This window comes from Actinacidiphila glaucinigra (genome assembly GCF_900188405.1).
GTDB classification, from domain to species: domain Bacteria; phylum Actinomycetota; class Actinomycetes; order Streptomycetales; family Streptomycetaceae; genus Actinacidiphila; species Actinacidiphila glaucinigra.
In genome coordinates this window covers 344,426-439,626 of record NZ_FZOF01000008.1, presented here as the reverse complement: position 1 = coordinate 439,626, position 95,201 = coordinate 344,426, and the positions used below count along the sequence as shown (strand labels likewise).

The window sequence follows — 95,201 nt, the reverse complement described above, 5'->3', positions numbered from 1 at the left end:
CGGTCGGCTTCGGAGAGCTGCTGGACGCTGGCGATGAGGGTGGCGACCTCGGGGTCGGGGGTGGTGCCGGTGCCGTCCTCGACGTACAGGTGGATCCCGCAGGCCTCGGCCGCGGCCCGGCGTACCGCCTCCAACGGAAGTTCCAGGCCCCGTGACAGACCCTCCAGCGTGGACTGCTGCGGCATCCGGGCCACCCGCGCGGTCGTCGCCAGGTGATGCACCGTCGACCGCGGGACACCACCGCGCCGCGCCACCTCACCGTACGACCAGCCCCGCTGCTCCAGCCGGCGCTTGATCAGTTCCTGCAGTGCGTTCACCACGGGATGGATTCTTCCTGCTAGCACGTCGGTTGACCCGTCCGAGTGAGATCGAGTCTACAGCGGGCCCACCCACCCGACCCGGACCCACACCCCCCCACCTGCACCTTCACCCCGGTTCCGTGGGGCGGTTCCGGCACGGGGGCGAGTCCATCAAAACCGGGTCGCCCCGCACATGGACTTCCGCGGTTTTGCCCCCGCTCTTCCGGAGCGCGTGCGTCCGCGCGCGCGGGAGCGCGAGTGACGGCTCGGGACGGCGTGCCGGTGGCCCGCGGAAGCGCCCCCCGGGCCGTCACTGCCTCCGGCCCGGGGGGCATACGACCGCGCCCGGTCCGGGAGGGCCCTCGTGGGGCCGTCCGGACCGGGCGCGGATCGCCGACGGCAGGTCAGGCCTTCTTCGTCTCCTGGAAGATGGCGTCGATCTGGTCGATCAGGTCGAGCAGCTTCTGGCCGGTCGCCGGGTCGGTCGAGGCCTTGGCGGCGCTGCCCGCCTTCAGCGCGTCGTTGAAGAGCTGGTGCAGCTGCGGGTACTTCTCGAAGTGCGGGGCCTTGAAGTAGTCGCTCCACAGCACCGACAGGTGGTGCTTGACGAGCTCCGCGCGCTGCTCCTTGATGACGATGGCGCGGGCCCGGAAGTGCGGGTCCTCGTTGGCCTGGTACTTCTCCTGGACCGCCTTGACGGACTGCGCCTCGATGCGGGCCTGGGCCGGGTCGTAGACACCGCAGGGCAGGTCGCAGTGAGCGCTGACCTTGACCTTGGGCGCGAACAGGCGAGCGAGCATGACTGTCCTTCCTCGTGATCGTCTTTCCACCAGGGAGATTACTCCCCTGTCGAGTGGTTTTCTCGGGCGCCCCTTGGTGCTTAGGACAAAAGTCTGGTGTCACCCTGAGGCTGATGGAGGATGGAGAAGGAGGCCGAGCATGCGCGAGGCTTGGGCCGGGCAGAGGAGGAGCGTGCCGTACCAGCTGGTCGAGGTGACGGGTCCGTCGATGGTGCCGACGCTGCAGAACGGCGACTGGCTGCTGGTGCAGCACGTCAGGAGCGCCGCGGAGGTCCGCGAGGGTGACGTGGTGGTGCTGCGCCATCCGCTCCAGCAGGACCTGCTGATCGTCAAACGCGCCGTGGAGCGGCGCGAGGGCGGCTGGTGGGTGCTGGGCGACAACACCTTCGTGGAGAACGACAGCAGGGAGTTCGGCACCGTCCCGGACGAGCTGGTGCTCGCCCGGGGGCGGGGGCGCTTCCGGCCGCCGCGCGAGGTTCAGCGCTCGGTGGCGGGTGTGGCGGGCTGGCTGGCGTCCTGCGTCAGGCCGCTCAGGGCCGACCGCTCGTTCTCCAGGCGCTTGCGGGCGCGGTAGGCCGCGACGTTGGCGCGGGTCGCGCAGCGGTCCGAGCAGTAGCGGCGGGACCGGTTGGTCGAGGTGTCGATGTAGGCGTTGCGGCACGTGGTGGCCTGGCAGATGCCGAGCCGGTCCACGCCGAGGTCGGTGAGCTGGAAGGCCAGGCCCATGCAGGCGGTGGCGGCGTACGAGGCGGTCGCCGTGGCCGCGTGCTCCGCGAGGTGCATGTGCCAGTCGGGCCGGCCGCTGTCGTCGAGGTACTCGTGGCCGGAGACCTGGGGGCTGACCGGGAACTCCAGCAGCAGCGCGTTCAGCAGGTCGACGGCACGCACCTCGTCGTTCTCGGAGGCGGCCTCGAAGACGCCGCGCAGCCGGGTGCGGACGGTGCGCAGCCGCTGCACGTCGGCGTCGCCCGCGCGGGCCGCGGCCAGGCTGGACGGGCCGAACAGCTCGCGCACGGCGTCGACCGAGGTCAGATGGTCGATGCCGCGTTCGGGCTCCTCGCTGTTCACCAGGCGCACGGCGTAATCGGAGTAATAGGCGAGTTCCACTTGTAGTCCTTACGCGTGCGCTCTAAGGTCGGTAATGACTGCTCTTGGTTTAAGGGTATTACGACTGGAGGGGAACCGTATGTCCGACAGCACCGCGGCGGCGACCGACTGGCAGGCCTGGCAGGACAGCTGGGACCGGCAGCAGGAGTGGTACCTGCCGGACCGCGAGGAGCGGTTCCGGGTCATGCTCGACATGGTGGAGGCGCTGGCCGGCCCCGAGCCCCGCGTGCTGGACCTGGCCTGCGGCACCGGCAGCATCTCCGACCGGCTGCTGCGGCGCTTTCCGGGTGCCCGCTCGACCGGCGTCGACCTCGACCCGGCGCTGCTGACGATCGCCCGCGGCCACTTCGCCGGCGAGCGCAGGATCGAGTTCGTCACCGCCGACCTGCGCGACCCGCACTGGCAGCGCGCCCTGCCGTACGACACGTACGACGCCGTGCTCACCGCGACCGCCCTGCACTGGCTCAAGCCCGGGCCGCTGAAGGCCCTGTACGGGACGCTGGCCGGCCTGCTGAGCGACGGCGGGGTCTTCCTCAACGCCGACCACATGCCCGACGCCTCGACGCCCCGGCTCAACGCGGCCGTGCGCGAGCTGGACCGGGCCCGCCGCGAGCGGCAGCGGGCGGCGGGCGTGCCGGACTGGGAGCAGTGGTGGGCCACCGCCAAGGCCGACCCGGTGCTGGCCGGTCCCACCGAGGAACGGTTCGTGATCTACGGCTCCCACGCCGACGGCGACGAGCTGCCCCCGGCCTGGCACGCCGCGGCCCTGCGGGAGGCAGGCTTCGGGGAGGCGCGGGAGGTCTGGCGTTCGGTGTCGGATGCGATCGTCCTCGGGCTGAAGTGATCCGTACCCCGTTGCGGGGGAACGCGTGAGGGGCGGCGCCGACCGGCGCCGCCCCTCACGCACGCGCGTTCAGAGGACCTTGGAGAGGAAGGCCTTGGTGCGGTCGTGCTGCGGGTCGGTGAGCACGTCGCGCGGGTGGCCGGTCTCGACGACGACGCCGTCGTCCATGAAGACCAGGGCGTCGCCGACCTCGCGGGCGAAGCCCATCTCGTGGGTGACCACGATCATCGTCATGCCGTCCTCGGCGAGGCCCCGCATGACGTCCAGGACGTCGCCCACCAGCTCGGGGTCGAGCGCGGAGGTGGGCTCGTCGAAGAGCATCAGCTTGGGCTCCATCGCCAGCGCGCGGGCGATGGCCACCCGCTGCTGCTGGCCGCCGGAGAGCTGGGCGGGGTAGTGTCCGGCCTTGTCGCGCAGACCGACCCGGTCCAGCAGGGCCAGCGCCCGCTCGCGGGCCACGGCCTTGGCCTCCTTCTTCACGCGCACCGGGGCCTCGATCACGTTCTCGATCGCGGTCATGTGCGGGAAGAGGTTGAAGCGCTGGAAGACCATGCCGATGTCGCGGCGCTTGGCGGCGACCTCGCGGTCCTTGAGCTCGTAGAGCTTGTCGCCCTTCTGCCGGTAGCCGACCAGCTCGCCGTCGACCGAGAGCCGGCCGCCGCTGATCTTCTCCAGGTGGTTGATGCACCGCAGGAAGGTGGACTTGCCCGAGCCCGACGGGCCGATCAGGCAGAACACCTCACGCGGGGCGACCTCCAGGTCGATGCCCTTGAGGATGTGGGCCAGGCCGAAGTGCTTGTGCACCGCCTCGGCCTTGACCATCGGGTGGGCGCCGGTGCCCTTGCTGAAGTCGGTCATCGTGCCACCTCCGGGCGGCGGAAGGTGCCCAGGTTCTGCTTGATCCGCTGCCACGGGGTGGGCGGCAGGTTGCGGGTCGTCCCACGGGCGTAGCGGCGCTCAAGGTAGTACTGGCCGACCGAGAACACCGAGGTGAGGACCAGGTACCAGACCGCGGCGAGGAAGAGCATCTCCACGGTGGCACCGGTGGTGTTGCCGATGTCGGTGGTGGAGCGCAGCAGTTCGGCGTACTGGGCGGCCTGCGCGGCCAGCGACGAGGTCTTCAGCATGTTGATGAACTCGTTGCCGGTCGGCGGGACGATCACCCGCATCGCCTGCGGCAGCACCACGCGGCGCAGGTTCTGGCCCTGGGTCATGCCCAGCGCGTGCGACGCCTCGGTCTGTCCCTCGTCGACGGACTGGATGCCCGCGCGCACGATCTCGGACATGTAGGCGGCCTCGTTCAGACCCAGGCCGAGCAGCGCGGCCATGAAGGGGGTCATGAACTGGTTCATCTCGTCCTTGTAGAAGCCGAGATTGATGACCGGGAAGATCAGCGCCAGGTTGAACCAGATCAGCAGCTGGACGTAGACCGGGGTGCCGCGGAAGAACCAGATGTAGCCCCAGGCCACCGAGGAGGTCACGGGGTTCTTGGACAGCCGCATCACCGCGAGGACGATGCCCAGGCCCAGGCCCAGCGCCATCGACACGACGGTGATGACGACCGTGTTCCGCAGGCCCTTGAGGACCGTGGAGTCGAACAGGAAGTCCGGGATCGCCCCGTAGTTCACGTTCGCGTTGGCGAACGCGTTGACCAGCAGGCCGAGCACGGCGAGCACCAGGATCGCCGAGATCCAGCGACCATAGTGCCGGACGGGGATCGCCTTGATGGCCTCCGGGCGGGAGGCGGCGGCGGGCGGGGTCCCGGCCGGGGTGCCGGCCGGGACCTTGTCATTCGCTTCGGACATGGAGGAAGGCCTCTTGCTGTCGTGACTCAGGAGCCGCCGTTGATCTTGGCCTCGGTGACGGCGCCGTCGGTGACGCCCCACTTCTCCAGGACCTTGGTGTAGGTGCCGTCCTCGATGACGGCGGTCAGCGCGGCCTGCAGCGCGTCGCGCAGCTCGGTGTTGCTCTTGGCGACCGCGATGCCGTACGGGCCGGCCTCGACCTGCTCGCCGGCGAGCTCGAAGTCGTTGCCGCCGCCGGAGGTCTTCACCGCGTACGCGGCGACCGGGAAGTCGGAGACGTCGGCGACGACACCGCCGGCCTTCAGACGGGTCTGCGCCTCGGTGTCGGTGTCGAAGGGCTGGATCGACATCGGCTTGTCGCACTTCTGGGCCTTGAGCAGGTCCTGCGAGGTGGTGCCGCGCTGCACGGCGACCTTCTTGCCGCACAGGTCCGCCAGGGACTTGACGCCCTCCGGGTTGCCCTTCTTCACGATGATCGAGGAGCCCGCGGTGAAGTAGTCCACGAAGTCGACGCCCTCGCCGACCTTCTTGCCGGTGGAGGAGTCGACGCCCTCCTGGCGGTCCTTGGTGTCGCTCATCGCGGACATGACCATGTCGTAGCGCTTGGCGCGCAGACCGGTCAGCAGGGTGTCGAAGGTGCCGTTGTTGAACTCGACCTTCACACCGAGCTGCTTGGCCATGGCGTCGGCCAGGTCGGGGTCGATGCCGACGTTCTTGCCGTCCTTGACGAACTCCACCGGCGGGTACGCGATGTCCGAGCCGACCTTGAGCACGCCCGCCGACTGCACCGACTTCGGAAGCTTGGCGAACAGCGGAGCCTTGGACGCGTCGCTCGAAGCGGACGGGGAGCCGCCCTTCTCCGTCTGGTCGCCGCAGCCGGTGAGGGCGAGGGCACCGGCGACCGCGATCGCTGCGACCGCGGCGAAGCGGCTCGTCACGGTCGAGCGACGGGTGGTACGTGCGGTCATGCTGGTTCCTCCTGCGGGAGTCCTGGGAGCAGGCGATTTTCCGGGCACACGCGTTCGGGTGTCGCGTACGCGTGTGATCTCCGCATCTTGCCATCCGGACACGTCCTCATGGGGGTCCGGATGTGTCAAAATCGCATAACGGGCGATCCCCTGGCCCTCGCCAGGCCGGTACACCAAGGCCGGACCGTGGTGGGGCCGCGCTGCGAAGTTGCGTGCATCACTTTCCTTGTCCCGCTATTCGGACGACTTGTTGCGTTGTGCGCAGAAGTTCCCGATGTGCGAAGCCGTGGTGCGGCGAACAGACTCGTCAGCGGAAAGCGTCTTCCGGTACAACGGACCATCACCCCTCACCGGGGGCCCCTCGGCGTGCGTGCGGCGCGCCTGGCCTCCGTCGCGCCCGGGACCACTCGAGTCCGGGTGTGCGGAAGCCGAGCCCACCTACCCCCTGTTGTAGGGGGTAGTACCCTCATAGACAATTCGGACAAAGGGGTCAACAGTGGCAGCGGAGATTGTCAATCCTCGCACCGACAGCACCAGCAGCACCGACAGCACCGAACGCGCGGAGAGCACCGACGGCGACGGCCCGGATAGCCCCGTGGACCCGGTGTTCGCCCTCCACCGCGGCGGCAAGATGGAGGTGACCGCGACCGTCCCGGTCCGCAACGCCGACGACCTGTCGCTCGCCTACACGCCGGGTGTCGCCCGGGTGTGCACCGCCATCGCCGAGCAGCCCGAACTGGTCCACGACTACACGTGGAAGTCCCAGGTCGTGGCGGTCGTCACGGACGGCACGGCGGTGCTGGGCCTCGGTGACATCGGCCCTGAGGCGTCGCTGCCGGTGATGGAGGGCAAGGCGATCCTCTTCAAGCAGTTCGGCGGTGTGGACGCGGTCCCGATCGCGCTCGCCACCACCGACGTGGACGAGATCGTCGACACCGTCGTGCGCCTCGCCCCCTCCTTCGGCGGGGTGAACCTCGAGGACATCTCCGCCCCCCGCTGCTTCGAGATCGAGCGCAAGCTGCAGGAGCGCCTGGACATCCCGGTCTTCCACGACGACCAGCACGGCACGGCCGTCGTCACCCTCGCCGCGCTGCGCAACGCCACCCGGCTGACCGGCCGTGCGCTGGGCGAGCTGCGCGCGGTGATCTCCGGGGCCGGCGCCGCCGGCGTCGCCATCGCCAAGATCCTCGTCGAGGCCGGCATCGGCGACGTCGCCGTCACCGACCGCAAGGGCGTGGTGCACGCGGGCCGCGAGGACCTGAACGCCGCCAAGCGCGAGCTCGCGACGTACACCAACCGGGCCGGGCTCACCGGCACCCTGGAGGAGGCGCTCGCGGGCGCGGACGTCTTCATCGGCGTCTCCGGCGGCACCGTGCCGGAGGAGGCCGTCGCCACCATGGCGAAGGGCTGCTTCATCTTCGCGATGGCCAACCCCACCCCGGAGATCCACCCCGAGGTGGCGCACAAGTACGCGGCCGTCGTCGCCACCGGGCGCAGCGACTTCCCGAACCAGATCAACAACGTGCTCGCCTTTCCCGGGATCTTCTCGGGGGCGCTGCAGGTGCGGGCCTCCCGCATCACCGAGGGCATGAAGATCGCCGCCGCCGAGGCGCTGGCCGCGGTCGTGGACGGCGAGCTGTCCGCCGACTGTGTGATCCCCTCGCCGTTCGACGAGCGGGTCGCCCCCGCGGTCTCCGCCGCCGTGGCCGCGGCCGCCCGCGCCGAGGGCGTCGCGCGCCGCTGAGCGCCGCCGTACGCCCGCAGACCACGCCGTCGCGCGGCGCGGTGCCCGCGACCGGCGGGCACCGCGCCGCGCGGCGCGTGTCACATCCCCGCGCGGTTACGCCGGGGCACCGTACGGCGCTAGCGTCAAGGTCATGTTCGCTGCCTACGCCGCCCGAATCGACCGCGACCAGCCGCTGAACGGCCTTGAACTCGGGGAGCGCCCCGAGCCGCAGGCACGGCCCGGCTGGAGCACCGTCACCGTCAAGGCCGCCTCCCTGAACCACCACGACCTGTGGTCGCTGCGCGGGGTGGGGCTCGGCGAGGAGAGCCTGCCGATGATCCTCGGCTGCGACGCCGCCGGGATCGACGAGCACGGCAACGAGGTCGTCGTCTTTCCCGTCGTCGGCCTGAGCGGGCACGGGGTCGGCCCCGACGAGCCGCGCAGCATCCTCACCGAGAAGTACCAGGGCACCTTCGCCGAGAAGGTCTCCGTGCCCACCTGGAACCTGCTGCCCAAGCCGAAGGAGCTGTCCTTCGAGGAGGCCGCCTGCCTGCCCACCGCCTGGCTGACCGCCTACCGGATGCTCTTCACCAACGCGGGTGTGCGCCCCGGCGACTCCGTTCTCGTCCAGGGCGCCGGGGGCGGTGTCGCCACGGCCGCCATCGTGCTGGCCAAGGCCGCGGGCCTGCGGGTCTTCGCCACCAGCCGGGACGAGGCCAAGCGCAAGCGTGCCGAGGACCTCGGCGCCGACGCCGCCTTCGAGCCGGGTGCCCGGCTGCCGCAGCGCGTGGACGCGGTCATCGAGACCGTGGGCGCCGCGACCTGGTCCCACTCGGTCAAGTCACTGCGCCCCGGCGGCACGCTGGTGATCTCCGGGGCCACCTCGGGGCCGAACCCGAAGGCCGCCGAGCTGAACCGGATCTTCTTCCTGGAGCTGAAGGTCGTCGGTTCGACCATGGGCACCAAGGACGAGCTGGCGGACCTGCTGAGCTTCTGCGCGCTCACCGGGGTGCGGCCCGTCGTCGACACCGTGCTGCCGCTGGACCGCGCCCGCGAGGGCTTCGCCAAGATGGCGGACGGCGACCTGTTCGGGAAGGTCGTCCTGACCGTCTGAGGTCCGTGGCCGGGCCGGGGCGCCGCGCCCGGCCCGGCGCCGGTCGGATCGTCGAAGCCCGTCTTCAGGCGCGCCGGTGGCGCTCCCACGGCCAGGCACGCCAGCCCGGCGCCCCGCACACGATGACGCCCCGCACACGATGACGGCACAGACCCGGTCGTCCTCACGGGCAGATCGACATCGGCGCGCTCGGCCGCGAAGCGGGGCGGGCCGGGATTTGGGATCCCGCGGCCGGGGCGCCCGGACGGACGGCCGGGCCGCGGAGATCGACGGGACGGCCCTAGTTCCGGTCCTTGCGCCCGCCGCGCAGGACGACGCCGATGTGGGCCGCCGCCGTGGACAGATGGCGGCGCACCTCGCGCAGCTGCTCGGCGTCCACGCCGTTGTCGCGGGCGGCGTCGCGTACGTCGTCGCGGAAGCGGTCCAGCAGGCGTTCCAGGTCACGGGCCGGGTCCTCGGTCACGGCTGCGTCCTCCGCGCCCCACTCGGGCGTCTCCGCGGGTTCCGGCTTCACATACGGCGGCCAGGTGGACGTACGGCCGAACTGGCCCAGCTCCCGGGTGAGTTCCGCCAGCCCCTCGCGGACGCCGGTCTGCCAGTCGCCGCGCCTGACGTGGTCCTGGACCTCCTCGTGGACGCGGCGCGCGATGCGCTGCACCTCGTCCCGGGCGGCGTCCTGGGCCTCCCGCGCGGCACGCTTGGCGGTGCGGGCCTCCTCGCGGGCCTGCCGGATCTCCTCCTTCGAGCGGCGCATCTGCTCCTTCCAGTCCGCCGGGGAGGACTTGGGCTGGGTGCGCGAGGCCTGCTGGGCGGCCGCCCGGATCTCGCGCCGCAGGTCGCCCGCGGCGCCGCGCACGTCCTCGCGGATCTCGGCGGCGAGCGTGGAGACGGAGTCGCGGATCTCGTTCTCCAGGTCGGCGATCTCGTCGCTGCGGGAGGCGAGTTCGGCACGGCCCGCGTCGGTGATCGAGTACACCTTGCGGCCGCCCTCGGTGGAGTGGGTGACCAGGCCCTCCTTCTCCAGCTTGGCCAGCCGCGGGTAGACGGTGCCGGCGGAGGGGGCGTACAGGCCGTGGAAGCGCTCCTCCAGCAGCCGGATCACCTCGTAGCCGTGGCGGGGGGCCTCGTCCAGCAGCTTGAGCAGGTAGAGGCGGAGCCGGCCGTGGGCGAAGACGGGGGCCATCTCAGACCTCCTTCCGGAACGGGTCCGTGTCCGCGGGTCCGTGGTCCTGCTGCGGCGGGCGGCGCAGCAGCGCGATCGCGCCCGACACCGTGGTGGCCTTCAGCCGGGAGCCGCCGGACCCCATCCGGCCGGAGATCCGCTTGGCCCCCCACTGCCCGCTGACCCGCAGCTCGTCGAAGGCGCAGGAGACGTCACCGCTGGTGGTGTTGGCGTCCACCTCGGCGTCCCCGGGGTCCGGGATGCGGATCGCGATCTCCCCGGAGACGGAGGTCAGCCGGACGTCGGCCCCGCTGCGCGGGTCCAGGTCGAGCACCATGTTGCCGCTGACGGAGTCGGCCTTGACGGTGGCGCCGCTGCCCTCGACCACGGTCAGGTCGCCCGAGACGGTGTTGACCCGCAGGTCGCCGGAGACCGCCTGGGCCTCCACGTTCCCCGCCACCGTCTCGGCGGTCACCGGGCCGGCCTGGCCGACCAGGGTGATGTCGCCGTTGACGCCCCGCACGGCGGTGCGGTCGGAGATCCCGGAGACCACGGCGCTGGCGCCGACCACGCCGACCGACACGTTGGTGCGCTGCGGGACCGCGAGCGAGACGACGGCGTGCCGCCGCCAGCCCTTGCGGTCGAGCCACTTGAGCAGGCCCTTCCACGGCAGGTCCTCGTAGGTGACGGTGAGCGTGCCGCCCTCGTGCGAGACGATCAGCGGCGGGCCGTCGAGCTCGCTCACCTCCAGCCGGGCCGGGCCCTCGTCGACGCCGACCACGTTGACGGCGCCGTTGACGACGCGGACGTGCAGCGTGTCGACGTAACCGTCGAAGACCATCTTGTGCGGCTCGGTGACCGTCCACTCCCGTGAGCCGGGTGTTCCGCTCATTTCGCCCCTCCTTGGGGTCACCCGGGCGCCCCGGGGCAACGACGGCAACGCAACATATCGCGTCTCTCCTAGAGACACGATATATCGCGTGGATCGGAAGTCAAGGGAGCGCCGTGCGCGCCCCGGTGGCGGTTCGCTGCGGAACGCGGCCTCGGTACGGCCGGTTGTGCGGCGTACGGGTGAGGTCCCTCACGCGGGACGCGAAGTCGTGCGCGCCGTGACCGGCCGTACGGGGCCCCGGATGATGTGCTCGACCCCCATGCGCCCCCGCACCGCTCCGCCCGCCGCCGTCCTGCTCCTCACGGGCCTCGCCCTCGCCGCCTGCGGTACCCGCGCCGACGCCGGTGCGCCCGCCGCCGAGGTGAGCCCCGCGCCCGCCCGGGTGGGCGCCTGCACGGCCGGCACGACCGCCGTGCGCTTCGTGGCCGCCGCCGTCCACGCGACCGCGCGGCGGCCCGCGGTCGCCAGGGTGGAGGTCACCAACACCTCGGGCGCCCCCTGCACGCTGGCCGGCGCCACGCGCCTCACCGCGCGGGACGACCAGGGCAAGGCCGCCCCCGTCGAGACCGACAACTCCGCCGCAGCCGGCACCCGGGCCGTTGACCTCCGCCCCCGCGCCACGGCCGTCGCCGACGTCGGGTACACCGACCTCAACTTCGAGGGCACCGCCTCGGCGCGCGAGGTCTGCCCCGTCCAGGCCTCCCGCGTGGAGATCACGCTCCCCGGCGACGTGGCCCGGACCGTCGAGGTCACCGGGGCCGACGGGGCCCCGGCCGTCTTCAGCGTCTGCGGGGGGCGGGTGAGCTTCGGCGCCTTCGGCGCGTCCCGCGCCTGAGGCGGGCGGCCGGGTCGCGGAGGGATCCGCGGAGTGCGGTCACTCGTCCTCGTCCTCGTCGTCCAGGCGGGCCAGCCAGGTCGCCAGCCGCTCCACCGGGATCTCGAACTCCGGGTTGAGGTCGACGAACTCCCGAAGCCGCTCGGCGAGCCACTCGAAGGTGACCTCCTCCTCGCCGCGCCGGTTCGCCAGTTCCTCGATGCCGCGGTCGGTGAAGTACAAGGGGTGCTCCGGAACACTCGGTCGAGAACGTTTGACCCGGTCAGGATATGCACAGCGGCGAAGCTCTCGCGCTGCCGCCGGTCGGCGGGCTAGCCTGATCATTCGTCAACTCGCGGGGGGGCCCGGAACACGGGCCCCGGGGGATCGGGAGGATGTCATGGGGGATCGCGCACGACCCATCGAGCTGCCGGACGGGACGACCGTGTGGGCCCGCGTGTCCCGTCTGGAGGTCGAGGGCGGGGACTCCCGGATCGACGAGTGGGAGGACGTCTCGGTCTGGGACGACCTCACGGCCCGCGTCGAAGGGCTCGAGCCGCTCGTGCGTGGTGTGGCCGCCTCCGTGCGCCGGGCCGCGTCCGCGGCGGCGCCGGACGAGGTGAGCGTCGCCTTCGGCGTGGAGGTGTCCGCCAAGCCCGGCAAGGCCATCGCCCTGCTGGCCGACGGGGAGGCCAAGGCAAACCTGGCCATCACTCTGACCTGGCGGGACCGTCGCGCCGGCGGCCACGCGGACGGTGAAGACCCGGCCCGGTGATGCCGGGCTACGGGGTAGCGGTGGCGTCGGGGCCCGATGCGCGCGGCGAACTGCGGCAGCTGAGCCGTGAGGCGACGGTGGCGATCAGCGGCCCCCGCGGTACGGCGCACGGTGTGTGGGGCAGCGGCTTCCTGGTCGCCCCGGGATGGGTGCTCACGGCCGCCCACGTGCTGTTCGACCGGGAGGGGAGGCCACGGGGCACCGGGGACCTCGGCGTGGTGATCGCGGGCGGGCTGGTCGCCGGCCGGGCGGCCTACTGCCTGCCGCACCCGGCGGGACCGGTCCCGTTCTGGGAGGAGCGCTACGGTACCCGCCCCGACCTGGCTCTCGTCCACCTGCTGTCCGACCCCCTGCCGGACCATCCCTGCATCTGGCTCGGCGACCGTCCGGAACCGCTCTTCGACGACACGGCCATCTTCGGCTGTCAGGACGGCCCGGCCGGGGCGGTCGAGCTCATGGAGATGAAGTGCGAGCTCACCGCGCAGCAGGGCCCCCTGCTCACCCTGAGTTCCGGACCGGGGGTGGCGAAGGGGATGTCCGGTGGCCCGCTGATCGACATGGAGCGCGGGGAACTGGTGGGGGTGGTCAAGTCGCGCCACTCCACCGGTACGGGAGTGCTGGCGAACCACTTCTCCGCCCTGCGCGAGCTGTCCCCGGCACATCTGCTGCCCGGTGGCGAGGACCTCGGCCCGGAGCCGTACGCGGAGCTGATGCGACGGCACGACCGGTGGCACGCGGATCGTCAGCAGCCCTCCGGGCCCGCGCGCACGACCTGGGCGGACGTCCAGAAGAGGCTCCCCATCCACGCGGGGCGCTGGACCCCCGTCGACCGGACCAAGGCCCTGGGCCTGCTGGCGGCCCTGCCCGGCCCGCAGACCCCCGACATCGTCGGCCGGACCGTGGCCCGGGCGCTCGACATCCCGGAGCGCTCCTGGCAGCCGCGGCTGGTGGGATGGCGGGACGGCCACGGGGTCCTGTACGGGTACCCGGACCCTTACCGGGAGCTTCTGGTCTTCCTGCGTTACCTCATGATGGCCGCGCAAGAGGTGCGGTGCGGCGGCGAGCGGCCGACCGCGGAGGTCGAGCACCGCCTGGAGAGGCTCGAGCGCTGGGTCCTTGCGCGGGGCGAGGACCTTGCGCCGGAGCACCGCGCGGACCTCGCCCGGCTCGGTCCGGTCGCGGAACCCTTCGCGGCGGTGCCGCCGGCCGCGCGGACGTCGTCGGCCGGGACGGAAGGCGAGTCCGGTCCGCCCACCGTGCTCGTGGAGTTCGAGCCGCTCGCGTACGGCCACCGCGGTGACCTGTTCAACTGGGCCATCAGGCTCGGCTACGGGGAGGGCCGCTGGAGACAGGTCGCGGCCGACCACGAGCCGTACGGACTGGGCTTCGACGAGGCCGTCGAACAGGTCCGCGGAGTGCTCGGCCGGGCGCTGGAGGGCGCCGACGCGGCGGGCGGATCACCGGCCCGGCTCGAAGTGGCGGTGCCGGACGAGCGCCTCGGCACGGCGGCCCACCTGTGGGAGGACACCATGGGGCCCCCGGGCGCAGCCGTGCCCCGGGCGGTCGGCAGCGGACGCGAGGTCGTCGTGCGCGACGTGGGTCGGCGGGGCGACCCCGACCCGCAGTGGCAGGACAGGTGGCAGCGTCTCGTCAAAGCGCGACGCCTGAGGGGACTGCGGCTGCCGCCCGTGGGCGCGCGGACGACGCCGGGCGAGGTACGGGCCGCGCCGTACAACGCGGTGCCGGTGCTGTGCGGCGCGGTGGACCAGGGGGTGGGGCGCGACTCCGCCTCGGTGGCGCTCGACAGCGGTTTCCCGGTGGCCCTGTGGCGGGTCGACGGCCATCCGGACCTTTCGTGCGGTTCCCGCTGCGACGGCTTCCACTCCCGGATGTCGTCGCTGCTGGACGCCCCGGAGTGGCGGCACGAACACAGCTCCGTGCGGGACCTGCCCGAACGTCTGCGGCGGCTGCGGGCCGCCGTGGAGGACGACGACGACGGTGCGCGGTACCTCGGCAGCCTCGTCCTGCTCTATGACGATCCCGGCAACCCGTTGCCTCAACTCTTCGGCCCGTCAGTACACTTCCCCCTCCTGTCATGACGCGACCGGAAACCGTCGTGACCTTCCGTACGCGTGGGTACTGTCATAGCGTTCTGTACTGAGAAGGATGCTCCCGGCCGGCCCACACCTCCCGACCCTCTGCCGACGAACCGCCAGCGACGAGGAGTGTGACGTGAGTGAGTGGCTGATCTACCGAGGCGCGGGAGCCCCGCACGACGGGATCGCCGAGCTGCCGCCACCTCCTCCGTGGCGGGACTTCGACGGCGCGCCACTGGTGCCGCCTCCCGCCCCCCTGGACCCGGGGTCCGAACGCAGGCTGGGCGTGCTGCGCCGCCAGGCCCGCTACCACCGCCCCGGCACTCACGAGCGCGAGTTGGTCAACGCGGCCCTCTATCTGCGCCGCCCGCTGCTGGTCACCGGTGAGCCGGGGAGCGGAAAGAGCACCCTCGCGCATTCGGTCGCGTACGAACTCGGACTCGGCCGCGTCCTCGGCTGGCCCATCGTCAGCCGCAGCACGCTCCGGGACGGCCTCTACCAGTACGACGCCATCGGCCGGCTCCAGGACCTGCAGATCGAACGTTCCGCCGGGACCTCCGGTGCGGAGGACTCGGCAGGGGGCATCGGCCGCTACATCCGCCTCGGGGCCCTCGGCACGGCGCTCCTGCCGTCGTCCCGGCCGCGTGTCCTGCTCATCGACGAACTCGACAAGAGCGACATCGACCTCCCCAACGATCTGCTGAACGTCCTGGAGGAGGGTGAGTTCACCATCCCCGAACTGGAACGCATCGCCGACCGCGCCCCGGAGGTGGCGGTGCGTGACGACGACGGTCGCATCGTCACGGTGCGCCACGGGAAGATCCGCTGCAACGCCTTCCCCTTCATCGTCCTCACCAGTAACGGGGAACGCGACTTCCCGGCGCCGCTGATGCGCCGCTGCATCCACCTGCAGATCGGCGTACCCGACAAGGAGCGTCTCGCGGGCATGGTGCGGGCGCATTTCGGGGACGAGGCGGCGGAGCGGTACGACTCGGTGATCGACTCCTTCCTCGCCCGTTCGCCGGGCGACGTGCGCGCGGTCGACCAGTTGCTCAACGCGATCCACCTCACCCAGCAGGCCGGTTGGGTGGACGAGGACGAGACCCGCCAGCGGCTCACCGCGGAACTGCTGCGGCCGCTCGACCGGACGCGGTGACCTCAGGTGCCTTCCGGCACGCCGGAGGAGGTGACCGGCCGAGCCTTCGAGGAGCTCATCGGCCGGATGAGGGACGCCGGGGTCAGGCTGGACGCCGAAGGGATCGCCGACGCGCTGTGGCTGGCGCAGTGGGCCGGCCCTGAGGGCCGGGAAACCCGGGCCCCCACGGGCCGGTCGCGGTCGGACCGATGGGATCAGGACGTTTCTCCCGCACCCGCCGGAGGGGCCGGCGACCCGTACCCGCCCGGGGCGGACGCGGACCCGGCGGAGCCCTTCGCCGCCGGGAGGCACGAAGTCGATCTGCATCCACGCCGCGGTGGTGCGCAGTCGTCCTCGCCCCCCGTCGGTGACGCCGTGCGCACGGTGTCACTTCCTGCGGCCTCCGCCTTTCCCGGGCTGCTGCCGCTGGAGCGCAGCCTGCGGCCGATCCAGTCGTACCGCCCCCAGGTGGCAGCGGTCCGCACCGAACTCGACGAGCCGGCCACAGCCGATCTGACCGCCGAAGCGGGCGGCCTGGTGCTGCCCGTCCTGCGCGGGGTGCGCCGGCAGGAGGCCGAACTCCACCTGCTGATGGACGCCTCCGCCTCGATGGCCGTCTGGGAGCAGATGCTGCAGGAACTCCGGGAGGTCTGCGAAAGGGTCGGCGCCTTCAGGAATGTGACGATCCATTACCTCCGTCCGCGCGGGAACGGCGTCGCGATCTCCTCCGGCCCGGGAGCGCACGAGGCGCTGCGCCCTGTGGAGCAGCTCTTCGACCCCACGGGCCGCAACCTCGGTCTCGTCGTCAGCGACTGCGCCGGGCCGTTGTGGCAGAGCGGGGCCCTGCACCGGATGCTCCACCGCTGGGTGCGGACGGCCCCCGTCGCGGTCGTGCAGCCGCTGCCCCAGCGGCTGTGGGGGCGTACCCTCCTGCCGGCGGTGCCCGGTCTGCTCCGCCGGCCGCAGGGAGGGGGGCACCGTGCACCCCGATTCCATCCGCTGCGCCGGGTCCGGGGTCCCGTACCGTCCGACGCGCTGCCGGTCCCCGTGCTCTCCCCGGTGCCTGCCGCGCTCGACGTCTGGGGCCGGCTCTCGGCGGGCACCGCGGGCGTCACCTTGAACGGTGCCGCCGCGTGGGTGAGCGCCGAGCAGTCCGCCGTCGCCCCGCGCGCCCCCGGCTCCGAGGATCTCGGCCCGGAGGAACTCGTCCGGGTCTTCGACGAGTCCGCCTCGGCCCCCGCACGGCAACTCGCGCTCTATCTGTCCGCCACACCCCTGACGCTGCCGGTCATGCAGCTCGTCCAGCGCTCGATGCTCCCGCAGACCGGACCGCCGGAACTCGCGGAGATCCTTCTCAGCGGCCTGGTGCGGGTGGCCAAGGACAGCGAGGACGAGCCGGGGGCCGAGGGGCTGTGGTACGACTTCCTGCCCGGGGTGCGCGATCAACTGCTCGGCCGGCTCAGCGCCGGAGAGGCCGCACTGGTCCTCAAGCACTGCTCCCTGTACATCGAGCGGACCTTCGGCCGGAGCGCCCGCAACTTCCCGGCGGTCGCCGTCGCGTACCTCTCGGGCGCGGGCCGCGAGCCCGCGACGGGTCCCGACGCCGTTCCCGAGCCCTTCGCCCGGGTCTCGGAGCGGGTGCTGCGCCGGTTCGAGCCGACCTTCGTGCTCCCGGCCCCGTCCGGAGCCTCCCCGGAACCGGCCGCGGCGGTCGAACCGGATCCCGCGGCCGAAGGACTGGCCAGTCTGGAGCGGTACGAGCGAGAGGGGGCCAGCCGTGACCTGCTCGAAGCCGTCCGGCTGCTGCGGGCCGCCCGCGTGCCCGCCGACGTCCGCCTCGCGGACGCCCTGCTGTACGCGTGGCGGGAATGGCGCGACCCCGGTGCGCTGGACGAGGCGGAGCAGGCCGCACAGAACGCACTCACGGCGGCGACCACCGGTGCGGACGTCCCGGGCGGGACGGGGCCGGCCGCCACCGTGACACTGGTGTCCGTCCTCAAGGAGCGGGCGGCGGACCGGATCGCGAACGGGCAGCTGCACGCGGCCCTGGCCGATCTGCTGCGGGCGACGGACCAGTGCCGCACGGCCCTGCGGAACCCCGGGGCGGAGCCGGAACCGCTGCTGCGGTGCGCTCTGCTGCACGCGCAGGCACTGCGCACCCTGTACGTGATCGACGAACGGCTCGACGACCCGCTGGGGCAGGACGAGCGGGCCCTGCTGCTCACGGAGGCGGAGGACTGTCTCACCGCGCTCCTGCCGCGCTGGCCGCCGTCCGGGCTGCCGGCCGCGCTGCTGCTCGAACGCGGGCGGGTGCTGCTCGCCCGGGCCCGGGCGGCGGGTTCCCGTGGCGACGGCACGGAGCAGCAGGCCCTCGTGCTGCGGGCGGTGGCCGACCTGGAGGCGGGTGCCCGGCCCGCCGACCCCACGGACATCCCGCGGGGCGACCTCCCCGCGGCCCTGCTGGATCTCGCGGAGGCGCTGGCCCTGGAGACCGGTGGCCGCGGCTGGGACCGGGCCGCGGAGGCGCTGGAGGAGGCCCGCGACCTCGCGCACGACCTCGGGGACGGGCCTTTGGAGGCGGAGTGCCTGCGTCGTACCGCCGGGATCTGCCGTGCCCGCTACACGCAGTCCGCCGAACCGGGTCCGCTGCGCCGGGCCGACGACGCCCTGGCGCGGGCCGTGCCCCTGGTGCCGGTGGATTCGCCCGTCCACGCCGCACTGCTGGCGGAGCGGGGTGAGGTGCTGCTGGAACGCGCCGCCGGGACCGGGGAGACGGCACTGGTCACCGAGGCGGTGCACGTGCTGCGGGAGGCGGTCTCCGAGACGCCGCCGCACACGGCGGGAGCGGCCGCCCGTCGGCTCCACTTCGGCCGGGCGCTGCGCCTGCGGCACCAGCGGCAGGGCGGCCTCGCCGACCTGCACGAGGCGGCGTGGACCCTCGAACAGGCCGGACGCGCCGAAGATCCGTCGGTGTCCTCGCGCGCCGCGCTGGAACTCGGCGACGTGCGCGTGGCGTTGGGCAACCGCACCGGAGTGCGGGAGAACCTGGAGCAGGCCGCCGTGGCGTACCGGCGCGCGGCCGCCGACGCGGTGGCCGCCGGCAACCCCCTGCTCGCCGCCCAGGCGCAGCACCGGCGGGGCGAGGTGCTGGAGACCACCGCCGGGGTGGCCGCGGCACTGGAGGCGTACCGGGAGTCCTGGGAGCAGTGGCAGGCCGCCGGCGGCCCGGCCTCGCCCGAGGCCCTGCGCACCAGGAGCCGGATGCGGGTGCTGGAGACGCCGCCATGACCAGACAGGTGTTTCCCGGTACGGGAGTTCGGGCATGTCCGAGCAGCAGACACCGCGACGAGGGGAACGCCGTGCAGAGTCCTCCGACCAGCGTGCCGTCGAGCGAACGGCACAGCCGGGAAACACCACTCCCCGACTTCACGGCCGTCGACATCGGGTCGGTGCCGGACCGTTCGGGCCATCCCGTGCTCTCCTCCGTCGTCTCCGGGCTGCTGCAGCGGTGGCCGTCGGCGGACGAAGCCGTGGCGGACTTCGGGGACAGCGCGGCCACAGAACGCTTTTGAGGCAAGACCGCGGAGCGAACGCGTCACTTCCGGCCGAATGTGTTTGTCCGACGGCTTAGTTGTGTCATGCAAGGAAGAGGCAGGCGGTCGGGCACGGGCCCGGCGGCGTGGACACCGTCAGGGGGCGCCGTGGTCGGCACCGGCGGTCTCCCGGACGGGGACGGTGCCCCGCACCCGGCGCCCTGGCCGCTGCTGCTCCTGGACGTGGCCGCGTTACGGGACTCCGGTGTGGCACCGGTCCCGTTCCGGCAGTTCGTCCTGAAGATCCACAGCCGCTGCAATCTCGCCTGCACGTACTGCTACATCTACGAAGGGGCCGACAGCACCTGGCGGCTCCGCCCCGTACGGATGTCCGTACGGACCATGCGGGCCGCGGTGGCCAGGATCGCGGAACACGTCAGGGCCCACCCGATCGCGGAGATCAGGGTCGAGATGCACGGCGGAGAACCCTTGCTGGGCGGCCCCGGGCCACTGGTGGGTCTGGCCGACATGCTCCGTGCCGCCCTGCCCCGATCCTGCACCCCGCGCGTCGTCGTACAGACCAACGGGACCCTGCTCACCGGTGCCGTGCTCGACCGGCTCGGCGCCGCGGGCATCCGCGTCGGGCTGAGCCTGGACGGCGGCTCGCGGGAGTTCAACAGCCGCCGGGTCGACCACGCGGGCCGGCCGTCCTGGCCGGCGGCGGCCCGCGCGGCCCGGCTGCTCGCCGAGCGGCCCGAGGTCTACGCCGGCATCCTCACCACGATCGACGTGCAGAGCGACCCCGCGGGTCTGTACGCCTCGCTCCTGTCACTGCGCCCGCCGTCCCTCGATCTCCTGCTCCCGCACGCCAACTGGACCACACCGCCCCCGAAGGGCAGCGGCCCCGCGCCCTACGGCGAATGGCTGAGCACGGTGTTCGACCTGTGGTGGACGGCGGAGCGGCCCGGACCGCCCGTCCGCCTGTTCCACGAGATCATCGGGCTGCTGCTGGGGCGGCCGAGCACCACCGAATCCGTCGGCCTGTCGCCGATGGCCGCTCTGATCGTCGACACGGACGGCTCCATCGAACAGGTCGACTCGCTCAAGTCCGCCTACGAGGGTGCCGCCTCTACCGGCCTGGACGTCTTCGAGCACACCTTCGACGCCGCTCTCGACCACCCGGGCGTGGCGGCCCGCCAACTGGGACTGTCCGGCCTGTCCGGGCAGTGCCGCCGCTGCGCGCTGGTGGATGTCTGCGGGGGTGGGAACTACGCGCACAGATTCCGGATGGCCGACGGTTTTCTTAACCCGTCCGTGTACTGCGTCGATCTGGAGCAGCTCATACGGCACATCGCCCACCGGCTCGACGAGGCGCTGGGCGACCTCCGCAATGCCCCCGGTCGCTCCACCAACACGCCCTGAGCTGGGTATTTCTGAGGGTTCGGCAGATAGTCTAAGGTGCCCGATGTCAGCGCTCGCAACCGCGTCATGGAGGGAGACGGTCGAATGGCCGAGCAGTCCCGGACCACTGGCCCCGGCGAGCACTTCACCATCAGTTACGCGGGGTTCAACCGCCCCTGGGCGACCTGGATCTCACACCAACTGGTCGGTCTCGGTCACCAGACGACGCTGCTGCGGTGGGACCCCGGCCCCGACGCCCCGCTGGCCGGCGCGCTCGGCGACCTCCTGGACGCTCCCGGACGCGTACTGCTGCTCCTGGACAACTGGTACTTCCGGCTCGGCCCGCGCACGGACGAGGAGTGGACGGAGGCCCTGCGCGAGGTCGTCCCGCCGAACGTCGACCGGTTCGCCGCGGTAAGCGTCGCGACCCGCGCTCTGCCGACCACCGCCGCGGCCCTGCGTCCGGTCGACCTCCGCGACCTGGACGCCGTCGAGGCACGGCGGCTGATCCTGCGCCGCCTGGGCCTTCCCACCGCACCGCTCCCGGCGGGCAAGAACGATGCCAAGGCCCCCCGCTTCCCGCACGACCCGCCGGAGATCCGCAAGATCCCCCGGCGCAACGACCGCTTCACCGGCCGGGACCCGGTCCTCGAGCAGCTCTACGACCTGCTGACCGCCGGCGGCTCCGAGGGCGCGCGCTGCGCCCTGCACGGCATCTCCGGCGTCGGGAAGAGCCAGATCGCGGCGGAGTACGCGCACCGCTTCGGAAACGACTACGACGTCGTCTGGTGGATCAGCGCCAACTTCCGCGGGACGGCACGCGAGCAACTGGCCGAACTCGCCCCGCGGCTCAACCTCCCGGTGGGCCAGGAGATCGGCGACCGGATCCGCGCGGTCCACGAGGCCCTGCGGGTCGGCCGGCCCTTCGGCCGCTGGCTGATGGTCTTCGACAGCGCCGACTACATGGACCAGGTCGAGGACCTGCTCCCCGAGGGCACCGGCCACGTCCTGCTGACCACCCTCACCAGGGACTGGTCGGTCTCCGGCCGGGCCCAGGAGATCGAGGTCCTGCCGTTCCTCCGCGAGGAGAGCGTCGCCTACGCACGACGGCGCGCACCACGGCTGACGGCCACCGAGGCCGATCTGCTGGCCGAGGCCGTGCAGGACCTCCCGCTGCTGCTCGCGCAGACGGCCGCGTGGCTGGACACCAATGCCATGCCGGTCAAGGAGTACGTCGAACTCATCAGGCGCGGTGAACCGGGGCAGCTGGGCATCGGCATCGGCGCGGACTACCCGATGGGTTTCCAGACCAGCTGGTCGATAACGCTGAACACCCTCCGCGACCGCAGCCCGGCCGCCGCCGAACTGCTGAAGCTCCTGGCCTTCTTCTCCCCGGACCTCATCCCGGTCCGGCTGGTGCAGGCCGCCCGCCCCGGAGATCTGCCCGAGCACCTCGCCACCCTGGTCGCCGACCCGATCGGCTGGCACACCGCCCTGCGCCGGCTCTCCGAGGCCACCGCCGTACGGCTGGACTACCAGTCCGGTCCCGGTCAGGAAGCCGCGGTCGGGAACGCCCAGATGCACCGGCTGTACCACGGATTCCTTCGCAACGAACTACCCGATGAGGAACGAGACGTCATGTCGGTCACCGCGTGCAGTGTCCTGGTGAGCGCGGATCCCCGGCGGCCCTCGGACACCCGCGAATGGTCCCGCTACGCCGAGCTCATTCCCCATCTGAAGCCGGCCGGTGCCCTGGACAGCCCCGATCCGGCCGTGCAGGAACTCATCCTCAACTGCCTGGAGTACCTGAAACTGCGGGGCGAGTACACCACGGGCCTTGCCCTGTGCGAGCAGGCGCTGGCACGGTGGCGTACCCGTATGCCGGCCACACACCGCACCATGCTGTTCGGCGTCCACCAGCACGCCAACATGCTCCGGCGCTCGGGGCGCTACCGGGAGGCGGAGGCCGTCGGGCGGGCCGTCGTCGAGGTGCTGGCGGACCGTGAACCCGACGACACCGACCTCCTCAGGGCCAAGAACGGACTCGGCGGCAGCCTCATGGCGCTGGCCCGGCTGACCGAGGCCTACGAGCTGTACGACGACGTGTGGCGGCAGTACGGCGGGCGGCTGGGGGAGGAGGACCCGAGTACCATTCAGGCCCGGAGCAACCTGGGCATCACCCTGGGCCTCCTCGGGCGCTACGGCGAGGCCCTCAAGGTGCACGGTGAGAACCTCGCCGTACGGGAACGCCTCCTGCGGCCCGAGCACCACCAGACGCTGCAGTCGGGACTGTCCTACGCCTGGATGCTGCGGTTGCTGGGCCGGTACCCGGAGGCGGCTTCCCGCCAGGAGCTCAATGCCCGGATGCACCGCCAGGTCATGGAGGCGAACAACCCGGAGACGCTGCGCGCCGAGCACAACCTGGCGCTGTGCATGCGGCGCAACGGCGACCTCGTGCAGGCGGAGTCGCTGATGCGGAGCGTCGTGGCCAGGTCCGCCCAGGTGCAGGGCCCGCGCCATCCCGAGACGCTGATGCTCCAGGCCGACTTCGCCACCTTCACCAGGGAGCACGGCGACCTCGAACAGAGCCGCGAGATGTCGGTCTCGGTCGCCGAGCGCTACCGGACCCTGGTCGGGGCGGACCACCCCTACGCCGTCGGCACGCACGGCAACACGGGCCTGGTGCTGTGGGAGTACGGCGAGCGGGACGAGGCCCTGGCCATCGCCGAGAAGGCCCTGGTCGGAATGGTGGCGGCGGTCGGTGCGGAGCACCCGTGGGCACTCGGCTGCGCCCTCAACGCCGCGGGGGCACGCCACCTCGCGGGTGACGAGGAGGGCGCCCTGGAACTCAGCCGCGCAACGGCGGCCACTGCCGAACTCGTCATGGGCGAAGCCCATCCGCTCACGTTCTCGTGCAAGGCCGCACTCGCGGACGACCTCAGGGGTCTGCGCCGCAACGAGGAGGCCAACAAGCTGGAGCGCCAGACGCTGCAGCAGCTGTCGGAAACGCTCGGTGCCCAGCACCCGCACACCATGTCGGTACGCCGCCGCGAGCGCCCCTACTGGGACTTCGAACCCCAGCCCATCTGAGCCCGCGCAAACGGAGGGGCCCCGCACTCGGCGAGTGCGGGGCCCCTCCTCGTGGTGTCGCTCAGTGGTGCCTCAGAGCTCGAAGACCTCGTGCACCAGCTGCTCCTGCTCCTGCTGGTGCCGCTTGGCCGAACCGACCGCCGGCGACGAGGAGGACGGACGCGAGACACGACGCAGCCGGTCGGCGTTGTCGGGCGCGGCGCCGAGCACCAGGTCGAGGTGGTCGATCAGGTTGAGCGCGATGAACGGCCAGGCACCCTGGTTGGCCGGCTCGTCCTGGGCCCAGACGTACTTCTGGGCCTTGGTGAACGGGGCCAGGGCGGCCTGGATCTCCAGACCCGGCAGCGGGTAGAGACGCTCGATGCGGATGAGGGCGGTGTCGAAGGCGCCGCGCTTCTCGCGCTCGGCGACGAGGTCGTAGTAGACCTTGCCGGAGCAGAAGACGACCTTGCGGACGTCCTCGGGCCTGCCGGCTCCGGAGGCGAAGTGCGGGTCGTCGATGACCGGCTGGAACTGGCCGGAGGTGAACTCCTCCGTCCGCGAGGTCGCCGCCTTCAGGCGCAGCATCGACTTCGGGGTGAAGACGATGAGCGGCTTGTGGTGCGGGTTGTGGACCTGCCACCGCAGGAGGTGGAAGTAGTTCGCCGGGGTGGTCGGGACCGCGACCGTCATGTTGTTCTGCGCGCACAGCTGCAGGAAGCGCTCGATGCGGGCCGAGGAGTGGTCCGGGCCCTGGCCCTCGTAGCCGTGCGGCAGCAGCAGGGTGACGCCGGAGGTCTGGCCCCACTTCTGCTCGGCCGAGCTGATGAACTCGTCGACGACGGTCTGGGCGCCGTTGACGAAGTCGCCGAACTGGGCCTCCCAGGCGACCAGCGCGTCGGGGCGGGCCAGCGAGTAGCCGTACTCGAAGCCCATCGCCGCGTACTCGCTGAGCAGCGAGTCGTAGACGTTGTAGCGCGCCTGGTCCTCGGACAGGTACAGCAGCGGGGTGTAGTCCTCGCCGGTCTCCCGGTCGACCAGGACGGCGTGCCGCTGGCCGAAGGTGCCGCGGCGGGAGTCCTGGCCGGCGAGGCGGACCGGGGTGCCCTCCATCAGCAGGGAGCCGATGGCGAGGGTCTCGCCCATGGCCCAGTCGATGGTGTCGTCCTCGACCATGGCCGCGCGGCGCTGCAGCTGCGGCATCAGACGCGGGTGGACGGTGATCCGCTCCGGGATGTTGACCTGCGAGGCGGCGATCCGCTTCACGGTCTCCTGGCTGATCGCGGTGCCCACCGGGACGGGGAACTCGGGCCCGGCGGCCGCGGTCTCCTCCTGCTGCGGGGCGGCCGGCGCGGTCGCCTCGCGGACCTCGGTGAAGACCTTCTCCAGCTGGCCCTGGTAGTCCTGCAGGACCTGCTCGGCCTCTTCCAGGGTGATGTCGCCGCGACCGATGAGGGACTCGGTGTAGAGCTTGCGCACCGAGCGCTTCTTGTCGATCAGGTCGTACATCAGCGGCTGGGTGAAGGACGGGTTGTCGGCCTCGTTGTGACCGCGGCGGCGGTAGCAGATGAGGTCGATGACGACGTCCTTGTTGAACGCCTGGCGGAACTCGAAGGCGAGCCGCGCGACGCGGACCACGGCCTCCGGGTCGTCGCCGTTCACGTGGAAGATCGGCGCCTCGATCATGCGCGCGACGTCGGTGCTGTACATCGACGAGCGGGAGGACTCCGGGGCGGCGGTGAAGCCGACCTGGTTGTTGATCACCACGTGCACGGTGCCGCCGGTGCGGTAGCCGCGCAGCTGCGACATGTTCAGCGTCTCCGCCACGACGCCCTGGCCGGCGAAGGCCGCGTCGCCGTGGAGCACGACCGGCATGACGGTGAAGTCCGTGCCGCCCTTGCCGATGACGTCCTGCTTGGCGCGGGCGATGCCCTCGACGATCGGGTCGACCGCCTCCAGATGCGAGGGGTTGGCGGCCAGCGAGACGGTGATCTGCTCGCCGTCCAGGCCGGTGAAGGTGCCCTGGGCGCCCAGGTGGTACTTCACGTCGCCGGAGCCGTGCATCGACTTCGGGTCGAGGTTGCCCTCGAACTCCCGGAAGATCTGCGCGTACGACTTGCCGACGATGTTGGCGAGCACGTTGAGGCGGCCGCGGTGGGCCATGCCGATGACGACCTCGTCCAGACGCGACTCGGCGGCGGCGTCGATGACGGCGTCGAGCAGCGGGATGACGGACTCGCCGCCCTCCAGCGAGAAGCGCTTCTGGCCGACGTACTTGGTCTGCAGGAAGGTCTCGAAGGCCTCGGCGGCGTTCAGCCGGCGCAGGATGCGCAGCTGCTCGTCGCGCTCGGGCTTGGTGTGCGAGCGCTCGACGCGGTCCTGGATCCACTTGCGCTGCAGCGGGTCCTGGATGTGCATGAACTCGATGCCGACGGTGCGGCAGTACGAGTCGCGCAGCACACCGAGGATGTCGCGCAGCTTCATCAGCGACTTGGCGGCGAAGCCGCCGACCGCGAAGTCGCGCTCCAGGTCCCACAGGGTGAGCCCGTGCTCGGTGATGTCCAGGTCGGGGTGCTTGCGCTGCTTGTACTCCAGCGGGTCGGTGTCGGCCATGACGTGGCCGCGGACCCGGTAGGAGTGGATCAGCTCGAAGACGCGGGCGGCCTTGGTGACGTCGTCGTCGTGGCTGGCGTCGATGTCCTTGAGCCAGCGGACCGGCTCGTAGGGGATGCGCAGCGCCTTGAAGATGTCGTCGAAGAAGTTGTTCTCGCCCAGCAGGAGCTGGTTCATGATGCGCAGGAACTCGCCGGACGCGGCACCCTGGATGACCCGGTGGTCGTAGGTGCTGGTCAGCGTCATGACCTTGGAGATGCCCAGCTTGTTCAGGGTGTCCTGGGAGGTGCCCTGGAACTCGGCGGGGTAGTCCATCGAGCCGACGCCGAGGATCACCGACTGGCCGGGCATCAGGCGCGGCACCGAGTGGACGGTGCCGATGCCGCCGGGGTTGGTCAGCGAGACGGTCACACCGGAGAAGTCGTCCATCGTCAGCTTGCCGACGCGGGCGCGGCGGACGATGTCCTCGTAGGCCTGCCAGAACTCGAAGAAGTTGAGGGTCTCGGCCTTCTTGATGGCCGCGACGACCAGCTGGCGGTCGCCGTTGGGCTTGACCAGGTCGATGGCGAGGCCGAGGTTGACGTGGTCGGGCTTGACCAGCGTCGGCTTGCCGTCCTTCTCCGCGAACGACCAGTTCATCGCGGGCATGATCTTCAGTGCCTGCACCATGGCGTAGCCGATGATGTGGGTGAAGGAGACCTTGCCGCCGCGGGCGCGCTTGAGGTGGTTGTTGATGACGATGCGGTTGTCGAACAGCAGCTTCACCGGGATGGCACGCACGGACGTGGCCGTGGGCAGCTCCAGCGAGGCGTTCATGTTCTTCGCCACGGCCGCGGACGGACCGCGCAGCGTCACGTACTCCGGACCCTTGGGCGCCTCGGTCGCCGGGGCGGCCTTCGCGGCCGGCTGCGGCTGCGCCGGGGTGGGCTTCTCGGCGACGGGCTTCGCCGGGGCCGGAGCCGGAGCCGGAGCGGCGGGCGCGACCGGCGCGGGGGCCGGGGCCTGGGCGGCCGGGGCCGGCGCGGCGGCGGGCGTCACGGGCGGTGCGACCGGTGCTGCGGCAACGGGTGCGGCCGGAGCGGCCGGCGGCGCTGCGGGGGCCGGCTGAGGCTGGCCCGAGGCGACTGCGGAACCCGTATCCGCTCCCGGCTTGTAATCGGCGAAGAAGTCCCACCAGGCTCGGTCGACCGAGTTCGGGTCCTGGAGGTACTGCTGGTAGATCTCATCGACAAGCCACTCGTTAGGCCCGAATCCCGCGGCAGGGCCCTGGCCCTGCCCATCGGTTTCGGTCGGGACGCTCGAGCTACTGGGGTGTGGCGACACGGCGGCAACCGCCCTCTTCCGCTTCACAAGGTGATGGACAGCGGAAATAAAGGCTACGCCTACCTGAGCGTTTCCTGCAGGCGGGGAGCCCAGTCGTCGCCTAAGTCACATCGGAAAGGCGGTTTCGGGGCGGAGTTTGGCGGGAATGGGGTGCTGAATCGACTGGTCCGGTTGCCTCTGGCAACGTCTGCCCAGGCAGGAGCGTCAAGCCGGCGCCGTGGTGGACCCCGGGAGGGTGACGCGGATCCGGCAGCCGCGGGGGGACTCGGCCACCGCGATGCGTCCGCCGTGGAGGTCCACCGCCCAGCGCGCGATCGCCAGTCCCAGCCCCGTCCCGCCGTCGCCCGGTCCCGCGGTGCCGCGGTTGAACCGCTCGAAGACGCGGGTGCGCTCGGACTCCGGTATGCCCGGGCCCTCGTCGAGCACCTCCAGGTCGAGACTGCCGGGGCCGCCGCCGCGCCGCGCGCGGACGGTGACCCGGCCGCTGGGCGGGCTGTGCTTGACGGCGTTGTCGATCAGGTTGGCGACCACCTGGTGCAGCCGCTCGGCGTCCGCGTACGCGGTCAGCTCCGGCGGTGAGACGTCCAGGTGGAGGTGGACGTCCTTGCGCGCCCGCCGGCCCGGCGCCTGGCCGTCCTGCAGTCCGAGGCCGGCCGTCTTGATCACGGCCGACAGGTAGGGCCAGACCTCGAAGCGCTTGGCGTCCAGCGGCACGATGCCGTTGTCCAGGCGGGAGAGGTCCAGCAGGTGGGCGACGAGCAGGCTCAGCCGCTCCGCCTGCTGCAGCGCGGTGCGCATGGTCTCCGTGTCGGCCTCGGAGACCCCGTCGACCACGTTCTCCAGGACCGCGCGCAGCGCCGCGATCGGGGTGCGCAGCTCATGTGAGACGTTCGCCACCAGCTCCTTGCGGTGCCGGTCGACGGCCTCCAGGTCGGCGGCCATCCGGTTGAAGGTCTCGGCCAGTTCGCCGACCTCGTCGCGGCGCACCGCGGTGACCCGCCGGCTGTAGTCGCCGCGCGCCATGGTGCTGGCGACCGAGGTCATCTCGCGCAGGGGCGCGGTCAGCCCGTGCGCCACCAGCTGCGAGATCAGCAGCGAGGCGATGATCGAGAAGATGGTGATGATCCGGATCTCGGTCGCGGAGTGCATCGCCACGAAGACCAGGCCGGTGGTGATCAGCACCGAGGCGAGCACCAGGTACTGCAGTGCCGCCTTGATCGACCGGAAGGGGTCGTACGGCCTCAGCGCGGCCCACACGCGTTCCCGCAGCTTCGGCGGGCGCGGCGCGCTGTAGGGGCTCACGGCGTGGGCGTCTCGAGCGCGTAGCCGACGCCGTGCACGGTACGGATGCGTTCCGCGCCGATCTTCCGCCGCAGCGCCTTGACGTGGCTGTCGACGGTGCGGGTGCCGGAGGCGTCCGCCCAGTCCCACACCTCGGCGAGCAGCTGCTCCCGGGAGAGCACCGCGCGCGGCTGCTGGGCCAGGCAGACCAGCAGGTCGAACTCGGTCGGGGTGAGGTGCACGTCGGCGCCCCGGACCCGGACCCGGCGCTGGGCGTTGTCGATCTCCAGGTCGCCGAGCTGCATGTTGGCGCCGCGCGGGTCGCGGGCGGCGATGGTGGCGCGCTCCACGCGGCGCAGCAGCACGTGCACCCGGGCCACCAGCTCGCGCAGCGAGAAGGGCTTGGTCATGTAGTCGTCGGCGCCCACGCCGAGCCCGACGAGCATGTCGGTCTCGTCGTCGCGGGCGGTCAGCATCAGCACCGGGACGGGGCGCGAGGCCTGCACGCGACGGCAGACCTCCAGGCCGTCGTACCCGGGGAGCATGACGTCGAGGACGAGGAGGTCGGGCTGCCAGGAGGCCGCGGTCTCCACGGCGGCGGGGCCGTCGCCCGCGGTGCGGACCTGGAAGCCCTCGGCCCGCAGGCGTACCGCGATGGCGTCGGCGATCGTCGCGTCGTCCTCGACCACCAGCACGCGGCGCTGCGCACCGGGGGTGGCCGCCACCGCTGCGGCGTCGAGCGTCGTCGGCTGTGTGCTGTCCATGTGGGGTCCCCCATGGTCGTTTGCGTTGCGCTGCAGCGTACGGGGCGGGACGACGCCGCGGCTATGCGGGTTTGATTGCCAGGTGCACGACATCCGGAACGCCCCGATTCACCGGGATCTCGATGGTCCGGACCTGCGTGAACTGCGCCGACCCCAGTGCGTCGTCGAACGCGGCGGACGGCTGCGCCGACCATACCGCCAGTACGCCACCGGGTTCGAGCCGCTCCCGGCAGGCCGCGAGACCCGCCGGACCGTACAGACCCCCGTTGCCCTCGGTGACCGTCCAGTCCGGGCCGTTGTCGATGTCCAGGCAAAGTGCGTCGTACGTCACGTCCGCGTTCCGGACGTAAGCCACCAGATCGCCCTCGACCACGCTGACCCGCGGATCCTCCAGCGCCCCTTCCGAGAAGGCCCCCAGCGGGCCCGCGCGGTGCCAGTCGACCACCGCCCGCTCCCGCTCGGCCACCGCGATCCGCGCCCAGCGCGGCTCGCCCGCCGCCCGCGCCAGGGAGAAGCCCACCCCGAGCCCGCCGATCAGCACCGACAGACCGGTCCGGTCCGCCGGGAGCGCGGCCAGGGCCGCGTCGACCAGCAGGCGCTCGGAGCGGCCGTCGGAGGTGTCCATCAGGAAGGTGCCGTTGGCGATGATCTCGTAGCGTCCGCCGCTGCGCCGCAACGCGATCTCGCCGTAGGGCCCGTCACGCCGGTCGAGGGTCACGGGCCGTTCGTCGTCCTCGTCGTACATGCCCACACAGCGTAATGACGCGGTCGCCCGGGCTGTACCGGTTATCGGACCCCGTCCGCGGCCGGGCCCCGGACCGCCACCAGGGCCGCGCCGGCGGCGAACAGCAGGACGGCGGTGGCCCAGGCGGCCGGCTGGGCACCCGGCTGCATCGACCAGGCCCACACCGCGGCGGCCCCGCCCGGGGTGCGGGGCGCCGCCAGGTAGGCGGTGCCGCCGTAGACCACCGGCGGCAGCCAGCTGAGCCGGGCGCCGAACAGCGCGGCGCCGGCCGCGGCGAGCCCGGTGAAGCCGAGCACGCCGCGGACCAGCGTCGGGGCGCCGAAGTGCGCCGGGTCGCCGGGCACCGCGGTGCCCAGCCAGAGCGCGGCGAGCCCGGTGAGGGCGAGCAGGTGCGCGCCACGCCACCGCCACCACGGCAGCGGCGCGGAGCGGTCCAGTTCGCCGGAGCGGCTGTGCAGCGAGAGCCCGGTGACCGCGGCGGCGAGCACCGGGACCAGGACGACCACGGGCACCTGGGCGCCGGAGTCGAAGAGCGGCCGGTCGACCAGCCGGTCCGCGCCCCAGCGGGAGACGGCGAGGAGGACGGCCAGCGCGGCGGCGGTGCCGGGCAGACCGCGCGAGCGCAGGTAAAGGGGTACGAGCGAGGGCGTCATGGCCGTGCCTCCTCGGCGGGTGGGGTTGGTGATCACGGCGCCGGGACACCACTGGTGTCGCAGCCCCGCGCCGCGACCAGGTAGCGGCCGAGCCAGGCGCGGCGCTCGGCCGGTGCCAGCGCGCGCAGGCGACGTGCCGCCGACTCCGCGTGCCGCTCCTCGGCCGCGGTGTCCGCGAACAGCGGGCGGCCGAGGTCCAGCCACTCCTGGACGGCGTACTCGGCGGGGTATCCGGCCGGGTTTGAAGAGCCCTCGCAGCCGAACGGCATGGTGACCGCGAACACGAAGTCCCGGTAGAGCATCTCCGGATCGCCCAGGCGGCCGCGGAAGACCCCGCCGTACAGCTCGAACCGGACCTCGCCGGGCGGTATGACACCACCGGTGCCGCCCTCGCGGTAGCGGACGGGAGCCCCCGGCGCACCCGCCAGCCGGGAGTCGATCCGCGTCACCACCGCCCGCACGGCGGGCAGCGCGCCGGCGTGGTCGGCGCGGACGCACACCGCGGGCGTGCCCCGGTCGCAGACCAGCGCGGTGGCGGAGGAATCGGAGCGCAGCAGGCCGTCGCCGGTGCCGTACAGCACGGACCCGGCGGCGACCGCCGCCAGGAGCGGCAGGACGGCGAGGGCCCTGCGTCGCGCATGGCCCGCCAGCAGGGCGGCGGCGGCGAGTCCGGCCGTCCAGACCACGCAGAGGACCCCGGCCCACCACACGGGGACGTCGCCGAACCCGCCCCAGGCCTTGTTCGCGGGGCTCAGCCATGCCGTGCCCGGTCCGGTGTACCCCGAGACGCCGACGCCCAGCAGGACGTACCCGGCGACGCCGACCAGAGGTGGCGAGAAGCGCCAGGGCACGGCCCGCCCCGCCGCGAAGCCGAGCGCCCCCAGGGAGCCGAGCGCCACCGCGTCCACCACCGGCAGGTGCCAGGCGGGGTGCCCGTAGGACGGGTACGGCAACAGCACCCCCAGGCATACGGCGGTCGCCGCCAGGTAGCCCAGCACCGGCCAGGCCATCGACGGCAGGGCCGCCGTCAGCGCCCTGCGCAGCGGCGACCGCGCGGCGGAGGCGAGCAGGTCGCCGGTGCCGCGCCGGCCCTCGCGGCCGCCCTGCCAGCAGCCCGCGGTGAGGGCGAGCGGACCGCCGAGGATCAGGCCCGCCCCACGGAGCGTCGCCTGGGTCGTCGCCCAGGTGTCGAACAGGAAGTACCGCCTGGCCAGCACGGCGACGATCACGCTCACGGCCAGCACGGCGCCCACCCACACCCCGGCCCCGCGCAGCAGCTCGGTGCGGTGGACCCGGGGGGCGGCGGGAGGTGCCGGCGGTGCGGTGGCCAGGGTGCCCGCGGCGCTCATACGGCGGCCTCCGGCGAGGCGGCGCGTGCGGAGCGGTGGCGGCGCAGCGCCGCCGTGTAGCCGCGTTCGGTCGGGCTGTCCCCGGCCGCGTCGTCGTCACCGGCGGCGGCCAGTTCCCCCGAGGTGCCGCAGAAGGCGACGCGCCCCTCGTCGAGGAGGGTCACCTCGGTGCAGGCGGTGGCGACGTCCTCGACGAGATGGGTGGAGACCAGGACGGTCGACGTGGTGCCCAGCTCCCTGAGCAGGGCGCGGAACTCCACCCGCTGCTCCGGGTCGAGGCCGGCCGTCGGCTCGTCGAGCAGCAGCAGCTCCGGGTCGTTGACGATCGCCTGGGCGATCCCGACCCGGCGCACCATGCCTCCGGACAGCGTCCTGATCCGCGCGTCGGCGCGCCCGGTGAGGCCGACCCGTTCCATCGCGCGCTCGACGGCTTCCGGCACCGCGGCCTTGGGCACCTCCTTCAGCCAGGCCATGTACGCCACGAACTCGCGCACCGTGAAACCGGGATAGTGGCCGAACTCCTGCGGCAGGTAGCCCAGGCGCCGCCGCACCGAGGTGCGCCCCGCGGGGACCGCCGGATCGACGCCCAGCAGCTCCAGCCGTCCGGACCGGTACGGCGCCACGGTGGCCAGCACCCGGATCAGCGAGGTCTTCCCCGCGCCGTTTGGGCCGAGCAGCCCGTGGACGCCGCGCCCGATGCGCAGGTCGAGGGCGTCCAGGGCGGTGGTCCTTCGGTGCCGCACGGTCAGGCCGTCCACATGGACGGTGGTCTCGGTGGTCACGGGCGCTCCAGGTGGTCGAAGGCGGTACGGCGCAGGATCAGCAGGCAGGCGCAGGCCGCGGCCGCCGCGGCCCAGGCGGGCTGAGCCGCGGGAGAGAGCAGCAGGGGCACGGCGACGGCGGGAAGCCCGCACAGGGCGACGGCCAGCAGCCAGGCGGCCGTGACGGCGACGGCGGCCCGATGGCACCCGGTCCAGCTGCCGAGCGCCAGGGTGGCCCCGGTCAGCACGAGCCCCGGCAGCAGCCAGGCCACGGCCGCGCCGGCTCCCGCGAGGACGCCGCCGGCGGCGCTCAGCAGCGGCACGCACACCGCCAGGACGAGCCCGGTGCGCGTCAGCAGCAGCCGCAGCCCGCCGGACGGCGTCGACGCGGCCAGTTCGTGGGCCGGGTCCCCGTACCTGCCGTAGGCGAGCGCCACACCCACCGGCGGCAGCACCGGGGCGAGCGCCAGCAGCCAGGGGCGTCCCTCCGGCGCCCCGCCGAGCCGGGACAGGGCCACGGCGACGGCGAGCGTCAGCAGTACGGATCCGACCCAGGCGGGCCGCAGCACGCGCGCGGACTGCAGGGCCGCCCGCCAGGGAAGGGTCCGCCCGGCCCGCGGGCCGGCCGCGGCCGCCTCCAGCACGGCCTCGCGGACGCCGGCCAGGAGGGGGCCGGCGCCGCCCGTCCTGACCAGCGCGGAGATCCGGATGGCGCAGGCCGTGCAGGAATCCAGGTGCGTGTCCACCGACCACGCGGCGGAGTCGGCGAGCGTGCCGTCGGCGTAGGCGGCGGCCGTGTCGTCCGGCACGTGCCGGACGGTCCGCTCGGCCCGCCGGGGTGCGGGGGTGGGTCGGCGGTTCAGCATGCGGCTCCTCCAGCGGGGCCGAGGGCGACGAGGGCGGCGCGCAGTTCGCGACGCGCCCGCGAGGCCCGGGTCTTGACGGTTCCCTCGGGTATCCCGAGCAGGTGTGCGGTCTCCCGCGTGGTGAGGCCGTCGACCACGGTGGCCCGCAGCACGGCCCGCAGTTCGGGGGAGATCCGGTCGAGCGCGGCGCCTACGTCGCCGTACTCCAGCCCGGCGAGGACGTCCTCCTCGGCCGAGGGGGCGGTGCCGGGTGCCCGCGCGGCGAGCAGGTCGCGGCTGCCGGCCCGCGCGGCGGCGCGACGGGCGTCCGCCAGCCGCCGGACGGCGATCACCCACAGCCAGCCGCCGACCGCGCCGCCGCCGTGGCCGTCCGCCGAGCGCCAGGCCGTGACGAAGGTGTCCTGGAGAACCTCGCGGACGGTCTCGGGGTCCGAGCAGCGCCGGGTGAGCCGGGCGTGCAGCCACCCGGAATGGCGGTCGTACAGATCCGCGAGGGCCTGGGAGTCGCCCCGGGCGACCGCGCGCAGAAGCGCGTCGTCCCCGGGGGGCTCGTGGCTCATGGGTCGGAAGAGTCTCACACCCCTCTATCGCCGCCGCTGCCGCGCGCGGTTCTCGGGAAGGGGCGGCAAGGACGTCCGGCGGTGCCCGCGCGGGGCCCGGGAAGGGTGCTCAGCGGCCGATCGCTCAGAGCGAACACGACCTGGGGAACACCAGGGGCATCAGATGCATTGAGTCTGCATAGCTCAACTTGATTGCTTAGGGAGAGATAATGGCTCAGTCGTCTTCGTCGGCGTTCGCGCCGCTCACCCTGCCCGTGCTGCCCCTCGACGACGAGGTGGTCCTGCCCGGCATGGTCGTGCCGGTGGACCTGACCGACGCCGAGGCGCGCGCCGCGGTCGAGGCGGCGCAGGCCGCCCAGCGGTCCGGGCAGCCCGGACTCGGCAACAAGCCGCGGGTGCTGCTCGTTCCCCGGGTGGACGGGGACTACGCGGGCGTGGGCACGCTGGGCACCGTCGAGCAGGTGGGACGTCTGTCGGACGGCGATCCCGGTGCCGTCATCCGCGGTGTGAGCCGCGTGCGCATCGGCGCCGGCACGACCGGTCCCGGCCGCGCCCTGTGGGTGGAGGGCACCGAGCTCTCCGAGCCCGCACCCGCCGAGGCTCCCGGCACCGTCGCGGAGCTCATGAAGGAGTACAAGGCCCTCGCCACCAGCTGGCTGCGCAAGCGCGGCGCCTGGCAGGTCGTGGACCGCGTCCAGCAGATCGAGGAGGTCTCGCAGCTGGCGGACAACGCCGGCTACTCGGGCTTCCTCACCACCAGCCAGCGCATCGAGCTGCTGGAGACCGTCGACCCGGTCGCCCGGCTGCGGCTGGCCACGCAGTGGCTGCGGGACCACCTGGCCGAGCAGGACGTCGCGGAGACCATCCGCAAGGACGTCCAGGAGGGCATGGAGAAGCAGCAGCGCGAGTTCCTGCTCCGGCAGCAGCTGCAGGCCGTCCGCAAGGAGCTGGCCGAGCTGAACGGCGACCCGGAGGACGAGGCGGACGACTACCGTTCCCGCGTCGAGGCCGCCGACCTGCCCGAGAAGGTGCGCGAGGCCGCCCTGAAGGAGGTCGAGAAGCTGGAGCGGTCCAGCGACGCGTCCCCCGAGGGCAGCTGGATCCGCACCTGGCTGGACACCGTCCTGGAGCTGCCGTGGAACACCACGACCGAGGATGCCTACGACATCCCCGGCGCGCGGGCGGTGCTGGACGCCGACCACGCGGGCCTGGAGGACGTGAAGGAACGCATCACCGAGTACCTGGCCGTGCGCAAGCGCCGCACCGACCGGGGTCTCGGCGTCGTCGGCGGCCGCCGCGGCGGCGCGGTGCTGGCCCTGGTGGGTCCGCCCGGCGTCGGCAAGACCTCGCTCGGCGAGTCCGTGGCCCGCGCGATGGGGCGGAAGTTCGTGCGCGTCGCGCTCGGCGGCGTCCGCGACGAGGCGGAGATCCGGGGCCACCGGCGCACCTACGTCGGCGCGCTGCCCGGCCGGCTGGTGCGTGCCATCAAGGAGGCCGGGTCGATGAACCCGGTGGTCCTGCTGGACGAGATCGACAAGGTGGGCTCCGACTACCGCGGCGACCCGGCCGCGGCCCTGCTGGAGGTCCTGGACCCGGCCCAGAACCACACCTTCCGGGACCACTACCTGGAGGTCGAACTGGACCTGAGCGACGTGGTGTTCCTCGCCACCGCCAACGTCCTGGAGGCCATCCCCGAGCCGCTGCTGGACCGCATGGAGCTGGTGCGGCTGGACGGCTACACCGAGGACGAGAAGGTCGTCATCGCGCGTGACCACCTGCTGCCGCGCCAGCGCGAGCTGGCCGGGCTCGGCGAGGACGAGGTCACCGTCGACGACGCGGCCCTGCGCAAGCTGGCCGGGGAGTACACCCGCGAGGCGGGCGTGCGCACCCTGGAGCGGTCGATCGCCCGCATCCTGCGGAAGGTCGCGGCCAGGCACGAGCTCGGCGAGCGCGAGCTGCCGTTCACGGTGACCCCGGAGGACCTGCGGGAGCTCATCGGGCGGCCGCACCACGTGCCGGAGTCGGCGCAGGACCCGCAGGAGCGGCGCACGGCGGTGCCGGGCGTGTCCACGGGCCTGGCGGTGACCGGCGCGGGCGGCGACGTCCTCTACATCGAGGCGTCGCTGGCCGACCCGGAGACCGGCGGCAGCGGGCTGCAGCTCACCGGGCAGCTGGGCGACGTGATGAAGGAGTCCGCGCAGATCGCGCTCTCCTTCCTGCGCTCGCACGGCGCCGAACTGGAGCTGCCGGTCGGCGATCTGAAGGAGCGCGGCGTCCACATCCACGTCCCCGCGGGCGCGGTCCCGAAGGACGGCCCGAGCGCGGGCGTCACCATGACCACCGCGCTGGCCTCGCTCCTGTCGGGGCGCCGGGTCCGCACCGACGTGGCGATGACCGGCGAGGTGTCGCTGACCGGGCGGGTGCTGCCGATCGGCGGCGTCAAGCAGAAGCTGCTGGCGGCGCACCGGGCCGGGATCACCACCGTGGTCATCCCCAAGCGGAACGAGGCGGACCTGGACGACGTCCCCGCCGAGGTCCTGGAGAAGCTGGAGGTCCACGCGGTCTCGGACGTCCGGCACGTGCTGAAGCTCGCCCTGGAGCCCGCCGTCACCGGCGCGGACTCCGGCCTGGAGGACGGCCCCGCGCCGTCGGCGGCGGAGCCCTCGGTCGCGGCCTGAACGAGGCCCTGACCGGGTGAACGGAGAGCGGCCCCTCCCATGGCCTGAGGAGGGGCCGCTCTCCGTGCGTGCGGCCGTCGGCGGGACACCAGATGTGGAAGTGCCCCTGGTCACGTGGTTGGTCCGCGCCTGCGAAATACTGGGGGCGCTGCGCACAGGGCGGCCGGAGACGAGACGTTTTCACGACGGAAGGCGGGTGACCAGGTGGCCGGAACCGCCGGCTCCCCCAGGGAGGCGGATCCCGTGATGGAGGCGCTCGAACGCGAGCTCACCGTCCTGTTGCGGCGTGCCCGCGCCTCCTCCGGCGAGATGGCCCGCGAGGTCCATCCCGACCTGGAGCCCGCCGCGTACGGGATCCTCGCCCGGCTCGCCGAGACCGGACCCGAGCGGGCCACCGTGCTCGCCGGCTACTTCGGTGTCGGCAAGGCCACGATGAGCCGTCAACTGCGCGCCCTGGAGGACCTCGGGCTCGTCCGGCGCGAACCGGACCCCGCCGACGGACGGGCCTTCCTGGTGCAGCTGACCACGGAGGGCGCCGAGCGCTTCTCGCGGGTCCGGCAGGCGCGCCGGGCCCGCTACGTCAACCGGCTCAGCGGCTGGGACCGCGACGAACTGCGCGAACTGGCCCGGCTGCTGGGCCAGCTGAACTCCTCGCAGGAGCAGGAGGGCGCGTAACCCGCGCGGCCCTCCGCCCTCCGCCGGCGTGCGGGCCCGCCGCCGTCACCACTGCGCCAGCACCGCGGTCGCGTCGTCGCGCACCTTGCCGCGCGGGAAGCGGGTGCCGTCCGGGTCCGCGGACTCCGCAGCGCGCACGCGCCGCAGGAGTTCCCCGGGGCCGGCCTTGCGCAGCAGCGTGAACGCGCCCTGCCAGTCCTGCTCGTGGAAGACCTCGACCAGACGGGCGGCGCCGTCCGTCAGGGCCGCGACCGCGCGGACCCGCGAGCGCGGGTGGGTACCCGTGACGGCGCGGTCCGCGACCGCGGGGTCGGCCGCCGCGGTGAAGAAGCCGCCCTCGGCGTTGCGCAGGGCCTCCACCGCCCGTCCGTACTCCGCGGCGGCCTCGGCGCGGGCGGCCGTGCCGCGCGGCAGGGCCCGCACCGCGGCGCGCAGCGCGGTCACCGGACCGGGCAGCCGGTCCAGCCGGTCGTCGCGCACGGCACCGACCTGACCTGCGGTGTCCTCGATGAGCAACACCGAGTCGGATAGCACCAGATGCTCCACGGTGTCCGCATTCCACCGGACCGCCACCACGGTCGCCTGCGGGGTGCGGCGGTGATAAAGGTCACAGGTGTCGCGGTGCGCGTCGGCGGTGCGCAGGACGGCTTCCGCGAGACACTGCGCCAGGCTCGGGGCCGCGGGCGAAACGGACAGTTCGATCATGGATCCGCCCAGGTGGGCGACGTACCAGGGGACGTCGTGACGGCAGCCGGTGGGGCCGTCGGGAGGGGTCACGCCGTCCAGCAGGACCAGTGAACCGCCGCCGCCTGACGCGGGCATGGCCACCGCCACGAAGTCCTCGTTGGGGCGCCCGGGGCTGCCGGGCTCGGTCGCCGTCTCGATGCGCATGCGGTCAGTCTGCAGCAGCCGCCGGGGGGAGCTGTTCGAAGTCCGGGGACGCCCGCCGGGGGTCACCGGTGGGCGAAGGCGCGCATCCTGCCAGGGCGGCGGCCGCGATGCCAGTTCCGGTGCCGCTCGGCCGGAAGGCGCGCGCGTAACGATCCAGCCGGGGAGTTGAACGTCAACTTGTCGGTGCGATTCACTCGTTCGGGTGTCGAGGCGGGGGACGCACATCTGCATTCCGGGTCGGCCTGAGAAGGTCGGCACGATGCCGGGATGAGGCCAGACGTTGCCGTGCTCGGTGCCCGGCCGATGTGTCGTCATCTCGGGACCAGTGGATCAGGCGAGACGGGATAGCGAGCACCGGTGCGAACACGACGTAACCCGCGGACCAAGCGCGTACGGCAGAGACTGCTGGGCGCCCTGCTGATCTGCGCCGTCACGGTCCTGGCCGCCTCCGCTCCTGGCGTTGCCACGGGCGTGCGCGATCTGGCCGAGGCGCAACGACTGGTCGGCATGGCGCGACTCGGGACCCAGGCGGTCTCGCTGTCCCACGCCCTGGCCGACGAACGCGACGGCATGGCCGTCTTCGTGGCCGGCGGCCGCTCCACCGAGGGCGGCGACGGCGTCTCCGAGACCCAGCGGGTACGGGTCGACCGCCAGGCCAAGGAGGTGCTGGCGGCGGCGGCCGACGCCGACACCGACGACGCCCCCGCCTTCGCCGACGCGACCGCCGAGGTTGTCCGGCAGCTCGGGGAACTCGCCGCCGTCCGGCAGAAGACGCTCTCCGGCCCCGGCTCCGCCGAGGCCGCCGTGGCGGCCTACGACCCGGCGATCCGGGCACTGCGCGGGATCGGCTCCGCCGTCGCCCGCTCGCTGCCCGCGCGTGGCGCCTCCGCCGACACCACCGCGCTGCCCGAACTCGCCCGCGCCGTCGACCAGGCCTCCGTCCAGCGCGGCCTGCTGGTGGGCGCGCTCACCGCCGACGGCGGGCAGTCCGGCCTGGTCGGCGCCGCGCAGACCGCCGCGGTCAGCGAGCGGTCCGCACTCGCCGACTTCCGCGGCGGGGCCTCGCAGGCCGCCGTCGAGCAGTACGACCAGACGGTCACCGGCTCCGACGTCAACGAGGCCGACAAGCGGCTCGAGAAGCTGCTGAACAGCTCCTCGCTGTCCGCCGCCGACCGTGAGCACAAGCCGGAAGCGGTCCAGGCGGCGCTCTCCGCACGCGTCGACATGATGCGCGGTGTCGAGTCCTCGCTCGCCGCGGCCGCCGCCGACCGGCTCGCCGCCTTGCGCGACGACGACGTGACGGCCCTCGAACTCCACATCGCCCTCGCCTCGGTGTGCTTCCTGCTCGTCCTGGGCGTCGGTGTCTCCACGGCCCGCTCCATCACCCGCCCGGCCGCCGCCCTGAACCGCTTCGCCCGCGGGGACGTCCCCGCCGACGAGCAGGTCAGGATCGTCGGCTCCGACGAGTTCGCGGCGACGGCACGGGCCGTCAACGCGCTCCGCGCCGAGGTGAACGGGCTGCGCGGGCGCGTCGCCGCTCAGGACGCCGAGCACACCAAGCTCCAGGGCGTACGGGACGCCCTCGCCGCGGAACGCGATCTGCTGCACGGCCGGCAGGACGCGCTCACCACGCGCCTGGGCTCCCTGCAGGACAACGTCCACGGCACCTACGTCAGCCTGACGCTGCGCACCCTCGGTCTGGTCGAGCGCCAGCTCACGCTGATCGAGCGGCTGGAGGAACTGGTCCACGACCCGGAGGAGCTCTCCCAGCTGTTCAAGCTGGACCACCTGGCCACCCGCATGCGCCGCAACAGCGAGAACCTGCTGCTGCTCGCCGGCACCGAGCACGGCCACGCGCACCCCAAGCCCGTCCCGCTGGTCGACGTGGCGCGCGCCGCGGTCTCCGAGATCGACAAGTACGAGCGGGTCCGCATCCACCAACTGCCCGCGGGACGCATCGCGGGGTTCGCCACCGACGACCTCAGCCACCTGATCGCCGAGCTCCTGGAGAACGCGGCCGCCTTCTCCCCGCCGGAGACCGAGGTGCAGCTGTCCGGTTGGATGCTGGAGAGCGGCGAGCTGATGCTCTCGGTCGAGGACGAGGGCATCGGCATCCCGGCGGCCCGGCTGGACGAACTCAACGCGCTGCTGACGCAGACCGATCCCGCGGAGCACACCTCCGTCGCCGAGGCCACCGGGATCGGCGTGTACGTCGTCGCCCGGCTCGCCGCCCGGCACGGCATCCGCGTGCAGCTCCGCGACGCCAAGCGCGGCGGCACCACCGCCGTGGTGGTCGTCCCCACGGCGCTCACCGCGCCCGCGGAGGACCCGGACGGCCCGCAGACCCCCGTGGAGGCGGCCGTCGCGGGAGAGCCGTGGCAGCCGCGCAAGGCGTTGCGGCGGGCCCGCGAGGAGCGGGCCGGGGAGCCGGAGCGCACGGCACCGGCGGCCGTGGAGCCGGCGACGGAACCGGCCGGCACCGCGCCCGGCGACGTACCCGGTGAAGCGTCCGACGAGGCGTCCCGGCCCGGGGGCGACGCCATTGAGCACGCCCGCGCCGACCGGCCCGCTTCCGCCGCGACCCCGGATACGGAGTCCGCGCCGGCACCGGTCGCGGCGTCCGGGGCGCCGGCTCAGGCCCAGGCGCCGGCTCCGGCCGCCGGGGAGACGCCGGACGGCGGGGGGCTCACCGCCAAGGGGCTTCCGCAGCGGGTGCCGCGGTCCACGGGGCTGTCGGGCGAACCGCAGGTCCGGGGGAGGGCCCGCCAGGGGGGCGGGGTGGACCCGGAGGAGCTGCGGCGCAAGCTCGGCGGCTTCGCCCAGGGCCTGCGCGAGGGCCGGGCGGAGGCCCACGCCGAGACGCAGGAGATCCGGCGCGGCCTGCCCGCGCCGAGGAAGGCCGCGGACGCGGCCGCAGCGGAAGGCAGTTCGGGGGGACACCAACAAGTCGAAGCCGAAGGCGTCGAGGAGGCACGCGGTTGATGTCGGCCGGTACGGACACCCAGAGTGAACGGGGCCTGAGCCACGAGGCACGTAACCTCCAGTGGCTGCTGAGCAATTTCGTGGAGGACGTGCCCGGGGTCCGCTCCGTGGCCGTCGTGTCCTCGGACGGACTGCTGCTGCTGACCTCGGAGCCCGAGGACGAGGCCGAGGCCGGGACGGCGGACGAGGGCGCGGCGGACGGTGCGGCCGGACGGCCGCCCCGGGGCCCGGCGGGCACCTCCGCCGACCTCGCCACGGTGGTCTCCGGCATCGCCTCGCTGACCGACGGCGCCGCGCGCCTGATGGACGGCGGCGGCGTGCGCCAGACGGGCGTGTCGATGGAGAACGGCAGCGTGTTCGTCATGACGGTCGGGGACGGTTCGCTGCTCGGTGTCCACGCGGACGCCGAGTGCGACATGAGCGTGGTGGCCTATCACATGGCCCTGTTCGTGGGCCGGGCCGGCCATGTGCTCACCCCCGCGCTCCGCACGGAGCTGCGCCAGGCGATCGAGGAGGGCAGCTGATGCGCCGTCCGGTGATTCCCGCGGCCCAGGCGGCCGCCGCCCTCCCGGTACGGGGTGCCGGGCGCAGGGCCGCCCGCGTACGGCCGTACGCGCTGACCGGTGGCCGTACGACCTTCGGCCACGTGCTGCTGGTGGAGACCTTCGTCGCGACGATCGACGCCTCCGCCGAGCGCCGTGAGCTGACCTCGGGCGGCTGGGCCGAGCGCGTCATGCCGGAGATGCGGGCCATCGTGGAACTGTGCCGCCGGATGCGCTCGGTGGCGGAGATCTCGGCGCTGCTGCGCATGCCGCTCGGTGTGGTCCGGGTGCTGCTCAGCGACCTGGCCGATCAGGGAAGGATCCGCGTGTACGGGACCGGGCACGGGCCCGGCGCCCCGGATCGCGCGCTGCTGGAGAGGGTGCTCGGTGGACTTCGCAGGCTCTGACATGTCGTCCCTCGCGGAAGAAGACGGCCTGCAGGAGTGGCAACTGGACGTGAGCCACGCCCCCACCTCGACCAAGATCGTGGTCGCGGGCGGATTCGGCGTGGGCAAGACCACTTTCGTCGGCGCGGTCTCGGAGATCACCCCGCTCACCACCGAGGCGGTGATGACCCGGGCCAGCGAGGACATCGACGACCTGGGTTCCACCCCGGACAAGACCACCACCACGGTGGCGATGGACTTCGGCCGCATCACGCTCGACCGGGAACTGGTGCTCTACCTGTTCGGCACCCCCGGCCAGCAGCGCTTCTGGTTCATGTGGGACGACCTGGTGCGCGGCGCGATCGGCGCGGTCGTCCTCGCCGACACCCGCCGGCTGGCCGACGCCTTCCCGGCGCTGGACTACTTCGAGAGCAGCGGTCTGCCCTACGCCGTGGCGGTCAACCACTTCGAGGGCACCACGGCCTACGAGGAGATCGACGTCCGCGAGGCGCTCGCCGTGCCGGACGAGGTACCGGTGGCGATATGCGACGCCCGCGACCGCCAGTCGGTGATCCAGGTGCTGCTGGCCCTGGTCAAGCAGGCCCTCGTCGCACAGCCGGACTAGGGCGACACGGCCGACACGGCCGAGCACTCCTCCGGGGGAGTCGTGGGGACGCCCGCCGGACGCACTCAAGCCGCACCGCACGAGAGAGCATGCCGCCTTGCGCAAGATACTGATCGTGGGAGCCGGCCAGTCCGGGCTCCAACTGGCCCTGGGCCTGCAGGCCCAGGGGTACGAGGTCACCGTCATGTCCAACCGCACGGCGGACGAGATACGCCAGGGGCGTGTCATGTCCACCCAGTGCATGTTCGGCACGGCGCTGGCGCACGAGCGCGACCTCGGCGTCGACTTCTGGGAGGACCAGACCCCCCGGATCGAGGGCCTGGGCGTCTCCGTCGCCGCCCCCGACGGATCGAGGCCCATCGACTGGGTGGGACGGCTCGACGCGTACGCGCAGTCCGTCGACCAGCGGGTGAAGATGGCCGGCTGGCTGGAGACCTTCGTCGAGCGCGGCGGCAAGCTGGTCGTCCACGGCGTGACCGTCGGGGACCTGGACTACTTCGCCCGCGCCTACGACCTGGTGATGGTCGCGGCGGGCAAGGGCGAACTGGTCTCCCTGTTCGGCCGGGACGCGGGGCGTTCCCCGTACGACAGCCCGCAGCGAGCGCTGGCCGTCGCCTATGTGCACGGCCTCGCCCCGCGCCCGGAGCACCCCGACCTCCACGCGGTGCGGCTCAACATGGTGCCCGGCGCCGGCGAACTGATCGTGATCCCGGCGTTCACCACCTCGGGCCCCTGCGACATCCTCTTCTGGGAGGGGCTGCCGGGCGGCCCGCTCGACGTCTTCGACGGTGTGAAGGACCCGCGGGAACACCTGCGCATCACCCTTGAGCTGATGGAGCGTCACATCCCCTGGGAGTACGACCGCGCCCGCGAGGTCGAGCTGACGGACGCCGGCGGCACCCTGGCCGGGCGTTTCGCGCCGGTGGTCCGGCACCCCGTCGCGGAACTGCCCTCCGGCGGGCTGGTGCTGGGCGTCGCCGACGTCGTCGTGGCCAACGACCCGATCACCGGCCAGGGTTCCAACAGCGCCTCCAAGTGCGCTGCCGCCTATCTCGACGCCATCGTCGAGCAGGGCGACAAGCCCTTCGACCGGGACTGGATGGAGTCCGCCTTCGCCCGCTTCTGGGCCACCGCCGAGCCGGTGACCAAGTGGACCAACGCCCTGCTCGGCCCGCCGCCGGAGCACGTCCTCGGCCTGATCGGCGCCGCCGGGCAGCTGCCGGCCGTGGCGAACCGCTTCGCCAACGGCTTCGACGACCCGTCGGACTACGAGTCGTACTTCTACGACCCCGAGGCGGCGGGCGCCTACCTGGCCTCGGTCGCCGGAGCCTGACCGCTCCGCGGCGCCGGCGGTGCACACCGCCGGCGCCGCGACGCCGGACGGCCTGCCGGTCTCAGCCCCGCAGCCGCGTCCGCTGCATCGACGCGAGCCTCAGCACCACGCCGATGCACAGCGCCCCCGCCAGAACCCAGAGCGCGGCGCCCGCCGTCTCCGTCGCCGCCGGGTCCCCGGTGGCGGTGGGGGAGGCCAGGAGCTGGGCCGCCACGAAGAGCAGCCACCACGAGGTCAGCAGCACGCTGGTGCGCCGCGGACGTCCGGGCGGCGAGCTGGCCGCCCATATGTCGTTGATGATCCGCTTGGGCAGGACGAAGCCGGCCAGCGGTATCAGCCACGCGCCCGTGGTCCAGCCGCGCCGCATCCGGTGTCCACCGGGCGCCAGCGCCTCGGCGTTCACCCGCATCTGCCACAGCCAGCGCAGGAAGACCACCCCGGTGAGCACGAAGGCGACATGGCTCAGACCGGTCAGGGTGACGACCTGGTCCTTCCGCACGAGCGCGGCGTCCGAGCCGGCGGCGGCGCGGTCGAGCAGCAGCCGGTCGGCGAGGAGCGCGGCGTTCACCAGCACGCACACCCCGAGCGCGGCCACGACGACGACGGTCGTCGCCCTCGGGACGAAGACCGGCTCGCCCCGGGGCGGACGTGCGGGCGGGGAGATGATGACGGCGTCGTCGTGGGTCACGGCGCCGCAACCTACCGCCGCCCCCGCTCTCCGGTCCACCGCTGCCCGCGTCCCGCCGCCCGCGCAGCGGCTCCGGTACGCGCGCCCCGGGTGCTCGCGGTCCCGCCCTGGCGGGGTCCGCGGGGCTGTGAAACGCTCGTCGTACGGGACATCCGTCCGGCTTCCGCACACGGATCCCGCACGTGTGGGTCCGGCCGTCCGCCGCGCAAGGCCCCCGGCCCGGGCTCCCGTACGGGAGAGGGAACGGCCATGACGACGACCGAGCACGACCGCGACGGCCACCTGGACCCCACCCTGTACCGCACCCCGGCGGACGCGGTCGCCGCGCCACCGGAGAGTCTCGCCTACGTCGCCGGGTTCGACCCGGCGGGCGAGCGCCCGGACGCGCTGTTCACCGTCGTCACCGACCCGCAGTCCCCGGCCTACGGCCGGGTGGCCGCCCGGGTCGAGCTGCCCGACCGGGGCAACGAACTGCACCACTTCGGCTGGAACGCCTGTTCGAGCGCGCTGGCCCACCCCGGTCACCACCACGCCGCGCGGCGCTACCTCATCGTCCCGGGACTGCGTTCCTCCCGGCTGCACGTCCTCGACACCGTCCCCGATCCGGCCCACCCGCGCCTGGTCAAGGTGGTCGAGGCCGGGGAACTGGCCGCCAGGGCCGGCTACTCGCGGCCGCACACCCTCCACTGCGGCCCCGACGGGGTCTTCCTGTCCTGCCTGGGCGGCGCGGACGGCGCGGACGGGCCCGGCGGTGTCGCGCTGCTGGACCACGAGACCTTCGACGTGCTGCGCGCCTGGGAGACCGAGCGTGGACCGCAGCGGCTCGCCTACGACGTCTGGTGGCACCTGCGGCAGAACATCGCCGTGACCAGCGAGTGGGGCAGCCCCTCGATGATCGAGGACGGGCTCGTCCCCGAACTGCTGCTGGACCGCCGCTACGGGCACGCGGTGCACTTCTGGGACCTCGAGAGCGGACGGCACCTGCAGCGCGTCGACCTGGGGGACGAGAACCAGATGGTGCTGGAGCTGCGCCCCTCCCACGACCCCGAGGCGACCTGGGGGTTCGTGAACACCGTCGTCGACGTCGAGGACCTGTCGGCCTCGGTGTGGCTGTGGACCCGGGAGAACGGGGAGTTCACGGTCCGCAAGGTGATCACCCTGCCCGCCGAGCCCGCCCGAGCGGAGGACCTGCCCCCGGCGCTGCGGCCGTTCGGCGCCGTACCGCCGCTGATCACCGACATCGACCTGTCGGTGGACGACCGGTGGCTGTACGTGTCCGCGTGGGGGACCGGCGACCTCCTCCAGTACGACGTGAGCGACCCCCTCCGGCCGAGGCGGACCGCGGCCGTGCGACTGGGCGGCATCGCCGGCCGGCAGACGCATCCCGCGGAGCCGGACGTCCCGCTGAGCGGCGGATCGCAGATGGTCGAACTCAGCCGCGACGGACGGCGCGTGTACGTGACGAACTCCCTGTACGCCGCGTGGGACGAGCAGTTCTACCCCGAGGGCATCGACCCGTGGATGGTGAAGCTCGACGCCGACACCTCGGGCGGCGGGCTCGGCGTCGACGGCGGCTTCTTCCCGCACGGATCCGACTTCGGGGGACTGCGGGTGCACCAGACCCGCCTGGAGGGCGGCGACGCCTCCTCGGACTCGTACTGCTACCGCCGCTGACCGCCGGGTGGACCGGGTGGGCGGTGCCGCCGGTGGGTGGGCGCGGGTACGTCTCGCGCCCTTCGGGCGCACAGCGGCGGGCTGCGGATGGGGAGGGCGGCGGCGCCCTTCTCGTCGCGGTGCGGGTGGGTTCGTGGTGGGGGTTCGGGCTCCTGAGCGGGGCCGGTTGCCCGTACGGTTGCGGTCTCGTCGCCGTCCGCGGGTGCAGATGGCCGGTTGCGACGCGCACCGTTCGTGGGTGGCGCGCCCGCCGTAACCTGCGTCTGCGGGTGCTTCCCCGACAGCGGGCCCTGTTCCGCCGAACATGTCGGCGAAAGCGAGCCCGATGTCTTCTGACCGCTCGACAGCACCCCGAATCAGCCGCAGTCGCCGGTCACGGCGGGCGCGCCCACCGCCCACCGGAGGCGGGGAAGCGGCCGTCTGCACCCGCGGACGGCAACGAGACCCAAGGCACCGAAAAAGCGGCCCGCTCCGGAGCCCGAACCCCCACCACGAGCCGACCCGCACACCGCTGCGAAGGCTCCGCCCCCACCCTCTCGTCCGCAGCCCGCCGCTGTGCGCCCGCAGGGCACGAGACGGCGGGACGGTCAACCCACCCACCCGCCGGGGCCGTCACCCGGCGACGTCGACGACGACCTTGCCCCGGCCCTCGCCGCGCTCGACCACGCCGTGCGCCTCGGCGGCCGTGGACAGGGTGAAGCGGCGCGGGTCGACCAGCGGCCGCAGGGCCCCGGCCTCGGCGAGGGCGGCCGCCTCGCGCAGGATCGCGCCGTGGTGCTCGCGCCCGCGGCCGGTGAGCATCGGCAGCAGCGTGAAGACCCCGGAGTAGCCCGCCCCGCGGAAGGACAGCGGTGCGAGGCTGTGGGTGCCCCAGCCGAGGGCGCTCACCACGTGCCCGGTGTAGGTGCGCACCGCGGTGAAGGAGGCGTCGAGGGTCTCCCCGCCGACGGTGTCGAAGACGACGTCGAAGCCCTCGCCGCCGGTGTGCTCGGCGACATAGGCGTCGACCGGGGTGGTGGTGCGGTCGATGGGGGTCGCCCCGAGACCGGCGATGGTCTGCAGGCTCCGCGGCGAGCCGGTGGCGAAGACCTCCGCGCCCCGGGCCCGGGCGAGCTGCACGGCGACATGGCCGATGCCGCCGGCGCCGCCGTGGACGAGCACCTTCTGCCCCTCGCGCACGCCCGCCCGGTCCACCAGGCCCTCCCAGGCTGTGATGAAGACCAGCGGCAGCGCCGCCGTCTGACGCATCGTCAGTGCGTCGGGTTTGCGGGCCAGCAGCCGGGCGTCCACGGCCGCGTACTCGGCCAGCGACCCCTGCAGGTCGCCGACCCCGCCGGTCAGGCCGAAGACCTCGTCCCCGGGTGCGAGGCCGGTGACGTCCGCCCCGGTCTCCTCGACCACCCCGGCCAGGTCCAGGCCGAGTACGGCGGGCGGCCGGGTCCGGGCGTGGGCCGCCTTCCCGGCGCTGATCTTGGTGTCCAGGGGGTTCACCCCGGAGGCGGCGATCCGGACCAGCACCTGTCCGGGGCCGGGCACGGGGGTGCGGATCGCGCCGAGGACGAGGGGGCTGCCGAACTCCTCCAGCAGGACGGCGCGCATCGTGGTGTCCACCGGGGGGCGGGAGGGGGTCATGGGGTGTCCTTTCGAACAGACAGGTCTGTTTGATTCAGGTCGAAGGAACGCCCTCGTCCCCGTGGTGCGGACGAGGGCGGGGCCGGGATCAGACGGTGGGCGGGCAGGCCCGCTCGACCACGGCGCGTGCCGCCGCCTTGGCGGCGGCCGGCATCGCCGGATCCTGTTCGAGCTTGCCCGCGGCCAGCGTGCCGTCCACGAGCAGGGTCAGTTGCAGCGCGAGTCCGTCGGGGTCCGCGGCGCCGGCCGCCTCGGCCAGCCCGCGCACCCACGCCCGTACGGCCCGCTTGTGCGCCACGGTCACCTCGTGCGGCAGGCTGCCCGGCTCGCTCTCCGCGGCGGCGTTGATGAACGGGCAGCCGTGGAAGCCGTGGCGCTCGTACGAGGCCGAGACCGCGTCGAACAGGCCGACCAGCTGCTCGCGGGGATCGTCCCCCGCCGCCAGCGCGGCGGCGCGCAGCCTGCCCCGCCAGGAGTCGTCGATCCTGCGCAGGTAGGCGGCGGCCAGCTCGTCCTTGGAGGGGAAGTGCACGTACAGGGTGGACTTGGCCACGCCCGACTCGGCGATGATCCGGTCGACGCCCACCCCGCGCAGGCCGTGGGCGGCGAACAGCGCCTCGGCCGTGGTCAGTATGCGCTCGCGCGCCGGGGGACGCTTCGCCGTCGTGGGCATGGTGCTCACCGTGATCCTCGCCGGGGCCCGGCGGGCCCCTCACGGCAAAACTAACAGACAGGTCTGTCCGATGAGGGCGAGACCCCGGTCACACCGGGGCCGGCTCCCGCACGCGCGGGGCGCCGAGGGCTTCAGGAGCGCGAGGCGGTGCCCAGCGGGGTCGGGTCGTGGGCCGACTTGGGGGCGACGGGGGAGACGTAGTGCTTCATCGACGGGTCGTCGGAGTCCGGCCGGACGGCGCCGAGGACCGGGTTGGCCGCGATCGGGGAGATCTTGACGACGCCGCCCGGGCGCGGCGCCTGGATGACCATGCCGTTGCCGATGTACATCGCCACGTGGGTCGCGCCGGGGAAGTAGACCACCAGATCGCCGGGGCGCAGCAGGTTCAGCGGGATGTGCGGCAGCTGCTTCCACTGCTCCTGGCTGGTGCGCGGGATGGTGGTGCCCGCGTGCTCCCAGGCCTGCGAGGTCAGGCCCGAGCAGTCGTACGCCTTCGGGCCCTCGGCGCCCCACACGTAGGGCTTGCCGAGCTGGGCGTAGGCGAAGCTCAGCGCCCTGTTGCCGGCCTTCGACGGCGTGAGCGCCACGCTGCCGAGCTTGCCCGAGCGCAGGAAGGCCGCCTGCGCCTGGTCGATGCCCTGCTGCTCCAGCTTCTGGAGGTCCTCGATCTGGGTGCCGGTCAGGCCGGCGAGGATCCGCTCGACGTCGGCGAGCTGCCGCTCGATTTCCTCCTTGGCCTCGAGCTGCTGCTCCTCCAGCTGCTCCGAGCCGTCCAGCGCGTGCTGCTGGGCCCGGTTGAGCGCGGCGATCCGCTTCTCGCCGTTCTCCAGCTGGGCGACGAGCTCGGCCTGGCTGCCCGCGGCGCGGTCGAGCATGTGCCCCTGGGTGAAGGCGTCCTGCGGGTTGTTGCTGAGCAGCAGGTTGAGGTACGGGGAGACGCCGCCGGACTTGTACTGCTCCCGGGCCAGCTGCCCGGCCAGGGCGCGGGCGTCGCTGAGCGCGGTGCGCTCCTCGGCGAGCTGGTGGTCGAGGCGGTCGGCCTTGCTCTGGTTCTCCTCGAGTTCGGCCTTGGCCTGGTCGTAGGTCTCGGTGGCCTGTTCGGCCTTGAGGTAGAGGTCCTGCAACTGCTCCAGCAGCACGACGAGCGTGCGGTTGTCCGGCACCGGGTCGTCGGGAGCGGCGTAGGCCTGGGCGGGGATCCCGAGCGCCGCGGCGGCCAGCAGCGTCCCGCAGACGAGTGCCCTGCGCACCCACTCCTTGGGTCGGTGTGCTGCTGACATCCCGTCACCTCCGCCTGTTCCACCGATACGTGCGGGTAGATCCTTACATGATCGGGTCGGCTATGACAGGGGGCCGGGCCGGAACGGGCGGCTCCGCCGGTCGCGGAGCCACCCGTTCGTCCGGCGTCATCCGAAATAGGTGTCGAAGTTCCGCTGGAATTCCCAGTTGCCGAACTTGTCCCAGTTCACCGACCAGGCCATCAGGCCGCGCAGCGAGGGCCAGGTGCCGTGGGTGGCGTAGCCGCCGCAGTTGACCTTCCTGGTGAGGCAGTCCAGCGCCTTGTTCACCTCGGCCGGGGTGGTCCAGCCGTTGCCGGCGTTGCTGCCGGCGGGCAGGCCGATGGCGACCTGGGAGGGGGAGAGCGGCGCGAACACCCGGGAGGTGTTGCCCGCGACCGGGAAGCCGGTCAGCAGCATGTCGGTCATGGCGATGTGGAAGTCGGCGCCGCCCATCTGGTGGTACTGGTTGTCCAGTCCCATGATCGGCCCGGAGTTGTAGTCCTGGACGTGGAGGAGCGTCAGGTCCGCGCGCAGGGCGTGGATCACCGGGAGGTACGCGCCGGCCCGCGGGTCCTGGGCGCCGTTCGGGCCCGGGCCGTAGAACTGGTACCCGAGCTGGACGAAGAAGGTCTCGGGGGCCATGGTCAGCACGAAGCCGCCGCCGTACTTGGCCTTGAGGGTCTTCAGCGCGGAGATCAGGTTGACCACGACCGGGGTGGTCGGGTTCCGGAAGTCGGTGTCACCGGCGTTGAGCGAGAGCGAGTGGCCCTCGAAGTCGATGTCCAGGCCGTCCAGTCCCCAGGTGTCGGTGATCCTGCTGACGGAGGCGACGAAGGCGTCGCGGGCGGCGGTGGTGGTCAGCTGGACCTGGCCGTTCTGGCCGCCGATGGAGATCAGCACCTTCTTGCCCTGCGCCTGCTTCGCCCTGATCGCGGCCTTGAACTCCGCGTCGGACTCCACGTTGGGGCACTCGGCGACCGGGCAGCGGTCGAAGCGGATGTCGCCGGAGGTGGTGGAGGTGGGTTCGCCGAAGGCGAGGTCGATGTAGTCCCAGCTCGCCGGGACGTCGGCCATGCGGACGTAGCCGGAGCCGTTGGCGAAGCTGGAGTGCAGGTAGCCGACCAGGGCGTGGGAGGACGGCGCCGGATCGGTCGGCGTCGGGGTCGGCGTCGGCGTCGGATCGGTCGGTGTCGGGTCGGTGGGGGTCGGGCTGGGTGTGGGGCCGCCGGGGCCGGTCAGCGACAGGTCGTCGGCGTAGTACGTGGGCTGCGCGTACCAGCCGTGGACGTAGACCGTCGCGCTGGTCTGGTTCGGGCCGGTGGTGAAGCTCACGTTGAGCTGCTGGTAGGCGCCGCCGGTGCCCGGGGTCCAGGTGCTGGTGCCGCCGTCCACGCCGATGTAGACGTAACTCCCCTTGACCTGCGCCGAGAAGGTGTACGCCGTGTCGGGGGCGACGCCGACGGTCTGCTTGCACTGCGCGGTCCCGGTGCCGCCCGGGCTGCCGGCGAGGGCGTGACTGCCGCTCTTCGCCTGCCCGGTCACCACCTGCGTGGTGCCCGGGTCGCAGCTCCAGCCGGACAGGTTGCCCGACTCGAAGCCTCCGTTGGCCAGGAACTCACCGGCGTGCGCCGTGGGGGCGAGGGCGACCAGCCCGCCGAGGACGGCGGTGCAGGCGAGGGTCGCCGTCGCGGCGACGAGGTGTCTCATGGGGGCCGCTCCTTCGGGGACAGGAAGAAGTGCGCATGACAAGTCGCAGCAAACAGGTCTGGACCAATTCTGTCAATGGTCCGGACCATCCCCGTGGCCGGTCACCCGGATCGCCCGCCCGTGGGGGGCGGTCGCGCGGGCGACCGCCCCGGCGGCTCACGCCCGCGGCTTCGACCAGGGCCAGCGCGGCTTCTCTGGCCGGTTCCCCTCCGGGTCGTAGACGAAGACCCAGCGCGTACGGCGCTGCGCACGCGCGCCGGGACTGGGCTCGCGATGATAGACGTGCACGACGGGGGGTGCGCCGTCCTCCTGCGGCACCGGTACCTCGTACACCTTCGGGGGCTGCCCGGTGATGCCGGTCAGCACCCCCAGCACGCGGCCGTCCAGCGGCCCTCCGACGAATTCCGTGTCCTCATGCCTCACGGGCTCAGGGTAGGCCCAACGGAGGGGGCCACGTTCAGGAAACGGCAGGTGGGAGCAGATGTGCGATCCCCTGGGCCAGCGGGGTCACCCGGCGGGCCAGGTCCCCGGCGGGGCTGCCGGGGCTCTCCCGCTCCAGTGCGGCCAGCGCGACCTCGGCGGTCTCCTGGTCGGTGGTGGAGCTGACCAGCAGCAGCGCGACGAAGTGGTCCACCAGCCACCTGCGCAGCTCCTGGGCGGGGGGCCGCTTGCCCTCGTCCAGCCAGGTCAGCGAAACGGCCTCGACGCTGGCGATCCAGGAGCGGACCATCATCGCCAGCCGCGGCCCGGGGTGCGGGGCCCCCAGGTGCATCAGGATCTGCTCGGCCGCGCTGCGCCGGACGCCGTCCACGATGGCGTCGGTCCGGCTGGTCTCGGCCACGCTGCCGCCGCGCAGCAGCGCGGAGTACGCCGCGTCGTGCTCGTCCACGAAGGCGAGGTAGCGGTCCAGCGCGTTGGACAGGCGCTGGGTCATCTCGCCCTCCGCGGGCTCGACGAAGCAGGCCCGCAGCTCCTCGGCGGCGTTGCGCATGGCGGCCTCGTACAGCTGCTGCTTCCCGCCGGGGAAGTAGCGGTAGACCAGGGGGCGGGAGACCCCGGCGGCCGCGGCCACGTCGTCGACCGAGACGTCCTCGGGCCTGCGGTGCCCGAAGAGGTCCACCGCGGCGGCGAGCAGCTGGGTACGGCGCTGCTCGACGCTCAGCCGGCGGTAGGCGGGAGCGGCGGGCGCCGGCGTCGAACGGCCGTTCATGGACGCCAGCGTATCCGCCCGCGCGACGGGCTACCCGAGAAGCCCCGAGGTGCGCCACATGCGCCGTACGCCCGGACCCTCGAACATGCCGATCTCGTCCAGGAAGTCCATCAGCTTCCGTGCGGCCTGCCGCATCACGTCCCGGCGGTGCGGACTGGTGCGGGCCAGCTCGGCGGCGTACCGGGGGTCCAGTCCCACCGAGGCGTAGACCCGCGGGCTGATCAGCGACCGGGCGATCACCCGGGCGGCCTCGGCGGAGGAGACCCGGGTGAAGGCGATCTCCCAGCGCGGCGCCGAACTCATCTGGCGGCGCAGCTCCTCACGGGCGTACCGGATGTGCCGGGCCTCCTCGACCACGTGGATGCGCGTGACGCCGCGGGTCAGCGGCTGCACGCGCTCGTCCGGGAAGGTCAGCCGCTGCATCCAGTCGAGGATCTCCTCGGCGAGCAGGGTGCCGGTGAAGGAGCCGGGGGTGGTGGAGACCGTCTTCAGCACCCGGCCGAGGTTGTGGTCCAGCCGCGACGGCTTGTACACGGGCGTGCCGAGCCGGGTCACCAGCCGCGCGAACATCTTCGAGTGACGGCACTCGTCGGCGATCTCGGTCAGCGCGTAGCGGACGTGTCCGCTGGTGGGGTCCAGGTCGTAGGAGTGCCGCAGCAGCAGCTGCATGAGGATGATCTCGAACCAGATGCCGATCGAGGCGAGCGACGCCGACTCGTGCCGGCTCAGTTCGATCCGCTGCTCCTCGGACATGTGCTTCCACAGCGGGGTGTCGTACAGGGAGCACAACTCGGGCGGCCAGAACCACTTGCCGTCCTCGAACGGGGCCTTCCAGTCCAGCTCGGTGTCGGGGTCGAAGGAGTGTTTCGCGGAGGCGTCGAGCAGCCGCTCCGCCACTTTCTCACGCGTTGCAAGAGGGGTGCCAGCGGTCATGCTCTTATGAGACTGTGTGTCAGCAAGCCCGTCAAGAGTCGAGGAGACGCCAATGCCGTCGCAGGACAACCTGTGGGAGATCCCGGCCTCCGGGGCCGCGCGCTTCTCCTGGGAGTACGACGACGGGCGCGACCGGCTGCTCGCCCTCTACCAGAAGGGCAAGGACAAGCAGTGGGACGCGGTCACCCGCATCGACTGGGACATCGAGGTCGACCCGTACGACCCGCTCGGCGTGCCGGACCAGAACATGACCGTCTACGGCACGCCGTACTGGGACAAGATGTCCGAGCGGAACAAGCGCGAGATGCGCCGCGCCTACGCCTCGTGGCAGTTCAGCCAGTTCCTCCACGGGGAGCAGGGCGCCATGGTCTGCGCCGCCCGCATCGTGGAGTCGGCGCCCGACCTCGACGCCAAGTTCTACTCCGCGACCCAGACGATGGACGAGGCCCGGCACGCCGAGATCTACTCCCGCTTCCTGCGCGAGAAGGTCGGTATGACCTACCCGATCAACGACTCGCTGCAGGCACTGCTCGGCGACACCCTGCGCGACTCCCGCTGGGACATGCCCTACCTGGGCATGCAGGTGCTCATCGAGGGCCTGGCGCTGGCCGCCTTCGGCATGCTCCGCGACACCACCGACAAGCCGCTGCCCAAGCAGATCCTCGCCTACGTCATGCAGGACGAGGCCCGGCACGTCGCCTTCGGGCGGATGGCGCTGCGCGACCACTACAAGCAGCTGTCCGACGCCGAACTGCGCGAGCGAGAGGAGTTCGTCATCGAGGGCTGCTACCTCATGCGCGACCGGCTGCGCGGCGCCGAGGTGCTGGAGGACTTCGGCATCCCGCGGCAGGAGGCCGAGGAGCTGAGCGAGCGCTCGGAGTACCTGCAGCTCTTCCGCAAGCTGCTGTTCAGCCGCATCGTGCCGTGCGTGAAGGACATCGGGCTGTGGGGCGAGCGGCTGCAGCGCGCCTACGTCGACATGGGCGTCCTGGAGATGGGCGACTCCGACCTGGACCTGCTGATGGCCCAGGACGAGGAGATCGCCGAGAAGCTCGACGCCGAGCGCTTCGCCGAGGAGGAGACCGCGCGGGCCGCCGAGGTCGAGGAGGCCATCGCCCTGGGCGCCCAGGACTGACCGGGGCGGGGCACCGGGTCAGTGCGCCAGCACCGCGCGCATCACGGCGCGGGCGACCGGGGCCGCCTTGCCGCCGCCGCTGATGTCGGCACGGTCCGCGGCGGCGTCCTCCACGACGACGGCGACGGCGACCTCCGCGGGGGCCCCGCGGCTCTGCTTCGCCCAGGAGATGAACCAGGCGAACGGGTTCCCGCGGTTGTCCTCGCCGTGCTGCGCCGTGCCCGTCTTGCCGCCCACCAGCGCGCCGGGGAGCGCGGCGTTGCGGCCCGTGCCGTGCCGCACCACGGCGACCATCATGTCCTGCATCGCGAACGCCACGGCCGCGTCCATGACCTGCCGGTAGGCCCGTTGCCCGGTGACCTCCAGCGGAAGCCCGGCGCCGTCGGTGGTCCGGTCCACCAGGTGCGGGTACATCAGCGTGCCGTCGTTGGCCACGGCCGCGGCGACCATCGCCATCTGCAGCGGGGTGGCCCGGGTGTCGTACTGGCCGATGGACGACAGCGCCAGCTGCGCCCGGTCCATGCGGCGGTCGAAGACGCTCACCGCGGGGTGCGAGGGCACCCCGATGGAGGGGTCGTTGAAGCCGAAGGCCTCGGCCGTCTCGCGCATCGCCCGCAGGCCCACGTCGTCGCCGAGCTTGCCGAAGACGGTGTTGCAGGAGACGACGTACGCGTACCGCAGCGGCGCGTCCTCGCAGCCCGCGGACGCCGACTCGTTGCCCAGCGCCGTCGTGGAACCCGGCAGGGGGTAGGGGTCCGGGGAGTCGGTGGGCCTGTCGACGTCGGTGACCACCCCGGAGACCAGCGCCGCGACCGCGGTCACCGTCTTGAAGGTCGAACCCGGCGGATACGTCTGGCGCAGCGCCCGGTTGAGCATCGGCTGGTCCTCGGCCGTGACGAGCCTGCGCCAGGCGCCGAGCGCCTGCGGGCCGGTGCCGGCGATCGTCCCCGGGTCGTAGGAGGGCGTGCTGACCAGCGCCAGGATCCGGCCGGTCGCCGGGTCGAGGGCGGCGACCGCGCCCTTCTTGCCGCCCAGCGCCTTGTACGCGGCCTTCTGCACGGCCGGGTCGATGGTGGTGCGGACGTGGCCGGGGCGTTGCGGCTGCCTGCTGACCGCGTTCCACAGCGGGAGCGCGGACAGACCGGGGGAGGAGCCGGAGAGGATGTCGTCCTCGGCGGCCTCCAGCAGGGCCGTGCCGTACGTCTGGGAGGAGAAGCCGGTCACCGGGGCGTAGAGCGGGCCGTCGGCGTAGGTGCGGACCCAGTCCAGCTGGGCGCCGGTGGACCGGGAACCGGTCACGGGCCGGCTGCCGACGAGGATGTCGCCGCGGGGCTGCCCGTAACGCTCGATCGGCACCCGCCGGTTGGCGGGATTCGCGTCGTACGCGGGGGCCCGCACGACCTGGATCCGGAGGGCGTTCACCAGCAGGGCGACCAGGAGCAGCAGGCACAGCGCCGCGGCCCGGCGGGCGTACGGGATCACGCGGCGTCCGTCCCGCCGGCGGCGGTCCGGCCGGCGTCGGTCCGGCCGGCGTCCGGACCGGGCAGCGGACGGCGTGCGGTGTCGCTGAGCAGGATCAGCAGGGCGACGATCACCCAGTTGGTGACGACCGACGAACCGCCCTGCGCCAGGAACGGCATCGCCATCCCGGTCAGCGGGATCAGGTCCGTCACCCCGCCGGCGATCACGAAGACCTGCAGCGCGACGATCGAGGCCAGCCCCACGGCCAGCAGCCTGCCGAACGGCTCGCGGATCGCCAGCCCCGCCCGGTAGCCCCGGGCCACCAGCAGCCCGTACAGCAGGAACAGCGCGGTCAGCCCCGTCAGTCCCAGCTCCTCGCCCGCCGTGGCCAGGATGAAGTCGGACTTGGCCGCGAAGCCGATCAGGATCGAGTGCCCCTCGCCCAGGCCGGTGCCCAGCAGGCCCCCGGCGGAGAACGCGAACAGCGACTGCGCCAGCTGGCCCGGCCCCAGGCCCGCCTCGATGCTGGCGAAGGGGTGCAGCCAGTCCGCCACCCGGGAGTGCACATGCGGTTCGAGCGTGCCGACGAGGAAGGCGCCGGCCGCCGACAGCACCAGCCCGATCGCGATCCAGCCGGTGCGGCCGGAGGCGACGTAGAGCAGGATCACGAAGAGGCCGAAGAACAGCAGCGAGGTCCCCAGGTCGCGTTCCACGACCAGCACGCCGAGGCTGATCGTCCAGACCGCCAGCACCGGGCCGAGCACCCGGCCGGTCGGCAGCTGCAGCCGGTGGAACCGCCAGACCCGCCGTCCGGCGTACGCGAGCGCGGCGCGGTTGTCCGCGAGGTACGCCGCGAAGAACACCGCCAGCAGCACCTTCGCGAACTCGCCGGGCTGCAGGGACAGGCCCGCGACCCGGATCCAGATCCTCGCGCCGTTCACGGCGGGGAAGCAGCTCGGCGCGATCATCAGCACCAGGGCCGCCACGACACCGAGGTACGCGTACCGGGCCAGGGTGCGGTAGTCGCGCAGCAGCAGGACGACCGCGGTGAACAGGGCCACGCCCAGCCCCGACCAGATCAGCTGCGCCGGGGCGGCGGCGTCGGGGGTCTCCAGGTCGAGGCGGTAGATCAGGACCAGGCCGAGGCCGTTGAGCAGCACCCCGATCGGCAGCAGCAGCGGGTCGGCGTACGGGGCGCGCAGGCGCACCGCGAGATGGGCCGCCAGCGCCAGGCCGCCGAGCGCCGCGCCGTAGCCGGCCGCGCCCCGCGGCACGGCGCCGTCGTGCGCCAGGCCGACCGCGCAGTAGCCGTACACCGGGATCAGCACCGCGCCGACCAGCAGTGCCAGCTCGACGCCCCGGCGGCGGGGCAGCCGGACGGCGGGCACGGCGAGGGCCGGCGGCGAGGTCCCGGGGGCGGGGGCGGTCATGGGACGCAACGTAGCAAGACATCCAGGACAAATCGCTCATATTCCTCAAGGGTGGCGCTGTCACAGGGGGCCACTAGCGTGGCCGCCATGACCTTCAAGGCACCGCAGTCCCTGTCCGAGCTGCCGTACGCGCAGGCGCTGGAGCCCTTCGACGGGTCCGGGCTCGGCGTCGAGGAGCGCTACGACACCGTCCACTTCGACGGGCTCACCCTCGACGAACAGGACGCCGGCGGCGCCGTCTTCCTCGAGTGCGCGATCACCGACACCGTCCTGGAGGGCGGCAGCCTGCGCCGGGCGCGCTTCAACGAGGTCTGGCTGCAGGGCGACCGCTTCGTCGGCGCCTCGGCCGCCGAGACGAACTGGATGGACGTCACCGCCGACTCCTGCGTGCTCGCCGGGGTCGAGGCCTTCGGCGCGGTGCTGCGGCGGGTGGTCTTCCGGCGCTGCAAGTTCGACTCCGTCAACCTGCGCGCCGCCCGGCTCCACGAGGTCGTCTTCGAGGACTGCGTGCTGCGCGACGTCGACCTCGGCGGCGCCCGTCTGCAGGACGTCTCCTTCCCCGGCACCGCCCTGGAGCGCCTGCGCCTCGGCCGCGCCGAGCTCGACGCCGCCGACCTGCGCGGCGCCACCCGCCTCGACCTCGCCGACGGCCACGACTCACTGCGCGGCGCCGTCATCGGCAGCGCCCAGCTGCTCGACCTGGCCCCGGCCCTCGCCGCCGCGCTGGGCATCGTCGTCCGGGACGGCGAGGAAGAGCGCCCGCGCCGTCCCCGGCGGCGCTGACCGGCCCGCGGCCGGCCCGCGGCCGAAAAGGTGCGGCGCGGGCCCGGCCGGCGCCGCAGAATCACAGGCATGGGAAAGACGTACGAACGCATCGACGGGCGCCTGCGCGCCTTCATCGAGGACCAGAAGGTCTTCTTCACCGCCACAGCGCCCCTGTCCGGCGACGGGCACGTCAACGTGTCACCCAAGGGCCTCGACGGTTCCTTCGCCCTCCTCGACGACCACACCTTCGCCTACGCCGACCTCGGGGGCAGCGGCGCCGAGACCATCGCCCACCTGCGGGAGAACGGCCGCATCACCCTGATGTGGTGCGCCTTCACCGGGCCGCCCACCATCGTGCGGGTGCACGGGCGGGGCGAGCCCGTCTTCCGCGACGACCCGCGCTGGGACGAGCTCCTGCCGCACTTCTCCGACGACATCCGCAAGCGGACCGACCTGCGCGCCGTCATCGTCGTCACCGCCGAACGCATCAGCGACAGCTGCGGGTTCGCCGTCCCCACCATGGACTTCCGGGAGGAACGGCCGCTGCACACCCGGCGCTTCGCCCGGGAGACCGAGGAGTCCTTCAGCGACTACTGCGAGGGCAAGCCGTACGTCGCGACCAGCCTCGACGGGCTGCCGGGGCTGCCGCTCCCGCTGCCGCCCCGCACCTCCTGAGGGGCGCGCCCGCACCAACCCGGTTCCGGGGAGCGCGATTTGGGACGACAGAGTCTCAAAAGCACCCTTGCGGCGACAAGATCCCTCTGTCGTACTTGTACGGCCGTGTGTCCGGAACCGAGAGGTGGTCCCCCCATGCCCGTACGGTCCGCGCGCGGTCGCCACCGCAGACCCCAGCCGCCGAGCCGGCTCTCACCGGTGTCCGTCGCCGTCACCGCCGCCTCCGGCGCGGGGCTCGCGCTGCCCTTCATCGCCGCCTCGGGCGCGGGCGCGGCCACGGCCGGCACCTGGGACAAGGTCGCCGCGTGCGAGAGCAGCGGCAAGTGGCACATCAACACCGGCAACGGCTACTACGGGGGGCTGCAGTTCGCCCAGTCGACGTGGAAGGCGTACGGCGGCACGAAGTTCGCCGCCCGGGCCGACCTGGCGACGAAGACCGAGCAGATAGCGACAGCCGAACGCGTGCTGGACGGGCAGGGCCCCGGGGCGTGGCCCGTGTGCTCGCAGCGCGCCGGGCTCACCCGGGGCGGGCAGGAGGCGCAGGACCAGCCGCAGCGTGAAGCGGCCACCCCGGCGAAGAAGACCGGGAAGAACGCCGGGAAGAGCGCCGGGCAGAACGCCGAACGGAAGCAGAGGGAGAAGCAGAAGCCGGAGACGGACCGCCGCCCCGCGGCGCCGGGCGGGTCCTACACGGTCGTCAGCGGGGACACCCTCTCCGGGATCGCCGACGAGCAGGACGTCCACGGCGGCTGGCAGCGGCTCTACGCCGTGAACCGCCCGGTCGTCGGAGCCGACCCCGACCTCATCCTCCCCGGGCAGGAACTGTCCGTGCCCGGCGCGAAGCCCGCGAAGGACGCCAGGCCCTCGAAGACCTCGAAGACCTCAAAGCCGTCCAAGCCGTCCAAGCCGTCCAAGACCTCGAAGCCCTCCAAGAGCCCGAAGTCCGCGGAGCGGCGCGCCGAACCCGCCTCCGCCACCCGGGCGTTCGTGGCGCCGGTCAGCGGAGGGCTCGGCACCCCGTACCACCGCAGCGGATCGCACTGGGCCAGCGGCTACCACACCGGCCAGGACTTCACCGTGGCCACCGGTACCTCCGTCAAGGCGGTCGCCGAGGGCACCGTCGTCGAGGCCGGCTGGGGCGGCGCCTACGGCTACCAGGTGGTGATCCGGCACCACGACGGCATGTACACCCAGTACGGCCACCTGTCCTCGCTGACGGTGCGCGCCGGCCAGTCCGTGGCCGCGGGCCGCCAGATCGGCCGCTCGGGTTCCACGGGCAACACCACCGGCCCGCACCTGCACTTCGAGGTGCGCACCGGCGAGGGGTACGGCTCCGACGTCGATCCGGTCGCCTACCTGCGGCGGCACGGCGTGCGGCTCTAGCCGGCGGCGGGCCCGGGCCGTCGCGGCCCACGCGCCACCGGCGGACCGCACGGGCCGCACGGAGTCCGGCTAGTGCTCGCGCTCGACGAGGTCCTTGAAGCGTTCGAGGTCGTCACGGACCGTGCGCTCGATCGCGCTGACCTGGGCGAAGCCCTTGGGGCCGCCAAAGGCGTCACGGATCTCGGCGGGGTCGTACTCCATGCGGACCTGGACGCGGCTGTGCTGCTCGTCGATCGGGAGGACCGAGCACGTCCCGGTGATCTCGGCGCCGCCGCTGGTGCGCCAGGTCATCTCCCGGGTGTCGCTGCGGGCCTTGGTGCGGTCGGAGAACTCCGCGTCGAGCGAGTCGCCGCCGGTCCCCGACACGCCGAGCCGGGCCCTGCCGTCCCCGGCGGCGCTCGCCTCCCGGACGCCCCCGACGAACTGCGGGTAGTCCTCCAGCCGGTGCAGGTGCCGCCACGCCACCTCGGTCGGAACGTTCAGGTCGATCTGCTCTTCGAGTCTGCTCATGAGCTGCCACCTGCCTTCCTCCCTCCAGCGTGCCTCCTGCCCCCGGCTCACGCCACGCTGACCTCCGGGACGTCAGGGACCTCCGGGACCTCGGTGACCGCTTCCGTCACGGCGACGCGGCCGCCGAGGCGGGGGGCGGTGCGCAGGCCGGCGTCGCCCTGGGTGAGGAGGCGGACGGCGGCCCAGGGGAGGTTCACGCCGGTGAAGGCGGTCTGGAAGATCCCCGCGGAGGGGCGGGGGTTGGCCTCCAGGAGGACGGGCTCGCCGTTGCGGTGGCGCAGCTGCACATTGGAGAGGTACGCGAGGCTGAAGTGCCCCACGAGGCGGCTGGCGATCTCCGTGATCCCGGGGTCGTCCAGGAGCAGCCGGTAGCGGCCCTCCTTGGCCCGGGGGATCGCGGCGAGGAGCCGCCCGCCCGGCGCGGACAGGCAGTCGACGCTGATCTCGGGGCCCTCCAGATAGGGCATGACGATCATGCGGGGAACGTGCTCACCCTCGTCCGCGGCCCGCTTCATCGCCTGGGCGACCGCGTCGACCGAGGCCATCGGCCTGGCGGGGGCGAGCAGGTCGCGGATGCCCATCGGCCGGTCCTCCAGGATGCGGAAGCCGAAGGCCGAGTACTCGCCGGCGGGTTTGATGCACAGGGTCTCGCCGGTCGCCGCGAGCTCGTCCACCGCGGCCCGCAGGCCGTCGGCGTCCCGCACCACCCGCCACGGCGGCACCGGGATGCCGGCGGTGAGCGCCTCCTCGTACGTACGGCTCTTGCTGGTCAGGATCTCGACCGAGGCGAGCGGCGAGCACATCAGCCGGGTGCCCTCGGCGGCGAACGCGTCGGCCCGTCCGGCCAGCGCGGTCAGCCGGCGCGGCGGCACGAGGACGTCGATCCCGTGCCGGCGGCAGAAGTCGAGGGCGAAGTCGGCGTAGGCGTCGTCGCCGACGTGACGGGGCTCCACCTCGGCCACGTCGCACGCGGCCAGGGCGGGGGCCGAGGGGTCGACGTTGGTCCCGTGGATACGGACGTCCACGGAGTCGGGGTTGCCGCGCAGCATCCGCATCACCTGGGTGGTGGCCACCCCCGCGCTGCTGAGCCATATTCGGAGGGCCAACGGACGCTCCCCTCATGCATGGGGCGCGGCAGGAAGGCATGCGGAAGCGCACGTTTTCCGGCCGTCCGGGATCTTGTGTGAGGCGGATCATATCCGTGTTCGATGACGCCGGTGTTTCACGTCCGCGGAGCGCAGCGGAAGAGCGGTCGACCCGCCGTCACTCGTCCGTCCCCCGGGAACGGGCGGGACGGCCGCGGCGGGCCAAGGCTGGGAGGCGACAGCAGTCCCTCCGGCCGGAAGAGAGAGCAGCATGGCTGGGCCTTCCTCCCCCGCTCCGCTGAACCGACGTCACATAGCGCGCGCGGGCGCGCTCGTCGCGGCGCTCGCCTCGACGGCGCTCGCCGCCGGTCCCGCCCTCGCGGCCGCGGTCGCCGACGGCGCCGCCGGCGGGGCCCGGCCGACCGTCGTGCTGGTGCACGGCGCCTTCGCCGACGCGTCGAGCTGGAACCCGGTGGTCGAGCGCCTGGAGAACGCCGGCTACAAGGTCGTCGCCCCCGCCAACCCGCTGCGCGGGCTGGTCGGCGACTCCGCCTACACGGCCAGTGTGCTGAAGAGCATCGACGGCCCGATCGTGCTCGCGGGCCACTCCTACGGCGGCGCGGTGATCAGTGGCGCCGCGGCGGGCAACCCGAACGTCAGGGCGCTGGTCTACGTCTCGGCGTTCATGCCGGACGCGGGGGAGAGCCTGGGCGGGCTCGCGTCCCGGTTCGCGCCGAGCGACCTCGACTCGGCGCAGCGTCCCGTGCCGTACCGGGACGGGACGGGCAGCGGCACCGACATCTACATCCGGGACTCCGTCTTCCGCAAGGTCTTCGCCGCGGACCTGCCCGCGGCCGCGACCCGGCTGATGGCCGCCGAGCAACGGCCGATCGCGACGCGGGCGTTCACCGACAAGGCACCCGGCGCGGCCTGGCGGACCATCCCCTCGTGGGCGCTGGTCGCCACCCGCGACCACGCCATCAACCCGGCACTGGAACGCTTCGGGGCGAAGCGCGCGGGCTCGCACACCGTCGAGGTCGACTCCTCGCACGTCGCGATGCTCTCCCACCCCGACGCCGTCGTCCGGATGATCCGCGAGGCCGCCGACAGCACGGCGTCCGGTTCCGCGGAACGCCCCGCGCTCGCCGACACCGGCCCCCGGGACCGGGTCCTCACCAGCGTGGGCGGCTTCGCGAGCGTCGCCCTCGTGGCCGGCGCGGTCCTCGTGGCGGTCGTGCGCCGCTACCGCCGCTGAACCCCGGCGCGGTGAGGGTCACCGCCCCCACCGCGCCGGGCCCCGAAGCACTCCCCGGCGCCGGCTCACGGACCGGTGGGGATGCCGACCGAAGGCGAGCGCCTACGGCCTCCGTCATCGCGGTCGCCGAGCGGCCCGCGCCGCATCCGCCGTCGCGTGCCACCTCCGGTCGCCGGCGCCGGCGCCGGCGCCGGACCGGTCCGCCGGAAGGCGGTGACGGCGTTCGGCCACGCGCCTCGTCGCGGAGGGGAGCACGGGCCCCGGCGCCGGCTGCCGGGAACGGCGGCTCGCACATGGCCGCGGGGCCTCAGCCCAGCCGTACGGCGACGGCCGCGCGGTGGCCGTCCCCGACGGCGACATCCGATAGCGTCCAGCCCTCGGGGCCCGCGGCCGGGTCGGGGCCGGAGCCCACGTAGTCCTCGGACGGGTCCCTGGACAGGCCCGTCCCCAGGCCCTTCAGGTACGCCTCCTTGCGCGCCCACGTCCGCGCGAAGGCCTCCCGGCGCTCCACCGGCGGCAGCATCCCGAGCTCGTCCACCTCCGCCGGGTGCAGCGAACGCCACACGCCGTCCACGGCCTCCTGGCCGGGCAGCGCCTCCACGTCCACCCCCACCGGGCTCGCGGCGAAGGCCAGCAGCGTCAGCTCCCGGGAGTGCGAGAGCGAGAAGTGCGGGCTGCCGCTCTCCACCGCGGGGCGGCCGTGGGGGCCGCCGCAGGACGGGCAGGTCTCCCGGGTCAGCGGCACCGCGCCGGGCCGGGTCCCCAGATACGCCGCCAGCAGCAGGCGCAGCGCCACGTGCGCGGTGACATAGCTGGTGCGGTCGCGGTCGAAGTGGAAGGCGGAGGCCCGCTCGCGCTCCTCCCGGTCCAGCAGTCCGGGCGCCAGATGGACGGCGGCGGCCGCGTTCGCCGCCGTGTCCACCAGGCACAGCCGCGGCGGATCGCCGGGCCCCGGCGGGGTGAGCCGCCGGGCAGCCGCCGCCACGGTGAACCGCTCCGGGACCAGCGTCACGGCCGGGCCGCCGGCACCGTGGACGCGGCCGGGACGATCGCGAACGCCTCGACCTCCAGCAGCAGTTCGGGCCGGAAGAGCGCCGCCACCTGCACCGCAGAACTGGCCGGGGGCCGCTCGGTGTCGACGTACGCGTCGCGCGCCTCGCGGACCGCGGGCAGGAAGGCGACGTCGGTGACGAAGAAGGTCAGCTTGACCACGTCGCTCCAGCCCGCCCCGGCGGCCGCCAGGCAGCGGTCGAGGTTGGCGAAGACCTGGCGCGCCTGCGCCGCCGGGTCGTCCGCTCCGACCAGCTCGCCCCGCTCGTCCACCGCGATCTGGCCCGACACCGCGACGAACCGGCCCTCGCCCCACACGACGTGGCTGTAGCCGGTGCCCGCGAGGACACCCTCCGGAGCGGCGACGTGGGTGAGGTGCGTCATGCGTTCCCCCTTGATGATCGACACCGCTCCATGCTCTCCCACGGGGTCGATCCGGCGCCACAGCGGACGTCATGACCGGTGTCATTGGCCAGGGATTCTCTGGGCATAAATCGTCATATGGGCGGAGACAGGAGGTTCCCCTCATGAGTCATGCCGAAACCTACGATCTGACCTTCCCCGTCTCCGGCGACACCGTCGTCGTCAAGCGCACCGAGCGCAAGGGTGCCGGGGGGCACCCGGTGTACAGCGACGACACGGGCATCGTCCAGGCCGAGATCAGCGACCGGGGAGAAGTCCGCATGCTCGCGACGGGCGGGCACCAGCGCCACGACGTCCCCTCGCGGGCGACGCCGCACTGAGCCTCCCGCCCCCTCCGGCGTCCCGGAACCGGCCCTGCCCCGGCGCCGGACGCCTGCGGCCCCCCGGTCCCCGGTCGCCGTACGTGACCGCGCGGACCGGGCCCGTCGCCGGCGCCCGGCCCGACGTCGCCACCCGGGTTCCCGGCTAGTCGATTTGAATATCCAACTCACTGGGCTACCGTGGGTCGGGAACACCGGACCCGCATCCCCAGGGGGCGTCATGCCCGGCTCGATCACGGACACGGAAACCGCGGACGCCACCGGCACCCCGCGACCCGCGGACGACGGCACCGTCCGCATCGACCGCTCCTGGTGGTCGTGGAACGGGGCGCAGGGAGGTCATGTCGCCGCCCTCGCGCTGGCGGCCATGCGCGACGACCTGGCCGCGCGGACGGGGGAGCGCCTCCCGGTCCGCACCCTCGGCGCGCACTTCCTGGCCCCCGTCGACGAGCGCCCGCTCCGCCTCGCGGTGACCACCCTGCGCGAGGGCCGCCGTTCGTCGGTGTCCTCGGTCACCGCGCTGCAGGACGACTCCGCGGCCCTCACCGGCGCCGCCGTGTTCGGGCGGAGCGAGCCCGGCCCCGGCCACGCGGGTACGCCCGCGCCCGTCGTCCCCGGTCCCGAGGCCTGTCCGCCGCTCACCCTGCCGCGCTCGCTGGCGGCGTTCGCCGCCCACCTGGAGATCCGCCCGGCCGACGACGCACGCCCCCTGGCCGGCGGTGCGCGGGCCGAACTCACCGCCTGGATGCGCTTCGCCGACGGCCGGCCGCTGGACCCGCAGGCGCTGGTCGTCCTCGCCGACGCCCTGCCGCCCGCGCTGTTCGCCGTGTGGACCGAGCCCCGCCCGGTACCGACGGCCGAACTGACCGTGCACTTCACCGACGTCCTGGACGCCGCGCCCGCCGAGGGCTGGGCCCTCGTCCGCAGCCGCACCGAGCACGCGGGCGGCGGCTGGGCCGTCGAGGACAGCGCCCTGTGGACCGAGGACGGACGGCTGCTCGCCCTGGCCCGGCAGGCGCGCGCCGTACGCGACTTCCGCCCCGGCCACCAGGGCTGACCGCCCGTCCGGCCCGTCCGTGCCCGTTCGTGCCCGTCCCCACACGGACGGCGGCGGCGCCGGACCCCCCTCCCGGTCCCGGGGAGGGGCGTCCGGCGCCGCCGGCCGGCCGAGGCGCGGTGCGGGGTCAGCCGATCTCGGCCCCGTACACCTCGAGCGCGTCCGTCACCGGCTGGAAGAACGTCTCCCCGCCGCCGGTGCAGTCACCGCTGCCGCCCGAGGTCAGGCCGAGGGCGGTGGCGCCGGAGAAGAGGGCGCCGCCGCTGTCGCCGGGCTCGGCGCAGACGTCGGTCTGGATCAGTCCGGAGACCGAGCCCTCCTGGTAGTTGACGGTCGCGTCGAGCCCGGTGACCGTGCCGTCGTGCACCTGCGTGGTGCTGCCGCTGCGCTGCACGGCCTGGCCGACGGCCGGGGTCGCCGCCGAGGTGATCTCCTGCGCCGAGCCGTTGTACAGGTCGACCGCGCTCGGGTGGTCGACATCGCTGCCGGTGTACTTGACCAGCGCGTAGTCGTGGCCGGGGAACGTCGCGGCCTCGACGGAGCCGATCTCCCGGCCGCCGGAGCTGTCCGACCAGCTCTTGATGTCCACGCCGCAGTGGCCGGCGGTGAGGAAGTACGGCTGCCCGTCCTTGACGACGTTGAAGCCCAGCGAACAGCGGGCGCCGGAGCCGAAGATGGCGTCACCGCCGGCGATGAAGGGCTTGAACTCGCCCTTCGACTTCTGAACGCGGGCCGTACCGGCGCCGAGGCCGTCCACCGCCTCGTCCAGCCGGTCCATCCCGGCCGCCGACACCGTCCGGTCGGCCGTCACGACCACCTGGTTGGTCCGCGGGTCGACCGACCAGGCGGTGCCGGGAATGCGGGCCTGAAGCCCCAGGGTCCTTGTGGCGGCGCGCAGTTCGGCCATGGTGTGGGCGACCGTCCTCGGCACGGCGCCCGCCGCGCGGACGGTGTCGGCGGCCTCGGCGCCGAGCACGTTGACGACGAGCCGGTCGCTCCCGGCGTCGTAGTACGACCCCGCGGTGTCCTCGGCGTCCAGTTCCGAGGTGAGGTGCGCGGCCAGCGTCACCGCGGCCGCGGGCGTGAGGCTCCGGGGGGCGGGTGCCGGGCCCGGCGCGGCGTTGGCGTGCGGCAGCACGATCAGTGCCGCCAGCACGGCCGTCGCGCCGCCGCCCGCGAGTACGGCCTTCCGCCCGGATATTCGACGATGCTTCAAGTCCTGTACCTCCGTGTGGGGGGATGGGTCGGCTCAACTGCCGCCGACCCGGAGGAATTTGCGGTCCCAGGCGCCACATCCCGAAAAGAATGCGTGTCCACGCCAAGCAACGCCGTCGAGTATTCCGAGGCCGTTTGGTGAGCGGCAAGGCGGCATTCCGGTCTCCACAGCCGTCTCACAAGACATCCCGATTCCTCGGATGGAACCTTTCATTCCGCTCCGTGGAAGGGCTCCCGCCGCGCTGCGCGACGGGCCGGGCACATCGGGTGAGGACTACACCTGTCCGGTAACCGCCCCCGGGAACACCGGCGGGCGCCCCCGTGAGGGCGCCCGCCGGGTCGTCGGAACCGGTCCGCTACGTCCCCGGCGGTACGGCGGGGATCGCCTCCTGCGGCGTACGCGTCGTCGACTGCGTCCCGGCGGCGGTGGCGGCCGGGTTGAGGTCCCGGTGGACCACGCGGGCGACCGCCTCGATCGTGGCGACCCCGGCGTTCATGGTCCGGTTGTCGTGGGTCAGCACCGTGAGGGAGTAGTCGTGCCCCGAGCCGGTGAACGCGCCGAGGCTGTGCACCCGCCAGCCGTGGGTGGCGCGCGGCAGCCAGCCGTTCTTCACGTGGACCGTCACGCCCCGCGGGGCGCCCGCGGGCGTGCCCCAGCGCTGCGCGGTGACCACCTTGTTCATCAACTTCAGGATGTATGCCCGGGAGTTGTCGCTCAGCACCGAGTTCTTCGCCGTCACCAGGTCGAGCAGCCGCTGCTCGTCCTTGGCCGTGATCTGCGTCAGCCCCCAGTAGCCGTTGCTCCCCGGCACGGTGCGGGTCATCCCCGCGGCCTTCAGGAAGCCCTTCACCTTGGCCACCCCCAGCTGCCGCCAGAGCTGCGTGGTCGCGGCGTTGTCCGACTTGGTGATCATCGCCGTGGCCAGCTTGACCTCACGCGCGGTCAGATAGCGGTTGTGCTTCTTGTTGTCCCACAGCAGGGTGGCCAGCACCGTCACCTTCACGGTGCTCGCCGAGTCGAACCGCTGGTCCGCGCGGAGCGTGCACACCGTCTTCGTCCTGCGGTCCCGCAGCGACAGGGCCACCGTCGCCGTCCTCCCGCGCAGCGCGCCGGTGATGTCCGCGCTCAGCTTCGCCGCCAGCCCCGCCTTGCCCGAGGTGCACACCACCGCCGGTGCCGCCGCCGCGGCGCTCCCCGCACCCGTCCCCACGACGGCGGTCGGCACGACCGTGCCCACCACGACCGCGGCCGCCGCAGCTCTCCCGGCGCGCCGCGCCGTCCGTCCCCGTTCCATGGCCCCTCCCCGTCCTCCCCGTCGGCCCGTCGCCGGGCCCTCGCACACGTTGACTCGCGCTCGCGTGCGAATGGTTGTACGGGGACGGGGCCGTTCCCCCAATGGAGCGGGTTCAGCGGACGCCGCGCGTGCGGAACTGGATGCTGATCCGCGGCCCCACGGCGCGAGTGCTCTTGGGGATCGCGTGCTCCCACGTCCGCTGGCAGGAGCCGCCCATCACCACGAGGTCGCCGTGTCCCAGCGGCAGCCGCATCGAGGCCGCGCCCCCGCCGCGGGGCCGCAGCGCCAGGTCGCGCGGGTCGCCGACGGACAGGATCGCCACCATCGTGTCCTGGGTCGCCGACCGCCCCGTCCGGTCACCGTGCCAGGCGACGCTGTCCCGGCCGTCCCGGTAGAAGCAGAGCCCCGCCGTGACGAAGGGCTCGCCGAGCTCGTCGGCGTAGTGGGCGTCGAGGGCGGCGCGGGCCTCGTCGAGGACGGGGTGCGGCAGCGGATCGCCCTCCCCGTAGAAGGACAGCAGCCGGGGCACGTCGACCTCCCGCTCGTACATCCGGCGGCGTTCCGCCCGCCACGGCACCGAGCCCGCCAGCTCCCCGAACAGGGCGTCCGCCCCCCGCAGCCACCCGGGCAGCAGGTCGAGCCACGCCCCGCTGCCGAGCCCGGTCCGCCGGAGGCCGTCCAGCGGACCGAGCAGCAACTCGTCGGTCTGGTCGAAGAGCGATCCCTGGAGCGGTGCGGTCATGGCTCCAGGGTAACCCCTCAATCGAACAAGTGAGCTATTCCGGCTGTTCTCCGAACGCAGCCGGGTCGAGCCCGGCCAGCCGCTCGGGATCGGCCAGGATGTCCAGCTCGACGACGAGGCCGTCCACGATCGTGAAGCCCAGGACCGACACCACCCGGCCCTCCGCCACGGCGACCACCCCCGGCGCCCCGTTGACCAGTGCCGGCCGCGCCTGCAGGGCCGCGTGCCGGAAGGTGAGCGCCTGGCTCGCGACCGTCCGTGCGCCGCGCACCTCCCGGGTCGCCCCGGGAAAGGCGGCGCCGGTGTCCGCGCGCAGTACGACGTCCGGGTGCAGCACCGCCACCAGGGCCTCGAAGTCGCCCGCGTGCGAGGCCGCCAGGAAGGCCCTGACGACCTGCCGCTGACGGCCCAGGTCGGCGTCCGGCACCGGAGTCGCCCCCTGCACCCGGCGCCGCGCCCGGCTGGCCAGCTGCCGCGTCGCCGTCGGCGTCCGCCCCACCATCGGGGCGATGTCCTCGAAGGGCACCGCGAACATGTCGTGCAGCACGAAGGCGAGCCGCTCGGCGGGCGACAGCGTCTCCAGCACGACCAGCAGCGCCAGCCCCACCGAGTCCGCCAGCAGCGCCGCCTGCTCCGGGTCCCCGGCCGCGTCCGGCGGGCTCACCACCGGGTCGGGCACCCGTACGTCGTCCAGCGGCGACTCGCCCCGGGAGGTGCGCGAGCGCAGCATGTCCAGGCACACCCGGCCCACCACGGTCGTCAGCCAGCCGCCCAGGTTCTCGATCCCGTCCGCCCTGGCCCGGTTCAGCCGCAGCCACGCCTCCTGCACGGCGTCGTCCGCCTCGGTCAGCGACCCGAGCATGCGGTACGCCACCGCCCGCAGGTGCGCGCGGTTGTCCTCGAACCGCTCCGCCAGGAACTCCTCGTCGTCCATCGGTCCCTCGGTCCCATTCCCTCGTCGCGTTCCCTCGGCGCACTGACGAACCGGACGCGTCCAATGTGACAGAGGGGTGCGACAGGGCGGGGGCTGCGACGAGGGGGCGGTGCCGCGTCGGCCGCCGGATCACCAGCCGGCGAACAGGCGCCCCCGGTGCGAGGCGCGCCGCGCGCTGTTGAGCAGCGCCTGGATCTGGCTCCCCGCCTGGTCCGCGGCCTCCAGCCGGGACGGGAAGGGCAGCCGGGCGTCGGTGTGGCCGTTCCCGTACTCCACGCGCAGCGTGATCCCGTACCGGTCGACGGCCACGGGCAGGACCCGCCGCGCGCCGGGGGCGGGGGCGGGCCGTACCAGCCGCAGGAGCAGCGGTACCAGTTCCGCGTGGTCGTCCACCAGGTGCGTCAGCATCCCCGCCTCGGCCGTCGCCAGCGGGTCGGCCTCCGCCGTCGTCAGCTCCGCCAGGCCGACGGAGGCGGTGCCCTCGGCCGTCTCCAGCGTCGCGTGCACGAACTGCACGCACTGGCTGTCCGGGGCGTCCGACCGGTACGGCGCGGCCGTCCAGCCCGTGACGGTCACGCGGGCCCGCACCCGGTCCCGTACCGGGGTGGGGGCGACATCGGTGAACTCCAGCGAGATCGGCGTGCCCTCGGGGCCGAAGGCTGTCTCCAGGGGGTGCAGGTGGACGTGGCCGGCGAGCGCCTGTGCGGTCAGCCGGGTCACCTCCGTGCGTTCGCGGTCGGTGACCACGGTCATGGAGTGGGCCGAGGCGAGGACGGACCGGATGCGTTCGGCGTGCGTCGGCCGGGCGGGAGCGAGGGGGGCGGTGGTCTTGCTGCGCATCCGGATCTCCGCGGAGGTGTCAAGTTAGGTTTGCCTAACCTAACCACATGTGCCCGGGCGCCGCCATCCCCGTGAGGGCTACCGCCCCGCCCCGTACTCCTCGGGGCAGGGCGGAAGCACGTCGAGGAACTCCTCCGTGGTGAGGATGGCGTGCGCGTAGACCGGCGCGTTCACCTCGAAGGTCGCCTCCATCTCCGCCGGGCTGAAGGCGGCGATCGCGTCCCGCACCAGGGTCACGTGGTAGCCGAGCTCCTGGCCGAAGCGTGCCGTGGTGTCGACGCAGGTGTTGGCGCGCATCCCGATCAGCACGATGCGCGACACCCGGTGCTGCTTCAGCTGGAAGTCCAGGTCCGTGTTGGCGAAACCGCTCGACGACCAGTGCTCGTGCACCCGGATCTCGCCGTCGACCGGCTGGAAGTCGGGATGGAACTCGCCGCCCCAGGAGTCCCGCGCGAAGATCTGGCCCTTGACGCTCGCCTCCTGCGCGGGGGAGAGGTGCTCCCAGTCCTGGTAGTCCCCGGGTGCGGTGCGGCGGTGCGCGACGAAGAACGTCCGTATACCGCGGGCCCGGGTGGCCGCGAGCACCTGCCGCATGTGATCGAGCAGCCCCACCTGCTCGGCCACCGTTTTCGCGCGTGGCCAGAGTTTCCCGCCCTCGGACAGGAAGTCGTTGTACGGGTCGACCAGCAAGAGGCCGGTGTTGGCGCTGGAATATCCCACTGCTTCCATGTACCGATTCTCGGCCCGGACCCGAAGGGGCACCTGCGCAGCAGGTCAGAGCCGGTGTCGGTGGTCAAGCCACGAAAGGACGGGACATGACCCGCGGCGTGCGCCGGTGTTCCCTGGCGGGGAGAGTTCCCCCCACAGCCGAAACGCCCGTGAAACACCGAGCCGTTCCGGAATCCCGTGGCCGGTTCACTCCTCCCGGCAGGGGCGCACATAATGGGAAGGGAGGGCGCACGGGAATCCACCTCAATTCCCGATGCCCTACGTCTGGGGAGAGTGCCGTGAGTTCCATACCTCCTCCGCCCGATCACCCCGCCGGCCCTCCGTCCGGGCCGCTGTCCGGCCGGCCGTCGGGAGAGCACCCGCCGGTGACCCCGGGGCCCCCGCCCCCACCGGCGGCGCCACCCCCCGGCCCACCGCCACCGCCCGGACCACCCGGTCCCCCGGGCCCGCCGAGCGGCGCGGGGCGCGGCGGCGAGCCAGGAGAACCCGGCCGCCACCGCGGACCCCCCGCCCCGTGGTGGCGGGCCCGCCGCACCCTCGTCACCGCGGGCACCGCGATGGTCGTGGCGGTCGCGGTGATCTTCGCCTTCTCGTTCCTCGGCGGCACCAAGGGCGGCGGCGAGATCTTCCTCCAGAACGCCTCCGCCGCCGGCCCCGACCCCTTCACCCCCTCCACGGCGGGCGAGCCGGGAACCGCGGTCACCCCGACCATCACCCCCAACGAGTCCTCGGCCCCCGGCGGAACCCTCAAGGTCAGTGGAGCCCACCCGGGGCTCTACAGCGGCAAGCAGAACAAGGCCGCCTGCGACGTCGAGAGGCAGATCGCGTACCTCACCGGCGACCCGGCCCGCAGCAAGGCCTTCGCCGAGACCCTCAAGGTCGAGCAGCAGGACCTCCCCGCGCATCTGCGCGCGCTGACGCCCGTTCAGCTGAACTGGGACACCCGTGTCACCAGCCACGGCTTCAAGGACGGCAAGGTCACCGACTACCAGGCGATTCTCCAGGCCGGCACCCCCGTCATGGTCGACAACCGCGGCGTGCCGGTGGTCCGCTGCGCCTGCGGCAACCCGATGAGCGCGCCCGACGCCGCCAACGGCACGCCGACGTACAGCGGCCGGCAGTGGGAGACCTTCCGCGCGGCGGGCCTGGTGGCGGTCGTCCCGTCCGACAAGCCGATGAAGACGCTGACGCTCTACGACCAGGACAGCAAGCGCTGGTTCGAGCGCCCCAGCGGCAAGGTCGGGGGCAAGCGCGACCACAAGGTCGAACCCCCCAGGGGCGGGCCCTCCGACTCCTCGGTGCCGGTCCTGCCGTCGCCCTCCACCGGCTCGCAGCTGGAACCGCCGGGGACGACGATGCCGCCGCCGAGCGAGGAGAGGAAGCAGGAGGAGCAGCCGAAGGAGGAGCCCAAGTCGCCCGGCACGCAGGAGCAGTCGCCGGAGAAGGGCACGGAGGAGTCCCCGAAGAGCGAGGAGCCGAAGAGCGAGGAGCCGAACAAGGAGGAATCGCCGAAGCAGGAGGAGCCGAAGTCCCCGGGCACGCAGGAGGAGTCCCCGAAGCAGGAGCAGCCGAAGTCCCCGGAGCAGCCGGAAAAGCCGGAACAGCCGAAGACGCCCGAGCAGCCGAAGCCCCCGGAGCAGCCCGAGAAGCCCCCCTCCGAGCCCCCGCAGCAGGAGCCCGTACAGCCCGAACAGCCGCCAGCCCAGCCCAAGTCCTCCGGCGGCGGCACGGGCGACCAGCCCCGGCAGCAGCCTCCCGCCCTGCCCAAATCCCCCGTCGAACCGGCCCCCAGGTCCAGCTGACGCCCCGGCCCGCACCGGCCCCGCCCCCACCCGGGGACGGGGCCGCTGTCGGACCCGCCTGCGACGATCCCCGCATGCTGTACGACACCGTGCCGGCCGAGGCCCGCAGGAACGACGCGCTCGACGACGTACGATCCGCCACCCTCGACCGCGCCCGCTGGCTCCTCGACCTCCTCGACCGCGGCCGAGCGGAGTACCGGCTCGCCTTCGGTTCCCACAGGGGGGAGTACCGGCGCCTGGAGGAGCTGCACGCGGGGATCCGGACCGAGATCGACGAGGGACTCGCCACCCGGTCCGGCGGCGAACTGCGCGCCGCCGCCCTGTCCCTGCTGCTGGTCGCCCGTCCCGACGGCTCCGGCGTGTGGCACTACCGCGACCGGGTCGCGTCCCTCATATCCCACCAGCGCGGATGGACGCCCGACGAGGTCGCGGTCATGCTGCTGCGCGTCGGCGAGTACCGCGCGGGCCACTGGCTCGCGGAAGCCCTCGGCGCGGTGCTCGACGCCGTCGACCGGCTCGACACCGACGGTCGCCGTGCGGTCACCCCCCACCTGCGCCAGGCGTACCGAAGGCTCATGGCCGCGGAAGTCGGCGCGGACGTGCGCGGACGGCTCGGCCGGCGCCTGCGCGCACTGCTGCCGGACGACGCCGCCGCCGGCATGCCGGACGAGCTGATCCCCGGGGACGCCCCGTGGGCCACCGCGCTGCGCGAGCACGCCGACACCGCGCCCACGCCCGAACTGGCGGAACTCGTCCGGCACCTGGCGAGCCCGTCGGGGCCGCGCCCGTCACAGCGCTGGCGACGGACCTGCCTGGCCCTGAGCGAGGCGGCATCGGCGCGCGGCACGACGGCGGAGATGCTGCGGGCACTCGCCGAGGACCCACCGCTGTGCAGCAGGACGGACGGGGCGCCCGCCCCCTGGCACGGAGACGGCTTCCACCTCCACTACGTCGTCGGGCAGAACGACGGCGACCTCGCGCGCGGCGTCGTCTGGGCCGCCGCGCTCACCGCCGGCCCGGCCACGGCCGGCCACCTCACCGCCCTCGCCCTGCGCACCGGCGGACCCGGATCCGACGTGATCGATGACCTCAAGCTCGCGGGCGCGGCGATCAACGCGCTCGCCGCGATCGACGATCCCGCCGCGCTGGAAGACCTGTGGCGGCTGCAGACGAAGCTCAAGCACCGGGCGCTCCTCAAACAGCTCGCCACCGCCCTGGCGACGGCCGCCGCACGGCAGGGCATCACCCCGGGACAGCTGATCGAGCGCAGCGTGCCCGGGCACGGCCTGGCCCCGGACGGCAGCCTCGTCCGCGAACTGGCCGGCCACCGCGCCCGGGTGGCGATCGAGGACGCCGTCACCGTACGGCTCACCTTCACCGGCCCGGACGGACGGACGTCCCGTACGGCCCCCGCCGCGGTCAAGGCACGGTGCGCGGACGAACTCGACGAGCTCAAGCTCCTGGCCAAGCAGGTGCGGGCCACGCTGTCGGGGGAGCGGGCCCGCCTCGAAGCGCTCATGTCGGCCGGGCGCACCTGGAGGTACGAGGAATGGCGCCGCCACTACCGCGACCACCCCGTGACCGGCGTCCTCACCCGGGGCCTGATCTGGGAGGCACGCGACGCCGAGGGCTACTGGCACGCCGTGGCACCCCTGAGCGAGCCAGTGGGCGAGCCCTCGCAGATGCGGCTGTGGCACCCGGTCCACGCCTCGCCGGACGCCATCGCGACCTGGCGCGCCCACGTGGTCGCCGCCGGGCTGCGGCAGCCGTTCAAGCAGGCGTTCCGGGAGATCTACCTGCCGACCCCGGCGGAGGAGGAGACCGGCGTCTACTCCAACCGCTTCGCCGCGCACATCGTGGACTACCCCCGGTTGTACGCGCTGTTCAAGGAGCGCGGCTGGCAGGCCGACTTCCTCGGGAACCACTATGGCGGCCACGACGGCCTGGCCCGCGGCGAGTTCGGCGACGGCGGGTGGCGCGCGTGCCTCCACCACGAGCCGGCCGGCTTCGACGCCGGCTACGCCCCGGACCACGCCGCGACCGACCAGGTCAGGTTCGAACGCCGCGACGGCCGGCGCTGGCGCGAGACCCCGCTGGCCGAAGTGCCGCCCCTGGTCTTCAGCGAGGCGATGCGCGACGTAGACCTCTTCGTGGGCGTCACCTCGATCGCGGCCGACCCGACGTGGACCGACCGGGGGGAGGACCGGTACGACGCGTACTGGCGGGCCGCGTCCTTCGGGGAGCTGACCGCGAACGCGGAGATCCGCCGCGAGGCCCTGCAGCGCATCGTGCCGCGCCTGAGGATCGCGGACCGCTGCACCCTGGAGGGCCGCTACCTGACGGTCCGCGGGGACCTCACGACGTACCGGATCCACCTGGGCTCCGCGAACGTGCTGATGGCACCGGACGACGCCTACCTCTGCATCGTCCCCGCCCGGCGCAAGGCCGACGACCGAGGGGTCTTCCTGCCCTTCGAGGACGACCGGCTGGCGCTGATCCTGTCCAAGGCGGCACTGCTGGCCGCGGATTCCCGGATCACCGACCCGACGATCCTCCGCCAGATCGAGCGGGCCGCCCGATGACCACGGTGACGTTCCAGGACGAGACGGCCGGGGGCAAACCCCTCACGGCCCTGGAGGTCAGCGGCCTCCCGGACCGCATGACCGCCCGCGACCTCCTCCACCTCCGCGTCCGCGAAGAGGTGACGCGCCACAACGCGGACCCCGCCAACACGCCCCTCGACCGGCCCACGGAAGCCGCCCGCGCGGAACGCGCCTTCCTGTCGAACGCCTTCTTCGTCCTGACCCCCACCCACCAGGTCACCGAGCTGGACGACGTCATCGACCTCACGACAACCCCGACCCTGACCTTCCTCCGCCTCGTCCCGCTGGCCGGAGGCTGACCCCGGCCGCCGGCAAGGGACGCGGCAGGCGGGCGGGGATGTTCAACGGTCAACCCCCCACAGGCGGGCGTCCAAGCCCCGGAGGGGTCCCGGTCGCGGTGGGCCAGAAGGGGTAATAAGCTCACAAAGTGAGGCCGCACCGGAGCCTGGAACCGTTGCACGGAGGCGTTCGCACCTCGCACACCCTGCGTACCGCGTACGCCCTGATCGGCGCGCTGGCAATGCTGTGCTGGCTGGCACTGCCCGCCGCGGACGCCCGTGCCGACGACCCGATCGTGCTGTCGCGGACCGGCCAGATCACCGACAGGGTGGACGCGCTCGGTGACCGCAAGGGCGCCGTCGCGACGGCGCTGAAGGACCTCGACGACGCGCACCGCGTCCAGCTCTACGTCGCCTACGTACGTGACTTCTCCGGCCGCACCGCCCAGAACTGGGCCGACGCGACCGCCGAGCGCAACGGCCTCGGCCTGAACGACGTACTGCTGGCCGTCGCCACGCACGACCGGCAGTACGCGTACTCCGTGGACCAGGACTCGCCGCTGACCGACGCCCAGTTGCGGGACGTCGCGCAGACCGCGGTCGAACCGGCGCTGCGGCAGAACGACTGGGCGGGGGCGGCCATCGGCGCGGCGGACGGCATCGGCGCGGTCCTCGCGGGCGTGCCCGTGCCCACTCCGGCGATCACCCCGGGCGAGGCCGACCCGGGTGGGGCCGGCGGCTTCGGGGTCACGGGTGGTGAACTCGTCCTGCCGGTCGTGGTGCTCGGAGCCCTGCTCGCCTTCGCCTGGTACATGTATGCCCGGCGCAGGCAGCGCCCCGGAACCCCTACCACCCGGGGAGGGGGAGGCTGGGGCGGGCAGGCCGAGCAGGCCGTGCCCCTGCCCGAACTCGACCGCCGGGCCAGGGAACTGCTCGTCCAGACGGACGACGCGGTGCGCACCAGCAGCGAGGAACTCGGATTCGCCACCGCGCAGTTCGGTGAAGAGGCGGCCGCGCCCTTCGGGGAGGCGCTCAGGTACGCGGAGTCGGAACTCACGGCGGCCTTCAGGCTCCGGCAGCAGCTCGACGACGCGATCCCGGAGGACGACGCGGCCAAGCGCCGCATGCTGGACGAGATCATCGCACGCTGTACCGAGGCCAATCGCCGGCTCGACGCGGAGGCCGAGGGCTTCGACCGGCTGCGCGCGCTGGAACAGAACGCGCCCCAGGCGCTGGAGCACGCCGAGGCGGAGCTGCGGGACATCACCGGTCGGACCGACACCGCGCAGGCCACGCTCACCGCGCTCGGCACGCGGTACGCGCCCACCGCGGTCCAGGCCGTCACGGGCCACGTCGAGCAGGCCAGGGACCGGCTCGTGTTCGCCGCGACCCACGTCGGCCGGGCTCGCGAGGCCGTCGCGGCGGGCGCGGGCGGCACGGCCGCGGTCCATCTGCGGGCCGCCGAGGGCGCCATCGACCAGGCGGGCACGTTCGTGGACGCCGTCGGCCGGCTGGCGAAGGAGCTCGCGGAGGCGGCGGGCAAGCTGCCCGGCGTGCTGACGGAGACCGAGACCGACCTCGCGGAGGCGCGGGGCGTGCTCGCCGGCACCCCCGAGGGCATCTCCACCGCCGACCTGCGCGGCCGGATCGCGCGCGCCGAGACGGTCGTCAGCGAGGCGAGGACGCAGATCGCCGCGGGACCGTACGACCCGATCGAGGTGCTGCGCCGCGTGGAGGAGGCCGACGCGGCCCTCGACGGCGCCCTCACAGGGGCGCGCGCGGACGAGGTGAGCAACCAGAAGGCCCGCGTACTGCTCGACCAGGCCCTGCTCACGGCGCGCAGTGCGGTGGGCGCGGCTTCGGACTTCGTCACGACGCACCGGGCGGCGGTGGGCAGCGAGGCCAGGACGCGTCTGGCCGAGGCACAGCGCCACCTGGAACTGGCGCAGGGCTCCGCGGATCCCGCAGCGGCGCTCACGGCAGCGCAGCGGGCGGATGCGCTGGCCAGGGCGGCGCAGCAGCTGGCCGAGGGTGATGTGCGCGGGTACGGCGGTCCGTACGGCGATGCCATGGGGGGCCGCCGCGGAGGTGGCGGCATGGGCGGTGCGGTGCTCGGCGGCATCCTGCTCGGGGAGATCTTCGGCGGTATGGGCCGCGGGGCCGGCGGGGGCGTGTTCGGCGGGGGACGGGGCGGTGGCTTCGGCGGGGGGTTCGGCGGGGGGTTCGGCGGGGGCGGCCCCGGCAGCTTCGGCGGCGGGGGGACACGGGGGCGGAGGGGCGGTGGCGGCAGATTCTGAGCGGCAACTCGGGGAAGCGAGAGCGAGAGGTTGGCCCCATGACCAAGCAGACGATCCTCGGCCGCGTCGCGCAGCTGGCGAAGGCGAACATCAATGCGCTGCTGGACCAGGCGGAGGACCCGCAGAAGATGCTCGACCAGCTGATCCGCGACTACGGCAACAACATCAGCGAGGCCGAGCAGGCGGTCGCCACCACCATCGGCAATCTGCGCCTCTTGGAGCAGGACCATGAGGAGGACGTGGAGGCGGCCGGCGAGTGGGGCACGAAGGCGCTGGCCGCCAGCAGGAAGGCGGACGAGCTGCGGGCCGCGGGTTCGGGGACCGAGGCGGACGCGTTCGACCGCCTCGCCAAGGTGGCGCTGCAGCGGCAGTTGCAGGCGGGGCGCGAGGCGAAGGACGCCGAGCCGACGATCGCGACGCAGCGGGAGGTCGTCGGAAAGCTGAAGACCGGCCTCGACCAGATGAAGGTCAAGCTGACGGAGCTCAACGCGAAGCGCGACCAGTTGGTGGCCCGCGCCAAGACGGCCCAGGCGCAGAGCCAGATGCTGGACGCGGCGGAGAACATCAATGTGCTGGACCCGACGAGCGAGTTGAGCCGCTTCGAGGAGATAGTCCGCCGGGAGGAGGCGAGGGCACTGGGCAAGCAGGAGCTCGCCGACTCGTCACTGGACGCACAGTTCGAGCGGTTGGACAGCATGGGCGACGCGGCCGAGATCGAAGCAAGGCTGGCCGCCCTGAAGGCCCACGCCTGACCAGCGGCCCCACGGCAGCCCCCGCAGACGGTGACAGCGGGGTGCGGCGCTGGCGGTGGGTTGCCAGCCGCTCGGAAACACGAGGCCCGCCGGGCATGCGGGCTTCAGCACTGGCCCGACCCGCGACAGGATTCGAACCCGCGCACACGGCTCCGGAGGCCCCTTCCGCCCCAGGCGTGTGCGCAGGTCACAGGCTCACGGCCAATAGGTGGGCGATTGCTCGTCCACAGGTAGTCCACGAACCCGTGGTCGCGATCGCCTGGGACTCCTCATCCCGCGCGGTAGTGGCGCAGGCGCTGATCTGAGGGTCTGGTTGCTAGCCCTCATCGTCATCGATGTCAGCGGCGGGAAGGATGGCAGACAGCTCCCCAGGCAGCTCAAGCTTGTAACGTGCTGCAATGACACCGAGTTGAATCCCGAAGATGGCTCGTAGTTCGCCAAGCGCAGCGCCGAATGTGGCGCTCTGTGCGCGGCCTCGTACATGCCCTGAGTGGTTGTTGCCGACTGTGTCCAGGAACCGCCGGCATGCGGCACGCATGGCCTTGAGGTGCTCGGAAAGTTCAGCGCCGGTGTCAGGCTCCATCAAGATCTGAGTCAACATCTCTCGGATCTGCAGGACCGAAGCTACACAATGACCAGGATCATCGACCGCGGATGTGATCGCGCGAGGCATGGTCAGAACCCTGCGGTCCTCCAGGTACACGACGACCCTCTCGGCAAGGGCACGCTGAGGAGTTGGCAGGTCCCAGTCCACCCCACCGAAGGGCGTGCTGAAACCTTTGACCCGGCGCATGATCTCCAGAACCTTCACCCTCGGCATCCTAGGCAGGTTGGCGAGCGGCTGTGACCCACAAGGCCGTATTGCCTGAACGGCCGTGCACGGTTTCCGAGGCTTCTGGCAGGCAGAGGTGCGTGTTTGCGGCCGTCATCAGCGTGCACGGTAGTGGCTGCAGTTCCCATGCTTCGTGGCGGCAGGCGGTGAAGCGCTATCTCAGATAGCGGCTGACACACCAGACCTGACTGGACCACCTCGGACGCCAGAAGGCGCGGCTCAGGACCTGTCTTCGTGTGAGGATCTCGGCGAGACAGTCAAGCTAATGACCTCTGGGGGGCGCATGCAGTGGACAGCGATAGTGGCGACGGCTGTGGGTACGGTGCTTGGCGTGCTGAGTACCCTCGTTGTCGACCAACTCCGGTGGCGTCGCGAGACGTCCGAACGGGAACGTGATGCGCTACGAATCTCGTTCATGGAATACCTGGCAGCCCTCGCCCGGGCTCGGGATGCCTTCTCCCGGGCTGAACCGTCTCAGGAACGTATCGGCAAGGGGCACCTAGCGATTGGTGAGCATGGCGTATACGCCGCGCAGCAACAACTGGAGTTGGTGGCCCGACGGCCGATTATCGATTTGGCCGGCCAGGCCACTCTCACGGTGCTTGACTTCCATGACGTTGTGGTCGCCGGTCAGAACGCAGACTCTGTGGAGTACCTGCAGGCATGGCGGGCGGCTCGTGAGGCCCGGCATGCGTTGATACAGGAGATGCGAACGGCTCTGCGGCGATCCTGAGGCGAAAGGTCAGGAGTGAAGGGGTTTGACCCACAACCGTTTCGTCCCGAGCAATGCGGGCGCCCGTGTCACCTGGGGGAACTCTCTGTGACCTGCGAGAACTGTTCGTGAGCGTCTGTGGTCACGCCAGGGCTAGGGCGTCGGGCCAGGGCTACGTTCCACGGTGGAGCTCCGCTGCCGCACGATGCCCGTAGAGTCGGCTCGCTGTGCCGACCTGTGGTGCTCGATGGAGACCTTGAGCTCGGCGGGCGTCGGCCAGGGCGCCCGGCGGTGGATCATGCGGTGGCAGTTCGCGCAGATGAGAGCGAGGTCGCTGAGTTTGGTCCGGCCTTCGCCGGCCTCGTGAAGGGGCACGACGTGATGGCACTCGACGTACCCGGCACCTCGCTCGCCGTAGACCTCCTCGAAGTCGAATCCGCATGCCTCGCAGGCGAGACTTCCGCCCTTCCGCAGAACAGAGTCGATCTTCTTCTTGCGCAGGCCCTTGTTCCGCTCGCGTGCCAGGTGCCGGCGCATGAGCAGGCGCCCTTCGGCGGCGCTGAAGTCGTCGTCGAGCTCCTCGCCGCCCGCCAGGTCGAGGCCCTGAAATTCGCCTGACGTAATGCCCTCCCGGATGAGCCTTGCGGCCTCGGCCATCTCGTCCGGGCGGCCCAGGAACTCGTTGAGGACCTCGGCGTCGAGGCTGCCGCCGTTGGTGGGCTTGCCGCGGTACTCGGGGTGCCGGGTGGCGATGTCGAAGGTCTTGCGGGCCACGCCGTTGGGGTTGCGGAACTTCTCGTTGCGGTCGGCCTCGGCGTGGATCGGCAGCAGCTGCAGGAGCGCGGACAGCTCGATGACCTGGCTGGCCTGCGCGTCCAGGCCCCTCCACTCGTTCTTCATGACGAGATCGCAGGCCAGGATGATCTCATCGCGGGCCCAGTCAGGGTTCTTGACGGCCTTGACGTGAAAGCCCAGGCGCTTCAGCCAGGCCGCTGCGTGATCCTTCCCGCCGCTGAACTCGCTGGGAGCCAGCGCCCGCTCCTGATCCCACTTGTGTGCCACCCCGGCTATCGCCTTGGAGTCGTACTCCCGGCCCTCGTGCACCAGGACATACGCACGGGCCTCACCAAAGCCGTACTTCGACAGGAACGCCTCGCGTCCCAACTCATCGTGCTCTGCAACCGTCTTGAGCACGGACTCCCGAGTGATCACTCCTCTACGCATGAGCGAAGAGTACGGCGAGGAACTGACAGGCCGGATGCCAGCTGCCGTGACCGAGGAGGCGCTGGGGGGCGACCACTGCCTTGTAAGTTCGGGCCTGGCATCGTGCGGCCTGCCGAAAGGCGCCTACGGTGGCGGCCTACTGTTGCTCTACGGCCGCCACATCTCGTGGCTGACTGTCGGCGTTGATGTCATCTGCTGATGTCAGTCACGAGGGCCCCAACGATTCGAACGCGCCTGCGAGGCGCTCCCGACGACCGCGGCCCTCGCCACGGTACCGCGAGGCATCTCGGTCGGCCTGCGGTGTAGGGCTGCACTGCCGTGCACGCGGACCGAACGTTGAGCGAACCGTAGCGAACCGCGAGAGTGCGACATGCAACAGTTTGGTGACTTTCCGTGATCCTTCGTGTCGTTCTGTTCCCATCGGTCAGTGAGATGGCCCACACTCGTCCCACCGGGTGAATCGGGGGGACCGCCGTGTCCGTGATGTGTGACGGGGGGTTATTGACATACGTATCGGGCGCGGGCAGAGGCCTAAGGGTCGTCCACTGGCGGACGACGAGCAGGTCACCCACTATGGGAAGAAGGAACCACCGTTGCGCTGCTGCGAGGGGTCGTGTCGGTTCCGACATTTCCCGAGGCAGGGAGAGGACGGGATGTCGATCGTCGTCGGTCTCGTCAAGGTTGAAGATCTTGGGCCGGTCATTGATCAGCCCAGCAGTGGCGCGCGATACTCGACAGTAGGGAAGCTACGGGAGCAGGGCTTCACGGTCCGGCACACCCCCAGCCAAAAGAACCCAGATCACGCCACGGTCTCAGTCAAAGGTGATTGGACGGCCGAACGGGGGCATGCATTCAACCTGTGCTTCGGAGACCCCACCTGGGTTGATGACATTCAGGAGCAGACATGACAGAGCCACTGACACCCGATCTGGGCGCTTTGCCGTGGAAGCCGAAGCGCGGGTTTTCGATGGTCCGGGAGTTTAACCGCTGGGACATCCCCACTTCGGGCATCGTCCGAAGCCGCTGGACACGTCACTACTACCTCTTCCAGTGCCTGGATGGAGCATCCGGCCAGTACAGCGTGTGGGCCTACCTGGCCCTCACCAGGAGCGAGGCCCGGAGACTTCTGTCGCTACAGGGGGACGAGCTGCGTGCCGCGCAGCACGAGCTGATGCTTACGAGGACGTTGGCGGTCGTTGTGGCGGAGGAAGATGCGGGCATCATCCACCGCGTGCGCGGCCGGCTCGCCCAAAGCGAGCCGGAACCCCGGCTTGAGCGAGACGTGAGCCTCAGGGTGCAGCGGGAGATCCAGGACGAGGCGAGCGCTGTGCATGCCATGCCGGTCTTTGCTATGTCCTGACGGGTCCAACAGCCTGGCGCTCCTCGTTTTCCTGCGGGACGGCGGGGAGCGCTTCGGTGTGTTCAAGGTGTTGGGCTGCTATAGGGCCCGACGTGCAGCGCCGACGTAAACCGCGTTCCATCAGGATGCGAGAGGACGCGAATCACCGGACGTTGCTGGCGGTCCGAGCAGGCCACCGGCACGTGAGCCGCAGCCGCACGTGGGCTGCGCTCTACAAGGCACGTCGCCCCGGGGAGGGCGCGATAAGCCGCATGCGTCCGGTGCTCGACCACCCAAGTTGGCTCCAGCTCGCGGGACTTGACGGGAGATCAGTCTAGGGGCTAGCCTATCGAGGCAGCTCAACAGTTGCATGGTGTCCCTCGTGTCACGCGCATGCGGCGCAGAGCGAACCTTGTTGCGAGAATGCTTGTCGAACTCGCCGCAAAGGTGCGTTGCCCCAAGGCCTACGTCGGTCAGCTTCTTGACACGGTGATGGAAGCCAGCTTTGCGAGAGCCGAGATGCAGCAGATTGGCTTTCGTGAACCACAATGGCCACACAATATAATTGAATACGACTCACTTGAGGTCCGATTTCCTTCCGCGGTGGATTGCTTTCCGCGAATTTGAAGTCGGGCCTTTTTGCTGTCCGGACGACAGTAAGGGTAGGAGAAGCTCGCCTGGAAATGAGATTGGAGAATGGAATGCGCAAGATGATTCAGGAATTTTGGCGGACGGTCCGTTACGCCATCGACGACGAGGGTCGGACCGCCCGCCTCAAGTCCCTGCTTGTAACGACTGCCATCGTTGTAGCGGGATGTTACGCCCTGGTCGCTGGTCGTTGGGTCTAGCAAGACAGCAGACATACAGGACAACGCAAGGGTACGGCGAGCTATGGCCCTATGGCCAGGGCTTGCCGTACCTGGAGCAGTTGATCTGTGCCACGTTTTCAGGCCTGGCGCCATGCATCGAAGAACCGCTTGCGGTCCGGCGATGTTTCAAACTCCCGCCGGCCGGCCAGCACGACACGCCATGCGCTCATCTCTGCGTCTCGTAGCCACAGCTCGCCCCCGTACCGACCGCTAACACCGATGGTGCCGCGGTCCAGCACAGAGCCGATGACATCTGCTGTGGCGTCGCGTTGATCCGACGACAGCTTCTCCAGGAAGCTCAGGATGCGGAAGGCAATGCCGCTCTCATTGCCGTCACGGACGCGATCGAAGAAGGGGCCGCCCATGTTGGCAGGGTCGATGCTCAGGGCCGCGCTGCCCCCGGCGTCACGGATGCGCGCCCAAAAACCTTGCCCTTCCGCAGTTCCCGGCAGGGGGAGTGCAGCGAAGAGGTCGATCAAGTGACCGTTGGCAGCTTGGCTGTACGCAGTGTCGCAGGTAGCGGCAGCCGCGATCGTGGCCACGTGGCGGACAGTGAGGCCGCCATCTTCGGGCCAGCCGAGGGGAGTGTTGAGCTCCCGGGTGAGGTGCTGTTCTAACTCGTCATCATCGGGTTGTTCGCCGCCGACATACCGGTTAACGATCAAGCTGTCCCCCTGGGGCTGCGGTCCGATACTCCGACATTCCAGCATGCCAGCGCCAGGGACCCTTGTGTGGATGCTTTGGGACTAACGGGCGCTCCGATCGCGAGTCCCCCCGGCAGAGACACTTGGGCGATGCCGCACAGCGCTGCTTCCTACTAGGGTAAATTACCTTGATCGCGACTTTTCATACCAAAATGCAACCCATGATGTAATTCTGGAGGACAACCGGTCAGCATCCCGGCATAATCGGGCAGGTGATCGTCCTTCTCGACACCACGACATTCGTGGCCGATCCCCTGTGTAGAGGAACCGCATGGCGTGTGTTGGCCCACGCTGCGGCAACCTGGAATGTTCGCCTAGCCGTGCCTGAAGTGGTCATCCGGGAAGCGGTGGCCGGCTACCACAGGCGTGTGACCGAGGCACTGGTAGGACTTCAGCGACAAAAAGAGAAGAACGGTGGCGCGCTCGGGATTTCTGCGATCTACGATAAAACACGAGTCGATATCGAAGCAGCATCCTCGCGCTACGGCGAAGACTTGCGACAGCTGCTCAGTGAGATCGACGCTCAGATCCTCGCCCCTCCAATCGTTGATCATATTGAACTCGTTGAACGCGCCGCTCAGCGAAAAAAGCCGTGCGACGGCAACGGTAACGGGTATCGCGACACTCTCAACTGGATCTCTGTGCTGGAAGCGGCTAAGAACTCCGACGAAGACGTCGTTTGGATCTCCGATAACAGTAAAGATTTTGGCCGCGAAGATGGCGAGGGCCTGCACGATGACCTTGCAGCCGAAGTAACCTCAATCGGCGCAGAAGGTCGTATCAAGTGGCTTAGGTCTCTTTCTGAATTGATCCTGGAACTTGCCGGCAAGCGGTGGCCCGAATTTTCAGACGACCTCCGACAGATTCAGGAGCGTTTGCAAGCCGACGCCGTGGAAGGTTTTCTTAATACGGAAATCCTTGCGGGATGCATGGAGCAGACCATCAGTCCACGGATGTGCGGACTTCCCATCCAGACCCGTTCTGCGAAGATCATGGCGATCGGGGCGATGACGCATTCTTCCTTCTCCGTACGCGGGGCCTCTGTCGAAGGTGAAGGGATCATTGAATTTACTGCAGTTTGTCCTACGACGGCCCTGATCGAACTGCCGATCACTGCTGACGCGGAAGGCCGCGAAGTTGAATCAGTCACCGAAGACGGGGTATTCGTCTGGGTCTCTAAGGACCTCCACTTCACGGGAATCGTTACTTCGGATAGATATGGTCGACCAGTTAGCGGCGAAGTCACGAAGATTGGCTCATCTCCCGACGATCCTGGACGAAATGCCTGGTCTCGGATGTCAGATCTTGGATCGCTGCTTCCATCGCTAAGCGCTGTCATGGCGTCCATGCGTAGGCCGCTCATCGACCCTAAGGTCTTCGAAGCGATGCGTAGGCCGCTCATCGACCCTAAGGTCTTCGAAGCGATGCGTAGGCCGCTCATCGACCCTAAGGTCTTCGAAGCGATGCGTAGGCCGCTCATCGACCCTAAGGTCTTCGAAGCGATGCGTAGGCCGCTCATCGACCCTAAGGTCTTCGAAGCGATGCGTAGGCCGCTCATCGACCCGCAAATCATGGAAGGAATGAGGATCCGCGCCGCCGGACTCGATGCGTTCGAGCAAATTCGTAACGAGAATTCGACGGATCAGGAATCTGATTCAGGAGCGGACGTTGAGGGCGTTGATGTAAGTGATGAACTAGCCTCCGAAGATGATGATTCATCCCCTGGCAACTAGTTGCAGCTGAAGCAGCGAGGTCGGTGGAGCGGCTTTGGGCGGGAGCTGCTTTGGGGCGAGTGATCATGGCCCCGTAAGCTGGTTGCGAGTCGGGCAGTCTGTGGATCTGCCCGTAAAGCACGACGTTGGGGCCATGATCGTAGAGGCTCGCCCCAAAGTGGCTGCCTAAAGCCGTGGAGCCGACCGTCCCAGCCACACCGGGCTTCTCTTTAGTGGTCCTCGCCCGTACGGCGAGCGGCCGGCGGCCGGGCCGGAGCGGGGCGCAGACAGGAGCGGCGGCCCGAGGCGCCGGGTCGCGCGCCGCCGCGCTCTGCGCGGCGGGAGCGCCTTGATGAGGTAGAGAAACCTGTAACAGCTCAGCTCGCGCGACTGAGCACGTTCAGGTGCTCCAAGTAGTCCATGCCGGCAGGTGCCTTGTTGAAGTCCCGGTTCACGATCGCGGCAAGCTCGCGGCTGACCATGAGCAGCGAGGGTAGCGACTGGCGCTCGCCCTTGAGGGCCCACTCTCCGTACTGGACGGCTTGCTCAAGATCACCTTGTCGCGCGGCGACCACGCCAAGGGTGACCCTTGCTTCGGCCATGCGCATGGGCGCTCGCTCCGCACCGTCGAAGTCGGTGCCGGCCCGGATGACCTCGTGGGCCAGGTTCTCGGCGAATCGGTCTTCGCCCAGTAGGCGGTAGCAATCCATGGCGTAGAAGTCGAACTTGGCAGGGTCAACCACGAAGTGGTGATCGAGGTTCTCGGGGTAGGCCATGCCTTCGAGTAGCTTTCGGCCCCGATCCAAGGCGACTTCGGTCTGCCGACGGTCGCCGAGACGCGCCCATCCCTTGGCCTCATGCGCTGCCAGCTGAACGGCGACTCCCTTACCTCGGGCGGCTTCGCTGCCTGCCTGAGATGCGGCCAGGATGCCGCGGTAGTCGCCGGTTGTGAGAGCGAACCAGGCGCGCATCTCGTGGGCCCATCCAGCGATCTCGGCGTTCTCGGCTTCGTGAGCGAGGGACAGCGCTGCTCGACGGGTGCTCTCGGCGGCGGCACGGTCTCCCATGTCGTACTCGACGCACCCGACCAGGAGGGCAAGCCAGCCGGAAAGGGCCAGCACCTCTCGGTGCTGGGCGAGCGTGAGCCGCTGAGACTGGAGGCCAGCAATGCGTCGCAGCCATTGGCGTCCCTCGATGGCGAGCTGGCCACTGGGAAGGTGCGGGTACTCCGAGCACAGGCGGTCGGTGGTGATACGGAGCGCGTCAAGCGTGGCGTTGTCGACGTCGGATGCTTGCAGCCGGCTCAGTATGTCCAGGGTTTCCATGCCGCTGGCCGCTGCGATCTCAGCGCCGCCGTCGCGTCGTCCGGCCACCGGAAAGATCGCATGGGTCACCGTGCCAAAGGTCTGGGCGATGATCGGCTGGTAGAAGTCGCTGGGCAGGACCTCGCCGGACTCCCAGCGCTTCCACTGCCGCAGCATGCTGGCGCCCTCAGGCAGAGGCTTGGGCGAGTGGGCGCGCAACGCGGCAACGGCTTCCGCCTGCGACCACTGCCGCGCTTCCCGCTCTCCCGCAATGCGTCGCGCCCAAGCAGGCCGCTCGTCGCTCATGTGCCCTCCCATCGGGGTGCCTGCTTCGAGTCTGGCACCCAATGAGCCCCTGACACGGGGGTGACAAGGGGTTGTCACCACTGCTGTCCACCTGTGACACCTTCGATGTCACTGGCCACCCGATCACGCACCGCGCATGGTGTCTCACACGTTAAGCGCTGCCCGGGTGATCGGCTCGCTCCTCCAGCTTGGCCACTCGGGCGGCAAGCCGCTGAAGCTCGGAGGTGAGCGCCTTGATCTCGTCCCGAACGTCGGAGGCAGCCGGCCGTGCAGCGCCGCTGTCATTGCCGGTGTCGTCCTTGACGAAGTACCCCCGGTTGGGGACCGACCTGATCAGGCCCTCATCGATCAACTCCTGGAGGCCCTTAGTCACCGTGACTGGGTGGACCTGGAAGCGGTCGGCCAACTCTCGAAGGGACTGCAACTTCCTTCCCGGGCCCGGCTGTCCGGACGCGATCTCTGTCCGCAGGATCTCGGCGATGCGACTCGCCTTCGTCCTCGGATCGTCTGGGGGGACGCTCATGCGCCGATCGTACCGAGGGGCGCGGACTATCACGCCCTCTCCTGCGCGAAGGTATTGCACACTAGTCTGTGATAGTGCACTCTATCCGTGATGGCTCCGCCGTTGCGATTCCCCCGGGAGGGCGGCGCATCTACCGCCAAGCAGCTCCGCCACCCTCCCTCGTCCTCGAAAGGAACTTCCATCATGCCGTCCTTCAAGATCGACACTTCTACGGCCGTGGTGTTCGTGGCGACTGCGCCTACCCCGAAGCTGGTGAGCAAGCAGACCGGTGAGGTGGCGATCGACCGGGAGACCGGTGCACAGCTCATGACCGTGGGTCTGCTGATCTCCGACGAGGGCGAGGGGAACCTGTACCAGGTGACCGTGCCCTCGACGGGGGTGGAGGCGACGCTGACGCCGGGCACTGCGGTGTCGGTGATCGGCCTCAAGGCCCGGGACTGGGAGAACACCTTCAACGGCCAGACCCGGCACGGGATCTCGTTCCGCGCGGTGGCGATCACGGCGGGAGTCTGAGCCGTGGATCTGGCGACGCTGATCGAGATCGGCACCCCGTTAGCGGGGGCTGCCGGCGGCCTGGGCTACGCGAAGGTGAAGGCGCCGGGCGTGTACTGGTCGCTGGTGGGTCTGCCGGTCGCGTTGGGCCGGTTCCACTTCACCTACGCCTCCACGATGGACGTGTGCGGGCTAACGGTGGCCCCGTCCCGGCTGCGGGCGTTCATGGTCCGCACCGTGGCCCGCCGTGAGGTGCAGCCGGTCCCGCCGAAGATCCGCCGCGTCGCTGGCTCCGCCACCGGCATGCGGGTCCGCCTGCGGCTGCCCGCCGGCCTGGAGCCCGACGACGTTGCCGCTGCCTCAAACCGGCTCCGGCACGCCTGGGGCGTCCACGCCGTGCACGTGGCGGAGATCAAGCCCGGCGTGGTGGAGCTGCGGATGACCGGCTACGACGTCCTGCGCACGGTGCGCATGCCGCGCCGCCTGCCGTCCGGCCCGATGGTGGTGCCGGTGGCGTTGCGGGAGGACGGGACCGCGTTCGCCCGGAACTACCGGGAGATCCCGCACGCCCTCACCCTGGGGGCGAATCAGTCGGGCAAGTCGATGTATCAGCGCAACCTGATCAAGCAACTCGCCAAGCTCCCGGTGGCGCTGGTGGGGATCGACTGCAAACGCGGGGTGGAACAGACCCCGTATGCGCCGCGCCTGTCGGCCCTGGCCACCGACCCGGAGCAAGCCGCGGGCCTGCTGGATGCGCTGGTGGGGGAGATGGAGGCCCGGTTCGATCTCCTCAAGGACTACCAGGGCACCGCCCTGTCGACGCTGAACGGGGATATCACCTCCGACATCTGGGGCCTCCCCATGAGAGTGCGACCGGTCCCGATTGTCGTCCTGGTCGATGAGGTCGCGGAGCTGTTCTTGACGGCGACGAGGAAGGACGAGGAACGCCGGGACCGCATGGTCACGCAGTTGATCCGGCTCGCGCAGATGTCCCGCGCGGTCGGCATCTACCTGGAGATCTGTGGCCAGCGGTTCGGCGCGGAACTCGGCAAAGGCGCCACCATGCTCCGCGCGCAGCTCACCGGCCGCGTGGTCCACCGGGTCAACGACAAGCAGACCGCCGAAATGGGCCTGGGCGACATCTCACCCGAGGCCATGCACGCCGCAACCGCCATCGCCGCCGACCGCCCCGGCGTCGCCGTGGCGGGGGATGCCTCCGGCGGCTGGACCCACATCCGCACCCCCCTGACCTCGATCACCGACACTGCCGCGGTCTGCCGGGCGCACGCCGATCTGGTCCCGGACCTGCCGGCCCTGGCGCCGTTCCGCCCGGACGTCCCGGAAATCGCTGCTCCGGTCGATGTGGTGCCGCTGGCCCGGCCCCGCCCGGTCACCGACTAACCCGCACTCCCCGCACCTCGGTTGGCGTGACCGCTTCGCGCCAGGTCCCTACCCCACCCATGCCTGGAGAGGAGTGCCAGCGATGGCCGCTCGCAAGACCAGCCGCCCGGCCAAGACCGCGCCGCCGAAGTGCCCGGACTGCCAGGGCGACGGCGAGACCACCGAGACCGTCCGCGTCGGTGCCCGCAAGGGCCGCGAGACCGGTGATCGGCAGGCCGCGCTCTGTCTGACCTGTTTCGGCACCGGCACCGCCCCGTCCTGACCCCAACGCCCCGGCGCCGGGCGGCTGGCCTTCATGCCCCGCCCGGCCCCGGGACTACCAATCCGAAAGGAGGTGACCCGGTGTCCCGCCCCAACCGCTTCGACCCCGTGCTGATTCAGGCCGTGATCGCCGGTGCACTGTCCTTCGCCCACCTGCACGACATCGCCGAAGCCGCCGGCCAACACGGCTGGAAAGCCTGGGCCTACCCCATCTCCGTCGACCTGCTCCTCGTCGCCGCCTGGCGCCGCATGCGCACCCTCCGCGCTGCTGACCGTCCGGCCCGCGCCGCCTGGACCTGGTTCGTCATCGCGCTGACCGCATCCCTCGGGGCGAACGTCTCCACCGCCGGGCTGCTCGACATGAACGCCGTCCCCGCCTGGCTGCGCATCCTCGTCGCTGGCTGGCCCGCCCTGGCCTTCCTCGGCGGCACCCTCCTCGCCCACACCCTCGCCCCGGCACCCGAACCCTCCCCGGTACCCGAAGCCGTCCGGGTTGCGGAACCGGCCCCACAGGTGACGGTCGAACGGGCCCCCGACCCCACTCCGGAACTCCCCGCCGCCACGCCGCCGGAGACCGCTCCCGTGCTGGCGCCGGTGTCCTCGCCTTCTGTTCCGCCGGCGCTGCTGGCGCACGCCCGGAAGGTCGCCGACGCCCACCACGCCACCACCGGTACGCCGATCGACGCCGCGACCCTGCGCACCCGCCTCGGCGTCCCGCCCGCACTGGCCGATGTGATCGCCGCCCAACTCACCTGACAGGAGGACACCTCGATGCGTCCGCACATCCGCGCCGCCCTGGAACGCTCCGCCGAACTCACCCGGAACAACCGCCTCATTGACGGCATGCGTATGGGCGAGGCCGCGATCAACCAGGCCACCGACGACGAACACCCCGAGATCCGGCAGTGGCTCACCGACCACGCCGGCGACTTCACCGGACAGGAGGACTGAACCATGCCGCGCCCGAACCGCTTCTACGACGTGATCCGCATCGGCCCCGTGAGGGTCGGCAGCTACCACGACGGCCGCGGACGCACCCGCCACTCTGCCGCCTGCACCGCCCCGGGCTGCGGCTTCTCCACCGACTACCGCGACCGCTCCGGCGCCGAACTCGCCGCCCGCACCCACCGCTGCCAGCCCTGAAAGGAGATGACCCATCGTGCGCTACCCCGACGCGCAACTGCGAGCGAACCACCGCCCGTCCGAACTGATCCCGCCCGGCGTCCACCCCGGCCAGGTCGTCGTCATCCAGGCCGCGCCGCCCTCCTACGCCGGAAAGATCCTGCTCACCCTCACCCTCAGCGCCAGCACCGCCCTGGTCATCGTCGTCCTGGCCTTCGCCCTCCAGACGATTGCCGCCGCCGCTGCTGCGGCCATCCCCACCGTGGGCGGGGCAAGCGTCTCGCTCCACCTCGCACGCAAGCGCTGACCGGCCCCCGGGCGACGCACAAGCCGCCAAGCATCGCCGCCGCCCGGACGGCCCGGCCCCTTCCAACCCAGTCGAAAGGAAGACCCATCATGCCCCAGCACACCTCGCACCGGCCGGTCTGCCGCGACTGCGACGGCTTCCCCGTCGTCGCCATCACCGCCGGCACCCGCCACCCGGACGGCACCCGCACCACGCTCCGCGTCACCTGCCCCGGCTGCAACGGCACGGGCCACACCACCCCCGCCGCCGTTCTCGCCCGCGCGGGGAGGTGACCCGGTGATGACTGCACTGTCGCGGAACGGGCTGCGGGTGCTGGACCTGTTCTGCTGCCAGGGCGGCGCCGGCATGGGCTACCACCTCGCCGGCTTCGACGTCACCGGCATCGACACCGCCGCGCAGCCCCGCTACCCCTTCACCTTCGTCCAGGCCGACGCCCTGGAGTACCTCGCTGCGCACGGCTCCGGTTTCGACCTGATCCACGCCTCCCCGCCCTGCCAGCGCTACACCCGCGCCCAGCAGATCCGCGGCCGCGAACACCCCGACCTGATCGAACCGCTGCGCGACCTGCTGCTGGCCACCGGGCGCCCCTACGTCATCGAGAACGTGCCCGGCGCACCCCTGCTCGACCCGGTGGAGCTGTGCGGCGCCATGTTCGGCCTGCGCACCTACCGCCACCGCCGGTTCGAGACCTCCTTCCCGCTCCCGCACCGCCACCACCCCCGCCACCTGGCCCCCAGCGCCAAGATGGGCCGCCCCGTCCGGGACGGCGAATACCTCCAGGTCGTCGGCAACTTCTCCGGCGTCGCCCTCGCCCGCACCGTGATGGGCATGCCCTGGGCCAACCGCGACGGACTGCGCGAAGCCGTCCCCCCGGCCTACACCCGCCACATCGCCGCCCAGTTCCTCACGAACACCGGCCCGGCGGTAGCCGTATGACCGACACCGCCACCGCGGCGGGCGTGGACCCGGCCACCCTGACCGACCTGCTGCGGGTGGCCGGCGCCCCGGGCTTCCACCGCTGGCAGGAACAGATCCGCCGCACCGGCGGCTGCTCCGACCCGATCCACCTGACCGGCTACACCAAGACCCTCGACCGGGCCACCGGCCACGTCCTGCACTTGTACTCGACGGACACCGAGCCCGGCGGACGGCTCCGCGTCGCGTGCGGAAACCGCCGCGCATCGCGCTGCCCGGCCTGCGCCTGGACCTACGCCGGTGACACCTACCACCTGATCCGCGCCGGCCTCGTCGGTGACCCCGGGAAGGGCACCCCCGAGACGGTGCGGGTGCATCCGAAGGTGTTCGCCACCCTCACCGCCCCCTCCTTCGGTCCCGTCCACAACCGCCCGACGTCGGGCCGCTGCCGCTGCGGGACCGCCCACCGTGAGGACGACACTGCGTTAGGCACGCCCCTGGATCCCGAGTCGTATGACTACGCGGGTGCGGTGCTGTGGAACAACCACGCCTCCGACCTGTGGCGGTACTTCACCATCTACCTCCGCCGCGAGATCGCCGCCCGCGCCGGCCTCACCCAGAAAGCCGCCCGCGAACAGTGCCGGGTCTCCTTCGGCAAGGTCGCCGAATACCAACGCCGCGGCGCCGTCCACTTCCACGCCGTCGTCCGCTTCGACGGCCCGGACGGACCCGACACGGAGCCCCCGCCCTGGGCGACCCTCGACCTGCTCACCGACGC

Annotated in this window: 91 protein-coding genes (1 of these 91 cut by a window edge); 47 read left to right on the top strand and 44 right to left on the bottom strand. The window is 72.1% G+C overall.

Features of this window, described 5'->3' with window-relative positions; genetic code table 11:
• The coding region (locus tag CHF15_RS20155) for a helix-turn-helix domain-containing protein (RefSeq protein ID WP_143681597.1) at positions 1-320 on the bottom strand (320 nt) is incomplete at its 3' end.
• 383 nt (positions 321-703) lie between these two features.
• A complete protein-coding gene (gene sodN / locus CHF15_RS20150) occupies positions 704-1,099 on the bottom strand; it encodes a superoxide dismutase, Ni (RefSeq protein WP_018563636.1) in 396 nt (131 codons plus the stop codon).
• A 139-nt stretch (positions 1,100-1,238) separates the two neighbouring features.
• Between sodN and sodX the strand changes: the two genes are divergently transcribed.
• Positions 1,239-1,673: a nickel-type superoxide dismutase maturation protease gene (gene sodX / locus CHF15_RS20145; RefSeq protein WP_089225215.1), complete on the top strand. Its 435-nt coding sequence runs from the start codon at positions 1,239-1,241 to the stop codon at positions 1,671-1,673.
• Here the strand turns inward: sodX and CHF15_RS20140 are convergent.
• Entirely contained in the window at positions 1,577-2,206 is a 630-nt protein-coding gene (locus CHF15_RS20140; RefSeq protein WP_089225214.1) for a CGNR zinc finger domain-containing protein, read from the bottom strand. The genes sodX and CHF15_RS20140 overlap by 97 nt on opposite strands.
• Positions 2,207-2,285: 79 nt before the next feature.
• Here CHF15_RS20140 and CHF15_RS20135 point away from each other — a divergent pair, with 79 nt between their 5' ends.
• Complete coding sequence (locus CHF15_RS20135) at positions 2,286-3,050, top strand: class I SAM-dependent methyltransferase (RefSeq protein ID WP_089225213.1); 765 nt, start codon at positions 2,286-2,288, stop codon at positions 3,048-3,050.
• A 69-nt stretch (positions 3,051-3,119) separates the two neighbouring features.
• On the opposite strand, the gene CHF15_RS20130 is transcribed toward CHF15_RS20135, so the two are convergent.
• Genes CHF15_RS20130 through CHF15_RS20120 form a run of 3 tightly spaced genes read right to left on the bottom strand, consistent with a single transcriptional unit; the run spans position 3,120 to position 5,823 of the window.
• A complete protein-coding gene (locus tag CHF15_RS20130) occupies positions 3,120-3,908 on the bottom strand; it encodes an amino acid ABC transporter ATP-binding protein (RefSeq protein ID WP_089225212.1) in 789 nt (262 codons plus the stop codon).
• A complete protein-coding gene (locus CHF15_RS20125) occupies positions 3,905-4,855 on the bottom strand; it encodes an amino acid ABC transporter permease (RefSeq protein ID WP_089225211.1) in 951 nt (316 codons plus the stop codon). The genes CHF15_RS20130 and CHF15_RS20125 overlap by 4 nt, the downstream gene beginning before the upstream one ends.
• A 26-nt stretch (positions 4,856-4,881) precedes the next feature.
• Positions 4,882-5,823 (bottom strand): ABC transporter substrate-binding protein, encoded by a 942-nt coding sequence (locus tag CHF15_RS20120; RefSeq protein WP_089225210.1) that lies wholly within the window; start codon positions 5,821-5,823, stop codon positions 4,882-4,884.
• A gap of 496 nt (positions 5,824-6,319) precedes the next feature.
• Between CHF15_RS20120 and CHF15_RS20115 the strand changes: the two genes are divergently transcribed.
• Together CHF15_RS20115 and CHF15_RS20110 are read left to right on the top strand one after the other, a co-directional pair.
• On the top strand, positions 6,320-7,567 hold the full coding sequence (locus CHF15_RS20115) for an NAD(P)-dependent malic enzyme (RefSeq protein WP_089225209.1): 1,248 nt from the start codon (positions 6,320-6,322) through the stop codon (positions 7,565-7,567).
• A gap of 133 nt (positions 7,568-7,700) precedes the next feature.
• Positions 7,701-8,663: a zinc-binding dehydrogenase gene (locus tag CHF15_RS20110; RefSeq protein ID WP_089225208.1), complete on the top strand. Its 963-nt coding sequence runs from the start codon at positions 7,701-7,703 to the stop codon at positions 8,661-8,663.
• Positions 8,664-8,943: 280 nt separating this feature from the next.
• Here the strand turns inward: CHF15_RS20110 and CHF15_RS20105 are convergent, their stop codons facing one another.
• Together CHF15_RS20105 and CHF15_RS20100 are read right to left on the bottom strand one after the other, a co-directional pair.
• Entirely contained in the window at positions 8,944-9,846 is a 903-nt protein-coding gene (locus CHF15_RS20105; protein WP_089225207.1) for a PadR family transcriptional regulator, read from the bottom strand.
• Position 9,847: 1 nt separating this feature from the next.
• Positions 9,848-10,717, bottom strand: coding sequence for a DUF4097 family beta strand repeat-containing protein (locus CHF15_RS20100; RefSeq protein ID WP_089225206.1), 870 nt, complete (start codon positions 10,715-10,717; stop codon positions 9,848-9,850).
• A gap of 259 nt (positions 10,718-10,976) precedes the next feature.
• Between CHF15_RS20100 and CHF15_RS20095 the strand changes: the two genes are divergently transcribed.
• Positions 10,977-11,552, top strand: coding sequence for a DUF4232 domain-containing protein (locus CHF15_RS20095; RefSeq protein WP_089225205.1), 576 nt, complete (start codon positions 10,977-10,979; stop codon positions 11,550-11,552).
• A 39-nt stretch (positions 11,553-11,591) separates the two neighbouring features.
• Here the strand turns inward: CHF15_RS20095 and CHF15_RS20090 are convergent, their stop codons facing one another.
• A complete protein-coding gene (locus tag CHF15_RS20090; RefSeq protein ID WP_089225204.1) occupies positions 11,592-11,774 on the bottom strand; it encodes a DUF6104 family protein in 183 nt (60 codons plus the stop codon).
• 157 nt (positions 11,775-11,931) lie between these two features.
• Between CHF15_RS20090 and CHF15_RS20085 the strand changes: the two genes are divergently transcribed.
• The 7 genes from CHF15_RS20085 to fxsT all read left to right on the top strand — a co-directional run bounded on the left by CHF15_RS20085 (position 11,932) and on the right by fxsT (position 23,561).
• Positions 11,932-12,306 (top strand): CU044_2847 family protein, encoded by a 375-nt coding sequence (locus CHF15_RS20085; RefSeq protein ID WP_089225203.1) that lies wholly within the window; start codon positions 11,932-11,934, stop codon positions 12,304-12,306.
• A 20-nt stretch (positions 12,307-12,326) separates the two neighbouring features.
• A complete protein-coding gene (locus tag CHF15_RS20080; protein ID WP_179279876.1) occupies positions 12,327-14,405 on the top strand; it encodes a VMAP-C domain-containing protein in 2,079 nt (692 codons plus the stop codon).
• Between the two features lie 133 nt (positions 14,406-14,538).
• Positions 14,539-15,558, top strand: a complete 1,020-nt coding sequence (locus CHF15_RS20075) for an AAA family ATPase (protein ID WP_089225201.1) — start codon at positions 14,539-14,541, stop codon at positions 15,556-15,558.
• Between the two features lie 30 nt (positions 15,559-15,588).
• Complete coding sequence (locus CHF15_RS20070; RefSeq protein ID WP_245938925.1) at positions 15,589-18,825, top strand: SAV_2336 N-terminal domain-related protein; 3,237 nt, start codon at positions 15,589-15,591, stop codon at positions 18,823-18,825.
• 71 nt (positions 18,826-18,896) lie between these two features.
• On the top strand, positions 18,897-19,109 hold the full coding sequence (locus tag CHF15_RS20065) for a hypothetical protein (protein WP_143681596.1): 213 nt from the start codon (positions 18,897-18,899) through the stop codon (positions 19,107-19,109).
• Between the two features lie 204 nt (positions 19,110-19,313).
• On the top strand, positions 19,314-20,492 hold the full coding sequence (locus CHF15_RS20060; protein WP_410169653.1) for an FxsB family cyclophane-forming radical SAM/SPASM peptide maturase: 1,179 nt from the start codon (positions 19,314-19,316) through the stop codon (positions 20,490-20,492).
• A gap of 84 nt (positions 20,493-20,576) precedes the next feature.
• Positions 20,577-23,561 carry an FxSxx-COOH system tetratricopeptide repeat protein gene (gene fxsT, locus CHF15_RS20055; protein WP_089225198.1) on the top strand — a complete coding sequence of 995 codons (2,985 nt, stop codon included), beginning with the start codon at positions 20,577-20,579 and terminating at the stop codon, positions 23,559-23,561.
• A 72-nt stretch (positions 23,562-23,633) separates the two neighbouring features.
• Here fxsT and CHF15_RS20050 read toward each other — a convergent pair whose 3' ends face one another.
• From CHF15_RS20050 to CHF15_RS20010, 9 genes are all read right to left on the bottom strand, one after another.
• Positions 23,634-27,476, bottom strand: coding sequence for a multifunctional oxoglutarate decarboxylase/oxoglutarate dehydrogenase thiamine pyrophosphate-binding subunit/dihydrolipoyllysine-residue succinyltransferase subunit (locus CHF15_RS20050; protein ID WP_089225197.1), 3,843 nt, complete (start codon positions 27,474-27,476; stop codon positions 23,634-23,636).
• 204 nt (positions 27,477-27,680) lie between these two features.
• Positions 27,681-28,778, bottom strand: coding sequence for a HAMP domain-containing sensor histidine kinase (locus CHF15_RS20045; protein ID WP_089225196.1), 1,098 nt, complete (start codon positions 28,776-28,778; stop codon positions 27,681-27,683).
• Positions 28,775-29,521 carry a response regulator transcription factor gene (locus CHF15_RS20040; RefSeq protein ID WP_089225195.1) on the bottom strand — a complete coding sequence of 249 codons (747 nt, stop codon included), beginning with the start codon at positions 29,519-29,521 and terminating at the stop codon, positions 28,775-28,777. Before CHF15_RS20040 ends, CHF15_RS20045 begins: the two co-directional genes overlap by 4 nt.
• Before the next feature lie 61 nt (positions 29,522-29,582).
• Positions 29,583-30,266, bottom strand: coding sequence for a spermidine synthase family protein (locus tag CHF15_RS20035; RefSeq protein WP_089225194.1), 684 nt, complete (start codon positions 30,264-30,266; stop codon positions 29,583-29,585).
• Positions 30,267-30,307: 41 nt separating this feature from the next.
• The gene (locus CHF15_RS20030; protein ID WP_089225193.1) at positions 30,308-30,919 is read right to left on the bottom strand and encodes a hypothetical protein; all 612 of its coding nucleotides are present in this window, start codon (positions 30,917-30,919) and stop codon (positions 30,308-30,310) included.
• Between the two features lie 32 nt (positions 30,920-30,951).
• Positions 30,952-32,268: a hypothetical protein gene (locus CHF15_RS20025; protein ID WP_089225192.1), complete on the bottom strand. Its 1,317-nt coding sequence runs from the start codon at positions 32,266-32,268 to the stop codon at positions 30,952-30,954.
• The gene (locus CHF15_RS20020; RefSeq protein ID WP_179279875.1) at positions 32,265-33,050 is read right to left on the bottom strand and encodes an ABC transporter ATP-binding protein; all 786 of its coding nucleotides are present in this window, start codon (positions 33,048-33,050) and stop codon (positions 32,265-32,267) included. Before CHF15_RS20020 ends, CHF15_RS20025 begins: the two co-directional genes overlap by 4 nt.
• Entirely contained in the window at positions 33,047-33,895 is an 849-nt protein-coding gene (locus CHF15_RS20015) for a zf-HC2 domain-containing protein (protein ID WP_089225191.1), read from the bottom strand. The genes CHF15_RS20020 and CHF15_RS20015 overlap by 4 nt, the downstream gene beginning before the upstream one ends.
• Positions 33,889-34,455, bottom strand: a complete 567-nt coding sequence (locus CHF15_RS20010) for an RNA polymerase sigma factor (RefSeq protein ID WP_089225190.1) — start codon at positions 34,453-34,455, stop codon at positions 33,889-33,891. The genes CHF15_RS20015 and CHF15_RS20010 overlap by 7 nt, the downstream gene beginning before the upstream one ends.
• Before the next feature lie 209 nt (positions 34,456-34,664).
• On the opposite strand from CHF15_RS20010, the gene lon reads away from it, so the two are divergent.
• Both lon and CHF15_RS20000 read left to right on the top strand, forming a co-directional pair.
• Positions 34,665-37,133 (top strand): endopeptidase La, encoded by a 2,469-nt coding sequence (lon, locus tag CHF15_RS20005; RefSeq protein WP_089225189.1) that lies wholly within the window; start codon positions 34,665-34,667, stop codon positions 37,131-37,133.
• Positions 37,134-37,379: 246 nt separating this feature from the next.
• Positions 37,380-37,808 (top strand): MarR family winged helix-turn-helix transcriptional regulator, encoded by a 429-nt coding sequence (locus tag CHF15_RS20000; protein ID WP_245938932.1) that lies wholly within the window; start codon positions 37,380-37,382, stop codon positions 37,806-37,808.
• A gap of 45 nt (positions 37,809-37,853) precedes the next feature.
• On the opposite strand, the gene CHF15_RS19995 is transcribed toward CHF15_RS20000, so the two are convergent.
• Positions 37,854-38,699 carry a hypothetical protein gene (locus CHF15_RS19995; RefSeq protein WP_089225187.1) on the bottom strand — a complete coding sequence of 282 codons (846 nt, stop codon included), beginning with the start codon at positions 38,697-38,699 and terminating at the stop codon, positions 37,854-37,856.
• 357 nt (positions 38,700-39,056) lie between these two features.
• Between CHF15_RS19995 and CHF15_RS19990 the strand changes: the two genes are divergently transcribed.
• The 5 genes from CHF15_RS19990 (at position 39,057) to CHF15_RS19970 (ending at position 44,567) form a co-directional block, all read left to right on the top strand.
• On the top strand, positions 39,057-41,681 hold the full coding sequence (locus tag CHF15_RS19990; RefSeq protein WP_143681595.1) for a sensor histidine kinase: 2,625 nt from the start codon (positions 39,057-39,059) through the stop codon (positions 41,679-41,681).
• On the top strand, positions 41,681-42,205 hold the full coding sequence (locus tag CHF15_RS19985) for a roadblock/LC7 domain-containing protein (RefSeq protein WP_089225185.1): 525 nt from the start codon (positions 41,681-41,683) through the stop codon (positions 42,203-42,205). The genes CHF15_RS19990 and CHF15_RS19985 overlap by 1 nt, the downstream gene beginning before the upstream one ends.
• A complete protein-coding gene (locus CHF15_RS19980; protein ID WP_089225184.1) occupies positions 42,205-42,630 on the top strand; it encodes a DUF742 domain-containing protein in 426 nt (141 codons plus the stop codon). Before CHF15_RS19985 ends, CHF15_RS19980 begins: the two co-directional genes overlap by 1 nt.
• A 1-nt stretch (position 42,631) precedes the next feature.
• Positions 42,632-43,234 carry a GTP-binding protein gene (locus tag CHF15_RS19975; RefSeq protein WP_179279874.1) on the top strand — a complete coding sequence of 201 codons (603 nt, stop codon included), beginning with the start codon at positions 42,632-42,634 and terminating at the stop codon, positions 43,232-43,234.
• A 97-nt stretch (positions 43,235-43,331) separates the two neighbouring features.
• Positions 43,332-44,567 carry a styrene monooxygenase/indole monooxygenase family protein gene (locus CHF15_RS19970; RefSeq protein WP_089225182.1) on the top strand — a complete coding sequence of 412 codons (1,236 nt, stop codon included), beginning with the start codon at positions 43,332-43,334 and terminating at the stop codon, positions 44,565-44,567.
• Positions 44,568-44,628: 61 nt separating this feature from the next.
• Here the strand turns inward: CHF15_RS19970 and CHF15_RS19965 are convergent, their stop codons facing one another.
• Complete coding sequence (locus CHF15_RS19965; protein ID WP_143681594.1) at positions 44,629-45,255, bottom strand: DUF4328 domain-containing protein; 627 nt, start codon at positions 45,253-45,255, stop codon at positions 44,629-44,631.
• A 249-nt stretch (positions 45,256-45,504) separates the two neighbouring features.
• On the opposite strand from CHF15_RS19965, the gene CHF15_RS19960 reads away from it, so the two are divergent.
• The gene (locus tag CHF15_RS19960) at positions 45,505-46,929 is read left to right on the top strand and encodes a selenium-binding protein SBP56-related protein (protein WP_089225180.1); all 1,425 of its coding nucleotides are present in this window, start codon (positions 45,505-45,507) and stop codon (positions 46,927-46,929) included.
• A 612-nt stretch (positions 46,930-47,541) separates the two neighbouring features.
• On the opposite strand, the gene CHF15_RS19955 is transcribed toward CHF15_RS19960, so the two are convergent.
• From CHF15_RS19955 to CHF15_RS19925, 7 genes are all read right to left on the bottom strand, one after another.
• Positions 47,542-48,561, bottom strand: coding sequence for a zinc-dependent alcohol dehydrogenase family protein (locus tag CHF15_RS19955; RefSeq protein WP_220093308.1), 1,020 nt, complete (start codon positions 48,559-48,561; stop codon positions 47,542-47,544).
• 88 nt (positions 48,562-48,649) lie between these two features.
• Positions 48,650-49,234, bottom strand: coding sequence for a TetR/AcrR family transcriptional regulator (locus CHF15_RS19950; protein WP_245938924.1), 585 nt, complete (start codon positions 49,232-49,234; stop codon positions 48,650-48,652).
• Between the two features lie 131 nt (positions 49,235-49,365).
• Positions 49,366-50,514 carry a C40 family peptidase gene (locus CHF15_RS19945; RefSeq protein ID WP_245938923.1) on the bottom strand — a complete coding sequence of 383 codons (1,149 nt, stop codon included), beginning with the start codon at positions 50,512-50,514 and terminating at the stop codon, positions 49,366-49,368.
• A 126-nt stretch (positions 50,515-50,640) separates the two neighbouring features.
• Positions 50,641-52,221: a chitinase gene (locus CHF15_RS19940; protein WP_089225177.1), complete on the bottom strand. Its 1,581-nt coding sequence runs from the start codon at positions 52,219-52,221 to the stop codon at positions 50,641-50,643.
• A gap of 156 nt (positions 52,222-52,377) precedes the next feature.
• Positions 52,378-52,644 (bottom strand): class III extradiol ring-cleavage dioxygenase family protein, encoded by a 267-nt coding sequence (locus CHF15_RS19935; RefSeq protein ID WP_018563602.1) that lies wholly within the window; start codon positions 52,642-52,644, stop codon positions 52,378-52,380.
• 34 nt (positions 52,645-52,678) lie between these two features.
• Positions 52,679-53,431 (bottom strand): TetR/AcrR family transcriptional regulator, encoded by a 753-nt coding sequence (locus tag CHF15_RS19930; RefSeq protein ID WP_089225176.1) that lies wholly within the window; start codon positions 53,429-53,431, stop codon positions 52,679-52,681.
• Between the two features lie 30 nt (positions 53,432-53,461).
• Positions 53,462-54,364, bottom strand: a complete 903-nt coding sequence (locus CHF15_RS19925) for an AurF N-oxygenase family protein (protein WP_089225175.1) — start codon at positions 54,362-54,364, stop codon at positions 53,462-53,464.
• Between the two features lie 52 nt (positions 54,365-54,416).
• Here CHF15_RS19925 and CHF15_RS19920 point away from each other — a divergent pair, with 52 nt between their 5' ends.
• Positions 54,417-55,499, top strand: coding sequence for a ferritin-like domain-containing protein (locus tag CHF15_RS19920; protein WP_089225174.1), 1,083 nt, complete (start codon positions 54,417-54,419; stop codon positions 55,497-55,499).
• An 18-nt stretch (positions 55,500-55,517) separates the two neighbouring features.
• Here the strand turns inward: CHF15_RS19920 and CHF15_RS19915 are convergent, their stop codons facing one another.
• Positions 55,518-56,981, bottom strand: a complete 1,464-nt coding sequence (locus CHF15_RS19915) for a penicillin-binding transpeptidase domain-containing protein (RefSeq protein WP_089225173.1) — start codon at positions 56,979-56,981, stop codon at positions 55,518-55,520.
• On the bottom strand, positions 56,978-58,390 hold the full coding sequence (locus CHF15_RS19910) for an FtsW/RodA/SpoVE family cell cycle protein (protein WP_089225172.1): 1,413 nt from the start codon (positions 58,388-58,390) through the stop codon (positions 56,978-56,980). Before CHF15_RS19910 ends, CHF15_RS19915 begins: the two co-directional genes overlap by 4 nt.
• An 87-nt stretch (positions 58,391-58,477) precedes the next feature.
• Between CHF15_RS19910 and CHF15_RS19905 the strand changes: the two genes are divergently transcribed.
• From CHF15_RS19905 to CHF15_RS19895, 3 genes are all read left to right on the top strand, one after another.
• Positions 58,478-59,173, top strand: a complete 696-nt coding sequence (locus CHF15_RS19905) for a pentapeptide repeat-containing protein (RefSeq protein WP_179279873.1) — start codon at positions 58,478-58,480, stop codon at positions 59,171-59,173.
• Between the two features lie 69 nt (positions 59,174-59,242).
• Positions 59,243-59,830 carry a pyridoxamine 5'-phosphate oxidase family protein gene (locus CHF15_RS19900; RefSeq protein WP_089225170.1) on the top strand — a complete coding sequence of 196 codons (588 nt, stop codon included), beginning with the start codon at positions 59,243-59,245 and terminating at the stop codon, positions 59,828-59,830.
• 135 nt (positions 59,831-59,965) lie between these two features.
• Positions 59,966-61,213, top strand: coding sequence for a transglycosylase family protein (locus CHF15_RS19895; protein ID WP_089225169.1), 1,248 nt, complete (start codon positions 59,966-59,968; stop codon positions 61,211-61,213).
• Positions 61,214-61,282: 69 nt separating this feature from the next.
• Here CHF15_RS19895 and CHF15_RS19890 read toward each other — a convergent pair whose 3' ends face one another.
• A complete protein-coding gene (locus CHF15_RS19890; RefSeq protein WP_089225168.1) occupies positions 61,283-61,723 on the bottom strand; it encodes an SRPBCC family protein in 441 nt (146 codons plus the stop codon).
• Between the two features lie 47 nt (positions 61,724-61,770).
• Positions 61,771-62,829, bottom strand: a complete 1,059-nt coding sequence (locus tag CHF15_RS19885) for an ATP-grasp domain-containing protein (RefSeq protein WP_245938922.1) — start codon at positions 62,827-62,829, stop codon at positions 61,771-61,773.
• A 250-nt stretch (positions 62,830-63,079) separates the two neighbouring features.
• Between CHF15_RS19885 and CHF15_RS19880 the strand changes: the two genes are divergently transcribed.
• Positions 63,080-64,063 (top strand): alpha/beta fold hydrolase, encoded by a 984-nt coding sequence (locus CHF15_RS19880; protein ID WP_089225167.1) that lies wholly within the window; start codon positions 63,080-63,082, stop codon positions 64,061-64,063.
• A gap of 307 nt (positions 64,064-64,370) precedes the next feature.
• Here CHF15_RS19880 and CHF15_RS46410 read toward each other — a convergent pair whose 3' ends face one another.
• Both CHF15_RS46410 and CHF15_RS19870 read right to left on the bottom strand, forming a co-directional pair.
• Positions 64,371-65,075, bottom strand: a complete 705-nt coding sequence (locus tag CHF15_RS46410; protein ID WP_089225166.1) for a 4'-phosphopantetheinyl transferase family protein — start codon at positions 65,073-65,075, stop codon at positions 64,371-64,373.
• Positions 65,072-65,497: a RidA family protein gene (locus CHF15_RS19870; protein WP_089225244.1), complete on the bottom strand. Its 426-nt coding sequence runs from the start codon at positions 65,495-65,497 to the stop codon at positions 65,072-65,074. Before CHF15_RS19870 ends, CHF15_RS46410 begins: the two co-directional genes overlap by 4 nt.
• A 143-nt stretch (positions 65,498-65,640) precedes the next feature.
• On the opposite strand from CHF15_RS19870, the gene CHF15_RS19865 reads away from it, so the two are divergent.
• Positions 65,641-65,856 (top strand): DUF6296 family protein, encoded by a 216-nt coding sequence (locus CHF15_RS19865; RefSeq protein ID WP_018563588.1) that lies wholly within the window; start codon positions 65,641-65,643, stop codon positions 65,854-65,856.
• 220 nt (positions 65,857-66,076) lie between these two features.
• A complete protein-coding gene (locus CHF15_RS19860) occupies positions 66,077-66,913 on the top strand; it encodes an acyl-CoA thioesterase (RefSeq protein ID WP_089225165.1) in 837 nt (278 codons plus the stop codon).
• A gap of 127 nt (positions 66,914-67,040) precedes the next feature.
• On the opposite strand, the gene CHF15_RS19855 is transcribed toward CHF15_RS19860, so the two are convergent.
• The 6 genes from CHF15_RS19855 to CHF15_RS19830 all read right to left on the bottom strand — a co-directional run bounded on the left by CHF15_RS19855 (position 67,041) and on the right by CHF15_RS19830 (position 72,668).
• Positions 67,041-68,129 carry a S1 family peptidase gene (locus tag CHF15_RS19855; protein ID WP_089225164.1) on the bottom strand — a complete coding sequence of 363 codons (1,089 nt, stop codon included), beginning with the start codon at positions 68,127-68,129 and terminating at the stop codon, positions 67,041-67,043.
• A gap of 355 nt (positions 68,130-68,484) precedes the next feature.
• Positions 68,485-69,423, bottom strand: a complete 939-nt coding sequence (locus tag CHF15_RS19850; protein WP_089225163.1) for a serine hydrolase — start codon at positions 69,421-69,423, stop codon at positions 68,485-68,487.
• A 112-nt stretch (positions 69,424-69,535) separates the two neighbouring features.
• The gene (locus tag CHF15_RS19845) at positions 69,536-70,165 is read right to left on the bottom strand and encodes an alpha-ketoglutarate-dependent dioxygenase AlkB (protein ID WP_089225162.1); all 630 of its coding nucleotides are present in this window, start codon (positions 70,163-70,165) and stop codon (positions 69,536-69,538) included.
• A gap of 34 nt (positions 70,166-70,199) precedes the next feature.
• On the bottom strand, positions 70,200-71,099 hold the full coding sequence (locus tag CHF15_RS19840; RefSeq protein ID WP_089225161.1) for a sigma-70 family RNA polymerase sigma factor: 900 nt from the start codon (positions 71,097-71,099) through the stop codon (positions 70,200-70,202).
• Between the two features lie 129 nt (positions 71,100-71,228).
• The gene (locus CHF15_RS19835) at positions 71,229-71,939 is read right to left on the bottom strand and encodes a DUF2470 domain-containing protein (RefSeq protein ID WP_089225160.1); all 711 of its coding nucleotides are present in this window, start codon (positions 71,937-71,939) and stop codon (positions 71,229-71,231) included.
• Between the two features lie 78 nt (positions 71,940-72,017).
• Positions 72,018-72,668 (bottom strand): cysteine hydrolase family protein, encoded by a 651-nt coding sequence (locus CHF15_RS19830; RefSeq protein WP_089225159.1) that lies wholly within the window; start codon positions 72,666-72,668, stop codon positions 72,018-72,020.
• 563 nt (positions 72,669-73,231) lie between these two features.
• Here CHF15_RS19830 and CHF15_RS19820 point away from each other — a divergent pair.
• The 5 genes from CHF15_RS19820 to CHF15_RS19800 all read left to right on the top strand — a co-directional run bounded on the left by CHF15_RS19820 (position 73,232) and on the right by CHF15_RS19800 (position 80,400).
• Positions 73,232-74,470, top strand: a complete 1,239-nt coding sequence (locus CHF15_RS19820) for a DUF6777 domain-containing protein (protein ID WP_143681592.1) — start codon at positions 73,232-73,234, stop codon at positions 74,468-74,470.
• Between the two features lie 74 nt (positions 74,471-74,544).
• A complete protein-coding gene (locus CHF15_RS19815) occupies positions 74,545-77,052 on the top strand; it encodes a DUF4132 domain-containing protein (protein ID WP_089225156.1) in 2,508 nt (835 codons plus the stop codon).
• Positions 77,049-77,372, top strand: coding sequence for a hypothetical protein (locus CHF15_RS19810; RefSeq protein ID WP_089225155.1), 324 nt, complete (start codon positions 77,049-77,051; stop codon positions 77,370-77,372). The genes CHF15_RS19815 and CHF15_RS19810 overlap by 4 nt, the downstream gene beginning before the upstream one ends.
• A gap of 221 nt (positions 77,373-77,593) precedes the next feature.
• Positions 77,594-79,648 carry a TPM domain-containing protein gene (locus CHF15_RS19805; RefSeq protein ID WP_089225243.1) on the top strand — a complete coding sequence of 685 codons (2,055 nt, stop codon included), beginning with the start codon at positions 77,594-77,596 and terminating at the stop codon, positions 79,646-79,648.
• A gap of 38 nt (positions 79,649-79,686) precedes the next feature.
• Positions 79,687-80,400, top strand: a complete 714-nt coding sequence (locus tag CHF15_RS19800; protein ID WP_089225154.1) for a PspA/IM30 family protein — start codon at positions 79,687-79,689, stop codon at positions 80,398-80,400.
• A 316-nt stretch (positions 80,401-80,716) separates the two neighbouring features.
• Here CHF15_RS19800 and CHF15_RS19795 read toward each other — a convergent pair whose 3' ends face one another.
• Positions 80,717-81,211: a DUF6650 family protein gene (locus CHF15_RS19795; RefSeq protein ID WP_089225153.1), complete on the bottom strand. Its 495-nt coding sequence runs from the start codon at positions 81,209-81,211 to the stop codon at positions 80,717-80,719.
• A gap of 436 nt (positions 81,212-81,647) precedes the next feature.
• Here CHF15_RS19795 and CHF15_RS19790 point away from each other — a divergent pair, with 436 nt between their 5' ends.
• A complete protein-coding gene (locus tag CHF15_RS19790) occupies positions 81,648-81,965 on the top strand; it encodes a hypothetical protein (protein ID WP_245938921.1) in 318 nt (105 codons plus the stop codon).
• Positions 81,966-82,097: 132 nt separating this feature from the next.
• Here CHF15_RS19790 and CHF15_RS19785 read toward each other — a convergent pair whose 3' ends face one another.
• A complete protein-coding gene (locus CHF15_RS19785; protein WP_089225152.1) occupies positions 82,098-83,168 on the bottom strand; it encodes an HNH endonuclease in 1,071 nt (356 codons plus the stop codon).
• On the opposite strand from CHF15_RS19785, the gene CHF15_RS19780 reads away from it, so the two are divergent.
• The 3 genes from CHF15_RS19780 (at position 83,167) to CHF15_RS19775 (ending at position 84,528) form a co-directional block, all read left to right on the top strand.
• The gene (locus tag CHF15_RS19780; protein WP_089225151.1) at positions 83,167-83,367 is read left to right on the top strand and encodes a hypothetical protein; all 201 of its coding nucleotides are present in this window, start codon (positions 83,167-83,169) and stop codon (positions 83,365-83,367) included. The genes CHF15_RS19785 and CHF15_RS19780 overlap by 2 nt on opposite strands.
• A 454-nt stretch (positions 83,368-83,821) precedes the next feature.
• Positions 83,822-84,076: a hypothetical protein gene (locus CHF15_RS44420; RefSeq protein ID WP_143681591.1), complete on the top strand. Its 255-nt coding sequence runs from the start codon at positions 83,822-83,824 to the stop codon at positions 84,074-84,076.
• Positions 84,073-84,528 (top strand): hypothetical protein, encoded by a 456-nt coding sequence (locus CHF15_RS19775; RefSeq protein WP_089225150.1) that lies wholly within the window; start codon positions 84,073-84,075, stop codon positions 84,526-84,528. Before CHF15_RS44420 ends, CHF15_RS19775 begins: the two co-directional genes overlap by 4 nt.
• A 925-nt stretch (positions 84,529-85,453) precedes the next feature.
• Here CHF15_RS19775 and CHF15_RS19770 read toward each other — a convergent pair.
• Positions 85,454-86,041, bottom strand: a complete 588-nt coding sequence (locus tag CHF15_RS19770; protein WP_143681590.1) for a hypothetical protein — start codon at positions 86,039-86,041, stop codon at positions 85,454-85,456.
• A 251-nt stretch (positions 86,042-86,292) separates the two neighbouring features.
• Here CHF15_RS19770 and CHF15_RS19765 point away from each other — a divergent pair, with 251 nt between their 5' ends.
• A complete protein-coding gene (locus tag CHF15_RS19765; protein WP_179279872.1) occupies positions 86,293-87,813 on the top strand; it encodes a PIN domain-containing protein in 1,521 nt (506 codons plus the stop codon).
• A gap of 356 nt (positions 87,814-88,169) precedes the next feature.
• On the opposite strand, the gene CHF15_RS19760 is transcribed toward CHF15_RS19765, so the two are convergent.
• Together CHF15_RS19760 and CHF15_RS19755 are read right to left on the bottom strand one after the other, a co-directional pair.
• Positions 88,170-89,402 (bottom strand): hypothetical protein, encoded by a 1,233-nt coding sequence (locus CHF15_RS19760; protein ID WP_089225147.1) that lies wholly within the window; start codon positions 89,400-89,402, stop codon positions 88,170-88,172.
• Between the two features lie 151 nt (positions 89,403-89,553).
• The gene (locus CHF15_RS19755) at positions 89,554-89,925 is read right to left on the bottom strand and encodes a GntR family transcriptional regulator (RefSeq protein WP_143681589.1); all 372 of its coding nucleotides are present in this window, start codon (positions 89,923-89,925) and stop codon (positions 89,554-89,556) included.
• Positions 89,926-90,108: 183 nt separating this feature from the next.
• Here CHF15_RS19755 and CHF15_RS19750 point away from each other — a divergent pair, with 183 nt between their 5' ends.
• From CHF15_RS19750 to repSA, 10 genes are all read left to right on the top strand, one after another.
• The gene (locus CHF15_RS19750; RefSeq protein ID WP_089225145.1) at positions 90,109-90,438 is read left to right on the top strand and encodes an SCO3933 family regulatory protein; all 330 of its coding nucleotides are present in this window, start codon (positions 90,109-90,111) and stop codon (positions 90,436-90,438) included.
• A gap of 3 nt (positions 90,439-90,441) precedes the next feature.
• The gene (locus CHF15_RS19745) at positions 90,442-91,818 is read left to right on the top strand and encodes an FtsK/SpoIIIE domain-containing protein (RefSeq protein WP_089225144.1); all 1,377 of its coding nucleotides are present in this window, start codon (positions 90,442-90,444) and stop codon (positions 91,816-91,818) included.
• Between the two features lie 82 nt (positions 91,819-91,900).
• Positions 91,901-92,080 (top strand): hypothetical protein, encoded by a 180-nt coding sequence (locus CHF15_RS19740; protein WP_089225143.1) that lies wholly within the window; start codon positions 91,901-91,903, stop codon positions 92,078-92,080.
• Positions 92,081-92,160: 80 nt separating this feature from the next.
• Positions 92,161-92,835, top strand: coding sequence for a DUF2637 domain-containing protein (locus CHF15_RS19735; protein WP_089225142.1), 675 nt, complete (start codon positions 92,161-92,163; stop codon positions 92,833-92,835).
• 15 nt (positions 92,836-92,850) lie between these two features.
• On the top strand, positions 92,851-93,030 hold the full coding sequence (locus tag CHF15_RS19730) for a hypothetical protein (RefSeq protein ID WP_089225141.1): 180 nt from the start codon (positions 92,851-92,853) through the stop codon (positions 93,028-93,030).
• Between the two features lie 3 nt (positions 93,031-93,033).
• Positions 93,034-93,222, top strand: coding sequence for a mobile element transfer protein (locus CHF15_RS19725; protein ID WP_089225140.1), 189 nt, complete (start codon positions 93,034-93,036; stop codon positions 93,220-93,222).
• Between the two features lie 16 nt (positions 93,223-93,238).
• Complete coding sequence (locus tag CHF15_RS19720) at positions 93,239-93,508, top strand: hypothetical protein (RefSeq protein WP_089225139.1); 270 nt, start codon at positions 93,239-93,241, stop codon at positions 93,506-93,508.
• Positions 93,509-93,597: 89 nt separating this feature from the next.
• Positions 93,598-93,780: a hypothetical protein gene (locus CHF15_RS19715; RefSeq protein ID WP_089225138.1), complete on the top strand. Its 183-nt coding sequence runs from the start codon at positions 93,598-93,600 to the stop codon at positions 93,778-93,780.
• Positions 93,781-93,787: 7 nt separating this feature from the next.
• Positions 93,788-94,444 carry a DNA cytosine methyltransferase gene (locus CHF15_RS19710; protein WP_089225137.1) on the top strand — a complete coding sequence of 219 codons (657 nt, stop codon included), beginning with the start codon at positions 93,788-93,790 and terminating at the stop codon, positions 94,442-94,444.
• On the top strand, positions 94,441-95,201 hold the 5' portion of the coding sequence (repSA, locus tag CHF15_RS19705; RefSeq protein WP_089225136.1) for a replication initiator protein RepSA. It continues 640 nt past the right edge of the window; 761 of the gene's 1,401 nt are visible here — the first part of the coding sequence; the start codon lies at positions 94,441-94,443; the stop codon falls past the right edge of the window. Before CHF15_RS19710 ends, repSA begins: the two co-directional genes overlap by 4 nt.

Coding starts and splice junctions, on each gene's coding strand:
- CHF15_RS19805 (WP_089225243.1), top strand. CDS start 77,594: ATGCTGTGCTGGCTGGCACTGCCCGCCGCGGACGCCCGTGCCGACGAC.
- CHF15_RS20110 (WP_089225208.1), top strand. CDS start 7,701: ATGTTCGCTGCCTACGCCGCCCGAATCGACCGCGACCAGCCGCTGAAC.
- CHF15_RS20000 (WP_245938932.1), top strand. CDS start 37,380: ATGGAGGCGCTCGAACGCGAGCTCACCGTCCTGTTGCGGCGTGCCCGC.
- CHF15_RS19800 (WP_089225154.1), top strand. CDS start 79,687: ATGACCAAGCAGACGATCCTCGGCCGCGTCGCGCAGCTGGCGAAGGCG.
- CHF15_RS19895 (WP_089225169.1), top strand. CDS start 59,966: ATGCCCGTACGGTCCGCGCGCGGTCGCCACCGCAGACCCCAGCCGCCG.
- CHF15_RS20025 (WP_089225192.1), bottom strand. CDS start 32,268: ATGAGCGCCGCGGGCACCCTGGCCACCGCACCGCCGGCACCTCCCGCC.
- CHF15_RS19835 (WP_089225160.1), bottom strand. CDS start 71,939: ATGCGCAGCAAGACCACCGCCCCCCTCGCTCCCGCCCGGCCGACGCAC.
- CHF15_RS20120 (WP_089225210.1), bottom strand. CDS start 5,823: ATGACCGCACGTACCACCCGTCGCTCGACCGTGACGAGCCGCTTCGCC.
- CHF15_RS19850 (WP_089225163.1), bottom strand. CDS start 69,423: ATGGAACGGGGACGGACGGCGCGGCGCGCCGGGAGAGCTGCGGCGGCC.
- CHF15_RS19870 (WP_089225244.1), bottom strand. CDS start 65,497: ATGACGCACCTCACCCACGTCGCCGCTCCGGAGGGTGTCCTCGCGGGC.
- CHF15_RS19925 (WP_089225175.1), bottom strand. CDS start 54,364: ATGACCGCTGGCACCCCTCTTGCAACGCGTGAGAAAGTGGCGGAGCGG.
- CHF15_RS20105 (WP_089225207.1), bottom strand. CDS start 9,846: ATGGCCCCCGTCTTCGCCCACGGCCGGCTCCGCCTCTACCTGCTCAAG.
- sodX (WP_089225215.1), top strand. CDS start 1,239: ATGCGCGAGGCTTGGGCCGGGCAGAGGAGGAGCGTGCCGTACCAGCTG.
- CHF15_RS19755 (WP_143681589.1), bottom strand. CDS start 89,925: ATGAGCGTCCCCCCAGACGATCCGAGGACGAAGGCGAGTCGCATCGCC.
- lon (WP_089225189.1), top strand. CDS start 34,665: ATGGCTCAGTCGTCTTCGTCGGCGTTCGCGCCGCTCACCCTGCCCGTG.
- CHF15_RS19985 (WP_089225185.1), top strand. CDS start 41,681: ATGTCGGCCGGTACGGACACCCAGAGTGAACGGGGCCTGAGCCACGAG.
- CHF15_RS19945 (WP_245938923.1), bottom strand. CDS start 50,514: ATGTCAGCAGCACACCGACCCAAGGAGTGGGTGCGCAGGGCACTCGTC.
- CHF15_RS20135 (WP_089225213.1), top strand. CDS start 2,286: ATGTCCGACAGCACCGCGGCGGCGACCGACTGGCAGGCCTGGCAGGAC.
- CHF15_RS19910 (WP_089225172.1), bottom strand. CDS start 58,390: ATGACCGCCCCCGCCCCCGGGACCTCGCCGCCGGCCCTCGCCGTGCCC.
- CHF15_RS19845 (WP_089225162.1), bottom strand. CDS start 70,165: ATGACCGCACCGCTCCAGGGATCGCTCTTCGACCAGACCGACGAGTTG.
- CHF15_RS44420 (WP_143681591.1), top strand. CDS start 83,822: ATGTCGATCGTCGTCGGTCTCGTCAAGGTTGAAGATCTTGGGCCGGTC.
- CHF15_RS19725 (WP_089225140.1), top strand. CDS start 93,034: ATGCCGCGCCCGAACCGCTTCTACGACGTGATCCGCATCGGCCCCGTG.
- CHF15_RS20035 (WP_089225194.1), bottom strand. CDS start 30,266: ATGTACGACGAGGACGACGAACGGCCCGTGACCCTCGACCGGCGTGAC.
- CHF15_RS20130 (WP_089225212.1), bottom strand. CDS start 3,908: ATGACCGACTTCAGCAAGGGCACCGGCGCCCACCCGATGGTCAAGGCC.
- CHF15_RS19785 (WP_089225152.1), bottom strand. CDS start 83,168: ATGCGTAGAGGAGTGATCACTCGGGAGTCCGTGCTCAAGACGGTTGCA.
- CHF15_RS19775 (WP_089225150.1), top strand. CDS start 84,073: ATGACAGAGCCACTGACACCCGATCTGGGCGCTTTGCCGTGGAAGCCG.
- CHF15_RS19780 (WP_089225151.1), top strand. CDS start 83,167: ATGAGCGAAGAGTACGGCGAGGAACTGACAGGCCGGATGCCAGCTGCC.
- CHF15_RS19980 (WP_089225184.1), top strand. CDS start 42,205: ATGCGCCGTCCGGTGATTCCCGCGGCCCAGGCGGCCGCCGCCCTCCCG.
- CHF15_RS20085 (WP_089225203.1), top strand. CDS start 11,932: ATGGGGGATCGCGCACGACCCATCGAGCTGCCGGACGGGACGACCGTG.
- CHF15_RS20125 (WP_089225211.1), bottom strand. CDS start 4,855: ATGTCCGAAGCGAATGACAAGGTCCCGGCCGGCACCCCGGCCGGGACC.
- CHF15_RS20040 (WP_089225195.1), bottom strand. CDS start 29,521: ATGGACAGCACACAGCCGACGACGCTCGACGCCGCAGCGGTGGCGGCC.
- CHF15_RS19920 (WP_089225174.1), top strand. CDS start 54,417: ATGCCGTCGCAGGACAACCTGTGGGAGATCCCGGCCTCCGGGGCCGCG.
- CHF15_RS20030 (WP_089225193.1), bottom strand. CDS start 30,919: ATGACGCCCTCGCTCGTACCCCTTTACCTGCGCTCGCGCGGTCTGCCC.
- CHF15_RS19975 (WP_179279874.1), top strand. CDS start 42,632: ATGTCGTCCCTCGCGGAAGAAGACGGCCTGCAGGAGTGGCAACTGGAC.
- CHF15_RS19810 (WP_089225155.1), top strand. CDS start 77,049: ATGACCACGGTGACGTTCCAGGACGAGACGGCCGGGGGCAAACCCCTC.
- sodN (WP_018563636.1), bottom strand. CDS start 1,099: ATGCTCGCTCGCCTGTTCGCGCCCAAGGTCAAGGTCAGCGCTCACTGC.
- CHF15_RS20095 (WP_089225205.1), top strand. CDS start 10,977: ATGCGCCCCCGCACCGCTCCGCCCGCCGCCGTCCTGCTCCTCACGGGC.
- CHF15_RS19815 (WP_089225156.1), top strand. CDS start 74,545: ATGCTGTACGACACCGTGCCGGCCGAGGCCCGCAGGAACGACGCGCTC.
- fxsT (WP_089225198.1), top strand. CDS start 20,577: ATGGCCGAGCAGTCCCGGACCACTGGCCCCGGCGAGCACTTCACCATC.
- CHF15_RS19840 (WP_089225161.1), bottom strand. CDS start 71,099: ATGGACGACGAGGAGTTCCTGGCGGAGCGGTTCGAGGACAACCGCGCG.
- CHF15_RS19940 (WP_089225177.1), bottom strand. CDS start 52,221: ATGAGACACCTCGTCGCCGCGACGGCGACCCTCGCCTGCACCGCCGTC.
- CHF15_RS19715 (WP_089225138.1), top strand. CDS start 93,598: ATGCCCCAGCACACCTCGCACCGGCCGGTCTGCCGCGACTGCGACGGC.
- CHF15_RS19880 (WP_089225167.1), top strand. CDS start 63,080: ATGGCTGGGCCTTCCTCCCCCGCTCCGCTGAACCGACGTCACATAGCG.
- CHF15_RS20010 (WP_089225190.1), bottom strand. CDS start 34,455: ATGAGCCACGAGCCCCCCGGGGACGACGCGCTTCTGCGCGCGGTCGCC.
- CHF15_RS19790 (WP_245938921.1), top strand. CDS start 81,648: ATGGAATACCTGGCAGCCCTCGCCCGGGCTCGGGATGCCTTCTCCCGG.
- CHF15_RS19930 (WP_089225176.1), bottom strand. CDS start 53,431: ATGAACGGCCGTTCGACGCCGGCGCCCGCCGCTCCCGCCTACCGCCGG.
- CHF15_RS20100 (WP_089225206.1), bottom strand. CDS start 10,717: ATGAGCGGAACACCCGGCTCACGGGAGTGGACGGTCACCGAGCCGCAC.
- CHF15_RS19740 (WP_089225143.1), top strand. CDS start 91,901: ATGGCCGCTCGCAAGACCAGCCGCCCGGCCAAGACCGCGCCGCCGAAG.
- CHF15_RS19750 (WP_089225145.1), top strand. CDS start 90,109: ATGCCGTCCTTCAAGATCGACACTTCTACGGCCGTGGTGTTCGTGGCG.
- CHF15_RS19900 (WP_089225170.1), top strand. CDS start 59,243: ATGGGAAAGACGTACGAACGCATCGACGGGCGCCTGCGCGCCTTCATC.
- CHF15_RS19860 (WP_089225165.1), top strand. CDS start 66,077: ATGCCCGGCTCGATCACGGACACGGAAACCGCGGACGCCACCGGCACC.
- CHF15_RS19890 (WP_089225168.1), bottom strand. CDS start 61,723: ATGAGCAGACTCGAAGAGCAGATCGACCTGAACGTTCCGACCGAGGTG.
- CHF15_RS19995 (WP_089225187.1), bottom strand. CDS start 38,699: ATGCGCATCGAGACGGCGACCGAGCCCGGCAGCCCCGGGCGCCCCAAC.
- CHF15_RS20015 (WP_089225191.1), bottom strand. CDS start 33,895: ATGCTGAACCGCCGACCCACCCCCGCACCCCGGCGGGCCGAGCGGACC.
- CHF15_RS19760 (WP_089225147.1), bottom strand. CDS start 89,402: ATGAGCGACGAGCGGCCTGCTTGGGCGCGACGCATTGCGGGAGAGCGG.
- CHF15_RS19960 (WP_089225180.1), top strand. CDS start 45,505: ATGACGACGACCGAGCACGACCGCGACGGCCACCTGGACCCCACCCTG.
- CHF15_RS19905 (WP_179279873.1), top strand. CDS start 58,478: ATGACCTTCAAGGCACCGCAGTCCCTGTCCGAGCTGCCGTACGCGCAG.
- CHF15_RS19710 (WP_089225137.1), top strand. CDS start 93,788: ATGACTGCACTGTCGCGGAACGGGCTGCGGGTGCTGGACCTGTTCTGC.
- CHF15_RS19950 (WP_245938924.1), bottom strand. CDS start 49,234: ATGCCCACGACGGCGAAGCGTCCCCCGGCGCGCGAGCGCATACTGACC.
- CHF15_RS19955 (WP_220093308.1), bottom strand. CDS start 48,561: ATGACCCCCTCCCGCCCCCCGGTGGACACCACGATGCGCGCCGTCCTG.
- CHF15_RS19730 (WP_089225141.1), top strand. CDS start 92,851: ATGCGTCCGCACATCCGCGCCGCCCTGGAACGCTCCGCCGAACTCACC.
- CHF15_RS19830 (WP_089225159.1), bottom strand. CDS start 72,668: ATGGAAGCAGTGGGATATTCCAGCGCCAACACCGGCCTCTTGCTGGTC.
- CHF15_RS19865 (WP_018563588.1), top strand. CDS start 65,641: ATGAGTCATGCCGAAACCTACGATCTGACCTTCCCCGTCTCCGGCGAC.